Here is a 112,387-nt window from a genome sequence, read left to right on the forward strand (position 1 = left end):
GCGCCGAAGGCACGCTGTTCAAGACCAAGACCGGCGAACTGTCGATCAAGGTCACCACGCTGCGCTTGCTGACCAAATCGCTGCGCCCGCTGCCGGACAAGTTCCACGGCCTGGCCGACCAGGAAACCAAGTACCGCCAGCGCTACGTCGACCTGATCATCAACGAAGATACGCGCCGCACTTTCAAGGTGCGCACCGCTGCGATGTCGTCGATCCGCCGCTTCATGGAACAGAACGACTTCATGGAAGTCGAAACGCCGATGCTGCACGCCATCCCCGGCGGCGCCGCGGCCAAGCCTTTCATCACCCATCACAATGCGCTGGACATGCAGATGTTCCTGCGCATCGCGCCTGAGCTGTACCTGAAGCGGCTGGTGGTCGGCGGTTTCGAACGCGTGTTTGAAGTCAACCGCAACTTCCGTAATGAAGGCGTATCGCCGCGCCACAATCCTGAATTCACGATGATGGAATTCTATGCGGCTTATGTCGATTACCAATGGCTGATGAACTTCACCGAACAGGTGATCCGCCAGGCCGCGATCGATGCCCACGGCACCGCCACCCTGACCTACCAGGGCCGCGAGCTGGACCTGAGCAAGCCGTTCCAGCGCCTGACCATCGTCGGCGCCATCAACAAGTACGCGCCGCAATACCAGGACGCGCAATTGCAGGATGCGGAATTCATCAAGGCCGAGCTGAAGAAATTCGGCGTCAAGCCGCATGCCCACGCCGGCCTCGGCGCGCTGCAGCTGGCCCTGTTTGAAGAAACCGCCGAAGCGCAGTTGTGGGATCCGACCTACATCGTCGACTATCCGGTCGAAGTATCGCCGCTGGCGCGCGCTTCCGATACCGTGCCCGGCATCACCGAGCGTTTCGAGCTGTTCGTCACCGGCCGCGAAATCGCCAACGGCTTCTCCGAGCTGAACGATTCGGAAGACCAGGCCGCCCGCTTCCAGGCGCAGGTTGCAGCCAAGGACGCCGGCGACGAAGAAGCCATGTATTACGACGCCGACTACATCCGCGCGCTGGAGTACGGCATGCCTCCGACCGGCGGCTGCGGCATCGGCATCGACCGCCTGATGATGCTGATCACCGACTCGCCCAACATCCGCGACGTGCTCCTGTTCCCGCATCTGCGCCGCGAAGACTAAATCATCGACGCGCGCAGTCAAATGGGGTCAGAGTTTTTTTACGACAGTCTCATCGTCGTAAATTACTCTGACCCCATTTGACGTACTACGGAGTACAAATCCACGCAGTCGCCAGAAATAATTCGACTCTGACCCTAATTATTGGCATGTTTTGCAGATTTCTTCGGTAGCGCTTAAACTCGTTACATAAGGATACATCTGACACATTATCAACATAGCGTTCCGTATCTGAACCTTTGATAATTACATTAGTCAACAAACAAAAATTCCTGGAGGTAATAATGGACAGCCCAAAACCAAACAACCGCATTCATCCTCTGGTTGCTGCCGCAGCAGTAGCAGTGACCTTGGCCAGCCTGGTCGGCGTAGCCGCCATGACCGGCCTGTTTCCTAGTTCGAATTCGACACCGGCGCCGGTCGCGGCGATGTCGGCAGCTCCTGGGGACTATAACAGCCAGCAGCCTGGCGCCCAGCAGCAGGCAAACGGCGCGCCGGCAGGCCAGAACGGCTACTACCAGCAGCAGCCGGCCCAGGCTCAGCAGCAACAGCCGCGCTCGGCTCCGCGCCCTGAATATGCGCAAGCGCCGCGCCAGCAGGAACCAGCGCCAGTGTCTGCACCATCGCCGGCCATCTGCCATAGCTGCGGCCGGGTGGAATCGATACAGGCTATCCAGCATGCAGCCCCGCCTAGCGGCCTGGGGATTGCCGCTGGCGCGGTGCTGGGCGGCGTTCTCGGCCACCAGGTCGGCCATGGCAACGGTAATACCCTGGCGACTGTAGCAGGCGCCGTCGGCGGCGGTTTTGCCGGTAATGAAGTGGAAAAACGCACCCGCACCAACACTACCTACCAGGTCGTGGTGCGGATGGAGGACGGCAAGGCACGTACCTTCCCGCAATCCGGCCAGGGATGGCGCGTCGGCGATCCGGTGCAGGTCGTCAACGGCCACCTGGAAGGCCGCGGCTAATACTAGTGCGGTGCTGCGCAAATGATGAAACCACATAAGCACTGCTTTTTTGCACCATGCGTCGTTGCGAATCCTCGCGATAGCGCCACTATCGCTCCGGTTTGCGCGGGGCGGCCATCCGCCTAGCCTGGCACAAAAAATCAGCACTTCTGTGGCTCCACCATTTACGAAGCACCACACTGCTCTGCCAATAAAAAAACCCGCTGTCGCTACGATTGTAGCCACAGCGGGTTTTTCTTTGTGCCGAGGTTTCTTAGCGGGCTTCTTCTATCCAGGCAGCTTGTATCGCTTCCAGGATTTTTTCGCCGGAGCGGTTTGGCTCATCGTCGAAACCATCCAGTTCCAGCACCCATTTGTGCAGGTCGGTAAAGCGGATCTTCTCCGGATCGGTATCCGGAAATTTGTCGTACAAGGCTTCGGCAACGCGTAATGTATCGGTCCACTTCATGGTGTCGCTCATGGTGCAGGTCCTCTCGCTTAGTGGTTTTCGCTGGCGTGGTTGATCGTGTACTTCGGAATCTCGACCACCAGGTCTTCGTCGGCGACAATTGCCTGGCACGACAGGCGCGAAGTCGCTTCCAGCCCCCAGGCCATATCCAGCAAGTCTTCTTCTTTGTCGTCCAGCTCGCCCAGCGATGCAAATCCTTCGCGCACTATTACATGGCAGGTAGTGCAAGCGCAGGATTTTTCGCAAGCGTGCTCGATCTCGATATCGTTGGCGAGCAAGGCGTCGCAGACGGATTGGCCGCGCGGGGCTTCGATCACGACGCCTTCCGGGCAGAAGGTAGGATGGGGCAATACGACGATTTGGGGCACTTGGTTTACCTCGGGAATAGGTTGGCTTATTAATCTATTTAATTAATCTGATTTTTATGACACTTGATCCAGTGTCTTGCCGGTCAGCGCATCATGCACGCTGCGGTCCATGCGGCGCGCGGCGAATTCTTCGGTGCCGTGCGCCAGCGCATCGACTGCGGCCTTGATCGCCAGATGGTCTGTGCCCTGCGCCTGCACGCGCACGGCATCGATCAAAGCGGCTATATCCACGCGCTCCTGCTCGGACAACAACGCAGCGTCGGCGGACAATGCCGATTCGGTGGCCAGCACAATGCGCTCGGCCTCCACCTGCTCTTCTTTCAGCGCGCGCGCCTGCATGTCGACATCGGCCGAAGCAAACGATTCCTGCAGCATGCGGGCGATGTCGTCATCCGCCAGGCCGTACGAAGGCTTGACGCTGATCGATGCTTCCACGCCGGAGCGCAGTTCACGCGCCGAGACCGACAGCAAACCGTCGGCGTCGACCTGGTAGGTCACGCGTATCCGCGCCGCGCCGGCCGCCATCGGCGGGATGCCGCGCAGCTCGAACTTCGCCAGCGAACGGCAATCGCTGACCAGCTCGCGCTCGCCCTGCAGGACCTGGATTGCCATCGCGGTCTGGCCATCCTTGAAGGTGGTGAATTCCTGCGCGCGCGCGCAAGGGATGGTCGAATTGCGTGGGATTACCTTCTCCACCAGTCCGCCCATGGTCTCTATGCCCAGCGACAGCGGGATCACATCCAGCAGCAGCCAGTCATCGCCCGGAGCGCGGTTGCCGGCCAGCAGGTTGGCCTGGATCGCGGCGCCCAGCGCCACTACCTTGTCCGGATCGATATTCGCCAGCGGCGTGGTTTCGAAGTAAGCGCCGACGGCCTTGCGGATGCTGGGCATGCGGGTTGCGCCGCCGACCAGCACCACGCCGTCGACATCGTCCACCGTCAGTTCGGCGTCGCGCAGCGCCTTGCGGGTCGGCGTCAGCGTCTTGGCCACCAGATGCTGGGTGATCTCATCAAAAATCGCTGACGTCAGCTGTAAATGGACCCGCTCGCCGGAATTCAAGGCAGCATCGATGCTGACTTCCGCCTTGGTCGAAAGCAGTTCCTTGGCTTCACGCGCCTTGACCATCAGGATCCGCGTGTCTTCGTCGGACAACGGCGCCAGTCCGGCCTGCTGGCTGATCCAGCAAAATATCCGGTGGTCGAAATCGTCGCCGCCCAGCGCCGAGTCGCCGCCGGTCGCCAATACTTCAAATACGCCCTTGGTCAGCTTCAGGATCGAGATATCGAAGGTGCCGCCGCCCAGGTCGTAGACCACGTACACGCCTTCCGAGGCGTTATCCAGGCCCGTAGGCGATCGCAGCCGCGGTCGGTTCATTGAGCAGGCGCAGCACATTCAGGCCGGCCAGCTTGGCGGCGTCCTTGGTGGCCTGGCGCTGCGCATCGTCGAAATAGGCAGGCACGGTAATCACGGCGCCGACCAGGTCGTCGCCCAGCGCATCTTCCGCCTGTTGGCGCAAGGTCGCTAGGATTTCGGCGGAGATTTCGACCGGGCTCTTGATGCCGGCGGCGGTCTTCAACTGCACCATGCCCGGCACATCGAGGAAATCGTAAGGCAGGTTTTCGGCGTAGGCGATGTCCTTCAGGCCGCGCCCCATGAAACGCTTGACCGACAGGATGGTGTTCTTCGGATCGGTGGTCTGCGCCGCCTGCGCCTTGTAGCCGATATGTGCATTGCCGTTCGGCAGGTAACGCACGATGGACGGCAGCAATGGTCGTCCTGCTTCGTCGTTCAGCACTTCGGGAATGCTGTTGCGCACCGTGGCGACCAGGGAATTGGTGGTGCCCAGGTCTATCCCCACCGCCAGCCGATGCTGATGCGGCGCGGTGGACATGCCTGGCTCGGAAATTTGTAAAAGTGCCATAGGGTGTTTTCGTTTATTGCTTTATTGTGGCAGGGCGATGCGGATACCGAGCGCGATGAATGCAGAGCCTGCCAGTCGGTTCATGATGGTGGCGGCCGATTTTTTGCGCTGGAAGAAGGCGCCGACCATGCCGGAAAACAGGGCGACCACGCTAAGGATGGCCAGCGCCTGCACGATGAATACGGCTGCCAGCAGCAGCATCTGCGCCGGGATGTGGCCCGCGCTTTCGTTCACGAACTGCGGCAGGAAGGCGATGAAGAACAAGGTCACCTTCGGATTCAGCATATTGGCGATCACGCTCTGCCAGTAGATGCGCGACAACTTCATCGGCTCGGCATTGCCCTGCAGCTGAATCGCCGAATGCGAACGCAAGGTGCGCACGCCGATATAGATCAAGTAAGCCGCGCCGGCATAACGCAGCAAGGAATACGCCAGCGGCGAAGCCTTGATCAGCGCGGCAAAACCCAGCACCGCCAGCATGGTATGGAAAATCAGGCCGGAACTGAAACCCGCGGCGGCGACCAAACCAGCCTTGCGGCCCTGGGTGATGCCGCGCGTCAGCACGTAGATATTATCCGGCCCCGGGGCCAGGGTCAGTGTCATTGCGGCAATCAGGAATAACCAGATTTCAGGCATGTTCGTACTCGGCTAATAAAGTGGTGTTTTACGATTCAAGAACGGCGAATGCATTGCCGATCTCTTCCCCAAATTTTTCCAGGAACATCAGCTGCCGCACATATTGCGCAGCCTGCTGGAAATCCTGTGCATCCAGCAAGTCGCCTATGCGCTGCAGGTCGGCCTTGCGGGCAGCGCGCAGTTCAAGGTCCAGCTGTTCCAGCGCCGCCAGGTCCTTGCCGGCGCGCGCATCGTCCAGCGTTTCGCGCCATTCCATCTGCTGCATCAGGAACGCCGCCGGCATCGCCGTGTTCGACTCCGCCTGCAGCTCGACGCCGTTCAGCTCGCACAGGTAGGCGGCGCGCTTGAACGGGCTTTTCAGGGTCTGGTAGGCCTCGTTGGCGCGCGTAGTCCATTGCATCGCCACCCGCTTCTCGGCGCCACTGGCGCTGGCGAAACGGTCTGGATGCGTCTGGTTCTGCACCTCGTGATAGGCGCGGTCCAGCGCCGCGCTATCCAGCGTGAAGCGTTGAGGCAGGTGGAACAGTTCAAAGTGATTTTGCATGGCTCTTAAAACAAAAGCCTGTTGGAGTACAACAGGCTTGGTCCAATCCAACGTGGTGCGGGTCAAGCAGACGGACCTGGATCAGATCCGGAAACTTTCGCCGCAGCCGCACTCGTCCTTGACGTTCGGGTTGTAGAACTTGAAGCCTTCGTTCAAACCCTCGCGCGCAAAATCGAGCTCGGTGCCGTCGATATACGGCAAGCTCTTGGGATCGACAAACACCTGGATCCCGTGCGATTCGAACACTGCATCTTCGTCAGTCTTCTCGTCCACGTATTCCAGTTTGTAAGCCAGCCCCGAGCAACCGGTAGTGCGCACGCCGAAGCGCAGGCCGATGCCCTTGCCGCGCCGTTCGATATAGCGGTTGATGTGCTTGGCCGCTTTTTCCGTCAGTGTGATTGCCATATATGCCGTCGATCTCTTTTCGCTAGATTAATAGCTTTTAAGCTGCCTGCTTTTGCTCGCCGTGCTTGGCCTTGTAATCTTCTACCGCAGCCTTGATCGCATCTTCAGCCAGGATCGAGCAGTGGATCTTGACCGGCGGCAGCGCCAGTTCTTCGGCGATCTGGGTGTTCTTGATCGACATCGCCTGGTCCAGCGTCTTGCCCTTGACCCATTCGGTCACCAGCGACGACGAAGCAATCGCCGAGCCGCAACCGTAGGTCTTGAACTTGGCGTCCTGGATGATGCCGTCGGCGCCGACCTTGATCTGCAGTTTCATGACGTCGCCGCATGCAGGCGCGCCGACCATGCCGGTGCCTACGGTTTCGTCGCCCTTTTCAAAAGCGCCGACATTGCGTGGGTTTTCGTAGTGGTCCAAAACTTTTTCTGAATAAGACATTTTGCTACTCCTTGTTTGAGCCGCGCCGGTGACCTCTCACCGGCTGCGGCGTAATCTTGCAAATGCGCCTGTTAGTGCGCCGCCCATTGGATGGTGCTGATGTCGATGCCATCCTTGTACATGTCCCACAGCGGCGACAGCTCGCGCAGTTTCGCAACCTTGGTCTTGATCAGTTCAATCGTGAAATCGATGTCTTCTTCGGTCGTGAAACGGCCGATGGTGAAACGGATCGAGCTGTGCGCCAGTTCGTCGCTGCGGCCCAGCGCGCGCAATACATACGACGGCTCCAGGCTGGCCGAAGTACAGGCCGAACCGGACGATACCGCAATGTCCTTGATCGCCATGATCAGCGATTCGCCTTCAACGTAGTTGAAACTGACGTTGAGGTTATGCGGCACGCGGTGCGCCATGTCGCCGTTGACATACACTTCTTCAATCGTTTGCAGGCCGGTCGCCAGGCGGTCGCGCAGCGCCTTGATGCGGACGATTTCTTGATCCATTTCTTCACGGGCGATTTCAAAAGCCGCGCCCATGCCGACGATCTGGTGTGTCGGCAAGGTGCCCGAACGCAGGCCGCGCTCATGGCCGCCGCCGTGCATCTGCGCTTCCAGGCGGACGCGCGGTTTGCGCCGCACATACAGCGCGCCGATGCCTTTAGGACCGTATGTCTTGTGGGCAGTGAAAGTCATCAGGTCGACCTTCCATTTTTCCAGGTCGATCACTACCTTGCCGGTGGCTTGCGCCGCGTCGCAATGGAAAATGATGCCCTTCTGGCGGCACAGTTCGCCGATTTCCGCGACAGGCTGGATCACGCCGATTTCATTGTTGACCAGCATCACCGAGACCAGGATGGTGTCGGGACGGATCGCAGCTTCCAGCTGTTCCAGCGTGATCAGGCCATTGTCCTGCGGCTGCAGGTAAGTCGCTTCGAAGCCTTGGCGTTCCAGTTCGCGCACCACGTCCAGCACGGCTTTGTGCTCGGTCTTGACGGTGATGATGTGCTTGCCCTTGGTCTTGTAGAAATTGGCCGCGCCCTTGATCGCCAGGTTGTTGCCTTCGGTGGCGCCGGAAGTCCAGATGATCTCGCGCGAATCGGCGTTGACCAGCTTGGCGACCTGCTCGCGCGCATCTTCCACGGCTTTTTCAGCGGACCAGCCATACATGTGGCTGCGCGAAGCCGGGTTGCCGAATTGCTCGCGCAAATAGGGAATCATCTTGTCGGCCACACGCGGATCGATAGGCGTGGTTGCCGAATAGTCCATGTAAATCGGGAAGTGAGGCGCCTTCAATGTGTCTATCAGGCTTTTTTCCAAGGGTGCGTTCATACTTTTTCTAGCTCCAATCAAGCGACCAGGTGGGACCTATGCATCACCACCACGTTTTGTTCCAGGGCCTTCCTCTGCTGCGCCTGCTGCTGCGCATGTTGCTGATCCACCAAATCCTTCAGCGACACCGAATCCAGGTATTCGACCATCTTGGCGTTCAAGGTCGACCACAGGTCATGTGTCATGCAACGGCTGCCGCCCTCGTGATCCGGGCTGTGGCAGTTTTCCTTGCCGCCGCACTGGGTCGCATCCAGCGGTTCGTCGACCGCGATAATGATGTCCGCCACCGTAACGTCTTCCGCCTTGCGCGCCAGGTTGTATCCGCCGCCTGGCCCGCGCACGGATTCAACAATCTGGTGACGACGCAATTTACCGAACAATTGTTCCAGATATGACAGGGAAATCTCTTGACGCTCGCTAATTGCAGACAAAGTTACCGGACCTTTGCCTTGGCGCAATGCCAAATCGATCATCGCAGTTACCGCAAACCGGCCTTTTGTAGTCAGACGCATGTAATCTCCGCTCTTAAACCTATCTATCCGTGTATCCCAAATGCTGGATTACGAGGTGTTGTGACAGTATACCAAACTTGAGTGAATCCGTCAGGTATTGCCCGATTCCTGGAATCCCGCGCCGGGCTTGGCTTTTGCGCCGATTGTCATTTATACAATTACAACAAACAAGGGCATCTGGAACGAGCCGGATTTGACGCGGGAAATTGCCATATAGACACAAGCCATGGCGGTCGGAATGGTGTCAAATGTAAAAATATATTCAAGGAAGCGGCGCTTAAACCTATAATACCGACCCTCCCGCACAGTCCTCTTTTTGAGCAGCATGGCCATCCGCAAATCCAAGACACCGCAATCACCGACGCAGAGAGCTGACCAGAAACGCGTCGACATCCTGAAATCCGCAGGAAAGTGCTTCCGCAAGGCCGGTTTCCACCAGACCTCGATGCAGGAGATCTGCACCGAAGTCGGCCTCGGCCCGGGCGCGGTGTACCGCTATTTCACCAGCAAGGATGCGATTATTGCGGCCATGGCGGAGGACGAAAGGCGCCAGGCGCGTACTTTGTTATCTGAATTCCACGATACCGACGACCTGCCGCAGGCGCTGTCCGCCATCACCCGCGCCTTCGCCCGCCGCTACGCAGCGATCAGCGACGCCGGCCTGATGACCGAGATTTACGCGGAAGGCTTGCGCAACAAGCGTGTGGGTGCGGTGATCAAGACGGCGGAGACGGAGTGGGTAGACGGCCTGGCCGACATGCTGCGCACCGCCCAGGAACGCGGCCAGATCGACCAGGCCCTGGATGCCCATGCGGCGGCGCTGCTGCTGACCGCCATGTGGGACGGCATCGTGATCCGCCAGGCCTACACGCCGGAACTGCCGGAAGCGATGCTGGGGCTGTTCGACGACATGCTCAAGCGCTGGCTGGCCAACGCCGTCCCGGCCGCCGGCAAACGGAGCAAACCGGCGCCGGCCCCGAAAACCGCGACGCCTGTCGCTGAGCCGCAACTGGATCTCAGCCCGCCCCCGGCACCTGCGCCCGCAGCAGAAAAACCGCTGACCCAGGCCGAAATCGACCTGCGGCAAATGAGCCTGATCTAAGTACGCCGCAACAGCTGCATCGGCCCGAACAGGGCCTGCATGCCGGCGTTGCCGATGAAGCTGAGATTGTATGGGTGCTCGGCGACTGCTTTCGGAAAGCGCGCAGTCACTGGGTAGGCATTCAGCTGCTCGGCGATTTTCCCCCACAACACCAGCGTCGGCAGATCCTCGCCGCGTTTGTCCGCGGCATCGGCCAGCCCCTGCAACACTGCCTGCATGAACGGCTGCCAGGCCTTGGCGTCCTTGACCGGCGGCACGTCCGGACGGAACACCAGCGAAGCGTTCAGCAGCAAAAATCCCCGTTTCACCATGTTGTCCTGCAGGTCGGCCAGCAGCTGGATCGCCTGTGAACCGTCCTTCTGCGCCTGCAACGCCACATCCGACATCGCATCGCCGGTCGTGTTTTCCAGCGCCAGCTGGCCATCGGCGACCAGCAGCATCTTCATGAAATTGCGCAGGGAAGTCGCGCGGTTGACCTGCTTCGACAGCCCCTTCTCCGACCACAGGGAGCCGACCGCGCCGTCCATGAAACAGACGCCGGTGGCGCTGGCCGCGCGCGGATAAGGTCCCTCGCCCACCAGCACATAACGCACCGCTTCCAGCGGCTGGGTGAAGGCGGCAAACATACGGCCCTCGGTAGGCAGGTAATCGGCCGCGGCCAAGTCCTTCAGGTAGGCCGGATTGGCTTGCGCCACCGCGCGCAAGCCGTGCTCCAGGATGGCGAGCCAGGAAGCATGCACGCCGGTCAACGCGGAACGGATTGAAGCAGGAAGAAAATCAGTCATAAATCGTCAAAAACAGGATTGATCAAACACAGGCTGCAAAAAATCCTGCAACTACAAAACGATATTGTCCGCGCCCGGCGCACCGAACAGCTGCTGCTTCAGCACATGCAGCTGGTCGCGCACCTGGGCGGCTTTTTCGAACTCCAGGTTCTTGGCGTGATCGACCATCTGCTTCTCCAGGCGCTTGATCTCCTTGCTCACCTGTTTCTCGCTCATCGCCTCGTACTTGGCCTGGTCCTGCGCCGCATGCAGCACTTCGCGCGCTTCCTGCGGGCTGTAGACGCCGTCGATCAATTCCTTGATCTGCTTGCTGATGCCGACCGGCGTGATGCCGTTGGCGGCATTGAAGGCGATCTGCTTGTTGCGGCGGCGCTCGGTTTCGTCGATGGCGCGGCGCATGGAATCGGTCATGCGGTCCGCATACAGGATCGCGGTGCCGTTCAGGTTACGCGCGGCGCGGCCTATGGTCTGGATCAGGCTGCGCTCGGAACGCAGGAAGCCTTCCTTGTCGGCATCCAGGATCGCCACCAGCGACACTTCAGGAATATCCAGGCCCTCGCGCAGCAGGTTGATGCCAACCAGCACGTCGAACGTGCCCAGGCGCAGGTCGCGGATGATTTCCACGCGCTCGACGGTTTCGATATCGCTGTGCAGGTAGCGCACCTTGATGCCGTTATCGCTCAGGAACTCGGTCAGCTGCTCCGCCATGCGCTTGGTCAGCGTGGTGACCAGCACCCGTTCGTTCTTCTTGATGCGGGCATTGGCTTCGTTCATCAGGTCGTCGACCTGGCTCAAGGCCGGCCGCACTTCGATCGCAGGATCGATCAGGCCGGTCGGCCGCACCACCTGCTCCACCACCTGGTCGGCATGCTGGTTTTCATAATCGGCCGGCGTGGCCGAGACAAAAATCGTCTGCCGCATCTTGCCTTCGAATTCATCGAAACGCAGCGGCCGGTTATCCAGCGCCGACGGCAGCCGGAAACCGTAATCCACCAGGTTGGTCTTGCGCGAGCGGTCGCCGTTGTACATGGCGTTCAGCTGGCCGATCAGCACGTGCGATTCGTCCAGGAACATCAGCGCATCCTGCGGCAGGTAATCGACCAGGGTCGGCGGCGGCTCGCCCGGCAAGGCGCCGCTCAGGTGGCGCGAATAGTTTTCGATGCCCTTGGTGAAACCGATTTCCTGCATCATTTCCAGATCGAAACGGGTGCGCTGCTCAATGCGCTGCTCTTCAATCAGTTTATTTTCCTTACGGAAAAATTCGAGCCGGTCGCGCAGTTCATCCTTGATGGTTTCGATGGCGCGCAGCACGGTGGCGCGCGGCGTTACATAGTGCGAACCGGGATAGACGGTGAAGCGCGGGATCTTTTGCCGCACGCGGCCGGTGAGCGGGTCGAACAGCTGCAAGCTGTCGATTTCATCGTCGAACATCTCGATGCGCAAGGCCAGCTCGGCATGCTCGGCCGGAAAGACGTCGATGGTGTCGCCGCGCACGCGGAAGGTGCCGCGGCCGAAATCGATCTCGTTGCGCGTGTATTGCATCTGGATCAGGCGCGCGATGACGTCGCGCTGGCTGACCTTGTCCTTGGCGCGCAAGGTCAGGATCATCTGGTGGTATTCGTTGGGATTACCGATACCGTAGATCGCCGACACCGTTGCCACAATGACCACATCGCGCCGTTCCATCAGCGATTTGGTGCAGGACAGGCGCATCTGTTCTATGTGCTCATTGATCGAGGAATCTTTCTCGATGAACAAGTCGCGCTGCGGCACATAGGCTTCCGGCTGGTAATAATCGTAGTAGCTGACGAAATACTCGACGGCGTTGTGCGGGAAAAACTCGCGGAACTCGCTGTACAGCTGGGCCGCCAGCGTCTTATTGGGAGCGAAGACGATCGCCGGCCGCCCCATGCGGGCGATCACGTTGGCCATCGTATAGGTCTTGCCGGAGCCGGTCACCCCCAGCAAGGTCTGGTAGAACAGGCCGTCTTGCAGGCCCTCGGCGAGCTTGTCGATGGCCTCAGGCTGGTCGCCGGCCGGCTGGAACGGCTGGAACAGCTTGTACGGCGAATTCGGAAAAGTGACGATTTTGGACTCGTCGACAGTGCTCTGAACCTGTGATATGTCAGCCATGGGCTTCGACCTTTGGTAAAATAGACGGTAGTAAATCCGCGCCGATCAGCGATTTGTCTCGTGACCCGGCACAGCATTCAACCCGGCCGCAAAATCTCTTTTGCAGCCAACTTTTTATGTTATCACGATGAACGCACCTCTTTCAGCCTCCCTCTTTACCGCCATCGAAATGGCGCCACGCGATCCTATCCTCGGCATCACCGAGGGTTTCAATGCGGACCAGAATCCAGGCAAGACCAACCTCGGCGTCGGCGTCTATTACGATGACAACGGCAAGGTGCCGCTGCTGGAATGCGTGCAAAAGGCGGAAGCGCTGCTGATCGAAAAACTGGCGCCGCGCACCTACCTGCCGATCGAAGGCCTGGCGGCTTACGACAAGGCTGTGCAAGAACTGGTATTTGGGGCCGACAGCGCCGTAGTTCAAGAGAAGCGCGCGATCACCGTGCAAGCCATCGGCGGCACCGGCGCGCTGAAACTGGGCGCCGATTTCCTCAAGCGCTTCAGCGCCGACAACACGCAAGTCTGGATCAGCGATCCAAGCTGGGAAAACCACCGCGCGCTGTTCGAATCGGCCGGCTTCACCGTCAACAATTATCCTTACTATGACCCGGCCACCCGCGGCGTCAACTTCAGCGGCATGCTGGATGCGCTGAAATCGATGCCGAGCGGTTCGGTCGTCCTGCTGCACGCCTGCTGCCACAACCCGACCGGCGCCGACCTCAGCGATGCCGAATGGACCCAGGTCATCGACGTCGTCACCCAGCGCGGCCTGGTGCCCTTCCTCGACATGGCCTACCAGGGCTTTGGCGACGGCATCGAAGCCGACGGCCAGGTAGTGCGCCGCTTCACCGAAGCAGGCGGCCCGGTGTTCGTATCGAACTCGTTCTCGAAATCGTTCTCGCTGTACGGCGAACGCGTCGGCGCCCTGAGCATCGTCGCCGCCAGCAAGGAAGAAGCCGGCCGCGTGCTGTCGCAACTCAAGCGCGTGGTGCGCACCAACTACTCCAACCCGCCGATCCACGGCGGCCAGGTAGTCGCCACCGCCCTGGCCTCGCCAGAGCTGCGCAAGCTGTGGGAAGAAGAACTGGCCGGCATGCGCGTACGCATCCGCGAAATGCGCCACCTGCTGGTGAAAAAACTGAAGGAACAGGCCCCAGGCCACGACTTCGATTTCGTCACCAAGCAACGCGGCATGTTCTCCTACTCCGGCCTGACCAAGGCCCAGGTCGAACGCCTGCGCGACGAATTCTCGATCTACGCCGTCGACACCGGCCGCATCTGCGTGGCCGCGCTCAATACCAAAAATATTGATAATGTTGTCGCCGCAATCGTAAAAGTCCTGTAATATTCGGCTCCCGGAGAAGTTGCAACGACTGCTCCGGGATGTAGAAAAGTTTAGAAAAAGCTTTGACAACTCAGCGAATTCGAGACTATAATTCTGCTTCTTTCAATTCCCTGATAGCTCAGTTGGTAGAGCGACGGACTGTTAATCCGCAGGTCCCTGGTTCGAGTCCAGGTCGGGGAGCCAAGATTCCAAAGGGGTCACATGCAAATGTGACCCCTTTTCTTTTGCTCCGCAATTCTTTACATGCTCCGCAAAAAATCTTGCTGCCGCAGCCCCTCGAGCAAAAAACATTTTGCGCCAATTGGAATATTTTCCGAGGCGTGGCATCACAGCACTTCCCCAAGCATCTTCGCACACCGAATGACTTGCTCAGTCAGATCCTCCGTCACCCCATCACAACCTTCGCACTCCACTTCATTTCGCATATCGCTCGCATCTGCCAATACCCGAATGTAAGCATGAAATTCGGACTGGGAATTCAGAACTTCTTCTACATTCTCAAACTTGCCGATAACCGCGCTCAACTCCTTATAAGTCGGAGATTTTGTGTTGAGCTTACAGAACCAAGCTTGGTGCTGCTCATGAGTGCACAGAGATGCATACCACCTGGACATGCTAATAGGTTGACCAAGATAGCCGTGGTCCAGCCCGAAGGATTCAGTCGAAATATGGCTGAATCCTTTAATGAGAACAGCGGACTCCTAATCCTTGACCCACCTGTTCGAGAAAGTACTAACAAACTGTAAACACGAAGTACTCCACGTGTCATTGCAAGACTTGACCCCGATTCCCTCGATTCCCTCGATTCCCCCGGACCGTCTTTTTAAAAGTGCATCGACGTGCTGCTCTTCGACGGCTAGGGCCGCACGCAACACTTCGGGCTGGACGCCCTCACGCTGCCGCCCCCCCATTGCGCCACTGGACCATGGGCGGTCCTGTTTTCTCTGGAGAGAAACTGACTTGCGGCTCCTCCCGACCATCCCTCGGTCCTATGGACAGGACACTCGGTACGGGGCGGCGACTGGACGCCTTGCCCCACCGTTGCACGATGGTCCCAGCAGGCTGCGCCCTTCAAAACCACTTTACTGTCGAAAGTATGCTTAGCGAAAAAATTCTTTCGAGGCGAGTGCCTCTCCCACTTGCTCGGTTGTCGTCGCCAACTAAGCAGAAAAGAGCCAATCTAGAACTTCGCCATATGCAAAATGGAGGATAAGAGCTTTGTCAAAACAAAAAGAATTCAAAAAATTACTTGTTGACAACTGGGCTACAATCATTACAATCGATTTGCCTAGCGTTATTCGGCGCAAGCTGAATCGGATAATGAGTCATTATCCGCCTTGGATTTTTACTCATCAGGCGAGGAATTCGAATGTGGATTTCCGCCGGTCGACAAAAATCCACATTCGAATCCCTCGCTGCATTAGGTAGGCATGTTAGATAAATTTTTAGAAATGCCCAAGCCAAAGCTCGGGACGAAATTAGATGCATTCTCAGCGGCCCTTGATAAGGGCCGTTTTTCTATTCGTCGGAACATTTCACTCATTTTTCTTTGTGGTGCAAATAAAGAAACGAACATCCCGTCAGAGCGGCGAAGTTTTTTAAAACACGCTATCGAACGTGAATTACCGCATACCCGAATTGTTTATGCGGAAAAAGTGTTCGTTTGCGCGCCGAATTGACCCACTCAGTTTGACCCTCCCTCCATTGCCTAGCGAACGCCGCCACCCTGTCGTAAGACCCCTTGAAACCCAATTCCGACAGGTCCTCGTGAAGCTGTTTCAGGCTGCGTCGTTGCTTGCGAGATTTGGCCGCCTCGGTCTTGAGCCAGCCTGAGAGCTGGAAGGCGTATGGGTCGATGGCGCTGGCAGATTGGCGCTCTGCATAGGCCGGCTCGGTCGTTTCCGAACGTAGGTAGCGCCGGACGGTGTTGCGCGAGATGCCCAACCGCTTGGCGATTTCCCTGAGTGGAACCTGGTCCCGAAGGTGCCAGCGTCTGATTATTCCTAGTAATGCCACGTCGATCACTCCGATCCCCTACTCATTCTGACAAGTAGGATTGTGTGCTAAACGTGGGTCAATTTTCGATGCAAATTATGCGACTAAGTGGGTCAGTTTTCGGTGCAAATCAACACTCATGAGCCATATTTTAGCTCAATTGAGCCAAAATATGGCTCATGAGTAAAATAGAGCAGCGGACTCTTAATCCGTGGGCCGCTTGTTGAAGCAAGCCACCAACAAGGCAACTCTAAAAAATCTTTCATATGCCATTGCAAGACCTGTTCCTAGTTTTTCTAGTTGGGAATGAAAACGAAAGAGAATATCGCGGTCGGCACCGGTATCAATTACGGCGAGTATGATGGTCAAGGCAGGCTTGTTTGCATGATTCTTTTGAGAGTAATTCTTGAACGCAGCTGGATCTTATGAATATCGAACATATACTCGTCTATCTGATCATTGCTCTGGCTGCTCTCGCTAACATTGGCGTCACCCAGGTAATCATCAGGAGTGAGCTCTTCGAGCGGCGCCAAAAGGCATATCAATACGGTGTGATTTGGCTGCTTCCTTTCATTGGCGCCGCGGTGGTTTACGCATTTTCACGGGAACCGGAAACAAAAGGAAGCGGAATATATCCAGCCGAATCAATGCTTGGAGACGATCCAATCGTCGGAATAGGCAATGCGGCAAATGACTATTTTGAGCAAGGGCATCATTGACTTAATGATGTATAAAATTCTGTGTGGTTTGTTCCAGACGCTCAGTCTCGCAAATCCTGATCTCCGCTTATATCGCATTTCATACGTGAACTTTGAAAACCGGACTTCCAGTCTTGACTAGGCCGCCTGCCCTTCAAGCAGGATAGAGCCATCCTCATCAGCCTTAGCAAATATTTTTTCGTAATTCTTGATCGTTGAGTGCGTGCTATTTATCGGATGACCATGGGTTGCGGTAACAACCAGTACTGTTGCGCCAGCCGCTTCGCCAGCGGCAATGCCGACGGGCGCATCTTCAAATATCAGACAGCTGCTAACGTCCACTTCCAGTTTCCGGGCCGCCAGCAGATAGCAATCAGGGTTCGGCTTTCCGGCAGCAACATCGTCAGCCGTCACAAGCACAGCCGGAACAGGAATGCCCGCCGCTTTCATGCGCCGCAACGCCAGATCCTTGGGAGCCGAAGTCACAACTGCCCATTTGGTCGGTGGCAGAGACTTTAAAAAATCCGTCGCGCCAGGTATCTCGACAATGCCCTCGACGTCATTAATTTCGGCATCAGTGATTTTCAATGCTTCGACTTCAGGATTTATCCCGGGGAGTCCCAGTCGGGTTATGGTGTCGACGGCACGCGAACCGTGCATGGTCGGCAGGAAGGATGCCAGCTCGAGGCCATGGCGAACCGCCCACGCGCCCCAGATGCGTTCTGCCGCGGCTATCGAGTTGAGAATGGTGCCATCCATATCGAAAAGGAAGGCACTGTATCGACCTTCGGGTAACGATGAGCCACGACCTGCCATTTTCTCTTTCCTTCACACGCAAACTAGGGGCGTCCATTATCTCCGATATCAAACGGATGCGCGTCAGGCGCCACGGCCTCCCCCTCCCTTTTTACATCTCGTACGTGTTCAGGATTTCGTCAGGACGACATGGACCGCATTCGGCGTGGGGACATATTCTGCGACCTTATAGCCGAGTTTCGGCATGTCGATGCCGGCCAGAAGATTTTCCCCGGCACCGAGCAGGACCGGTGAGATGGCAAGGTGCAATTCGTCGACGAGTCCTGCACGAAGGTATTGCCGGACCGTGTCGACGCCGCCGCCGAGCCGGATATCGCGACCGCCGGCAGCCTCGGTGGCGCGCTGGAGCGCGGCATGGATATCATCAGTAATGAAGTGGAACACGGTGCCGCCCTCCATCGTGATCGATGGCCGGGCATGGTGGGTCAGCACGAAGACCTGGGTATGGTACGGCGGATTGTCACCCCACCATCCCTTCCATGTATCGTCGGGCCACGCACCTCTGACGGGCCCGAACATGTTGCGTCCCATGATCCAGGCGCCGATGTTGTCGAAACCGCGCGCTGCAAAGTCGTCATCCACGCCGGTCGCACCGCCCTCATTTCCAAACATCTTTTGAAACGTTCGCGTGGTGAAAGCCCATTGGTGCAAGGCCTTGCCGCCGACGCCGAGCGGATTGTCGAGATTCTGGCCGGGGCCTGCGCCGTAACCGTCAAGGGATAAAGAGAAACTGCGCACACAGAGTTTGGACATGGCTGCCGATCCTTTCAATTAGCGCCGGCAACCCGACGCGCCTGGGTAGCGGCATTGACAACTGTAGAGAGCTTTCAGAGCAATAATATAGCACCGCCGATTGCACATATGCGAATGCAGCTTGAGATACACTGGGCACGGGTCGAAGCATCGAGACAGCACACCAATGACAGGATTAAAAATGAATGAATCCACCGAATTCGAATATGTCGGATTCTGGCTGAGAGTCTGGGCCAGCCTGATCGACACGGTCCTGCTGCTGGTTGTGATCTTCCCGATACTGTTCGCCATTTACGGACGCGAAGAACTGGCCTCGGGCGTGACGCTGAGCGGGCCGGCGAACATCCTGGTTTCCTACATCCTGCCGGCAGCCGTGGTCATCGCGTTCTGGCGGGCGCGGCAAGCGACGCCGGGAAAGATGGCGATAGGCGCCCGCATCGTCGATGCCAAGACGGGGGGCAAGCCGAGCTTCACGCAGGAGGCGATCCGCTACCTGGGCTACTTCGTTTCAACCTTCCCTCTTTGCCTCGGGCTGATCTGGGTTGGGATCGACAAGCGCAAGCAGGGATGGCATGACAAGATTGCCGGAACTGTTGTGGTACGACGTAAAAATGTTGGCGCGGAGCCGGTCAAGTTTGGCGATTGATGCCGGCTTCGTGCTATCGCGTCGCGCTGGGAAAACACTGTGACGCTATTCTGTCGTGATAACTAAACATCCCTGCATCACCCGCACCTTGACCTTGGTCTGCGGGTTGAAGCCGGCTTCCTTCAGCCAGACGCCATGCAGCCGAATCCATGGTTTTTGGGCGTGAAATTCCGGGTACAGGCCCACGGTAAGCCATCGGTCTCGATGAGCCGTTTTGACACGCGCTGGAGTGGCTGCAGGACTGTCGTCCGCTGCGGATTTGGGTTGAGAAGATGCTTTCGGCAAATGGAACCATTGATTCATTGCGACCTCCGTCTGGTAGCGATCAAGCCGCCTCACGCTTCCTGACGGGAGGGCGGCAAATGGCAGGGCAGGAAGACCGGTACCAAACGCAAACCGGCAGCCCGAGGGCTCCCCGCCATTGCCACCCATAGAGACAAGCAAAGCGTATGCACATGAAAAAACCGCTTGGCGCGGTCTGTGCGCGTTTGGTGATTCAGGCTTCCCAACCTGTTCCCTTCTTTCTCAGGGACGATTCACTATAAACGCCACTTATCGTAATGACAATTATCCGATTTCTTAAATAAACCATCTTGCATTAAATGTCCCCGGCCGATTTAGCGCGACGCCAAGCCAGTTCGGTGCACCTAAGTCTTTGCTTAATGTGCCATTCTAAATTAATTTGCAAAAAAGACAATGTTCTGCAAGGATAGTCCAATAGCAATTTCCTAGGGCAATCAATGGCAATGAGAAAAATTGTTGTTGTGGGCGACACGACCACAACTGGCGGCGTGATCTTGCCGAACGCGAACTCAACTTTTTCTGTAGGCGATGCCGGTCACAAAGTCGCGCTCATCGGTGGGCCGGTCCAATGCCTGGCATGTAAAAGCGTTGGAGTCATAGCCAAAGCTGGCGGGCCGCGTCGGATGAATTTCATGGGCGAAGTCGCATTGGAAAATGATATCGTCATCTGCGGATGCCCTGTGCCGCCCAAGTTAATAGCTAATCTGAATCAAACAACGACCTATGACGACCAAGCGGAGTCTCTTGGGGCTATCGTCCCTGCCATCGGTGCAGGTGCTATAGGCCTAGCTACAAATGAAGATCACCATTTTCAGTTCGATCAGTATTTTCAACTTCACGATGAAAAGACAGGTGAAGTACTGACAGACCGTCTTTATAAAATTCATTATTCTGGAGGCACTGTTGAAGGCCGTTCGGATACATTTGGCTTTACAAGGAAAATCATAGGCAACGATGCCGAGGAAGTGAAAATTGAAATTTTTGGGGAGGGCGTCTAATGCCTTTGCCGTTGGCGCCAATCGTCGTAGTAACAGTTGCAATGACTTTGCGAAGTGACACGAAACCCGTAAAAATCTATCTCAAGAAGCCAAGAGGTACATTGTATTGGGGTGGAGCCGGCCTCAATGGTCCGTATATCAATGACCAGATTCAGACATTATTGAAAATTGGGATTCAGCACGTGTATCGAGGAGTCAACACAACGGGAAATGAAAAAACCGATGCTCTTTGGACCGCAACCACCTTACGTTATCAAGACACGGATGAATGGACAATTACCAGTGGGCTCGACAATCCAAGCGGACAATTTAATCTCATCGGCTATTCTTATGGGTCGTTACTCGCCGCTCAAACTGCAAATTTCTATGCGAATCAAGGGCACATAGTCGATCATCTTGTGCTGATTGGTTGCCCGATAGATTCCGGTTTTTTAAATTCACTCATAATGAACAAGAACATCAAGAACGTTATTAGAATTAACCTGACTAGTGCTGATGATCCGCTCTATGCAGGGATGTCCGAAGCAGCATTGATTGCAAGTGCCAAAACCTTAATGGATCAAGACACTGCTTCTGGTACCACCAAGGGAATTGGGCATTTCTATTTTCGCCCAGACAGCAAGGAAGGCAGAGATCGCCGGACGGCTCTTGCGAAGTATTTATACGACCAGGGATTAAGATGATGGCGACAACGAAGTACCTGTTTTATATTTTTCCCCTGTACATGATTTATGTATTGGCCAGCAACAGGCAAACGGGATGGGGTTTCAGTTTCGTGTGGTTATTGGAAGTGTTGATCATCCAGGCCCTAATCTCCGCGATAGTTTTCGGGATCATGTGGATGGCGAAGAATAAGCAGCTCCCCGCATTTCGAAAGAACTGTATTTACGCTTTCATTGCGTCAATCGTTGCGGTGTTGCTGGCATTCAGCTTCTAATTTGAAGAGATACTGCTCAAATCAAGAAGCCCTCAAGCAGATTGAGAAATGAAATAGCGAACCTCCGGCCATCACGACCGGCACCAATACGTCAACAATGACGGAGAAGAAAAACTGGGTTTCAGAACCCGTGGTTCCACGCGCGATTAGCTCTTTTCACGGCGGGAAATACGCGGCAACCACTCTTCCGGTAGTAACGGTACAACTGTAAAAACGTTCTCATGTCGGCACTCTTGTAATAAGAAACTGCGATTTGATCGCATTGTTCATCACTTGTAATCCCTGCTATATCGTATTCTCCACAACCCGTATGACAAAAGGATGACATTGGCTGACGCCGGCCGTCTCCTGTTGCAAGAACACGTCAATCCGCTCCAGCCATCCGCAGCGGCTGCATCTGTAAAAACAAACGAGACAGGACCAGCCTGTCTCGTTTGATGAGCATCGCGTCGATTACTTGGGCGCGGCTTCTTTCGCATCCGCCTTGGCTTCCGTAGCGCTTGCCTTGGCCTTGGTTTTCGCCTTGACAGCCTTGTGGTGTGCCTTGGTCTTGGTTTCCTTCGCATCGGCCTTGGCGTCTGCTACTTTGGCGTCCGCCTTGGCAGCGGTTTTTGCTTCCGTTGCATCGGCCTTGACGTCAGCTTTCTTTTCCTTGGCATCGGCCTTGGCTGCCTGGGCAGCGGCGACCGGGGCCGCAGGAGCAGCTGGAGCTGCGGTCTGGGCAAAAACAGAAGTAGCAAACAAACCGGCGATCAGAGTAGCGAGTAATTTATTCATGTGTGCACCTTTAGGTTACGTTGACTTCCTCATATTTCCTGAGGTCTTAAGCTACAAACGCAAGCCGCGAGGATGCTGTTGACCAGTGTTACATACCATTACAACTCAACACATGCTTCCTGTTCATGGAACCTTCTGTTCGGTGGCGGTATAGCCGGGTCGCAACAGCACATTCATGGGATCGCTGTCGTCGATGCTGAAGCGCAAGCGACCGCCGTCGATGCGCACCCGCAGATGGCGGTACCTGGCGAGGTAACGGATTCCTACAATTGCTGCAGCAAAACCCGCGGCGGCGCCGACACCGAGCGCCCAGCGCGGGCCGAAGGTGTCCGCTACCCAACCCACCGCAGGCGCACCGATGGCGGTACCGCCCAGCGCCAAGGCCAGCAGGATCGCCATCACACGTCCGCGCATGGCGGGTTCGGTCGACAGTTGCACCATGCTGTTGGCAGTGGTGTTGAAAGTCTGCGCGGATATGCCGATAAGAATCAGCGCGAGGCCAAAAAGCCAGTAGCTGGGCATGAACGCCGCCAGCGCGCAGCCGAAGCCGAAGACGGCGGCTCCGGCCAGCAGGATCGCGATGCGCGGCTGCGCCCGTCGGGCCGAGAGCAGCGCGCCGGCGACCGAGCCGAAGGCCATGATCGCTGTCAGCAGCCCGTAACGGTCCGCTCCGGCATGGAAGACGGTGACCGACATGGTGGAAATGAAGATCGGGAAATTGAGCCCGAAGGTGCCTATCAGGAACAGCATGAGAAGCACAGTTTTGATATCAGGGCGGCGCCAGACATAGCGAAAACCTTCGAGCAGCCCGCCGCGGGCTGGCGCAGCCCTGCTTCTCAGGTGCAGTTCATCGACACGCAGCAGCCGCAGTGCGCCGATGACTCCGGCAAACGAAACAGCGTTGATCAGGAATACCCAGCCCGAGCCGACGCTGGCAATCAGGACACCTGCGACAGCAGGTCCGATCATGCGCGCAGCATTGAAAGACGTAGAATTTAGCGCTACTGCATTCGACAGCTCGGCTTCAGTCACCAGCTCCGAGACAAACGTCTGGCGTGCCGGCGAATCGAATGCCGTGACGCAGCCCAGCAGGAATGCAAACAGGTAGACATGCCACAGCTGGACCAAACCGCTGACGGTGAGGATGCCCAGTCCAAGGGCCAGCATTCCCATCGCCGCCTGGGTCGCAATCAGGAGTTTGCGCCGGTCCAGGTGATCTGCTGCAAAACCGGTCACAGGCAGCAGCAGCAGATGCGGGCCGAACTGCAGCGCCATCACGATGCCGACGGCAGTCGCATTCTTGTGGGTCAGCTGGGTCAGCACCAGCCAGTCCTGGGCGGTGCGCTGCATCCAGGTTCCGACATTGGAGACCAGCGCGCCGCCGGCCCAGATCCGGTAGTTGAAATTGTTCAGCGAACGGAAGGTGCCTTGCGTCAGGGTGTTCATGCGTCTCCGGGAGAATTGCCGCCGTTGAAACGGCCGAACCTGCGTGCCATGATCACGCCGGCCAGAAGCATGCCCGATCCCGCCGTGACAATGTGCGCCGTGTCGCGCAGATTAAAGTCGCCGGTACGGCAGATCAGCAGATAGGCAATCGCCAGGTTGAGGAAACCCCACAGCACATTCACCGTGGAAGAAGACAAACCCTCGCCGGGCGGTTTGGCGAACGGGCTTTGAAACGGCCGCCCCATCAAACCGCTCACCAGGTGAGGAACGGAGTTGATGAGGAAAATGCCGCCGAAGAAATAAGAGACGCCATGCAGCAACTCCATGATCAGGCGCTCCGTTTCTCAAGGAGATCGATAATCTCCTGGGTGCTGCCGCTTTCGCCCAGCCTCGGAAAAATCCGCGTGGTGCTGTTGATGTGGGCATCGGGATTGGTGTCGGTCATGGCGTCGACCGCGAGGGTGACGTGGAAACCGTGCTCGTATGCCTGGCGCGCGGTTGATTCGACGCCGATGCTGGTGGAAATGCCGGCGATCACGACTTGCGTCACGCCCAGTTTTTTCAGATGCGCATCAAGGTCGCTGCCGGTGAATGCGCCCCAGGTGCGCTTGGTCACGGTATGGTCTTGCGGCTGCTGGTTCAGCTCGGGGACGAAATCGGCCCATCCGGCGGGAAGGTCGCCCAGGTTGCGTCCCTGATCGGTGCGGCCAGGCGCGCCGCCTGTAACGTTGACCAGCACCACCGGCAAGCCACGGCGGCGGAATGCTGCGGCCAGCGCGCTGGCCCGCTGCACCACCTCGCTGGCCGGATGGACGGTGGGATAAGCGACGATGCCGTTCTGCAGGTCGATGACTATGAGTGCTGTCTTTGGATCAAGCATGGTTACTGCCATGGTGTTTTCCTTCTGGTCACGATTCGATGAGGCGTTTGAGCAGCTCGACGCCGGTCGCGAGTTGTTTTTGTTCTGCCTGGGTAAGCTTGCTGCGGATGGCCCGGAACAGCCAGTCATCCTTTGCCGCGCGGGCGGCCTTGATCTTTTCCCGGCAGTCGGCCGTGAGCGACAAGATGGTTTGCCGGCCGTCGTTCGGGTCCGGCACGCCGCTCACCAGTCCGGCTGTCTTCAATACGGCGAGCGTCTCGCCCATCGATTGCGGGCGCATGCCTTGGGCGCGGGCGATGCTGGTCACCGTCGCCGGGCCTTCGCTCTCCAGCCAGACCAGGACTTGCAGCTGGGTCAGGCTGAAATCTCCCAGATGCGACTGTTCGCGCAAGCGCTGGCGCAACTGGCCGATCAATACGCGGATCTCTCCCGCCACCGCCAGGGCGCGGGCGGCTTCGGGATCGTCTGGTCGTTCACTCATGCTCATGCCTTATAGATAGGAAGGAAAACTACAAAGGTTACCTTCATATATGGATAATAGTCCTGCTCCGGGGCGAAGTCAAGAATGAGGATGCGTGGCCGCGACGAGGCCGTCTGGATTAAGCGCTTGCGGCGGAAAGGTGTTCGAGTAGTTCCCGCGCATACTGCGGCAAGGCACCGGCATCCCGCGTGCAAATCGCCAGTTGCCGGGTCGCCCAGGGATCGCTCAGCCGTACCGAGTGAATCGCCATCGAGCGCCGGCAACGCCGCGCCGCCGTCTCCGGCACGATGGCCAGGCCGACGCCGGACGCCACCATGTGGCAGATTACTTCCAGGGTGCGTACGCGCACCCTGAATGAAAGCGGATTGCCGGCCCGCATGGCGTGCTCGTCGAGATAGTTCTGCAAGGGATTGCCGACGCTCAGCCCGACAAACTGGCGGCCGGCCGTGTGCTGGAAGGCGATGCGCTTCTGCTTTACCAGCGGATCGCCGCGCGGCGCCACCAGCACCAGGCGGTCGGTGGCGAAAGGAAAGAGCTGCAGGCTGCCGTGGTCGGCGGTGGTCGAAATGATGCCGATGTCGGCGGTGCCGAGCGACACTGCCTTGACGATGTCGGTGCTAGGCCTTTCCTTCAGGTCGACATCGATATTCGGACGCGCCGCCAGGAACGGCGCCAGCGCCTTGGGCAAGAACTCGGTCATGGCAACCGTGTTGACCCACAGCCGGACATGGGCCTTGAACCCTTTTGAATATTCGCCCAGCTCGCCGCGCATCTGCTCCATCTGCGCCAGCACCAGCCGCGCATGGTGGGCCCAGCGTATCGCCAGCCGGCGTCAGTTCAACGCCGCGCGCGCGGCGCTCCAGCAAAGGCAGGCCGATCAGCTCCTCCATGCCGCGCAGGCGCGCGCTGGCCGAAGGCAGCGACATGTTGGCCAGCGCCGCGCCATGGGTAATGCTGCCGGTTTCCAGAACCAGGAGGAATAGCCGCAGATCGGTCAGGTCGAAGCGAATGTACACGATGCTACCAGCCTGCGAGCCTTAGGCATAGCCTAAGGCTGGATACGGTTCTTGCGCATTGTGCCGGGGCCTCGGATCGAGAAAAATGCAATTAATCCTTTTTGAGATGCCAGCCATGTTCCATTATGACCTGCCACGCTTGTCCGCCATCCTGCTCACCTTCTTTATCGCCGGCACGGTGAAGGGCGTGACCGGCATGGGATTGCCGACCATCGCAATGGGGCTGCTGGGAATCACCATGCCGCCGGTAGCTGCGGCCACGCTCCTGATCCTGCCCTCGTTCGTCACCAATCTCTGGCAACTGCTGGCCGGTCCGGGATTCCTGGCGCTGGCCAGGCGGCTCTGGACCATGATGGCCGGCATCGCCGTCGGCACCATTGCCGGCGCCTGGCTGATGACCAATGACAGCGGCGGCTGGACTGCAATAGCGCTAGGGGTGGTGCTGGTGGTTTACGCGCTGTTCGGATTGGCGGCGCGCCAGCTGTCTGTGCCGACACGGGCAGAGCGGCCGGCATCGCCGCTGGTCGGCCTTGTGACCGGACTGATTACCGGCGGCACCGGCGTGTTCGTGATTCCGGCCGTGCCCTATATCCAGGCGTTGGGGCTGGACAAGGAGGACCTGGTGCAGGCACTGGGACTGTCGTTCACCGTGTCAACCATCGCACTGGCCATCGGCCTGCAGCGGCAAGGCGCTTTCGAGCTGGGCGATATTGGCACATCCAGCCTTGCGGTGCTGCCTGCATTGCTGGGAATGTGGCTGGGCCAGCATGTCCGGCGGCGTGTCAGCCCGGCTACTTTCCGGCGCTGGTTTTTCATCTGCCTGATCGTGCTCGGCCTGCAGCTGGTATTGCGTCCGATTATCTAGATTGCGCAGAAAACCATGCTCGCCGCCCTGCTTCAAACCATAGCCACGCTCGGCATACTGGCAAGTATCGCCGCGCAGCTTGTCTTCTTACGGCACGGCGCAAGCTAGTCCCGATCGCGCCCTATCCCATGCCGCGCCCGCCGTCCTTGGCAGTCGCCATTTCGAACAGGTCGAATACATCGCCGTAGAGGAAGGATTTTTTTACCGGCTGGCCGTATTCGGCAGGATTTTCGAAAGTCAGGATTTTTTGTTCGCAGTCATGCTTGGTCCTGGCAATCACGGCGTCGGTCTTGTCGCCGTCCAGATGCACGGCTACCCAGTAAGTCAGCTTCATCTTTTCTCCCTGCTTCGATTCGGATTGATTGCGTCTTACAGTGCCATATTTTTCGGGATTTGTCTCGGGAGCCGGAACGAAAAAGAGGAATCTCCCCGATGGGAAGATTCCTCTCCTGGACTAACCCGCTGCTTTTAAGCAGGCTGCTGAGGGTCATCGCCCTCCTTGCTTTCGGCTTCTTTATTTTCCAGATGTTCGGTCACCGCTTCCACGCCCTTGTAACCGGCAATGGCGGCAATGCCTTCGGTCAGGATGGAGGCATTCGGATCCAGCTTTTTCACACCCTCGACCGCCACTACCGCACCAATGACTTCTTCCAGGATACCCATGATTTGTTCCTCAAAATATTTGCACAAAAACCGACGGCTGAAAACGCAAGAGACAGGATCATCCTGTCTCTCGCGATGGACGCTGCCTTGATTACTTAGGCGCGGCTTCCTTGACGTCTGCCTTGGCTGCAGCTGCTGGTTCCGCTTTCACCTTGCTGGTGGCTTTGAACGGTGTGTGATGCGTTTTTGCTTTCGTGCCCTTGACCGCGGTTTCGGTGCTTGCTGCGGCTTTGGTTTCAACCTTCGGCGCTTTCACATCTGCCTTCACGTCTGCTTTGGCAGCCGGGGTGGTTGCGCTTGCGGCTACCGAAGCAGCAGGCGCTGCCGGAGCAGCTGGCGCGGCAGCCTGGGCGAAAACAGAAGTAGCGAACAAGCCAGCGATCAGAGTTGCGAGTAATTTGTTCATGTGTGCACCTTTACGTTATCTTGATTACCTCAGGAAAATCCCGAGGGCTTGAGCAGATAACGAGGGCGTTGCGGGAACTGTTGACCGTCCTTACAAACGATTACAATTCGACACATAGGCTCAAGACGTCTGGCGACGCAATGCCAACAGCAGCGAGCCGAATGAAATGAAGGCTGCCCCCACCACGCGGTTAGTCCATTTGGCGAACTGCGGCCGCACCAGCAAGTGCCGGGCGCGGGATGCTACTACCGCGTAACTGAGGTGGGTGCCATACGACAAGCTCATGAAGATGGCCATGAGCACCAGGAACTGCGGCAGCAAGGCTGCCTGGGGATCGATGAACTGCGGAAACAGCGCCGTGAAAAACAAGACCGCCTTGGGGTTGGTGGCCGCTGTCAGGAAGGCTTCGCCATACAGCTTGCGCGGACGCGGAGCAATCCCGGCCTGCCCTGCTTCCGATTCATAAGCGAGTCCGTTCGAGCCGGCGAACAAATGCCGGATGCCGATATAAAACAAGTAAAGTGCGCCGCAAATCTTGACTGCCATGAACAGCATGGCGGACGACTTGAGCAGCACGCCCAGGCCAAGGATAGCCGCGGTCGACAGGCAGAACACGCCGGAAATATTGCCCAGGCCTGACCACATCACCGAGCGCGGCCCATAGGTAGCGCCGTTGCGCAGCGACAGCAGGATCGACGGCCCAGGGCTGAGGATGGACAGCGCCGCGAAGGCGGTATAGGTGAGGATAGTTTGCGTATGCATCGCGCGCCGGAGCCTTTCAAGCGATTGTTGTACCCCGGCCTTGAGCCAGGATCTGTCTAGACACAGGCCAAGTATACGCGGAATGGCGGCCACCGTGTTTCCATGGACCAACCGGCCGCCATTGCCGCGCCTTACCGCCCCGAACGCGTACTGACATCGACCCACACCGCCAGCATCAGGATGCTGCCCTTGACGATCATCTGCCAGTAGGTGTCGACATCCAGCATCGACATGCCGTTGTCCAGGCTGGCCATCACCAGCGCGCCGATCAGCGCGCCGTATACCGTGCCCGAACCGCCGCGCATGGACGTGCCGCCGATGAAGCAGGCGGCAATCGCATCCAGCTCGCCCATGTTGCCGGCCGAAGGTGAACCTGCCGCCAGGCGCGCAGTGTTGACCAGGCCGGCCAGCGCGCACATCACGCCCATGATGCCGAAGATCCACAGCTTCACCGCCTGCACGTTGACGCCCGACAAACGGGTCGCCTCCATGTTGCTGCCGACCGAATAGATGCGGCGGCCGAACACGGTCTGGGTGGTGACGTAGCTGAACAGGCCCAGCAAGGCCAGCAACAGCAGCACCGGCACAGGGATCCCGTCATAAGTGTTGAGGGTGGAGACAAACGCCAGCAGCACCAGGCCGATCAGCAGCACACGCACTCCGTCGCGCCACAGCGGCGGCACCGGCAGCGCGTGCTGCATGCGGTTGCGGCGCTGGCGCCAGGTCAGCGCCAAGGTCAGGATAAACAAGCCGACGCCGAGCACGATGCCGAGCTGCGGCGTCAGGTAACCCTGTCCCAGGTACACCAGATCGCTCGAGACCGGGGCGATGGTCAGCCCGCCGGTGACGCCCAGCAGGATTCCGCGGAACGCCAGCATGCCGCCGAGGCCGACGATGAACGAGGGAATCCGCATGTACGCGGTCAGGTAACCGTTGAACAGACCCAGCGCCAACCCCAGCAGCAGCACCAGGCACAGGTTGAGCGGCAGCGGCAGATGATGGGTGACGTTGAGCACGGCGGCGACCCCGCCCAGCAAGCCGAGCATGGAGCCGACCGAGAGATCGATTTCGCCGCCGATAATCACCAGCACCATGCCGCAGGCGAGGATGCCGGTGATCGACATCTGGCGCAGCAGGTTGGACAGGTTGCGCGGCGTGACGAAACCGCCTTCGGTTTTCCAGCTGAAGAATGCCCAGATGATGGCGATCGCTATCAGCAAGGCCATGATCTTGTATTGCCGGAACAGTTGCTTGATGTTGATAGTACTCATATCAGTTTCCCGTTATTCCCTGCTGCAGCAGCCGCCAGCTGCTGCGACGCCATGTATTGAGACGACTGGTCGATCGCCGCCGCCAGCACGGTTTCCTGGCTCAGGTCGCGGTTGATGAAATTGCCGCGCAGCTTGCCTTCGCCGATGACCAGCACGCGGTCGGAAACGCCCAGCACTTCCGCCAGCTCGGACGACACCATGATGATCGCCACGCCCTGCCGCGCCAGGTCCGCCATCAGCCGGTAGATCTCGGCCTTGGCGCCGACGTCGACGCCGCGCGTCGGTTCGTCCAGGATCAGGACCTTGGGCCGCGCCAGCAGCATTTTGGCCAGCACCGCCTTTTGCTGGTTGCCGCCGGACAGGCTGGTGATCGGCAGGAACGGACTGGATGTCTTGAGCTGGAGGCGGCCTATTTCAGCCTGCACGGTTTTCAGTTCGGCCTCGGCATCGATACGGGTGTTGCGCGAAAAGTTCTTGAGCACCGCCAAGGTGATGTTCTGGCCGACGCTCAGATCGGGCACGATGCCGTGCTGCTTGCGGTCTTCCGGCACCATGCACAGCCCGAGCCGGATCGCTTTCAGCGGCGTACTGGTATCGACTTTCACGCCGTCCAGCCAGACCTCGGCCTGGCTGCGCCCGGGATAAGCGCCGAACAGGGCCGACACCAGCTCCGTGCGGCCGGCGCCGACCAGCCCGGCGATGCCGAGGATCTCGCCGCGCCGCAAAGAAAAGGAAATATCGTCGACGCGTTTACGCTGCGGATTGTCGGCGTCATGACAGGTCACGTGGCGCGCTTCGAACATCACTTCGCCGATCTCGTGCTCCTGGTCCGGATACATGGCGCTGATTTCGCGGCCCACCATCTGCGTGATGATCCGGTCGACATTCATGTCCTGCATCGGCGTGGTGGCGATATGCTTGCCGTCGCGGATCACGGCCACGGTGTCGCACACGGCCGCCACTTCGTCCAGCTTGTGCGAAATATAGACGCAGGCCACGCCCTTGGCTTTCAGGTCGCGGATAATGTCCAGCAATACCGCGATCTCGGAGGCCGTCAGCGACGACGACGGTTCGTCCAGGATCAGCAGCTTCGCCTGTTTGTTAAGCGCCTTGGCAATCTCCACCAGCTGCTGGTGGCCGCCGCCGTAGTTCATCACCGGCAGCGCTACATTGATGTCGGGCATTTTCAGTTCGCGCATCAACTCGGCGGCGCGCCGGTACATGGCGGGATAGTTCATGCGGCCGCCAGGCAGGGTCAGCTCGTGGCCCATGAAAATGTTTTCTGCTACGGACAGTTCCTGCACCAGCATCAGTTCCTGATGGATGATGATGATGCCGGCGGCTTCGGTATCGCGCATCGATTGCGACTGCAAGGGTGTTCCCTGCCACAGGATTTCGCCCTGCCAGCTGCCATGCGGATAAACGCCGGACAGCACTTTCATCAGGGTTGATTTACCGGCGCCGTTTTCGCCGCACAGGCCGAGGCATTCACCGGCCTTGACCTTGATGTCGATGCCGTCCAGTGCGCGCACCGCGCCGAATTCCTTGACGATGCCGCGCATTTCCAGCAAATAGTCGGACATGCTTGCTCCCGCAATTATTGAAGGGAAAACGGCCACGCGGCGGCACGAATGCCGCCGCGGCCGTTTCAGTTCATGCGGCAGTCTACTTGCTGCTGATCTGAGCCTGCGTATAGAAACCGTCATCCACCAGCAGCTTGACATTGGCGCTGGTCAGCGGCGTCGGTTTCAGCAGGATCGTATCGACCTTCTTGACGCCGTTTTCATACTGGGAGTTGTAGGCAGGTTTTTCGTTGCGCGCCAGTTGCACCGACAGCTTGGCCGCTTCCGAGGCAATCAGCTTGAGCGGCTTGTAGACCGTCATGGCCTGGGTGCCGGCGATCACGCGTTTGACCGCAGCCAGGTCGGCGTCCTGTCCCGAGACCGGCACCTTGCCTGCCATCTTTTGCGAAGCCAGCGCCTGGATCGCGCCGCCGGCGGTGCCGTCGTTGGAAGCGACGATGGCGTCGATCTTGTTATTGTTGGCGGTCAGGGCATTCTCCACGATCGACAAGGCTTCGGTAGCGCTCCAGTCCTTGACCCACTGCTGGCCGACGATCTTGATGTCGCCCTTGTCGATGGATGGCTTCAGCACTTTCAGCTGGCCTTCGCGCAGCATCTTGGCGTTGTTGTCGGTAGGCGAGCCTCCCAGCAGGTAATAATTGCCCTTGGGCTGCGCCTTGAGCACGCCCTCGGCCTGCATCTCGCCGACCTTTTCATTGTCGAAGGAGATATAGGCGTCGATATCGGCGTTCAGGATCAGGCGGTCATACGACACTACCTTGATGCCGGCTTTCTTGGCTTCCTTGACGGTGTTGGTCAGCACGGTGGCGTTGAACGGCACGATGACGATGACATCGACGCCGCGCGAGATCAGGTTTTCGATCTGGGCAATCTGCCGCTGCTCGCTGGCGTCAGCCGACTGCACAAACACCTTGGCGCCTAGCTTGTCGGCCGCGGCAACAAAAAAATCGCGGTCCCTGGCCCAGCGCTCGACCCGCAAATCGTCGATCGAAAAACCGATCTTGGGATTCTTGGAATCGGCCATGGCGGCTGTGCTGCCCAGTGCAAATACCGCTACCGCCATCACTGCGAATAGGCTCTTCCGTTTGAACTTGTTCATTGCTGTGTCTCCTGTGATTGGTTTTGATTTAACTGCTTATAATTTAACCGCACTATTTTGTAGGGTGGGCACCTGTGCCCACGCAGTGCTGCGGTACATTCGCGTGAGCACAAATGCGTGCCCACCCTACCTGCCTACAACACTTTCAACCGTAGATAGCCCGATTGACCAGGTTCTCCAGCATTTCCTGGCGACCGCTGACCGCCTGCGGATTGATCTGCTTGGCAAACGCATGCTCGGCGATATCGCTCAGGCTCAGCTTGCCGGCCAGCACGTCCTGCCCGAAAGCGCCATCCCATCCGGCATAACGCTCGGCCTTGAAATTCGCCAGCAGATCGTTCTCGATCATGCCGGCGGCGCGTTCCAGCGACAGCGCCAGCACATCCATGGCGCCGACATGGCCGTGGAACAGGTCGACTTCGTCCAGGCTCTGGCGCCTTACCTTGGAATCGAAGTTGAAGCCGCCGGTGGTGAACCCGCCGGCTTTCAGGATTTCATAAGTGGCCAGCGTCATTTCCTCGACGCTGTTGGGAAACTGGTCGGTATCCCAGCCGTTCTGCGGATCGCCGCGGTTGGCGTCGACGCTGCCGAGGATGCCGAGCGCGGCGGCGGTGGCGATTTCATGATGGAAACTGTGTCCGGCCAGGGTGGCGTGGTTGGCTTCGATGTTCACCTTGATCTCTTGCTCCAGCCCGTATTGCTTGAGGAAGCCGTGCACGGTGGCGCTGTCGTAGTCGTACTGGTGCTTGGTCGGTTCCTGCGGTTTCGGTTCGATCAGCAATGTGCCCTTGAAGCCGATCTTGTGTTTATGCTCCACCACCAGCCGCATGAAACGCCCCAGCTGTTCGCGTTCGCGCTTGAGGTCGGTATTGAGCAAGGTCTCATAACCTTCACGCCCGCCCCACAAGACGTAATTGGCGCCGCCCAGGCGCTGGGTGGCGTTCATGGCGGTGCAGACCTGCGCGGCGGCGTAGGCGAACAGTTCAGGATTCGGATTGCTGGCGGCGCCGGAGGCGAAGCGCGGATTACTGAAGCAGTTGGCTGTGCCCCACAGCAGGCGCACCCCGGTCTGTTCCTGCTTGCGCTCCAGTACGTCCAGCATCTGCGCGAAGTTGTTGCGGTATTCGGCCAGGCTGTTCCCTTCCGGCGCCACATCGGTATCGTGGAAGGTGTAATAGTCGACGCCCAGCTTGCTGAAGAATTCGAAAGCAGCGTCAGCCTTGTTATGAGCCATCGCCATGGCGTCGCCGCCTTCCTGCCAGGGACGGCGGAAAGTGCCGGCGCCGAACACATCGGAACCGGGCCAGACAAAAGTGTGCCAGTAACAGGCCGCCATGCGCAGGTGTTCACGCATCGGCTTGCCCAGTACCAGCTTGGCGGCGTCGTAATGGCGGAAAGCCAGCGGCGTCTGCGCCTGCTTGCCCTCGAAGCGGATCGGTGTCACGGATGGGAAATAGCTCATGCTTGCTCCTGTAAGGTGGTGGTGCGGTCTTGGTGTGGGCCATACTAGAGCCGCGCCTGGCGCTCCACAATTACGAAATCCACCAGATGCACTAGCGATTCTTTCTATTGCAGGTGCACATAACGGCATTTGGCCTGACGCTGGCACCGTGCTTCGTTACAATCGAGGGCAACGGGCCGGAACAGGCCAGCGGTAGTAGCAAATTGACAAACGAGTTCACTGAGCTGCGTGACGCTCCTAGGAGACTGCAGGATGACAAGAACCGTGCACCGTATCGCACTGCTATTCAACGGCAACAAGATCTTCGACCGCGACATCATCGCCGGCATCGGCGAGTACCTGAGCAGCACACGCGCCTCCTGGGACTTGTTCCTGGAAGAGGATTTCCGCTGCCGCCTGCAAGGCATTGAGCGCTGGCAGGGCCACGGCATCATTGCCGACTTCGACGACCCGGAAGCCTGCGCAGCCTTGTCGCGGGTCAGCCTGCCGGTGGTGGCGGTGGGCGGATCGTATGCCGACGCAGCCGACTATCCGGGCGACACGCCGTATGTCGCCACCGACAATTTCAAGCTGGTCAAGCTGGCCTACGATCACCTGATCGAAGCCGGCCTGCAGCGCTTTGCCTGTTTCAGCCTGCCGCAGGCCGATGTGAACCGCTGGGCCCAGGAACGCGAGAAGGCATTTGAAAGCCTGATGCAGCGCGACGGCATGCAAGGTGAAATCTACCGCGGCCTCGGCACCAGCGCGCCTTCCTGGGATACTGCGGTGGAGCAGCAGATCGCCTGGCTGCAGACGCTGCCCAAGCCGATCGGCATCATCGCCGTCACCGACGCCCGCGCGCGCCAGCTGCTGCAGGCTTGCCTGTGCGCCGGCATCGCGGTGCCGGAACAAGTAGCGCTGATCGGCATCGACAACGATCCGCTGGCGCGCATCCTGACCCGGGTACCGCTCAGTTCGGTGATCCAGGGCACGCGCGAAATGGGCCGCACCGCCGCCCACTTGCTGCATCAGATGCTGCACGGCGGACGCCTGGCCGGCACCCGCATCCTGGTGCCGCCGGCCGGCATCAACGTGCTGGCGTCGAGCCGCCACGAAGCGCCCAGCCATCCGCATGTGATGCAGGCCATGCACTTCATCCGCCAGTACGCTTGCCAGGGCATCAAGACCGAACAGGTGGCCGATTATGTCGGCGTCTCGCGCTCTTCGCTGGAGTGGTATTTCCGCCGCGAGCTGGGGCGCAGCGTGCATGACGAGATCCTGCGCTTCAAGCTGGATGTGGCGAAGGACATGCTGCAGCACAAGGATCAGCGTAGCATTGCCGAGATTGCCGTCAGCTGCGGCTTTACATCGGTGCAGTACATGCACGCGGTGTTCAAGCGCGAGCTCGGCTGTACCCCGCGCGAGTATCAGGATCGGCTGCCGCAGGCAGAGGCCGGCCCGCTGTCGCTTAATTAAAACCGCATCAACCGAACCAGACAACGATGACACAAACTTCCATTTCCAGCACGCCGGGCGAATACGGCGTCACCTTGTACACGCTGCGCAATGCACACGACATGCGGGTCCTGATCAGCGACCGCGGCGCCACCCTGGTCTCCTGGTGGGCGCCGGACCGCTACGGCCGGGTGGCCGATATCCTGCTTGGTTATCCGGATGAAGACGGCTACCAGGCCAACCCATCGTATTTCGGCAGCCTGGTCGGACGCTGGGGCAACCGCATCGCCAAAGGCCGTTTCACGGTGGACGGCGCCGAGTACCTGGTCGACCGCAACAACGGCAACAATCACCTGCATGGCGGCGACACCGGCTTCCATCTGGCGCAATGGCGCGCCGAGCCGGGCCCGGACGGCTTGCGGCTGACGCTGGAATCGCCGGACGGCGACGGCGGTTATCCCGGCCACGTGCAGGCTTCAGTCCTCTACAGCCTCGACGACAACGGCCGCCTGAGCATCGATTACAGCGCCACCAGCGATGCGCCGACGCCGCTCAACCTGACGTCGCACGGCTACTTCAACCTGAACGGCGGCAGCAGCGACATCTACGATCACATCCTGGCGATCGCCGCCGACCAGTACCTGCAAATCGACGGCCAGCTGATTCCGACCGGCGCCGCCGATGTCGCCGGCAGCGCCCTCGATTTCCGCCAGCCGGCGCCGATCGGCCCGCGCCTGGCCTGGCCCGACACCCAACTGAAGCTGGCCGGCGGCTTCGACCATTGCTACTGCCTGCGGCCGCAGGACGGCGCGGCCCATGTTCCGGGCCAGGGCCGCAGCGCGCAGCCATTAAGGGATGTGGCGACCGTCTACGATCCCGGCTCCGGCCGCCAGCTGTCGGTGGCGACCACCGAGAATGGCTTGCAGTTTTACAGCGGGAATTTTCTGGAAGGCATACAAGGCCGCGGCGCCAAACCTTATGCGATACACGATGGCTTCTGCCTGGAAGCGCAAGCCTATCCCGACCAGATCAACAGCGCCGACGCCGAAGCCGTGATCCTGCGGCCCGGCCAGGTGTATCGCCAGACCACTACTTACCAAATATCGGTGCGCTGACAAGCGACTACGGAAAAGCGTAGAATAAAGCCCGCCCGCGCCCGCACCAGCAGGTGCGGGCGTTGGCGCTGGCGCTGGCGCAGATATATTGGGAAGAGAGATAGATGACAAAACAAAACGGAGCCGAACCGCTTATCAGCGAGATTGAGTACTACATGATGATTGTCGAGTTCGACATGTTATGGAACCGCAATACCACCGCGCAAGAACAGCTGCGCATGGAACACATGATCGGGCTGATCAACGCATTTGAAGCAGGACACACATTCCTGATTCCGCAAATGCAAGTCCAAACAGGACTGGGAATGGAAAGCAGGAATAAAGAAGGGCCTACAACAATGTAGGCCCTTTTCTTTTGTGGCTCGCTCTTCCTTTACGTCTGCTGTCTTTCCCCTACTGCCGCTTTCATCGGGCAAACCCCCAGTCTTCTTCTGCAGCATATTTCACAACAGCAGCAAACCGTCCAATGCCCGCCGCTTACCCGGTCAGGTAGCTGCCATTGCCGGATCGCTCACGCCGTGCGCGCCGGTTTCCATGCGGCCGGCAAAACGCCGGCTGAAACCGCCGACCGGCACTGTCGCAGTCAGGTCATACCAGTTGCCCTGCCCGCCGATCGGCCAATGCTGGTCGAGCTGCATGCGGGCCGGCACATGGAAAGTCCAGGGGCCCGCCTTGCGGTAAGCATTGGCCTTGACAGTCACGATGCAGGATCTTTCGCCGCGGTTGGCCATCGTCAGGCAGATCCGTTTGGTGAAAATATCGTAGCTGATTTTCACTTCGGGTTCCGCTGAGCCATCCGCGATAAGCGCGGCGAGATTGCCTTGGAACGCGCGATGGAAACCGTTCGGTCCCAGCACCCACAAATCGTAAGCGCCGCGATCGGCTTCCAGATCCCAGCTGTCTTGCCATTCACGGCCGGCTTCCAGCGCGTAACGGCGCGGCACGCGATCCAGGTGCAAGCGATCGTAGACATGGAATACCGCCGCGGCGCGGCCCGTGTTGCGGAAAGTCAGGTTGATCTTGCTATGCCTGGTGTCGACACGGGCGCTGGCGTGCAATTCATAAGGCAATGCACGTGAAGGCCGGACGCCGGCTGCCTGCATCGGAAACACCTGTGTGCCTTCGGCCGGCAAGGCAACCTGCTGCAGTTTTTCCTGCTGCGCGCGCACCGCATCGGCCTCAGCCCGGCTGCGCTTCGGCAGCGTCGGCAACACTTCGTGATTCGGATTGACGAAGTTGAAAGCCGACAGCAGATCGCCGCAGACCGCGCGCCGGAATGGCGTGATGTTTTCTTCCTTGACATGGAAGCGAGCTTCAAGGAAACGCAGCACCGAGGTGTGGTCGAATACTTGCGAATTGACCCAGCCGCCGCGGCTCCATGGCGAGATCACATACATGGGCACCCGCGGGCCCGGGCCATAGGGACGGTTTTCGTAAGTGGCCGATGCCGCCTTGGAAAAATATTCGCCGTCGGTCGAGATCGAGGAATGGCCAGCCAATTCGCCGCCTTCGTAGCCTGGCGCGCATGGCGGCGGTACGTGGTCGAAGAAACCGTCGTTTTCGTCGAAGTTGACCAGCAATACCGTCTTGCTCCATACCGCCGGATTGGCAGTCAGGGCATTCAGCACTTCTTGGATATACCAGGCGCCCTGCACCGGGCTGGATGGGCCCGGATGTTCGCTGTAGTCCGCGGGGGCGACGATCCAGGACACCTGCGGCAGCGTGCCCGCGCCGATATCTTCGCGCAAGGCCGCCAGGAAACCGCCGTCCGGCATGGTATTGGCTACTCCTTTGAGCAACGGATCTACACTCTCGTCGCTGGGCTGGTAAACAGGGTAAGGAGAACCGTCGACGGCATTGCCGCGCTTTTCATTGGCCTTGCGATAGGCAACAAAACCGGCCAGCGGGTTGTCGGTGAAATTGTCCGGCATGTTTTCGTAGACCTTCCACGACACGCCTTCTTTTTGCAGGCGCTCCGGGTAGGTTTTCCAGCTGTAGCTGGCGGCGCTGCCGGACGCTTCCAGGTGATCCTGGCTGTTGTCGATGACCGGGCCGCCGTTCTTGCCCTTGGGATCGATGTTGCCGGTCCAGTGGAATACCCGGTTAGGATTGGTGCCGCCGTGGAACGAGCAGTGGTAGGCGTCGCACACCGTGAAGGCATTAGCCAGCGCGAACTGGAAATCCAGCTCGGCCGAAGTGTAATAACCCATCGACTGAGTCTGCTTGTAGGTTGGCCAGTTAGCCATGCGCCCCAGATCCCAGGCGTCTTGCGCGTTATCATAGAAATGGCTGGTGCCGTTGACGCGCTGGGCGTTGCCGATCTTGCTGTCCAGGTGATACGGCAGGATCACGCGCGACTGCTTGGTGGTCTTGTCGGTGTAGGTTTGCTGCATCACGTTGCGCTTGCCGGCCAGCGGGATCGGGAAACGGTCGCCGAAACCGCGCACGCCGTTGAGCGTGCCGAAATAATGGTCGAAAGAGCGGTTTTCCTGCATCAGGATCACCACATGCTCAACGTCGCGGATGGTGCCGGTCTTGTTGTTGGCGGGGATCGCCAGCGCCTTGCGGATCGCTTCCGGGAAGGCGGCGTTGGCGGTAGCCGAATAAGCCGTGGCGGCGAGCGCAGTGCCGGCTGTGCGCAAGAAATGGCGTCGGTCTTTCTTGGTCATGATGATCCTGTTCTTTCCTTATTGGGATAGGCTTGGCTTGGGAAGGGAATGTGCAGCGGAGAGACGGCGCAAGGCCGGATTGCTGGAAAACAGGGCTGGTGATGCCATCGACAGTTGTTTGATTCCGGCCATGTAATTACCGCCACCCATTTTTTGAATGTATCGAAGTATTGCGGCGAAATATTTCAGGCGTATGAAGGTTTGATGACCGTTCTGTAACGATTGAAGATGGCGGGATTCCTGGCTATCTATGGCTTGCGTTGCCTAGTTCCTGCACTTTCGGTAAGCTGCTCTGCACCGCAACGGCGGCCCATCAGCTTTCTGTACCGCCTTCGTGAACAACCGGAAGGTTTAGCCACGCCATGAAAATCTCATTGATCTCGGACCTGCACCTGTCGGTGCATCCCATGACAGCCCCGCAAACCGATGCTGACGTGGTGGTGTTGGCCGGCGACATCTGGCGGCCCGCGGAAGCCATGCAGTGGGCCAGGCAGTTTTCCGTGCCGGTGATTTTTGTGCCGGGCAACCATGAGTTTTACGGGAACGACCTGGTCAGCACCATGCGCGACCTCAGGAACGCAGCGCTCGGCAGCCAGGTGCACATCTTGCAGAAACAGGTGCTGCTGCAGGGCGGCGTGCGTTTTCTTGGCTGCACCTTGTGGACGGATTTCCGTTTTTTCAGCAGCCCCGAGCAACGAGAACCGGGCCTGAAGCAGGCAACTGAACTGGTCAGGGATTTTTCACGGATACGCGTATCGCCGGATTTTCCCGACACGTTTACGCCGGCCATATCGCAAATGCTGTTCGACGACACGGTAACCTGGCTGGAGCAGCAGTTCGCACAGCCGCATGACGGCCCTACCGTAGTCATCAGCCATCACGCCCCGGACCAGCGCAGCGTCCATCAACGCTTTGCCGGATCGGCGCTGAACGCCTGCTTCGCGTCCGACCTGGAACAGCGCATCCTGACATGGCAGCCGGCATTCTGGCTGCATGGCCATATGCACGATAGTTCGGATTACCGGATCGGCGCGACCCGCGTGCTATGCAATCCTCGCGGTTATGCACGAGGCGGCAATGCGGAAAATGCCAGCTTCGATCCCTGCCTGACATTTTCCGTTTGAACCCGGCTGGAGCGCCGGGCTACTAAATTATTTAGTCACTTCAATCACCACTTTGCCAAAGTGGCCGGCCTGTTCCAGGTAGGTATAAGCTTCGCGCGCCTGCTGGAACGGAAACACCTTGTCCACCACCGGCTGTATCGCTGCCACTTCCACGAACCGGTTGAGATCTTCCAGCATCTCGCGGCTGCCGACGAAGATACCCGACAAGCGCTTGGCGCCGCCGATCAGGGCGAACGGATCGAGCTCGCCGCCGAAACCGCTGACGCCGCCGATGATGGCAATCGTGCCGCCCATCCTGGTGCTGCGGATGGAGCGCGCCAGCGTGCCCTGGCCGCCGACTTCCAGCACCAGGTCGACCCCGGTGCCGCCATTGAGGCGCAACACTTCGTCTTGCCATTCCGGTGTATTGCGGTAATTGATGGTGGCGCTGGCGCCCAGGGCACGTGCCCGCTCCAGCTTGGCGTCGCTGGACGAGGTGATGATGGTGCGCAGCCCGGCCGCCTTGGCCAGCTGCAGCGCCCAGATCGAAACGCCGCCGGTGCCCAGCAGCAGCACGCTGTCGCCGGCCCTGAGAGCGCCTTCGACGAACAAGGCGTTCCAGGCAGTGACGCCGGCGCACGGCAAGGTCGCGGCCTGGAGGTAGTCCAGGTGCGGCGGAATCGCCACCCAGGATGCTTCGTCCAGCACCACTTCTTCGGCCAGCACGCCATCCGTGACGGCGCCAAGCGCGCGGGCGCTGTTCAGCGGCGTCGGCGCGCCGCTGATCCAGTCCGGAAAGAACGAACCAACGACCCGGTCGCCGACGCGGAAGCGGCTCACTGCAGCCCCTGTTTCGATCACTTCACCGGCGCCGTCCGAGCCCGGAATCACCGGTTTGTCGCCGGTGCTGAGATAAGAGCCGTCGGCGATCATCAAGTCGCGGTAATTGAGCGATACCGCATGCATGCGGACACGTACCTGGTGTGCTGCCAGCGGCGCGCTGTCGCGCTGGACCCGTTCCAGTCCTGCAATCTTTTGCCCTGCCTGAATTTGATAAGCCTGCATGGAAATCTCCTGTTCGTTTCACATACTGTCTGTGCCTGGCCGCCGCAATGTCAGCGGCGGGATTGACTGTTATGATATAGGTTCTTAATTTTCATCAGTGACGGTATTTTTTACTTAGTATGTAGCGCAAATGGATACAATAAAATGAGTGATCGCTTGCATGGCATCAGTGCTTTTGTCGAGGCCGTAGAAGCCGGCAGCTTTGCGCTGGCGGCGGAACGGATGCGCCTCACGCGCTCGGCAGTAGGTAAAAGCATCGCGCGGCTGGAGCAGCGCCTGGGCGTGCGCCTGTTTCAACGGACCACACGCAGCCAGAGCCTGACCGAAGACGGCCAGGCCTATTACGAACGTTGCGTGCGCGCGCTGGCAGAACTCGACGCCGGCGCCTCGGCGCTGGACAGCGGCAAAAGCGAAGCTATCGGGCGATTGCGCGTCAGCGTGCCGGTGCTGTTCGGCCGCCATTGCGTGGCGCCGGTGCTGCTGGCGCTGGCGCGGCGCCACCCGCGGCTGACGATCGAAATTTCGTTCAGCGACCGGGTGGAAGATCTGGTGGAAGAAAAATACGACCTGGCGATACGCGTCGGCAGCCCGCCCGACAGCACCACCCTGGTCGCGCGCCGCCTCGCCACGCAAGACATGTCGATCTGCGCCGCACCCTCCTACCTGGCGGCGCACGGCACGCCGGCCAGCGTGGCGGAGATGAGCCGGCATTCAGGCATTGCCTACGGCCGCGCCGGCCGCCTGGAGCCCTGGCGCGTGCGCGACAGCGCCGGCCAGGTGCACAAGCCACAAGTGGATATCCGGCTGGTGTTCGACGACCTGCAAGCCATCGCCGATGCCGCGGTAGCCGGCGCCGGGCTGGCCTGGCTGCCTTGCTGGCTGATGTCGAAACATGCCGCCGCCGGCGAACTGGTGCTGGTGATCGACAGCGAAAGCGTGCTGCCTACCGAGATCCATGTAGTGTGGCCGCAGTCGCGTTACCTGCCGACCAAGACGCGGGTGGCGATCGACGCCCTGGTGGCGGAAATCCCGCCGATGGTAGGCCACATGCAGCGCCCGAAATCTGCGGCCAACTGCAAACCGGCTAGTGTCCCAGCACCCCGAACTGCCAGGCAAAAAACACCAGCAATCCAACCATGATGGTCAACAGCTGCCGCCGCGTGGCGGCGCACACCAGGACTGCGGCGATGGCGGCGATCAGCTGCGGATTGCGCCAGCTCAGCTCGAGGCCCTGATTGTGCGGCGCCAGCACCATCGGCACGATGATCGCCGTCAGCACGGTGACTGGCACAAAGGCCAGCGCTTCCTTCAGCCAGATCGGAAAGGCGGCGCGCTCGCCGAGCATGAAGATCGCCGCCTTGATGAATACCGTGATCAGCGCCATGCCGACGATCATCCAGGTGTAGTACATCATGCTTTGCTCCCTATCTTGGCTGCGCGGCGCAGCGCCTGCCAGTGCGACAGCGCCAGGCCGACGCCGACGCCGGCCAGGATCGCTGCCAGCAGCCCCAGCTTATAAGGCAGGTCGCGCAGGAACCAGGCGAAGGCGCCGGCGGCCACTGCGGCAGCCAGCTGCGGCAAACGAAACAGCTGCGGCACCACGATCGCGATGAATGTCGCCACCATCGCAAAATCCAGTCCCAGTGTCTGCAGTTGAGGGAACGCCGTGCCGAACAGCAGGCCGAGCAAGGTCCACAATTGCCAGTTGCCGTACATCGACAAACCCGATCCCAGGAAATACCAATGTCCCTGCGGCGTATGCGCGTGCTTGAGGTAGTAGGCGTTCATCACGGCAAAGGTTTCATCGGTCAGCAGGAAACCGAGCAGGAAGCGCCAGCGCGCCGGCAGATGGCTGACGTGCGGCAGCAAGGTCGCCGCATACAGCATGTGGCGCAGGTTGACGATGAAGGTGGCCATCCAGATCACCAGCAAACCGACCTGCCCCGCCGCCAGGCCGACCGCGATGAACTGGCTGGAGCCGGCGAACACGCCGAGCGACATCAGCTGGCCTTGCCACGGAACCAGCGGGCCGGCGGCAACCAGCGCGCCGAAAATCACGCCGAACGGCGCCGCGCCGACCATCATCGGGATGGTGTCGCGGGCGCCGGCGGCAAAACTGGACAGGGAAGTGGGATGCGGCATAAGCTATTCCTTTGTGATGCCGGAATAGTAATGGCAAACGTCAATTTTCACCACCGGGAGTTTGTTTGAAAACAATAGGCCTTATCGGCGGCATGAGCTGGGAATCGACCGTACCCTACTACCGCCAGATCAACCAGGCGGTCAAGCAACAGCTGGGCGGGCTGCACTCCGCAAAGATCATTCTCTACAGCGTCGATTTCCACGAGATAGAACGCTTGCAGCATGCCGGCGACTGGGACGCCGCCGGCGCCAGGATGGCTGACGCGGCGCAGGCGCTGGAGCGCGCCGGGGCCGACTTCCTGGTGTTGTGCACAAACACCATGCACAAGGTCGCTGCCGCGATCGAAGCCGCAGTCGCCATTCCCTTGTTCCATATCGCGGATCCCACCGCCGATGAAATCAAGCAGGCAGGTTTGTCGAAGATAGGCTTGCTCGGCACCCGCTTCACCATGGAGCAGGCTTTCTACAAAGACCGCCTGCAGGAACGCCACGGCCTGCAGATATTGACGCCCGGGCTGGAAGACCGCGAGGTGGTCCATCGCATCATCTACGACGAACTTTGCCTGGGCCAGGCGACCGCGGCATCGCGCGCGGAATATCGCCGGGTGATCGCAAGCCTGGTCGCGCAAGGAGCACAAGCGATCATCCTCGGCTGCACCGAGATCTCGCTGTTGATCGGCGCCGCGGATTCGGCGGTGCCGTTGTTCGACACCACCGGCATCCACGCGCGCAAGGCCGCGGACTGGGCGCTTGCCGCAACATGATGTCTGCGGCGCCAGCAATCGCGGCTGCAGTCGGACAGTGTTTTATTTAGGTATGGGATCGGTCGCCATGGCCTTGTCGCGGGCCTCGGTCGCTTCCCGTTTCTGTTCTTTCATATCCGATTTCGCTTCTGCTTTTTCTACTTTCATGTTTGCCTTCGCGGTTTTTTTCTTGGCCTTGTATTCTGCCTTGGCATCGCTGTCGGCTTGCCGTTTTTGCACCAGTGGATCGGTCGTGGTGGCTTGTGCATCGGCGCTGACGGCCGGGGCCGGAGCAGCATCTTCGGCAGGCGCCGTGGTTTGGGCCTGGGCCAGATTGATGCAAAGCAGCGCCGAAGCAGCCAGCATGAGGGTATGCATGTTTTTCATGACAAGTCCTTTGTAAAGATGAGCTTGGAGTCAGATGCGAACAGTTGGCGCCGATGCAAACACGCCGTGCCGACAGACCGCAAGATCGATTTATCGTACCGACACGCAATCAAGGTTAATGGCAAATCCGGATCAGTTTTGTGCGCTAGGCAACTTAGCGCATCGCCCCCGAAAAATTGCGCTATCCCTTTATGCATGCGGCTTTCCGGCCGATTTTCGGCCCCACGGCGGATATGGCCAGGCACTAAAACTACAGATTCAAACTTTACATTCGCGGAATTTTGCACAAAGATATAAGCGTCAGCAGTTCATTTTTCATTTTTTGATGGTGGCGGTTTTGACATGCCGGCCCCCATCCGATGGAGAGAATATGTTACTTAAACACACACTTATCGTTACAGCAATTGCCATGATCGCGGTCAGCGGGTGTAAAAAAACGGATGACCCTAATGCTCCTGCCACAGCCACTCCGCCGGCAACCCAGCAAGCAATGCCCCCAGTGGCTCCGCCAGCTCCCGCACCGTCGGCTCCTGACGCTACGCCGGCCGCACCGGCCACACCAGCTGCATCGGGCGCCAGTTCTGGCACCTAACCCAGCAGACCGCGGTTGGCGCCACAGGCGTCAACCGCATTTTTTCAAGCTGGATACCTATCCGGTCTGGCTCTTGTGTCAGTGCATTCCTACAGCAGAAGAAGATAAGCGCTGATTTCGAAAATCCTCCTGCAGTGCAATTATCAATACACAGCGGTACAAACCACATCCTCAAAGGAGATGGCGATGGCTTACGTATTGAACAATTGCGACACCTTGAAAAAAAGCGCGAAAAATAACACAGCGGTGCTGTCGGTTCTCCGCCGGGATGGCATGGGCGAAGTGATCCAGCCGGGGACGCAAAACCTCACCTCGCTCCGTATTGCCGGCCTGTATGGCCACAATCCCTTGCAAAACCACATACTCGATGCCTTGCCGTCTGAAGATTTCCGGCGCTTGCTGCCGCATCTCGAATTTGTCGCGATGCCGTTCGGCATGACGGTTTGCGAAGCGGATAGCCAGATACGCCATATCTATTTCCTCACCAGCAGCATCATTTCCCTGCTGCATGACATGAAAGACGGCAGCTCGGCCGAAACTGCCGTGATCGGCAACGAAGGCGCACTGGGCGTGACCTTGTTCATGGGCGGCGGCAAGAGCCTGAACCGGGCGACCGTGAAAAGCGCGGGGTACGGATTCCGCCTGAAGGCCAGTATGCTGACGGAAGAATTCGCTCGCGGCGGCGCCTTGCAGCAGCTATTGCTGCGCTATACCCAGACCCTGCTTGCGCAAATGTCGCAAACTGCCGTGTGCAATCGCCATCACAGCGTGCCGCAGCAGTTGTGCCGCACCCTGCTGCTGACGCTGGATCGCCTGCCTGGCAATGAAATCAGCGTTACGCAAAGCTCGATAGCCGCAATGCTGGGCGTGCGGCGCGAATCCATCGCTGAAGCGGCCGGCAAACTGCAAGAGGACGGCTTGATCCAATACGCGCGCGGACACCTGACCGTGCTGGACCGGGATGGCCTGGAAGCGCGGGCGTGCGAATGCTACCTGGGACTGAAGCACGACTATCACGAAACGCTCTGCGAGAAAAAGGTCTCATAGGACATCGTCTGCCATACATACACTCCACGTGCCCCATTTTCCCCAGGCATGCCCCAAAGGGCACCTCAGGCTCCGCTTGTGCGCCGGCGCCGTTGAGGTACACTTGGCTGGCGTCGGGACAAAAAGAGAGGGGCCATATACCCTTGTCCGATAGGAAATCGTTATTCCACTGCCAATGAAAAGATTGTGAAAAGAACATTCCATCATTCTTTGCCAGCCTTCATCACGATCATCTTCGCCCTCTGCGCTGTCATCCTGGCCGGCAACGCCATCAGTCTCTATAACAACCTGCTGTCCCTGCGCAACACCAATAGCTGGATAGAACATTCCTGGGACGTAAAAGACCGCCTGAAAAACGTCAATGTGCTGATCATGGACGCGGAAAGCAGCTTGCGCGGCTATTATTTATCCGGCAATAAAACCTACCTGGGCCCCTGGCTGACAGCCCAGAAGAAAATCGAGCCCGAATTCAAGGCCATGGCTGAACTGCTGAAGGACAATCCGGTCCAGAGCAAAAACCTGGTCGAGCTGAAAGCGCTGTTCGACAAAAAAATCCAGCTGATGAAGGAAGGCCTCGCCGCATTCAACGACGGCGGACTGGAACAGATAGTGATGCTGGCGAAAACCGGGGAAGGCCGCAGCACCATGGATGAAATCCGCCTGCAGGTGGTCGTCATGGAAAGCGAAGAGAATGCCCTGCTGGCCGCGCGCAGCGGCAGATTCTACCAGCGCTACCAGATTGCGGTGGCGGTCGGCATGGCAATCAATATCATGGCCCTGCTGGTGCTGGTCCTGTTTTACCAGCTGATCGCCCGCAGCTTTTTCAAAAGGCTGGCGGCAGAAGGCGAGCTGAAAGCCAGCAACGAACATCTTGAGGCACGCGTCCTGGCGCGCACGGAACAGCTGTCGATTTTGTCGCGGCACCTGATCAATGTATCGGAACAGGAAAAGGCCAAGCTGGCGCGCGAGCTGCACGATGAGCTGGGCTCCAACCTTACCGTGCTCGCCATGGATATTTCGATGGTGACCGAAAAGCTGCGGCCAACCGAGCCGGAACTGGCTGAGCGCCTGCAGCGCGCCAGCGCCACGATCAAGACCACGATCGGCCTGAAACGCCGCATCATAGAAAATTTGCGGCCCAGCGTTTTGGATACCATGGGATTGGCGGCCTCTTTGATGGAACAGGCCAGCGAATTTGAAAAGATCAGCAGCCTGCAGGTGAATACCGATATCTCCGATGAGTTTGACAAAATCGATCCGTCATCGGCGATTGCCCTGTTCCGCGTTGCCCAGGAAGCCCTGACCAATATCGCCAAATATGCGCAGGCGACGCAGGTCTGGATCTCGCTGCGGGCGGCGGACCAAGGGCTGCGCCTGCTGATTGCCGATGACGGCATCGGCATTACAGCGGAAGCGTTAAAAAAATCGAAATCGCATGGCGTGATCGGCATGCGCGAACGGATGCTGCTGCTTGGCGGGAACCTGACGGTGACCGCTGCCGCAAACGGCAGGGGCACCGTGATTGATGCCTACCTCCCTTTCAACCCGGCGGCGCAAGCTGACGCCTCGGTCGCCGGATAAGGACAGACCCTACATGGGCTTTTGCCCGTTGATAACCCGCAGCAGCACCATGATGATGGCGACCACCAGCAAAACATGGATGAAGCCGCCGATTGTATAAGACGTGACCAATCCAATCAGCCACAAGATGACAAGCACTACAGCGATGGTATACAGCATGGCTGCCTCCGTTATTGTCCCACCAGGATTACCTTGTCCGTCGCAAACGACAGACAAGGACAATGGCTCGCTGCGAGGACAGTACTGCCTGTTCCTCGTTATGCAAGAGCCCTTGAACAAATCGTAGTATCGGAAGAGCCGGACCGATATCAGAGCAATGCTGATAACTGTGTAGGAAAGAGTGAAGCAACTCGCCAGCTTGCTGCAACGGCCGGCTGGCATGGACCGCCAGCCGCCGTTACCTGTCGTCAGTCGGCTGACGGTTCAGGTGGATTGCCGGCCACCGCGCCCGGCGCCAGGTGCATATCCAGCACCTTGGTCAGAAAACCCCAGCGATCGGCCACTTCCTCGATCTGCTTCGAGGTCGGCTTGCCGGCGCCATGCCCGGCCTTGGTGTCGATGCGTATCAGCACCGGCGCCGCGCCCGCTTGGTCGGCCTGCTCGGTGGCGGCAAACTTGAAGCTGTGGGCCGGCACCACGCGGTCATCGTGGTCGGCGGTAGTCACCAGCGTGGCCGGATAGCAGGTGCCCGGCTTCAGGTTGTGCAGCGGCGAGTAGGCATACAAAGCCTTGAACTCGTCGGCGTTATCGGAAGAACCGTAATCCGAAGTCCAGCCCCAGCCGATGGTGAATTTATGGAAGCGCAGCATGTCCATCACGCCGACCGCAGGGATCGCCGCGGCAAACAGGTCCGGCCGTTGCACCATGGTGGCGCCGACCAGCAGGCCGCCGTTGCTGCCGCCGCCGATTGCCAGTTTCTGCGGCGAGGTATATTGATTGGCGATCAGCCACTGCGCCGCGCCGATGAAATCGTCGAACACGTTTTGCTTCTGCAGCTTGGTGCCGGCTTCATGCCAGGCTTTGCCGTACTCGCCGCCGCCGCGCAGGTTGGGCAAGGCATACACACCGCCCATTTCCATCCAGGCCAGGTTAGGCACCGAGAACGCCGGCGTCAGAGAAATGTTGAAGCCGCCGTAACCGTAGAGATAAGTCGGGTTGCTGCCGTCCAGCTTCAAGCCTTTTTTGGAGACGATGAACATCGGCACTCGGGTGCCGTCCTTGCTGCTGTAGAAAACCTGGCGCGTCTCGAAAGCGCTCGGATCGAAATCGACCTTCGGCTGCCGGTACAGGCTGCTCTTGCCGCTGGCCACGTCATACCGGTAAATGGAGGCTGGCGTGGTAAAGCTGGTAAACGAATAGAAGGTTTCCTTGTCGTGGCGCTTGCCGCCGAAACCGCTGGCCGAGCCTATCCCAGGCAAGTCGACCTCGCGCACCAGCTTGCCGTCCAGCGTGAATACCTTGACCTGGCTGCGCGCGTCTTTCAGGTAATCCAGCACCAGGCGCTGGTCGACCACGTTCGCTCCCTGCAAGGTTTGCTCGGCCTCGGGCACGATCACCTGCCATTTTTCGGCTTCGGGATGGCGCGTGTCGATCGCGATGATCCGGCCCTTGGGCGCGTCTTTGTTGGAGTTGAACAGGAACACCGGACCATCGTTGTCGATGAAATCGTAAGAGGCATCGAAATCGTCGAGCAGCGGCAGCATTTTTGCGTCTTTCTTGCCCAGCTCCTTGTAGTACACGCGATTCTTTTGTTCTGTGCCTTGCGAAATGCTGACGATCAGGTATTTGCCGTCGTCGGTGACATGGCCGGCGAAACCCCACTCCTTCTGATCCGGCCTGTCGTAGACCAGGACATCGTTGTCTTGTGAAGTGCCGAGTTTATGGAAGTACAGTTTCTGGAAATAATTGACGTCGGCCAGTTTGGTGGCTTCTTTCGGTGCGTCGTAACGGCTGTAGAAAAAGCCGGAGCTGTCGTGGGCCCAGGATGCGCCCGAGAATTTTACCCACTGCAAATGGTCGGCAGTGTCTTTGCCGCTGTCGATATCGCGCACTTTCCATTCGTTCCAGTCGGAGCCGGAAGCGGCTGTGCCGTAGGCCAGGTATTTGCCGTTCGGGCTGACCGCAATGCCTGCCAGCGCCACCGTGCCGTCCGTCGCCAGCTTGTTCGGATCGAGCAGCAGGCGCGGCTCGTCGTCGAGTTGCTTGACGGTGTATAACACTGCCTGGTTTTGCAGGCCGTCGTTACGGTTGAAAAAGTAACGCCCGCCTTCCTTGAAGGGCACGCTGAAGCGTTCGAAATTCCACAGCTTGGTGAGCCGCTCGCGTATCGCTGCGCGCGCCGGGATTTTTTCGAGGAAACCTTGGGTCAGCGCGTTTTGCGCTTCTATCCAAGCCTTGGTATCGTCGCTGTTGCCGTTTTCCAGCCAGCGGTAAGGGTCGGCTACCTTGACGCCGTGATAATCGTCTACCTGGTCGGTTTTTTTGCTGACCGGATAAGTCAGGGCCTGGCCGCCTGCAGGGCATTGCTGGGCGATGCTGCCGCCGCTGACGAGGATCGCGGATAGAGTTAGTGCGTGTTTGAGGTGCATGTTTTGTCCGTTGTGATTTGGGTGAAATCAGGTGAGCAAAGCTGAAAAATACGCCGGTGGCTGGTGGCTGCGGCGTAAGGGAAGCAAATTATCATCGATTGCAGCCGACGCCAATCTGGAGCGGCAGGCGGTGATGCAATGCGGGAAAAACAGGCTGCGGCTGACGCTCTGGGAATTTCTCCAAAATCGATAAAACACCTCTGCCATGTTACTTTTTCAAAAACAAATATGTTATCTTATGTTGCCAAAAGTAACTCAATGTATATAAACACCACTCTTTAAAGGAAAGATGTGTTTCCCGTTTTTTGGAGACAAAAAAAATAACACCATGAAAAAACTATTCTTTTGCGCTTTCATCCTCCCTCTTCTATCCGCATGCGCCAGTTCCGATACGGATTCGAATACAGCGTCAAGTACTGAAGAATCCACCTACGTCACCGGCAGCAATCTGCCGGTCAAGAAATCCAAGGCGACGAATGTCAAAGTACTCTCCGGCGAGGAAGCAGCAAATATGCGGGCAAACGGCGCGATGCAGCAGCGTGCCGGTCAAAACTGATCCACGGCTTCAACAAATGTCGGTCCCATGAAAGACAGGGTCGTTTGCACATCAAATGCAAACGACCCTGTCTTTTTTAATGGATCAATTGTTCCCTGCGCAGATCAGTTGAGGGGATGGTTGACCTGGACTATCCACAAGCGCGCCAGATCGGCAACGCTATCGGTGCCTTGCACCGATTTGAACGCCTGGATCGCCTTGTCTTTCTGTCCCGCCAGCTGATAAGCGATGCCCATGTGCAGCTTGGCTTCCTCAGGACGTTTGAGGCCACCCTTCTTCAGGCCGTTTTCCATCAGCGCCAGGCCTTTGTCAAACTGGCCTGCCGTGACCAGCGCATAGCCAAGATTGAGCTGGCCGGTGCCTTCTTTGCTGGCGTTGACCGAAGCTTCGCTCTGCGCCATGCTCTTCTGGTCATCCGCCATGCCTTTGTTGGCCTGGTCGCGCAGGCGCTTTTGCTTGGCTGCTTCCGGGCCGCTGCCCAGGATGCCAGACTGGTAGCCTTTGTCCAATATGGTTTTTGCTTCGGCCGGGAAACCTCCCAGCAACGCCAGTTGCGCGACGTCGGTGAATTCGACGCTGGTTTGCAACTGCACGGCGGCGGCCTTGAGGCGATACAAATCCAGTGTCAAATTATCGGGAAAGCCCGGCTTGCTCTGCACCCGGCTGAGTATGTCGATCCAATACTCTTTCTTTGGATAATAGGTATTGAGCTTTTCCAGCGAGCTCAGGTATGCAGGCTTGTCGTTGGTCTTGAGTGCGCAACTGACCAGCAGCTTCAGGTCTTGCTCGCGCGGCGTCTTGCCGGCGCTTTCATCCGCCGCGATGTCTTTTTGCAGTTCGCTGGTGGCGCGCGCGATGTCGTTGCTGAGGTAGTAGGACTGGATCAGCAGTGTCCGCGTTTGCGCATCGTTGCCGCCCTCTTTCAGCGAGCGCGATAGCCAGGTGATAGCCTTCGGATAGTCTTCCGCGTCGTAGTACAGGCTGCCCAGCGCGCGCACGATCTTGGCTTGCTCGTCCGGGGCAAGGCGTCCGGAAGCAACCACTGCTTCAAACGAACTGCCTGCCAGCTTGGTATCGCCGGCGCGTGCTGCGGTGGCGCCGCGCAGGCGGTCTATGGAATAGATTTCGTAAGGAGTCTTGTTAGCGACGGCATCGGTTTCAGCGATCTTGGCAAGCGCCTCTTTGTATTTTTCTTCTTTGATGAGAGCTTGCGCCGCCTGCAATGGCGTACCTATTTCCGGGCGCACTGTCTCGGCTTTGGCGCTGTCATCCGCGGCATGGGCCAACGGAGCAAGGCCAGCCATTGGAAGGGCCGTGGTCAGGCCCACTGCTGCCAACAACATGAAAATTGGTGCAAACCGTAGTTTTGGTAATTTGGACATAGCGATTCTTTCAATCGAAAAAACGAAAATAGGCAGGGGTATGACCCTGCCTATTTTCTGGTGCAAAAACAAATGCTATTGATTACTCCATGAACTGCTCGTTGCCGACGATGCCGATCTTGGTGACGCCCAGCCGCTGCGCCGACGCCATCACGGCAGCCACCGACTTGTACTCCACCAGCTTGTTCGGCCGCAGGTGCACTTCATCGATATTGCCGCCGGCAACCACCGTTTTCAGGCGGTCTTCCAGCTCGGCACGGTTCGCCATCGGCGTACCGTTCCACATCACTGTGCCGGTCGGATCGATGTCCACCGTGTCGACCACCGGCAAGGCCAGCGGCGGCGGCGGATTACCGGTCGGCATGTTCAGCTTGATCGCGTGATTCTGGATCGGAATCGTGATGATCAGCATGATGATCAGCACCAGCATGACGTCGATCAGCGGCGTCATGTTCATTTCCATCATCGGTTCCGGATCATTGGCGTTGCCGCCCGAAGAACCTACATTCATACCCATTGCAATACTCCTATCAGTTGCGTGCCGGCGGTTCGGTAATGAAACCGATTTTCGCAATGCCCGCCCGTTGCGCCGTCAGGATCACCTTGCCGATATATTCGTACTTGGTTTGCTGATCGCCACGGATATGCAGTTCCGGTTGCGGCACAACGACTGCCACTTCCTTCAGCTTGGCCAGCAAGGTCGCGGTATTCGGCACCAGTTGCTCGTTCCAGAACATGTCGCCTTGCTTATTGACCGCCAGGTTGATGTTCTCCGGCTTGGTTTTATAAGGTTCGTCGAATTCGTTCGGCAGCTTCACTGGAATCGTATGCGTCACCACCGGAATCGTGATCAGGAAGATGATCAGCAAGACCAACATGACGTCCACCAGCGGCGTCGTGTTGATCGTGCCGATCACTTCGTCTTCATCCCCATCGGGAGAGCCGAGTGACATCGCCATGATCAGCCAACCTTTTTATTGATGTGGGCGACCTGGACTGCCGAGCTCGAGGACATCACGCCGCTCAGCAGGACCGAGTGCAGGTCGGCGCTGAACGAGCGGATTTCTTCCATGGCGCTCTTGTTGCGGCGAACCAGCCAGTTGTAGCCCAGAACCGCAGGCACAGCTACTGCCAGACCGATCGCGGTCATGATCAGTGCTTCACCGACCGGACCGGCCACCTTGTCGATCGACGCCTGGCCGGCGATACCGATCGCGGTCAGCGCGTGGTAAATACCCCAGACGGTACCGAACAGGCCGACGAACGGCGCCGTCGAACCGACAGTTGCCAAAAATGCCAGGCCGTCTTGCAGGCGGCTTTGGACTTTTTCCACCGAACGCTGGATCGACATGGTCACCCAGGTGTTCAGGTCGATCTGTTCCAGCAACGCGCCGTCATGATGCTGAGTGGAGTTCACGCCGTTTTGGGCGATGAAACGGTAAGCGCTGTTTGGCTTGAGGCCGGAGACGCCTGCCTCAACGCTAGCGGCTTTCCAGAATGTCTTTTGTGCATTTTTAGCCTGGCCCATCAGTTTCACCTGCTCGATCAGCTTGGTGATGATGATGTACCAGCTACCCATCGACATCAGCACCAGGATGATCAGGGTGCCACGGGCTACGAAGTCGCCGCCTTTCCACAGGGCGTCCAGGCCGTACGGATTGTCGACGGTTTCCTTGGCTGCAGGCTGCGGCGGTGGGGTTGGGGTATCTGCCAGCGATGCTGCTGCAGTGTCGGCCGCTTTCGGCGCATCTGCGGCTGCTGGTGCCGACGCTGCGGCAGCCGATGCTGCGGCGGGTGTTTGGGCGATTGCTGCCAGTGGCGCTGAGATCGTCGCGGCGGAGATCATCAGGGCGGTGACAAGGGCGGATAAGCGATTACGAGTGATAGACATACTAATACTCCAAATTTTATAAATTAGATTGCTAGGATAACGGACAAGGTAGTGGTTCTACACTTTGATTATTCCAGCTTCCAGACATACTGCATTTTTGTCGTAGACTGCACAGGTTTGCCATCAGCCATGGCAGGGGTGAAATGGCACAAGCTCCACGCTTTTACAGTGGCTCTGTCCAGATCCTTGAAACCGCTGCCTTTTTCAACAGTGGAATCGACCACATTACCATCAGTGCCAATTGTCAGCCTGACAGTAACAGTACCCTCTTCCTCATTGCGCAACGAAGTCCGTGGGTATTCCGGCTTATCGCAATTCCCAGCAATTTTTGCACTGGTATGCGAAGGCCCTGCTTCACCGGTTGCCGATGGTTGCGCTACGGAAGTAGGCAAATCATTGGTTGGCGGTTTGACATTGGTTACAGCAGCAATCACGTTCTCTTGCGGCGGCGGCGTTACTTTTACCTCTGGTGGAGGTACGAACGGTGGCGGTGGCGCAACCGATTTTGGCGGTGGCGGTACCGGCTTGTCCGGTGGTGGTGGCGGTGGCGGCGGCTTGATCTCCTCGATGATCTTGGTTTCGACCGGTTGCTGAATGACTTCGACAACTTTACGGGCCAGCCCTGTAATCAACGCATAAACTAGAGCTACATGCAGAAGAACAACCACGCTGATGCCAACAATATTCTTGGAAGGGTTTCTCCCATCCTGCGTGAAATCCATGCCTCTTTCCTCCGATACTACATTATTCAATTGCTAAAAACTTATGCAATCTGATGAGTGGATAGCCAATTTACATCTCGCAAAAATCGTACCAGTCATCCAGCTGCTGCTATGCGGGGTGACTAACACATGATCAACAATGCAATGCCCTCGTATGGAAAACCCTACAGAGGATTTCTAGTTTGCCATCACTTGATCCAGCGTGTCAGTAAATATTACATCAATGAGTTATGAAACAGCAGAAACATCGTTCTCAGCTTAGCCATTCTGGAAAGCCAAAACCACCTGGAAAACATCCCAGGTGGTCGCTTACGAAAAGAACATAAGCCAATCAGGTTCTGTTATTACATGAACTGATAGTTGGCGCGGACGAAGAACGCACGGCCGATTGCGTCGGTGTAGCGAGGATCGTAGCCTACCTGGAACGTCGTCACTTGGTTGGAGAATGGCGGCTTCTTGTCGAAAATGTTCTTGAGGCCGGCAGTCAGAACCAGGTTCTTGAAGCCCGAATAGGTACCAGATATGTTGTACAAGGTATAAGAAGGGACCTTGATATCATTGCCGTTCGCATCCGGGCTCTGATCGTTGTAGTGCGATTCGTAGGTTTGTGTCAGCGAACCACTCCATGGACCATTGCTCCACAGGATGCCCGCGTTATGACGCCAGCGGAATACTGGATTCGCGTCCGCATAACGGCCTGCGTTATGGACGAACTCGCCATTCTTCTCGTTTTGGTAGTCATATTTCAACACATATGTACCGTCCAGGTTGAATGCAAAGTTACCCCATGCAGTCTTGCCCAGGCGCCAGTTCAGGCTGACGTCCAGGCCGCTGGTCTTGGTGTCGCCCAGGTTGTCATTGGTAGCAATGATATAAGCCAGGGAACCATCGGCATTGCGGACGAAACGGTCAGCATATTTCACCGGATCAGCAAAGATGGTTTGCTCAGGCAAGCCACCGATGGTGTTCTTGATGTGGATGTTCCAGTAGTCGATCGACGCTGTCACATCTTTCACCGGCTCAACTACGAAGCCCACCGAAAACGTCTTCGATTTTTCCGGTTGCAGGTTCTTGTTGCCGCCTTGCTGGATGAACTGTTGCTGTCCGCATTCGACTGACGGGTCGACCTGCGGTCCGATTGGGGTACCGCCTGGGCAACGTACTGGATCGTTATACTGATCGCTGGTGTATGTCAGCTGTTGTGGCTTGTTTTTCTCGAACAAGGTAGGAGCACGGAAACCGGTACTTGCCGAACCGCGCAACAGCAGTTGCTTGATCGGCTGGTAGCGCAATGCAATTTTTGGATTGATTGTGCTGCCGACGTCGCTGTAACGGTCATAACGAGCTGCCAGCTGCGCTTCCAGATCCTTGACGATAGGGATGTTCAACTCGGTAAACAGAGCCGAAATATCGCGTTGGCCCGATGTCGACTTGGCGTCAACCAAACCGGAGCTAGCTGCTTGCAAGGCGATATCTTCGTTCACGTTGAAGGAAGCCTTCTCGTGCGTGAACTGGGTACCGATCGCAAAGCCCACTGGACCTGCAGGCAGGTTGAACAGCTCACGGCTGGCTGTAAAATCGAAGTTTGTTGTTTCATTCTTCGCATACAGCACGGTGCCGCGCATTTGAGCGTCGTTGATCAGCGCGGATCCTGCTGCGCTTTGCGGTCCGAACGGATTGATGATGCCAGCTGTAACGCCGTCGCTGATCATCTGGTCGTTTACATACCCTTGGGTAAACCAGTCCTTGGTGCGGCTGTTCGAATATGACAGGCCGGTCTTGTAATCCCAGCCGAACTTCGTGCCTTCCAGGCTGAACAGCAAACGGTCCGCCTTGGTGCTCGAAGTGTCAGTCCGCTGGCCTGCATCGATCGCGCGGAAACCGGTTGTCAGGTCTTGTCCGGTTGCGCCGGCCAAGCCTGGTACGCCGGCGGAACCGCCAGGGTAGTATGGGCTGCTGCTAGGCAATGTGTAGCCAACCAGCGGTGCTGGAGCTACGCGCGATGTGACCTTGCTCTCCGAGTGCAAGTACTCGACGGATGCAGTGTCGTCGGCGCTGAGCTTGAAGCTGCCTTTTCCGAACAGCGAGACCTGCTGCGTATCCGGCAGGATGTCGATCAGCGCTGTCGTGTCTTCGCGGCAGATTTTGCCATCGACATATGCTAATGGCGGCTTACAGCCGGAAGCAGCGTATGGATTGCCCACGTTGGTGTTGCCAGGGAACGAGGTACCGCTGCCCGAATGGCCAGGGAAAATACCGGTCTTGGAAAAGTCGCGATCGGTAGACTTCACATGATTTTGCTCATGAAAATCGATGATACCGAAAACGTTGTAGCCGTCCTTGTCCAGATCACCCTTGCCGCCGGTGACATTGACATGGTGCTCGGTGCCACCTGGGGAGCGAGGAGCAACCAGGTCGCCGCTGATACTGACGCCAGTTACCGAACGCTTGGTGATGAAGTTGACCACGCCGCCGATTGCGTCGGTACCGTAAATCGCGGATGCGCCATCGCGCAGCACTTCGATGCGGTCAATCGCCGACAGCGGAATGATGTTCAAGTCAACGCTGTCGCCGTCATAAGGATGCTTTGGCAGGCGACGGCCGTTCAACAGCACCAGTGTCTTGTCCTTGCCGATGCCGCGCAAATCGACAGCCGACTGGCCACCGGTAGAGGAGCCAATCGCGTTGGAGGTCGCGACAGATGACTGGTTAGCCGGAATTTTGTTGAGTGCTTCTTGCGCTGTAGTGACGCCTTCCTTGAGAAGATCGTCGGTCCGGATGACCGTTACAGGCAGTGCACCTTGTGCACTTAATCGTTTAATCGACGAGCCCGTAATTTCGACCCGTTGCATTTGTTGTGGAGCATCGTCCGTCTTCGTCTCCTGCGCCTGCACTGAGTGGGCCAACAGACCTAGCCCTACAGCAACGCCGCCTGAAAACATCAGTCGCAGCGAACGTGGCAATCCCCGTTCCTTCATCATAACCAAACTCCCTATGGGTAAAAGTTAGAGTTGAAATTTAAGTTTTGTAATAAATCTAAACACGATTTGTTAATCGCCTTCTGAGCGATGCGTCAAAAATCTTTTCACAACAACGACCAAAAAGCAGATTTTCTTTCGCGTGCAAAACCAGTACTGGCAGTTATTTTTCTGGACCCAATTTGTGATTGTTTGCCAGAAACATTCCCACCGACACCTACAAGCAAAAAACATGCCACATGATGTAATGCAGCTAAAATAGTGTATCCTAAAAAAAATAAAAGCTGCATTTAATTTGGCAACGCCGGCGATACTGTTGCTTATATACGCCAAATAACAAATACGCATATGGGTATAAGCAAAAACGCATAGGTCGATTTAACGGCGCAAACAAGCCATTTCTCATTAAAATACGGAACGATTAAATGCCCGTAGGGCAAGAAAAAAGAATTTGAACCATGTGGAACTTTAAGCAATTCGACCGATCGTGCATTGCACCAATATTGCTCGTTTTCGGTATCGCAGGTGCAGCATTTCCAGTACAGGCAGGCAATAATCCGGCGGATCCGTCCAAAGTGGTGCGTGTCGCATTGCAAGCTGCGGATGATGGCTTTGATCTGGTACGCACCTACAACGCCTACTCCAACTGGGTATCGGAAGCCATTTTCGAGCGTCTGCTGACCTACGACTACCTGGCGCGGCCAGCCAAGCTGGTGCCGGGGACCGCAGAGGCCATGCCGGAGGTAAGCGATGGTGGCAAGACTTATGTCTTCCATATCAAAAAGGGCATTTATTTTTCCCCCGACCCCGCTTTCAAAGGCGTGCGGCGCGAACTGACGGCAGAGGATTACGCCTATACCTTCAAGCGTTTTCTTGATCCCAAGAATCGTTCGCCATCCGCCAACGTCTTGCAAGGCAAGATCGTCGGCATGGACGAACTGATCGCCAAGGCTGCCAAAACCGGCCGCTTTGACTACGATGCGCCGATAGCCGGCCTGCTGACTCCCGACCGCTATACCTTGCAGATCAAGCTCAATGCGCCTGACTACAATTTCCTGTACGTCATGGGGTTCAACGGCTTTGGCGCCCAGGCGCGCGAAGCCGTCGACGCCTACGGCGACCGCACGCCGGCGCACCCGGTTGGCACCGGCCCTTATATGCTGCAGGAATACGTCCCGCGCAGCAAAATCGTGCTGGTCGCCAATCCCGAATACCGCGGTTACACCTGGGATTTCAAATCGTCCGGCTCGGCCTGGGACGATCAGCTGGTGCGTGACATGAAGGGCAAGAAAATGCCGCAGGTCGGCCGTGTCGAAATCAATATCATCGAAGAAGAGCAGTCGCGCTGGCTGGCCTTCCAGGACAAACAGATCGATTTCGACTACCTGCCCCAAGCTGCGGCGCCGACTGTCCTCGACGGGAAAAAGCTCAAGCAATCCTTCGTCGATCAAGGCATTACCCTGGACACCGTGACTGAACCAGGCGTCGTCTACATCTTCATGAACTTCAGAGACCCCCTGATCGGCGGCAGCAGTCTCGAGAAAAATGCCCTGAGGCGCGCAATTGCAATGGTGTACAACATCAAGGATGAAATCAGCCAGGCCCGTCTCGGCCTGGCGGTCAAAGCGGAAATGGCGATTCCCGAAGGCGTGATCGGTCACGATCCGAACTATCGCAACAGCATCTCCTACGATCCGGTGCTGGCAAACAAATTGCTTGACCGCTTTGGCTACAAGCGCGGCGCCGACGGTTATCGCACCTTGCCCGACGGCAAGCCGCTGACTTTGAAAATCACGACAGAACCGAACGCAACCAACACGGTTTTTTCGGAGATATGGAAGCGCGGGTTAGATAAAGTCGGTATCCGCGTAGATTTTCCAGTGAGCAATTTTGCCGACAACCTGAGGGCCGCCAACGAATGCAAGCTGATGATGTGGAATGGCTCGTGGAATGCGGACTATCCAGAAGGCGAGAATTTCATGCAGCTGCTGTACGGACCGAATGTGGGACAAGGCAACAACGGCTGCTATAGCTCGCCGGCCTATGACGCCCTGTATGTCAAAGCCCGGGCGACACCTCCCGGCCCGGAGCGCAACCAGCTGTATATCGACATGAGCCGCCAGATGGAAGCCGATACCGCCTGGGTGCTGACAACGTCGCGTTTGCGCAACTGGATGATACGGCCCTGGATCAAGGGCTTCAAGCGCCACCCTATCCTGCAGGCCGACTGGCAGTACCTGGATGTTGAGAAACACTAGAAAAGCTGCAATTTTTGCAATAGTATCGATTTGATTATCTATCTTTTTACGCCGGATTCTGTACTATGCCGCCTTGACCCAGAACGCGCGCAGACCGTCAGGCATAAAAATCAACGACAACGAAGGAGACATGAAATGAATCAATTCCAGCCTAGCGCCATAGGCAACGCAGTCCGGCTTTAACGGATTTTTAGTGGGGAACAGAAACTATTGATCGCCTATCTGCTTACCGGCGGAGAATTGCGATGTCATCGGAGATGACGCTGTTTGTGATCAGGATAAGCCATCTTGACCGCAGACAGAAAATAACCACTTGCTCAAAAGGCATAAAAAATGATCCGTAAAATGTCGAATTTCGTCCAGCTCAAACACCTGTTCATAGCACCCGTGCTGGCGCTCGCCGCCGTCGCCGGCAGTGCCGAAGCCAACCCGGCCGATCCAACCAAAGTGATAAGAACCGCATTCGAAGCCGCAGACGATGGCTTCGACATGGCGCGCACCCAGAATTTCTATTCCGGCTGGGTCAGCGAAGTCATCTTTGAACCTCTGGTCACCTATGATTACCTTGCGCGACCGGCCAAGCTGGTGCCCAAGACAGTGGAAGCGATGCCGGAAATCAGCGAGGATGGCAAGACCTACACCTTCCACATCAAGAAGGGCATTTATTTCTCCCCTGACCCGGCTTTCAAAGGGGTCCGCAGGGAATTGACCGCCGAAGACTACATTTACACGTTCAAGCGCGTGCTTGATCCGAAAAACCGCTCGCCGTCCGCCAATTTCCTGGCGGGTAAAATTGCAGGCCTTGACGAACTGGCTGCGCAAGCTCAGAAAACCGGCCATTTCAACTATGAAGCGCCGCTGGCCGGCTTGCAGGCGCCGGACCGCTACACCCTCAAGGTGGTCCTCAACGCCAAGGACTACAACTTCCTGAATGTGGTCGCTTACAGCGCCTTTGGCGCCATGGCGCACGAGGTGGTCGATGCCTATGGCCAGCAAACCGGCCAGCATCCGGTGGGAACCGGCGCCTACATGATGGAACAGTACGTCCCGCGTAGCAAAATCGTCCTGGTCGCCAATCCAGAGTTCCGCGGATATACCTGGGACTTCAAGCCCTCTACCGACGCCATCGACAAACAAGTCATCAAGGACATGCAAGGCAAGAAAATGCCGCAGATCGGCAGGGTCGAGGTCAGCATCATCGAAGAAAACCAGTCGCGCTGGCTGGCGTTCCAGGGCAAGCAGATCGATTTCGACAAGATGCCCGATACCGCGGCGCTCAGCGTGCTGGACGGCGACAAACTCAAGCCCGCCTATGCTGAACAAGGCATCCAGCTGCAACGTGTAGTCGACACCGGGATTACTTACACTGTCCTGAACATGAAAGACCCTGTCATAGGCGGCTACAGCAACGAAAAAATTGCATTGCGGCGTGCCATAGCGATGGCATACAACAACAGGGAAGAGGCCTCTTTATTGCGCAATGGCCAGGCCATGAAACTGGAAATGATCATTGCGCCAGGCGTCGGCGGCTATGATCCAGCGTACCGGACCAGCATCGATTACGATCCCGTGCTGGCCAACAAGCTGCTCGATCATTTCGGCTACAAGCGCGGCGCCGACGGCTACCGCACCATGCCCGACGGTTCCCCGCTGCTGCTCAAATACACCTCCAACCAGGGCGGGATCGGCCAGGAAATGTCCGAGCTCTGGAAACGCGGACTGGACCTGATCGGCATCAAGACCAAATTCATCGTCAGCAATTTTGCCGACAACCTGAAAGCAGCGACCTCGTGCGAACTGATGATGTGGGGCGCCGCCTGGATGGCCGACTATCCGGAAGCGGAAAATTTCCTGCAGTTGCTGTACGGGCCCAACTCCGGCCACGGCAACCACGGCTGCTACCAGTCGCCCACTTTCGACTCTCTCTACGTCAAGGCCATGGCCCTGCCGCTCGGCGCTGAACGCAACCAGATCTACCTGCAGATGAACCGGCAGTTCGAGGCGGACACCGCCTGGGTCCTGAACACGACCCGCATCCGCAGCTGGCTGGTGCGGCCGTGGGTCAAGGGTTTCAAGAAACACCCGATCCTGCATGCTGAGTGGCCGTACATCGATGTCGAAAAACACTAACTCATCACCTATTCGGTAACGGACAATCCAGCTGCGGCAAACATCGCCTGCCGCAGCTCCAATTTATTTAGCTAGAGACATTTAGAAGGAGACACATGGTATGAACTCGCTTTGGTTACGCGGGATATTGGTTGCGTGTTTGGCGTGCGCCCTGCCGATGAAGGCATCGGTGGCAGCGCCAACTTCACCGGCTGATCCCGAAAAGGTATTGCGCTATGTCTTTGTGGCGCCGGAAACAGGCTTCGATCCGGCCATCACGCGAGATTTGTATTCGGCGCTGGTGGTGCAATCGGTATTCGAGACGCTGTTCACCTACGACTACCTGGCGAGGCCTGCCAAGCTGATTCCGCTGACGGCGGAAGCCCTGCCGGAAGTGTCCGCCGACGGCAAGACCTATACCATACGGCTGAAAAAAGGCATCTATTTCGCCGACGATCCTGCCTTCAACGGCAAGAAGCGCGAACTGACCATGGCCGACTACGTATATTCATACAAGCGGCTGTTCGATCCGCGACTGGCCTCGCCCCACAGCTGGCTGCTGGAAGGCAAAGTGGTCGGCCTGGATGAAGTAGCCGAACAGGCGCGCAAGACCAACCACTTCGATTACGACGCCAAGGTAGCCGGATTCGAACTGCTGGACCGCTACACCCTGCGCATCCATCTGAAACAATCCGACTTCAACCTGGGCATGATCCTGGCGCATGAGCCGACCAGCGCCATCGCCCGCGAAGTCGTCGACAAATACCATGACGCCCAGGGCCAGGTGATGGCCAACCCGGTCGGCACCGGCCCTTACAAACTGACCAACTGGGTGCGCGGCGCGCGCATGACATTGACCGCGAATCCCGATTTCCGCGGCTCCGTGTGGGATTTCCAGCCTAGCAGCGATCCGGGCGACCAGGAAATCGTCGCCAAGCTGAAGGGCAAGCGCATGCCGCAGATCGGCCGCATCGAGATCAGCGTGATGGTGGAAGACCAGTCGCGCCTGCTGGCGTTCGAGGGCGATGAAGTCGATATCACCGAACTGATGGGGCCGCTGGCGCCGCAGGCAATGATCGGCGGCAAGCTGAAGCCGGAATTCGTCAAGAGAGGCGTGCAGCTGTCGCGCATCGTCGACCCTGAAATCAGCTATTACTACTGGAACATGAAGGACCCGGTGCTGGGCGGCCTGAGCAAGGAAAAGATCGCGCTGCGACGCGCGATTGCCATGGCCCATAACGTACAGGAAGAAATCAAGGTGGTCTGGAACGACGAAGCGATTGCCTTGCAATACCCTATCCCGCCCGGCATCGTCGGTTACGACCCTGACTACAAGAGCAGCCTGCAGTTCGATCCGGCCGCCGCCAATGCCCTGCTGGACAAGTTCGGCTACAAGATCGGCAGCGACGGCTGGCGCACCCTGCCGGACGGCAAGCCGTTGCAGGTCCGTTATTCGGCGCGTGCCGATTCCAACGGCCAACAACAGTCCGAGATGTGGAAGAAGACCTACGACCTGATCCATATCAAGATGGTCGGCGACCTGAAAACCTTCCCCGACCTGCTCAAGGCCGAGAAAGAATGCCAACTGCAATCCCGCACCGCGCCATGGATTGCAGACTATCCTGACGGCGACAACTTCATGCAGCTGTTCTACGGGCCGAATATCGGCCAGAACAACAATGGCTGCTCCAAGATCCCTGAGTACGACGTCCTTTACGCCGAAACCCAGAAACTGCCGGCCGGCCCCGAGCGCGACCTGCTGTACCACAAGATGGCGCGCATCCTGGAAGTCTATGCGCCGGCCCGCATCGGTTACGCCCGCTACCGCAACATGATTGCGCAGCCACGGGTGATCGGATACAAAAAGCACCCGATCCTGCATACCGAATGGATGTATTTCGATATCGACAAGACCAAATAAAACCCGCGGATGGCAAGACGCCGTCCGCCCCTTTCCCTATAAATTTTCACTCAGCCCTTATTTGAGGAAATGCATGAAACCATCATCATTTTTCTTGCCGGTCACCACGGCATCAGTAGCAACGCTACTGATGCTGATGCTGAACCAGGCAGCCGCCCAAGACGCGCAACGCCCGTTGATTCCCTTGCTGAAAGCGGAGGACATCCCTACCCTGTGCGACAGCACCCTGACCACCTTGCGCAAGCGCGTGTCGGCACTGGAAAAATTGTCGCCGGCGCACGCCAAGGACAGCAAGAAAGTACTCACCGAATGGAACGACCTGCAGATCGCCTTCGAAGACTTGCAAGGCCCGGTCGACATCCTCAACAATGTCTCGCCTGACGCCAAGGTCCGCAGCACCACCGAAGCCTGCCTGATCGACCTCAACAAACTGTCGACCGAACTGTTCCAGAACGAAAAACTGTACGCGCGCTTCAAAGCCATCCAGCCGGTCGATCCGGTCGAGAAAAAGCTGCGCCAGGATATCCTCTACAGCTTCGACGATACCGGCGTCTCGCTGGCGCCGGAAAAGCGGGCGCGCATGAAAGCCATCCTCGACAAGCTCAACGAACTGAGCCAGGAATTCGCCCGCAACATCCGCGACAACAACCAGAAGCTGACATTCACCCCGGCTGAAGTGCAAGGCATGCCGGAAGCTTACCTGGCGCGCGCCAAGCGCGACGACAAGGGCAACTACCTGCTCGGCTTCGATTACCCCGATTACAAGCCCTTCATGGAATCGGCCGACAATAGCGATGCGCGCCGCCGCTACCAGATCGCGTTCGCCAACCACGGCACGCCGAAGAACCTGCCGATCCTGAAAGAGGCGATGGACCTGCGCCACGAAATGGCGACCCTGTTCGACCTGCCCAGCTACGCCGATTTAGTGACGCGCCGGCGCATGGTCAAGAATCCGCAGACCGTGGACAAATTCCTGACCGAAGTGCAAACCGCGGTCACCCAGCTGGAAATCAAGGAAATCGAAGAACTGCGCGTGTTCAAGTCCGAAACGCTGAAGACGCCGCTGGCCGAGACCAGGCTGGACCGCTGGGATTCCGAATACTGGCAACAGAAAATCAAGCAGTCGCGCTACAAGGTAGACCAGGAAGCCCTGCGCAAATATTTCCCGACCGATGCCGCCGTGCCCTGGATCCTGAGCGTTTCCAGCACCTTGTACGGCGTCGAGTTCAAGCGTGTAGAGGTGCCGGTATGGCACCCTGACGTCCAGTACTACGATGTCATCGACAGCAGCAGCAAAAAGCGCATTGCCGGCATCTACCTCGACCTGTTCCCGCGCGAAGGCAAATACGGCCACGCGGCAGCCTGGGCGACGCGCGGCGTCAGCACCCTGGCCCATCGCACGCCGGTGTCCACCCTGGTCACCAACTTCGACCGCAACGGCTTGAACAGCGACGAACTGGAAACCCTGGTGCACGAATTCGGCCACGTCCTGCACGGCGTGCTGTCGAACACCAAGTACGTCACCCAGGCCGGCACCAACGTCGAGCTGGATTTTGTCGAAGCGCCATCGCAGATGTACGAAGAATGGGCGCGCCGCAAGGAATCGCTGACGCTGCTGGCCGGCTTCTGCAAGAGCCCTTGCCCGACCATCGACGACGCCCTGCTGCAACGCCTGACCGCAGCCCACAACTACGGCCGCGGCATACGCTATGCCCGCCAGTTGCTGTATGCGGGTTACGACATGGCTATCCACAACGACAAGGCCGACCAGGAGCAGCCGCTCGCCGTCTGGCAAAAGATGGAAGGCGCAACACCGCTCGGTTATGTGCCAGGCACCGAATTCCCAGGCCAGTTCGGCCACCTGATGGGCGGCTACGCAGCCGGCTACTACGGCTACATGTGGTCGGAAGTGCTGGCGCTGGACATGCTGTCGCGCTATAACGGCAAGCTGATGAACCCGGAAGTCGGCCACCTGTACCGTAAAGACATCCTTTCCCGCGGCGCTGAAAAGCCGGCCGGCGAAATGGTCAGCAGCTTCCTCGGCCGCGAGCCGAACAGCAAAGCATTCTTTGACGAAATTTCAGGCCAGCGCCTGCATTGAGCCAGACTAAGGAACCATCATGACCGCTTATATCCTGCGCCGACTCTGGCAAATGCTGCCGACCATGCTCGGCGTCATCGTACTGGTATTTTTCCTGTTCAACTGGGTCGGGGGCGACCCGGCCTATATCCTGGCAGGGAAGATGTCGAACCCGCAACAGATCGCCAACATCCGCACCCAGCTCGGCATCGACCAGCCGTACTACATTCAGCTGTGGATCTTCATCAAGCAGATCGTCACCTTCAACTTCGGCAACAGCTGGAGCACCGGTGAATCAGTCGCCAACGTCATCATGACCCGCCTCGGGCCGTCCATGACCGTGCTGATCCCGCTGACCATCCTGGAAACCCTGATCGCCGTCGCACTGGCGCTGGCAGTCGCTTTCGTGCGCGGCTCCAAGGTCGACCGCGCGGTAATGGTGGCTTGCACCGTCGGCATGTCGGTCAGTATCCTGGTCTACATCATCCTGTTCCAGTACTGGTTCGCCTACAAGCTGAGCCTGTTCCCGGTGCAAGGCTGGGGCAACAGCTTCTGGGAAAACCTGTTCCACTACTCGGCGCTGCCGATCCTGATCATGCTGGCGGTGAGTATCGCCCCCAGCCTGCGCCTGTACCGTACTTTCGTGCTTGACGAAGTCAACCAGGATTACGTCCGCACCGCGCGCGCCAAGGGCGTCAAGGAACGCCGCATCCTGTGGGTGCACGTCTTGCGCAATGCCGCGATCCCGATCATCACCAACGTCATGTCGAACCTGCCGGCGCTGCTGATCGGCGCTTTCCTGATCGAGCGCTTCTTCTCGATCCCGGGCATCGGCCGCGAAGTGATCTTGGCAGTTGAACGCAGCGATTTCCCGGTGATCAAGGCGATCACGATCTATGTCGCCGCCGCCACCATGATATTCAACCTGTTGACTGACTTGCTGTACCAAGCCGTCGACCCACGCGTTCAACTGAAGTAGGAGCCGCCATGACTCAAAGTATAAATTCGGCCCCTGCCCAAGCGGCGCCTGAAGCAACAGCAGCAACCGTAGCCCTCGGCAGCGCTCCCGGCGCCACCCATTCGCCCGGCCTGTGGGCCTTGGCCTGGAAGCGCCTGCGCGCCGACCATGTCGCCATGGCTGCCATGACCGTTGTCGGCCTGTACCTGCTGATGCTGGTACTGTCCGCCAGCGGCTTGCTGGCCAAGGACTGGGCCCAGGAAATCGGCGTCAACTATGCGCCGCCCACCTTCATGGGGGCTCAGACCGATGCCGAACGCGGCTTCAGCGACAATGACGCCGTCGTTGAGGCGCCGCCGCCGGAAAACCCGGTCGATCCGCTGCGCGACATCCTGCGCGACCTGCGCAAAAGCGGCACGGTAGCAATCGCTCCGCCGGTAGTCGCCAATGACTATGGCATTGCTGATCCGCTGGCAGCGGAAATGGCTGAAATCCGTGCTGATCTGGCCAAGAAAGGCGGCAGCGTGGTGCTGGCCCGCAAACCTACCCTGCCGTTCGGCGCCGACAAATGGGGCCACGACATCATCAAGAAAACCATCAAAGGCGCGGAAACCTCGATCATCGTCGGCCTGGTGGCGGCGCTGCTGGCGGTTGCCCTCGGCACCATCTTCGGTGCGGTATCCGGCTACTTCGGCGGCTGGGTCGATGACGCCTTCAACTGGTTCTACAGCATCTTCACCTCCATCCCCTACCTGCTGCTGATCCTGGCGGTGGCCGCGGTGCTGCAGCAAAAGGGTGTGATGGCGATCGTGCTGATCCTCGGCCTGACCGGCTGGACCGGCACCTACCGCCTGATCCGCGCCGAATACATGAAGCACAAGTCGCGTGAATACGTGATGGCGGCGGACGCCATCGGCGCCAGCCACTGGAGCAAGATGTTCGGCCATATCTTCCCTAACGTCAGCCACGTGTCGCTGGTGCAGCTGTCGATCTCGGTGGTCGGCTTCATCAAGTCGGAAGTGATCTTGAGCTTCCTCGGTTTCGGCGTGCCGGTCGGCGTCGTGTCATGGGGCAGCATGCTGAACGAAGCGCAAAACGAATTAATCCTTGGTAAATGGTGGCAGCTGGCGGCTGCAAGTATCGCCATGGCGATCCTGGTGACGGCGTTCTCGCTGTTTACCGATGCGCTGCGCGACGCCCTTGATCCGAAGTTGAAATAGGAGACATCATGCAATCGACCAACCAGAACAATCAACACATCGGACAAGACAGCGCACCATTGTTGCGCGTGCGCGACCTGCGTGTCAGTTTCCGTACCGATAAAAAAACCATGGTGGAAACCGTCAAGGGCATTTCCTTCGACATTCCGCACAACACCACCGTCGCCCTGGTGGGCGAATCAGGCAGCGGCAAATCGGTCAGTTCGCTGGCTGTGATGGGCCTGCTGCCGAAGGATAACTCCAGCATCGCCGCCACCAGCGTCATCGAGTTTGAAGGCCGCAACCTGCTGGCCATGTCGCCGGACGAACGGCGCGACATGTGCGGCAAGGAAATCTCGATGATTTTCCAGGAGCCGATGACCTCGCTCAACCCGGTGTTCACCGTCGGCTTCCAGATCGGCGAAGTGCTGCAGCTGCATATGGGCATGAACGCCAAGCAGGCGCGCGCCCGTGCTATCGCCTTGCTGGAAGAAGTCGGGATTCCATCGCCGGCGACCAAGATCGACGCTTACCCGAGCCAGATGTCGGGCGGCCAGCAGCAGCGCGTGATGATTGCCATGGCGATCGCCTGCGAACCCAAGCTGCTGATTGCCGATGAACCGACCACCGCGCTCGACGTCACGATCCAGAAGCAGATCATCGACCTGATCGAAGCCCTGCGCAAACGCCACAAGATGTCGGTACTGTTCATCACCCATGACCTGGCGCTGGTGGGCGAAATCGCTGACCAAGTGATCGTCATGCGCCATGGTGAAGTGCGCGAAAAAGGCGATGTGCGGCAAATCTTCGAAGCACCGCAGGACCCTTACACCAAGGCCTTGCTGATGTGCCGCCCTTCGCTTGACACCCGCCCATGGCGCTTGCCGGTCATCAGCGACTACATGAACGGCAACAACGGCGCCGACCTCGACCTGCGCGAACGCAGCCGCGGCTGCAGCGGCCAGGAAGATACCCTGCTGGAAGTGCGCAACCTGGGCAAGAGCTTTTATTTCCGCGAAGGCCTGTTCGGCCGTAAGGAATTCAAGGCGGTGCAAGACGTTTCATTCAAGCTGGCGCGCGGCAAGACGCTCGGTGTGGTGGGCGAATCCGGTTCCGGCAAGACCACCGTCGGCCTGACCCTGATGCGCCTGCACCAGGCCACATCCGGACAAGCGCTGTTCGAAGGCAAGGACATCATCGGCATGTCCAACAGCGAGTTCATGTCGTACAAGCGGCGCATCCAGATCATTTTCCAGAACCCTTACGCCTCGCTCAACCCGCGCTTCACCATCGGCCAGATCCTGCTGGAACCGATGCGCATCCACCAGATCGGCAGCGACGACAACGAGCGCACCGAGATGGCGATGCAGCTGCTGCAAAAGGTGGGCCTGCCGCCAATCGCCTATCATCGCTATCCGCATGAATTCTCCGGCGGCCAGCGGCAGCGGATTGCGATTGCGCGCTGCCTGACCATGCGCCCGGAAATCCTGGTGTGCGATGAATCGGTCTCGGCGCTGGACGTGTCGGTGCAAGCCCAGGTGTTGAATCTGTTGCAAGACTTGCAGGAAGAGTTCGGCATGAGCTACATCTTCATCTCGCATGATCTGTCGGTAGTCAAATACCTGGCTGACCAGGTGATGGTGATGCACCAGGGTAAAGTGGTGGAGCTGGCCAACTCGGACGAGCTGTACCACAATCCGACCCATCCTTATACTCGCCAGTTGCTGAGCGCGATTCCTCGCGGTTTGCAAAACTGAAGAACGGGCTGCCAGCGCTTCAACAACGGGGTACAGCGTGAGCTGTGCCCCGTTCTCGTTTACGCCGCGGATTGACGTCTCGGAAATTTAGATATAGCTTGCCAGCACCAATCACAAAAACAGGCGCTGCCGTCAATGAACAGGATAAAGCTGAAGACTGAAACCATCGTGCTGGCAGCGGACCTGGCCGGCACCCTGGTGTTTGCAATAGAAGGCGCCCTGAGCGCAATGCGCGGCGGCCTCGACCTGCTTGGGGTGATGGTGATTTCCTTCGTTGCAGCGCTTGGAGGCGGCGTCATACGCGACCTGCTGATTGGCGCCACGCCGCCGAACGCCATCCGCGACTGGCGCTATCCGGTGCTGACCTTCCTGGCCGGCCTGCTGACCTTTGTGTTCCATTCGACAGTGCAGGGTTTCCCCGCGACGCTGATCCTGGTGCTGGACGCCGCCGGCCTGGCCCTGTTTGCCGTGGCAGGTGTGGAAAAAGCTATCCTGTTCGGCATCCGGCCATTCGTCGCCATGCTGATGGGTACTGTCACCGGAGTCGGCGGCGGCGTGGTACGCGACATCTTGCTGGCGCGCGTGCCGGCCGTGCTGCAGGCGGATATCTACGCCACCGCAGCTTTCTTCGGCGCTTTTTCCGTACTTGCCGCCCGCCGCCTTGGCATGGCGCCAGGTCCCGCCGCCTTGCTTGGCGGAGCTGCCTGTTTCACCCTGCGCCTGGTCGCGGTCTCATACGGCTGGCATCTACCGAAAGCCGTGCTTTGACAAATCTGGTCGGTTGCCTTGCTTGCTGCCGACCTCGCGCACTCCCCTGTCCGCCGGCCCTGGCTCTGCTGGGCGCTAAGCTTGCGTAACATCCCGGTTCAGAAAGCAGTGGCGCATGGCGCTGCCTCGGACTAAGATTACCCATGACATCGCAAGAAAATCAGGTCGCCTATGCCAGGCGCATGCACAAAGTGATCGAGCATATCGACCGCCACATCGACCAGACGCTTGAACTGAGCACGCTGGCCGAAGTCGCCCATTTTTCGGCGTTTCACTTTCACCGCCTGTTCTCGGCATGGATGGGTGAAACCCTTGGCGACTACCTGCGCCGGCGCCGGCTGGAAATGGCGGCGTTGCGGCTGATCGGCCAGCCCGGCGTGCCAGTCCTGGAAATCGCATTATCGGTGGGTTTCGGTTCGACCGAGGCCTTTGCCCGCGCATTCAAGATCCGCTTCGGCTGCACCGCCAGCGAATGGCGCCAGGGGCAGGCGGACCGCTGGGCCGCGCAGCTTGCAGCTGGCCGCAACAGCAATCCTGGTCAGCCGCACCGCAAGCAGGATCAGGAAAACAGTCCCATTCCAGACCATCATGGAAACTCCCAAACAGACACTATGGAGATTCCCATGAAAGTCAAAATCGTCCAGCGGACAGCCGCCAAAATAGCTTACCTGCGCTACATCGGCCCCTATGGCCAGCCGATCTCGGAATTCTGGGGCGAGACCGTCTGCCCGTGGATGGAAACCAACGACCTGTTCGGCCGCCCGCGCTACGGCATCAGCCATGACGACCCGGGCATCGCCAGCGCCGACAAATGCCGCTACGACGCCGGCGTCGAAGTGCCGGACGATTTTGTCGCCAGCGGCAAATCGTTCAGCACCACCGTTCCCGGCGGCAGCTACGCAGTGACCCGCTACGCCGGCACCGGCCGCGATATCGGCGAAACCTGGACTCGCCTGCTGCGCGACTGGCTGCCGGCCAGCGGCATGCAGCTCGATACCCGTCCGTTCTTCGAGTACTACCCGGTCGACGCCGGCTACGATGAAAAAACCGGTATCTTCGAGTGCGACCTTTGCATCCCGGTAGTGCCGCTTTAATCCGGCTGCAGCGCCTGGCGCCATGCGAGTGCGGCCGCCAATTGATTGTGGCGGGCGCAGACAAGCAGTTTGAATTGTCCGCTGCCGGCAACGCCTGGTTCGCCGTTATCGGCGTCGATGTCGCAGCAATCAAGCCGACGCGCCACGGACTGGCGCGGCAATGCCTGGACTGGACCGAGCGCAGCCACCACCTGGCCGGCCCGCTCGGCGTGCAGCTGATGCGCGCGTTATGCGCGGCGGGATGGCTGCGCCGTTCGCCATCTTCGCGCGCTGTCCAGGTCACGCCTAAAGGGTGGGCTGGCCTGAAAGCGCAGCTCGGCATCGATCAGAATTCGGCTGCGCTCATCACTCAGCCAACATAAACAGTCACGCCGCCGCAATCCTGCGGATGGTTTCGTGCACCGCCTGCAGCAGCAATTCTTCCAGCCGGTTCACCGCCGGCCCTGGCATCGTATGTGCACGGTATAAGGACAAGCCGATCGGCGGCAGCGCCGGCAAGCCGGCCGCTTGCGGCTCGATGATGCGCAAGCTGGCAGGCAGGCCGATCGGCGTGCGCACCGTCAGCCCCAGCCCCGCGGCCGAGGCCGCCCACAGCGCGGCCAGGCTGGCGCTGGTGAACGCATGGCGCCAGGCGATGCCGGCGCCGTCCAGCGCGTTCGAAGCGATATCGCGCAGCATGCAAGGCGCGTCCAGCAATACCAGCGGCAAGGGCACGCCGGCCTGCACTTGCGCAACATCCTGCGCCGGTCCGATCCAGCACAATGGCAGGTCGTCCACCCGTTGCGCGTTCAGCGCCGGCGTACCGCTTTCCCACAGCAAAGCCAGATCGATGCGGCCCAGGGTCACGCGCTCGCGCAGGTCTGTGCTGCGCGCAACGCAGACTTCAACCCGCACTTTCGGATGGGCGCGCATGAAACGTCCCAGCACGTCCGCCAGCAGCGCTTCGCCGAAATCCTCCTGCAATCCCAGCCTCACCTCGCCCTCCAGCTCGACGCCGCGCACCGCGCTGGCGGTTTCGTCGTTGAGATCGAGCAAGCGGCGCGCGTAACCCAGCAGGATCTCGCCGGCCGCGGTCAGCGCCAGGCCACGCCCGGCTTTACGGAAAATCGGCGCCCCGGCCTGTTCCTCCAGCTTCTTCAGCTGCGCGCTCACCGCAGACGTAGAGCGCCCTAGGCGGTCGGCCGCCTTGGCGTAGCTGCCGAGGTCGATGCCGGTAGTGAAGGTACGCAATACGTCGAGGTCAAAACTGATTTGTCGCATGACAACCATCCCGTTTTTCAAAACTGTTTGTTCTAAACAATCTGATATTCAAAAGTATCGCGCAAAGCGATACTTGCTGCAAGCGCTGAAATCAGCACAGATGCCAGCGCATATCGCCACAGGAGAATCAAGATGTCCTCATCCGCTATTGCCACTACTGCAAGCTCCAATGACCGCCGTCACCGCTGGAAGGTGCTGGGCGTGGGCGTTGCCGCCAATGCCAGCTTCTCAGCCGCCTTCAGTGGCATTCCGACAACCGCCGTCCTGATACGCTCGGGTTACCATCTCGACAACGCGGAACTGGGACTGGTGCTGGGCCTGATGGGTCTCGGCATCGCTTTAAGCGAACTGCCTTGGGGCTTGCTGACCGACCGCTGGGGCGACCGCCCGGTGCTGTTGTCGGGCCTGGCTACCACCGCCGTGGCGCTGGCCTTGATGGCGTTGTTTGTTGTACCTGGCCCAGGCCATGTGCCCGGCCTGCCGTTGCTGGCCGCCGGCTTGCTGCTGGTCGGCCTGCTCGGCGGCAGCGTCAACGGCTCCAGCGGCCGCGCGGTGATGACCTGGTTCGGCGAAGGCGAGCGCGGCATGGCGATGAGTATCCGCCAGACCGCGGTGCCGCTGGGCGGCGCCATCGGCGCCCTGTTCCTGCCGGCGCTGGCTGCCCATTTCGGCTTTGCCTCGGTGTATGGCGTGCTTGCCTTGTTCTGTGCAGTGACGCTGTTTTTTACCTGGCTATGGCTGTATGAACCCGCCGCCAGCGCTGCCGAAAAAACACATGCGGCACGCCAGCCAACGACGCCGGCGCCATTGAAGGACCGCCAGCTGTGGCGCATCGTCGCCGCGATCGGCATCCTGTGCGCGCCGCAATGTTCAATCTTGTTCTTTGGCGCCGTGTTCCTGCACGACTTCAGCCACGCCGGCATCGCCGCCATCACCATCGCCATGGCGACATTGCAATGCGGCGCCATGGTCATGCGCGTATGGAGCGGCCGCTGGACCGACCGCAAGCGCAACCGGCGCGAATTCCTGCGCTTCTGCACCATCTCCAGCGCCATCGCCTTCGCAGCCCTGGCCGCACTGGTGACGCTGGCCGGCCAGTCGCCGAATATCGGTCCCGTGATGGCGACGCTGCTGATCGCGATGCTGGTGCTGACCGGCGTCAGCATCTCGGCCTGGCACGGCGTCGCTTATACCGAACTGGCGACCATCGCCGGCGCTCGCAACGCCGGCACCGCGCTCGGCATGGCGAACACCAGCGTATTCGTGATGTGTTTCCTGACGCCGCTGGCGATCCCACACATCCTCACGTTCGGCAGCTGGCCGGCGGTATGGTTGCTAGGCAGCGCATGCGCGCTGGTCGCCTTGCGGTTTTTCCCAAAACCTGTGCAAGCGATGCCGGCTAGCGTACCCTGCACGCAATGAACGGCATCCGTGGAAAGCCGTTTCTGGCTAGCGGGGACGGACGAATTCGATCAATTTAGCCACCCGTCAAAGAAGCATCTCCGTTCAATGCCAACGGCAGCGCCCTGGCCCATCGGTTCGCCGAGAGCGAAAATGTCAGCGCGCGAACCTGGTGATACCACCCGGCCGGCACATACAGGAGCTCGCCGGGTTGCATGATGCATTCGATCATTGCCGCCTGGCGGGCAAGCGGAAATTTCTCGAAATCCGGCGCCTCGGGGTCAAACGGCGAGCCGAACAGGATGGCGTTCGCCTCGCGCGGGTAAAGGAATTCGTCGTGGTGAGGCGGCGACAGGAAAATACGCTTGCTGCCCCAGATCTGCGCAAAAATATTATCGTCATAGTCGCAATGCAGCGGCGTCACCGTTCCCGATGGGCCAAGCCAAAAGCGCGGCGGGCCCATTTTATTAAAATAGGCGGGCCAATGGCATAATGCATTCAATTCACGTAATTCGAGGTTGCCCAGATACGGCGGCAGCTCCTGTGTGTGATTTGCGACGAGCTCAAGGTACGCCAGCAGAGACATGTCCTGCATCGCCCGGTCCGGCGCGAAAGCGGTATTGACATAGTCGCCGACCCTTGCGCGCACGTGCAGTTCGCCAAAGCGTTCGCGCAGCGTCTGCGGCGTAAGAGCGGACAGCGGCCACTTGCCGACGAGCCCGGTGATGACAAATGGCAGGCCTTTTGCCGCATGCATGCGGAATGCCGCAGCGTCGAGCATGCCCATGCGTGGCACTGCGGAAATGACAGGCAGGTCGCGACCGGCGCGCTTGATCGCTTCACGCATTTCCTGTATCGAAGTGACGCCGCGAACCAGTGCGTCCTTCCGTTCCCGCGCCTGTTTTTTGACAATAACGTCTTCGGGCGACATGGCCGCCGACGACGGCCGGGGCGGCAACAATCGTGACGATCGGCGTGTCTCCTGCCGTTCTCGATTATCGGCTGCTGGTTTTTTCATTTTTTTTCTATCGTTGTACAAATTATTCTTAACGATGAAAGCAGTCTTTCACCAGGCTATTCAAAGATATCAACGTAACTTCGAACGATATGATTACATATCAACCCAGACTGATCCAACTCGCCGCCAATCCAGATAACCGTATATTTCCGAGCTGGCCTCAACCGTCACGCTTGCGCGATCCAGGCTGAGGCCTCGAAGCCGATTTACTTATCCGCCGCCAACTTGCCGGCCTTTGCCCAATCTTCACGCGAGATTTCGCTGATCACAACGTCCACACTCTCCGGCGGACAGGTCAGGGTTTCGACGGCAACTCTAGTCACTTCGCGAACGAAGGCACGCTTTTGCTCCAGTGTGCGGCCGGGATGCATTTCTAAACGCAAAATAGGCATGATATCTCCTTGGTAAGGGGCGCCCGGAATTGGGGCCCGATGTCTCAGTATCGGGCAGTTCGGCACACAGATAAATATGCAATAATTTGAATCATTTCAAACCCCAAGGTTCTTAATCATGGACAAGCTGGCCGGCATGGCGATGTTTGTACGAGTGGTGGAGAGCGGCAACTTCACTGCCGCGGCCTCAGTCAGCGGCGTCTCCTCCACCATGGTTGCCAAGCACGTCCGAACTATCGAACAGCGGCTAGGCGCACGTTTACTCCATCGCACTACCCGCCGCCAACAGCTTACTGAAGTGGGCCGGCTCTATTACGAGCGTTGCAAGAAAGTGCTGTCGGAAGTGGAACTGGCCGAAGCCAGCGCTTCAGAGCTGCAGGCCAGTCCGCGCGGACTGGTCAGGCTGGTTGCTCCGGTCAGCTTTGGCAGCCACAGTCTTGCTCCTGTATTGGCCGACTACCTGGCCCGCCATCCTGAAGTCAACGTAGAACTGACACTGGACAATCGCGCGCCTGACCTGATCAAGGAGGGTTATGAATTAGGCATCCAAATCGGCGAAATTGAAGCGACCGGGCTGGTCGCGCGGCCGCTGCGTCCCTATCGCAGGATACTGGCGGCAGCGCCAAGCTATCTGGCCCGGCACGGGCAACCGGAACACCCGGAGCAATTAAACGCGCACAGCTGCCTAGGTCTGTCGTATTGGCGCCACCATGATCACTGGCACTTGCTTGGACCTGACGACGAATTTTGCAAAGTAACGGTAAAAGGCCGGTTCAGTTCAAACCAGGGTAGCGCCTTGCGCAATGCTGCCTTGCATGGAGCAGGTATCGTGCTTCAACCTGAAGTATTGCTGGCTGACGATATAGCTGCAGGTCGCCTGGTGCCGGTATTGCCGGCCTGGTCATACAGGCCGACGCCAATGTATCTGATTTACAGGCAGGACAGCAGGCCCACGGCAAAGTTACGTAGTGTTATCGATCTGCTGGTAAAGTGTTTCGGCCCTGCGGACTAACCAGTTCAGCTTTCTCAGTCGCCCCGCCAACGGCCAGTTCTATCCGATCATCCTGGTTGGCGCCACTGATCCAGATCGCCCGCGAGAAGAAAGTCTCGGCGTATGTAGGCGACGGACTTAACCGCTGGCCGGCGGTACATGTCAGCGATGCTGCCCGGCTCTACAGGCTGGTGCTGGAGAAACGGGAAGCCGGCAGCAGGTATCACGCTGTCGCCGAAGAAGGGATGGCGCCCGGCCGGAGTGGGACTGATCGCAGATCTCGAACAGATGAAATACCTCTAAAACCGAACAGGCTGAGCGCCGGCAGCGTCTTTGCGGCTATCGGCCGCTGCCGGATGGTCATCAACTCAGGAAATAAAATACCTCCTTGTATGGCATCATGTGGCGATTGTTTTCCCCATCGTTCTAGCTGAAGTCTGCCGACAAGGATTCCCATGGTCACCTGCTACCTGCGTTACATCATCGATCCATACAAACTCAAGGAATTCGAGCACTACGGCAAAGTCTGGATTCCGCTGGTGGAGAAATTCGGCGGGATACACCATGGATACTTCCTTCCCTCGGAGGGAATCAGCAACGTGGCGCTGGCGATGTTCACATTTCCTTCGTTCGCGCTGTATGAAGAATACAGGACGAAGTCGCTGCAGGATCCCGAGTGCCAGGCAGCGTTCAAGTATGCCGAGGAAACCCGCTGCATCGTCAGCTATGAACGCAGCTTCTTCCGTCCTGTCTTCAAGTAAATCAGGCGCTTTTAAATCTCTTTCTGGCTGACGCGTTTGCCGAGTTCTTCGGCAGTTTCCCGGCGTTCGCTGTAGCGGTCGACCAGGAATGAAGAAACATCGCGGGTAAGCAAGGTGAATTTGAACAGCTCTTCCATCACGTCGACCACACGCTCATAGTAAGACGACGGTTTCATGCGGCCTTCGTCGTCGAACTCCAGGAACGCCTTGGCTACCGACGACTGGTTGGGGATAGTGATCATCCGCATCCAGCGGCCCAGTATGCGCATCTGGTTGACTGCGTTGAACGATTGCGAGCCGCCGGATACTTCCATTACCGCCAGCGTCTTGCCCTGCGTCGGCCGCACCGCCCCTATAGACAATGGAATCCAGTCGATCTGCGCTTTCATGATGCCGGTCATGGCGCCGTGACGTTCGGGCGAGGTCCAGACCATGCCTTCGGCCCATTGCGCCAGCTCGCGCAGTTCCCGGACTTTGGGATGGCTGTCCGGTTCTCCATCCGGCAATGGCAAGCCGTGCGGATCGAAGATTTTGACTTCGCCGCCCATCGCTTCCAGCAGGCGGGCCGCTTCCATCGTGAGGAGGCGGCTATAGGATTTTTCGCGTAACGAACCGTATAGCAGCAGGAAACGCGGCGCGTGCGATGAACGTCCGACCTCGTCAAAGTCCGATGCAAGCGGCGTGTGAAAGAGTCCTGCGTCGACGTTCGGCAACTTAATCAGATGTTGTGACACGGCGTCCCTCCGAATTAATCACGACTTCGCCGTCTTCCTTGGTGAAGGGTCCCTTTTGCGGCAACGGCAGAATATCGAGCACCAGTTCGGATGGGCGGCACAGGCGCGTGCCGTTTGGCGTGACGACAAACGGCCGGTTGATCAGGATCGGATGCGCCAGCATCGCATCCAGCAATTGCGCGTCTGTCAGGCCTGGCGCGTCCAGTCCGAGTTCTGTATAAGGTGTGCCCTTTTGTCTGATAGCTTCACGTACCGCGAGACCGGCGTCCGAAATCAGTTTCGTAAGAATCGCCAGCGACGGCGGCTGTTTCAGGTATTCGATGACTTCAGGTTCGACACCGGTATTGCGTATGAGCGCCAGCGTATTGCGTGATGTGCCGCACTCAGGGTTGTGATAAATAGTAATGTTCATGGTTCGACTTTCTTTAAAACCGGCAGATTATCTGCCAGCGGGGAATGGTTGGCGACGCAAATAAAAAGAATAGCGCCCAGCAGGGCGATACCGATCAGCACCAGAATCGTTCCAGCGTATCCGCCCGTCAGCGAATACACCAGCGATGCCGCAAACGGCCCTGCGGCAATCGCTATCAGCACGGGGGTAGCCATGGCGCCGCTGATTGCGCCATACGTTTCGCGGCCATACAGTTCTGCCGGCAGCGTGCCGCGTACAATCGTCATCACGCCGTTGCCGATCCCGTACATGGCTGCGAATACGCCGTAAACCAGCAGCCACTCAGACGGTGCGAGTAATAATGCCAGCGCCAGCGGCAACAGCCAGATAGCAATCAATCCTACCTGGCGCGATGTGGCTTTTTTGCCGATAGTGGTTTCCAGGACACGACCTAGAACCTGCATCGGGCCAACCAGGGCGCCTATTGCCGCGGCATGGGCGGGCGATACTCCCCGTGCCTGCAATATCGAGATCAGATGTAAGGACATGGCTGAAAACACCAGAGCGTTTAGCGTGATGGCGCCGGTCACCAAATAGAATCTCGGCTCCCGCAGCACTGTGGCCAGTGTGGCCTTGGTCGCAGTTTCTGCTGCTGCCCTGGCGCCGTGATCCTGCCTGAAAACCGGCAGCAAGGCATGCAGCGGGAGGCACAACAACAGATTGGCGATTGCGTAGATCATCCAAGTATCACGCCAACCGCATTTTCCGAGCAGGAACTGCGTGAGCGGCCAAGAGACCGTGCTGGCAAAACCGCCGAACAACGTCACTAAAGTGATGGCCCTGCGATATTCAGAGCCGAAGGTTTGCGTAAGCACTGCAAACGCCGGTTGATACAGGGTGGCACTCATGGCAACGCCAATCCCCGCCCACACCAAGTACAGCTCGGTAACCGAGTCCACATGCGATAACAGTGCCAGTAACAGGGCGGCCAATGCGGAACCGGCGCCCATCAGAATACGGCCGCCAAAGCGATCGATGATGGCGCCGGCCAAAGTCGACAGAAAACCCGACACCAGCAGCGCTAACGAAAACGCGCCGACGATGACCGGCTTAGAGGTATACAATGCAGTCTGCATTGGCCCCATCAGGACGCCGTAAGCATAAAACAAAGCGCCCCATCCAATCATCTGCGTCATCCCAAAAGCGGGAATCAGCCATCCGGCGCTGCTGGCATTGTTACGCATGGCTTAACGTCCTTCGTACCAGCCTTGAGTGCGGTTTACGATACCGACAATCAACAACATGACAGGAACCTCGATCAGCACCCCGACCACGGTTGCCAGCGCGGCGCCGGACTTGAAGCCAAACAGGCTGATCGCGGCGGCAACCGCCAACTCGAAGAAGTTGGAAGCACCAATCAGCGCAGAGGGACAAGCGATAGAATGCTTTTCCCCGACAATCTTATTGAGCCAATAGGCCAGCGCAGAATTAAAGAAAACCTGTATCAGGATAGGAATCGCCAGCAGAGCAATGACCAGGGGCTGTTCGATGATCGCATTGCCCTGGAACGCAAACAACAGCACCAGGGTCAACAACAGAGCCGAGATCGACCACGGCTGGATGCGTTCCATCAGCTTGTCGAAACTGGCCTGGCCGCGCCGCAGCAAGGATTTGCGCCAAACTTGGGCAATGATCACGGGCACTACGATGTACAACATTACCGAAGTCAGTAGCGTGGCCCAGGGCACCGTAATGCTCGATACGCCCAACAAGAGAGCCACCAGCGGCGCAAATGCGAACACCATGATCAGATCGTTCAGCGCGACCTGCGACAGTGTGAAATAAGGATCGCCACCGGTGAGCCGGCTCCAGACAAACACCATGGCAGTGCAAGGCGCGGCAGCCAGCAGGATCAGTCCGGCCACATAAGAATCCAACTGTTCGGCGGGCAGGTACGGCGCGAACCAGTGCCGGATGAACACCCAGGCAAGCAACGCCATCGAGAACGGCTTGACCGCCCAATTGATGAACAAGGTCACGCCTATGCCGCGCACATGTCCCTTGACCTGATTCCAGGCGGAGAAGTCGATCTTCAGCAACATCGGAATGATCATCACCCAAATGAGGATGCCGACCGGCAGGTTCACTTTAGCAATTTCCAACGAGCCTATCGCTTGCACCCCGACCGGGAAAAGCTGCCCAAGAAAAATACCGACAACGATACATAGCGCTACCCAGACAGTCAGATAGCGCTCAAAAAAATTCATGGATACGCCTGCGGCGCGTCTACCGGTAACTTCGCATTGGACAGACATAATAATTCTCGAATAAAAACAGGATTGAGGTTGATCAGATCGATGTCTTTACATCAGACTTTGCTCTGGCCAATAGCATCCATTTCGCGTTTGATCGCATTCTTTTCCAGCATGTGCAGAGGCAAGCTGACAAAGACGTTGATGCGCGCCATGATTTGGCGGAACACCTTATGGAATACTTCACGCTTATATTCGTCGGCGCCAGTGGCGAGCGCCGGGTCCTCAAATCCCCAGTGCGCCGACAACGGATGGCCTGGCCAATATGGACAAGTTTCGCCTGCTGCGTTATCGCACACAGTAATGATGAAATCCATCTGCGGCGCATCGGCAGCGGCAAATTCATCCCAGCTTTTACTACGCAGGTTTTCCAGCGGATAGTCGGTATGCGAGATCTGTTCGATGGCAAAAGGATTGACGCTGCCGCCTGGGCGGCTGCCGGCAGAGAAACCACGGAACCGGCCTTTTCCCATGGTGACTACCAATGCTTCAGCCATGATGCTGCGCGCCGAATTACCCGTGCAAAGAAAAAGCACGTTATATACTTTATCGCTCATGGGGCTACCTATGTTGAATTACCAGGTTCCGAAAAAATGCATCTGGCGCGGGTGACCCGTATCATCGCTTCAGCAACACTTTCCAGCTGCCGCCGCTGGCTTCGCATGCGCGTCGCCGAACACGGGAATGGTATCGAGCGTGCGGAAGGTCTCCCATGCAATCCCCTGTGGATCGGTCACCCAGTATTTGTCTGATTTGGCGTAGCAACAGGAAACATTTTCTTCCTTCGCCACATCAGGCTGAAGCGACTCCAGGCGCGACTGCATCTCATCCAGTTCGCTATCGGATTCGACCTGGATGCCCAGATGGTTCAGGCCAGATTGCGCGCCGCGCCGCGAGATTGCGAAATTCACGCGGGGATCGTCCAGCATCCATTTCGCGTAATCGGTCTTTTGCAGTGTGGGTTCATTCGCAAACATCGATGAATAAAAGCGGATGCTGTCTGCCAGGTTATCGACAGCGACATGGACATGCAGGCGTTTCATGACGAGGCTCCTTCGGTGGTGGCACAGGCAGGACTGCAAGTGGGCATGCAGGGGTTACCCCCGCAACAATTTTCGGTAAGAAATGCCAATAATTCATTCATGGTGGCGAAGTTGGCGGAGTAGATAACGAAGCGGCCTTCGTTACGCGACGCCACCATATCGGCATGAAAAAGCTCCTTCATATGGAACGACACGGAGGAAGGCGAGATGCCCGTAATCTCCCCGATTTTTCCGGCCGGCAGCCCCTCGGGCCCGGCCTGCACCAATGCACGGAAGATCGCCAGGCGGGAATCCTGGGCAAGCGCCGCAAGGGCGGTGACGACTGATTTCGTTTTCATATTTCAATGATAGTTGAAATATTGAATAAATCAAGGGTTTTCTGCCATCCCACAAACAAACGGGCCCTGCCCGTCTGCTTGGCCCTATATCGGGCTAGGATGCAGCAACATGCTTTTCGATATTCTTCATCTGCTCGTCCCAGCCGCCGCTGTTCATGCTGAACGCTTCCTGGCGCCGCTCGGCTGGGATATTGTCAAATCCGGATTCGACCACGCGCAGAAAAGTGCCCTCCTCGACCGCCGTCAGTTCGAACACCACCAGCGTGGTCGGCTCCTGCGAATAGTCGACCGCGCTATCAACCGCATAGGGATGCCAGCGGAAAGAGAGCAAGCTTTCCGGCTCCACGCGGTCGATCACCACGTTCCAGGCCAGGTGTTCATAGCCGGGATAAGTGATCTGCCCCTGCACGGCCTGGCCGGCGGCGAAGGTTTTTCCCTTCAGCGCCACGCCGAACCAGTGGCCGAATTCCTCGGCATTCGATAACGCGCGCCATACCCGCGAGCGGGCGGCCTTGAGCACAATCTCTTTTTCAATCCGATCCGTAGATTTGTTTTTATCCATGTGTCACCTCCTGTCTGCATATTAGTCCAAGCCAGGAAAGTGCAGCCATAAAGTGACATGTATTTCTCAACCGGCGTCGTCTTTTTCGCAGGCAAAAAAAACCCGCCTGACCTTGCGGTAGCGGGTTGAATCCAAACCTTAGGAGGTGTTGGAGGAGACAGGTGTAACTATATGGCAGCGCAGCATCGATGTCTGCTTTATTATTTGTATAACAGTTATAGATAAATCACATATCTGCTGCACTGCATTAAATCGGTCCGCGATCAATCCGCTTGCTGAGGATGATCGAAGTCGATGTGTGGCGCACCCCTTCCATGGCGCCGATCTGGTCCAAAAGGCGGTCCAGTTCATCGGTCGACTGGCAGCGCAGGGTCAGCATGTAGTCGATCACACCGCTCACCGCGCACAAGGTTTCCACCTGCGACATCTGCTGCAGCTGCTGGACCAATGATGGTGCATTGCGGGAATCAATCGAGATGCCGACGTAAGCACGCACTGCGGGCTGGTACAGCCCGAGGTCGAGGCGCACGCCGTAGCCGGCGATCACACCCTTCTTTTCCATCGCCGCCAGCCGCGCTATCGCGGTCGTCCTGGCAATGCCGACGCGCTTGGCGACGGTAGCCATGGACAGGCGCGCATCATCCATCAGCAGGGCCAGGATTTTGTGGTCAACTTCGTCGAGTTTCTCTCTCATCGCGACAATCCATCTTCAATATTCGTCAATATGTATCGTTATTATACATTTTGACGACTATTTACACTCTATTATCTGACTTCGCTTGAATTTACAATGGTTGCAGCAGAAAAGACAACATTGATTAAAACACTAACGCGAGCGACGACATGACCACCAAACTGATCCTTCTGGGCGCCGGCAAAATCGGCGACGCCATCCTCAACCTGCTGTCCCATACCGGCGACTATATCCTGACCGTGGCCGACCGCGATCCACAGCGGCTGGAATACGTGAAGCAGGCGGGTTTCCCCAACGTCACCACGATCCTGGCGGACATCTCGCACGCGCCGACCGTGACCAAGCTGATCAGCGGCCACGATGTCACGCTGTCGGCCTGCCCGTATTTCCTGACGCCGGTCATCGCCGCCGCCGCAAAAGCCGCGAAGTCGCACTATTTCGACCTGACCGAAGATGTCGAAAGCACCCGCTTCGTCAAATCGCTGGCGCTCGATTCGGACACGGCATTCGTGCCGCAATGCGGCCTGGCGCCGGGTTTCATTTCGATCGTGGCGAACGATGTGGCGAGCCGTTTCGAACAGCTGCATGACGTCAAGATGCGCGTCGGCGCGCTGCCGACCTTCCCTAGCAATGCGCTCAAGTACAACCTGACCTGGAGCACCGACGGCCTGATCAACGAATACTGCAATCCTTGCGAAGCAATCGTCGACGGCGTGCTGCGCGAGACTTCGCCGCTGGAAGAGCTGGAACACTTCTCGCTCGACGGCGTCGACTACGAAGCGTTCAACACCTCGGGCGGCCTCGGCACCTTGTGCGAAAGCCTGCGCGACCGGGTGCAGAACCTGGACTACAAGACCGTGCGTTATCCCGGCCATCGCGACATCATCAAGATCCTGGTGCGCGACCTGCAGTTGGGCAAACTGGAACGCCGTCCGATCCTGAAGGAAGTGCTGGAAACCTCGATCCCGATCACCAAGCAGGACGTGGTGCTGACCTTCGTCAGCGTCAGCGGCATGCGCGACGGCCGTCTTGAGCAGGAAACCTATGCCCAGAAGACCTATAGCCAGCACGTCAACGGCCAGTTGCTGTCGGCGATCCAGCTGACTACCGCGGCCGGCATCTGCGCCATGGTCGACCTGGTTGTTACGGGCGTATTGCCGCAAAGCGGTTTTGTGCGGCAAGAGCAAGTTACGCTGGCCGATTTCCTGGCCAACCGTTTCGGCCAGTTCTACGCCGGCCACGCTCCTGCCCACGGCGGTTTTGCACCGGCCAGCAATACCGATTTCAATAAACTGAAAGCGGTTGCCTAAACGCACGGCACGAAGTTCTCGGCAAAACGGCCTGTATCGCTCGCAAGAGTTATACAGGCCGTTTGTTTTATCGCTGGCGGACCGCGGCAGCGGCGATGTCGTTAAAACGCTTTGCGTACCCCTGCCGAAAATACATTGTTGACCAGTCCGCCCTTGCCGAACTGCGCATCGTAATTGCCGTACCACCTCCAATTGCTGGCAAACACGCTGGAGACGCCAATCCCGGCCCAGCCGCTGTTGCGCGCCAGGCCGATGCCCTGCACCGAAAAACCGGCAGCCGGCGCGCCCACGAAAGCCGCGTTGAAATCCAGCTTGCCGTCCTTGAAGCCGTGCTGCCAGGCCGCGTAGGCCTGTACGTTGCTATGGCCGCCCAGCCAGTCGAAGCCGGCGTCGCCGCGCAAGCCAAGCACGCCCGCAGTCTGGTGGTAGCTGCTGCTGCCGGCAGTGAGGCCGAAGGGGCTGCCGGTTTCGGTAAACGCACCGCGCTTGAGGCGGTCGTAGCTGATGCCGGCAAACGGCGTCAAGGTCGATGTCGCCGACAGTTTGCGCACGTAGCCGGTTTCGGCATAGGCTGAAATCATGCTGTCGGTATGGTTGGCGGACAGGCTGTCGACCTCGCTGCCGAGGATCACGCTGCGATTGATCTTGCTGGTTACGCGGGCGATGCCGGCGCGGCCGGAGACGTAGATGCCGTCATGGCTGAGCGCATAGCGGCCATACAGGGACAAGCCGGTATCCTGGCTGTTCGCAGCGCCGCCGAAACGGTCGAAGCTGGCTTTGCTTTCCGAATAGGACAGCGCGGCGCCGATGATCGCCTTGTCGTTCAGGTGCGTATCGAAACCGAACTGGCCGCCCCAGGTCGAGGTATCGGCCGAGGAATAGCCGGACTGGCCGAGCTTGCCGGTGGCGCCGATCACACTGGCCCACAAGCCCGCCTTGGCGCCGCCCGCAACCGGATTAGCCAGTAGCGACAGACGGTTCGACAAATCACGGTTGATGGCTTGCGACTGCTGGAAGGTCAGCGCCTGCGACGAGGCATAGATCTGTCCCGACAAACTGTCCAGCACCTGCGCTGCGGCAGCGATATCCGCCGTGCGCTGCAGCGCCGCGGCGCTGTTCAGGAAGGCGCTGTTGTTGCCGCCAGTGTTACCGCTGGCAGCCATGGCGTCGGCCGCCTTGAGGCCGGTCTCGACGTTGGCGGCGCTGTTGGTGCGTGTAGGGTCAGCAGCAAACGCTTGCGCTGCAACCGCCTTGACGTCGTTGCGTGCAATGCTCAAGTCAACTTCATTGGCGGTATAAGCCAGCGTCGCGTTCAAGAAGGTGCCTGGGTTGAAAACCGTACCGTCGTGTTCGAACGACACATCCTGGAACACGCCGGATACGCCGCTGGCAGCGGTCAACACCTTACCTTTGACACCGACCAGCTGCGCCACGTAGCCGGACGGATCGCTGCTGCCGGCAGGCGTGGTCGCCACCAGGTGCGAATTGCCGAGCGTGGCGCTGCCGCCTACGGTCAGGGTTGAATTGAACTGGTTGGCCAGCACCGCGCTGGCGGTGGCCGTGTAGTTGCCGGCAATCGTCATGCCGCCGCCGGTATTGCTGAGACGGCCGCTGTTGGAGACGCTGCCGCCGATGCGGCCGCCGTCGCCGGACAGCACGCCGGCGCTGTCGATGGTGACTGCGGAAGCAACTGATCCGGTGACGTTCAGCGTGCCTTTCGCGATTTCATTGGCGCCGCTGTATGTGTTGTTGCCGGACAGGGTCAGCGTGCCGCTGCCGTCTTTCAGCAGACCGGCATTGCCGCCAATGTTATTGGCGAAGGTTGCGCTGACGGAATCGAAACTGGCGACGAAGTTGCCGCCCAAGGTCAGCCTGGTATCGAACAAGGCTGGGCCGTTGGCGGCTTTGCTGGCGTTCAGCAGACCCCAGCCATAAGTAGCTGTATCGCCCATGCTGGTTGCCGTGGACAAAATGGTTTGCCGGATCTGGTCGGCATTCATCCAGGGATAGGATTGCTGCACCAGGGCAGCCGCGCCGGTTACCGCCGGCGCCGCGAACGAGGTGCCGTAGACCCGGCGGCCTGCCGTGGCCGAGATAAAATCGCCAGGCGCCGCCAGGCACCAGTTGGCGGCCTCGCCGCAGCGGTTCGAATAACTGGAAATCACCCCCGGCGTGGTGTCGCTGCTGCTGTATCCCTGAGCGCCGCCGGCGGCATTCACCGCCACCACCGCCAGCCAGCCTTTTTGCAGGTCGGGATACAGGGCCGGCAAGCCCGCCGTCAGGCTGGGATGGGCGCTGCCATCGTTGCCCGCGGCCCAGATGAACAAGCTGCCCTTGCTCACGAAAGGCTGATAGATATTGTAGAAAGTCGGGCCGTTGCCGCCGGGCGTTGCGATCGAACCGAAGGTGTTCGACTGGTTAAAGATACGTGCACCCTTGTTGAACAAGTCCTGGTAAACCGAGGCATTCAAAGTGACGCTTTCACCACCGATGCCGACCGCGGCGCCCAGCATATTGACCGCCGGCGCCACGCCGTAGCTGCTGCCGCCCAGCGCTTCCGCCGCTTCGCTGCCATGGCTGTCGCCGGCGCTGCCGCTGGAATACACGGTCTTGCTGAGGCGTCCGCCAAATTCCGGATCGCTGACATTAAAATCCGTGTCGACCACCGCCACCGTCACGCCGGCTCCGGTGACGCCGCGCGCATGGGCGGCGCCGGCATTGCTCGGATCGTTGGGGTTGAGCGCGGAGGTCGCGCTGCTGGTCGAGACCGGCGGCGCGCTGCCTGACCCGGAAGAGCCGCCGCCACCGCCGCCGCACGCAGAGAGCATGGTGATCGCCGCGGCTGACACAACAGATAAGGGGAGGCGGCTTGCGGGTTCTCGGTTCATAGGTTCATTCGGAGGTTTAACTTGCGGCAAACGCCTGGCGAGGGTTGCCCGTAGTCGTTCTTGCGTCAAATTGCTTGGTCAAAAAGAGCATGCACAATACCTCCGGCCGCTGGCCGATACAATGCAAGGCTGCCATTAAATGCTAAAAAAATGAGCAGATATTTGATGGAATTGATGATTAATAGCAAGTAGTTGTCAACAAATGACGGCAGATGAACAACTAAATATCATTTGCGCAACATTAACCGGGGAAGATTTTGAAAAACAAAAAGCCTGCTCAAAAGCAGGCTTTTTCTCAGTTGACGGCGGCCTGCTTATGCAAGAAGCAGCGGTTCGATTTCCACCAGCCTCCCGTCGCCGCACCGGCTGACATGCTAAGCGCTTAAGGCTGCTTTCCAGGCTTGCACCTGCCCAAAGAAACGGCCGGTATCCAGCACTTCGATGTGCGCTCCGCGTTGCAGCACAAAGGTAGGAAATCCCTGGCCGCCGACGCGTGCAAGCAAAGCTCGGCTGGCGGCTATATGGGCTTGCGTGGCGGCGCCGTCCAGCTCGGCGAACTTGCCGTCGAACAGCGCAGGATCAAGACCGATCTGCGGCGCCAGCGCATGCAGCACAGCCGCTTCGGCAACCCGCAAGCCTTGCACATAGTGCGCCGCCTGTATCCGCGCCAGCATGGCCGATCCCTGTCCGGCAATTGCATCGGCAGCCAGCACCGCGGTAGTCGGCGGTGCGGAATCGAAGATCGCGCTAGTGTCCAGCAGCAGGCCGTTGAAGTAGTCGTCGCCAAACGGCTGGCCGGTCATGGCCGCGATACGCTGGTCGTGCTGCATCACGTAGTTGCGCAACTGCGCGCTGACCTGCTTGCGATTGCTGCCGGTCATCATGCCGCCGCCGTGCAGCTCGATGTGCAGCCCGGCGACCTCGCGCGCGGCCTGCAGCAAAGGCGCCGCGCCGTAACACCAGCCGCACAGCGGATCGTAGATGTAATGCAGCACGGTGCCCTGCGTCGCAGCCGGCGCCGCTGCAGCCGTGCTTTCAACCGCACCGGGCAGCGCGCAGCTGCCATCGTCGCAATCGTCGCCGGTTACCATTTCATTTCACCTTTGCTGACCTTGGCGCCCAGTTCCAGCGACGATACGCCGCCCAGGTTCGGGTAATGCTTTTTCATCGCATCAATCAAGGCGGCGGAATCCTTGGCCTTGACGGTTTCCGCTTCATAGGTCTTCAGATAGTCCTTGGTGAACCGTACCGATTCGATGGTTTGCGGTGCGCCGGCGCTGAAATGGCCTGGCACCACGATCTTCGGATGCAAGGACGAAATCTTGTCGAGCATCTTGATCCATTGCTGGCGCGAAGCCAGGGTCTGGGTATCGGCGGTCCATACATGTTCATTGCCGACCACCAGCACGCCGCCAACCACTGCCTTCAACGATGGAATCCAGACAAACGTGCGGTCCGGACTGGCGCCGTCAAGGCCGATCACTTCCAGCTTGCGGCCTTCCAGGGTCAGCGTGTTGCCTTGCAGCGGTTCCGGCACGATCAGTTGCGTGGGCGCGTTGGTGCCCAGCTTGGGGCCCCAGAACGCCAGCTTGTCCTGCATGGTGGCCTTGATGTGGGCGATCACCGGCGCCGGCGCCACTATCTTGGCGTCCGGATAGGCTTCCTTCAGCACTTCCAGGCCAAAGTAATAGTCAGGATCGCCATGGCTGATGTAGATGGTGGTCAGCTTCTTGCCGCTGTCCTGGATCTTTTTGAGCAGCTGGCCGGCGTTGGCGCGGTCGAACTGGGCATCGATGACGATGGCGTCGGTGCTGCCGGTAATCAGTTCGGAAGATACCGGGAACATGCCGTTGGCGCCCGGATTGAAGACTTCCAGCTTCAAGGGTTGCGGCGCCGCGGCTGCCGAACCGGCGATCATCAGGCCTGCGGCAGTTGCCAGCAGCGAACGGAACAAGGTGCGTGTAAACATCGAGATCTCCAGGGTGATAAGAAAGAAACATCATCATAGTTGACTAAAATGAGGCGAAAAACCCCATAATAGCGTCCAGTTAGTTGCATAAATCGACCTAATAGGTTAAACGCCATGGACAGACTGGTTGCAATGCAGGTATTCGTCGAGGTCGCGGACCGCGGCAGCCTGACCGCCGCCGCCGACAAGCTCGACATGTCACGCGCCATGGTGTCGCGCTACCTGGCCGAACTCGAGGAATGGGTAGGCGCCCGTCTGTTCCATCGCACCACACGCAAGCTGAGCCTGACCTCAGCCGGCAGCGACACCCTGCCGCGTTGCCGCCAGATGCTGGACATGGCCGGCGAGATCCAGGCTTCCGCCGCCACGCCCCAGCATACTCCGCGCGGCACGCTGCGCCTGACTTGCAGCATGTCGCTCGGCCAGGCTTACCTGGCGCCGCTGCTGGCGCGTTTCCTGAAACGCTATCCGGGCACCGCGATCGACATGCTGCTGGTTGACCGCGCAGTCAACCTGGTCGAAGAACGAGTGGACCTGGCGATCCGCATCACCAACGCGCTTGACCCCAACCTGATTGCGCGCAAGTTGGCGGTGTGCCGCTCGGTGGTGTGCGCCTCGCCAGCCTACCTTGACGAACACGGCACGCCAAAAACCGCGGAGGACCTGGCGCTGCACAACTGCCTGACCTACTCCTATTTCGGCAAGAGCTTGTGGGAATTCGAGAAAGACGGCGCGCCGGTGACAGTGCCGGTGGGCGGCAACATGAGCGCCAACGAATCGTCGGTATTGCTGGAAGCGGCTGTCGCCGGCGCCGGCATCAGCTTGCAGCCGGTGTATGCGGCCACAGGATTGCTGCGTAGTGGTAAACTACGCGCGCTGCTTGGAGAATACCAACCGCGCGAAATGAGCATTTACGGCGTGTACGCATCGCGCCGCCAAATGCCTGCCATCCTGCGCGCCATGCTCGATTTCCTGGTCGAGGAATTCAGCGCAGACACAGACTGGGCGACACCAGTCGCTTAAATCAAGCAAAGAATCAAGCAAATCCGTCCGTGACACCCGTAAGGCAGCCACTGCCCGCGCGTTAGCCAATGCTTTCAGTCGTCACAGCTTTACCTAGTAAAAAAAATGCAAAAAATCTCGACGCTTACCCGTAATACCTTGATGTTCCCGCTGGCTCTGGTGCTGTTCGAGTTTTCGGTCTACATCGCCAACGACATGATCCAGCCGGGCATGCTGACGGTGACCCGCGAATTCGGCGCCAGCGCAGCCTGGATGGCGTCCGCCATGACTGCCTTCCTGGTCGGCGGCGCCGTGTTCCAATGGCTGTTCGGGCCGCTCTCGGACCGCATTGGCCGCCGCCCCGTCATGCTGGGCGGCACCGTCTTTTTCATCCTGTCCTGCCTGGCGACGCTGTTCTCGCAAAGCATTGAGAGCTTCATCGTCCTGCGCGTGCTGCAAGGCGTGGGCCTGTGTTTCATTTCTTCGGTCGGCTACGCCGTGGTGCAGGAAGCATTTGAAGAAAAGGCCGCGATACGCGTTACCGCGCTGATGGCCAATGTCGCCTTGATTGCGCCGCTGATCGGCCCCGTGGCGGGCGCTTTCATGATTGAAATCCTGCCTTGGCGCATGGTGTTTGTATTCATCGCCGCCATTGCCACCATATCCCTGGTCGGCCTGTGGCGGCACATGCCGGAAACCGTCAAGCAGCGCAAAGAGAAACTGCCGCTGGTGCAGATCTGGCACGACTACCGCGCGGTGGTCGGCAACCGTCATTTCCTGAAGGCGGCAATGTGCATGCCCTTGCTGGCGATTCCGCTGATCGGCTGGATCGCCATGTCGCCGGAGATCCTGGTGGCCGACGGCCACCTGAGCGTGATCGAATACGGTTACTGGCAGATCCCGGTGTTCGGCTGCCTGATCGCCGGCAACCTGGTGCTGGCGCGCCAGGTCGACCGCTGGCGCCTGGGCAGTTCGATCAAGATCGCGCTGTATCCGATTGCCCTGGGCGTGCTGATCATGCTGTTCGGCGCGGCTTTCCTCGACACGCCTTACTTCCTGGTGGCGGCGATCAGCGTGATTGCTTTTGGCGAAGGCTTGTCGGCGGCAGTCATGATCCGTTTCACGCTGACCGAAAGCGCAGTCTCGAAGGCCACCGTGGCGGCCACCATGGGCATGATCAACATGACCTTGTACGGCGTCGGCATCGAACTGTACAAGGTGTTTTACCAATATGCGGGCATGATGGGTTTTGCGCTGTTCTCGCTGGCGGTGATTGCGTTGTACTGGTACCTGTCGCGCAGTGTGGTGGCGCGCGCCATGCTGGCCCGGGTGACCGGGCATGAAGAGAAAGACGGGCCGCTGATCTGATGGATCTGCTGCTCCGACCGGCGTCGGAGCAGCGTTGCAGCGAATTATTCGCCGTGCTTTTGGCTGATGATGCTCATGAACTCGCGCCGCGTCGACGGATCGTCGCGGAACGCGCCCAGCATGCGGCTGGTCACCAGGCTGGTGCCTGGTTTGTGGATGCCGCGCGTGGTCATGCATTCATGCGACGCTTCGATCACTACCGCCACGCCTTTCGGCAGCAGCACCTGCTGCAAGGTATCGGCAATCTGCACCGTCATTTTTTCCTGGATCTGCAAACGCTTGGCGAAGATGTCGACCAGCCGCGCCAGTTTCGAAATGCCGACCACGCGCCGGTCCGGCAGGTAAGCCACGTGGGCCTTGCCGATAATCGGCGCCATATGGTGTTCGCAATGGCTCTCGAAACGGATATTGGTCAGCACCACCATCTCGTCGTAGCCCTCGACTTCCGAAAAAGTGGTCGAGAGGATTTCCACCGGGTCCTTGCTGTAACCGGCAAAAAATTCTTCATAAGCCCGCGCCACGCGCGCCGGCGTATCCAGCAGGCCTTCGCGGTCAGGATCGTCGCCGGCCCAGCGCAGCAGGGTGCGGATCGCCGATTCCGCCTCGGCGCGGCTTGGACGTTCTGACAAGGCGCTAGCCGCCGGTACTGGATCTTTTGAGGACATCTGTTTACCTTTTTCTAAAAATTTTACTTGCTCAATACATTTCGGCTGATGCCGACAGTGTAATTCAGCTATGGCATTACTGCATCGCATTCCTCAAAGGTGGGACGATTGCGCAATGCAACATCGAAACTTGCGCCGGTAATAGCCTGTTATTACCTGCCGCACCCTCGCTGTTCCATACTCGACCTTCCCTGCCCCCTCACTGAAGGACTTATCATGAGCGCGAAAAAAATCCTGATCCTGGCCGGCGATTACGTCGAAGATTATGAATTGATGGTGCCGTTCCAGGCGCTGCAGATGGTCGGCCACCAGGTCGACGTGGTGTGCCCGGACAAAGCCGCCGGCGCCCAGGTCCGCACGGCCATCCACGATTTCGAAGGCGACCAGACTTATAGCGAAAAACCCGGCCACAACTTTACCTTGAACGCCGCATTCAGCGACGTCGACGTCAGCCGTTACGACGCCTTGCTGATCCCGGGCGGCCGCGCCCCCGAATATCTGCGCCTGAATCCGCGCGTGATCGAAATCGTCCAGCAATTCCACGCCGCCGACAAGCCGATTGCGGCAGTCTGCCACGGTCCGCAGCTGCTGGCGGCGGCCGGCGTGCTGGAAGGAAAAACCTGTTCCGCCTATTCGGCCTGCGCGCCGGAAGTCAAACTGGCCGGCGGCAAGTATGCGGAAATCGACGTCACCGCCGCCCATCGCGACGGCAACCTGGTGACGGCGCCGGCATGGCCGGCCCATCCGGCCTGGCTGGCGCTGTTCCTGGCTGCATTGGGAACCCGCATCGAGTTATGATGGAGGCCGTGCGACAGCGACAGCTGCCGCACGCCATGACTGTTCAAGAAATGAGGTATGCGATGTGTCAGATTTATGCCCAGGCCGATCCCATCCTGTACGAATCGCGCGCCCGCTCGGTGCGCATCATGGGCGTCATCACCACCATCAAGCTGGAAAACCTGTTCTGGCAAACCCTGGCGGAACTGGCGGCAGACAACGATTTGACCACCAACCAGCTGATCGCCAAGCTGCACGATGAAGTCACCACGCACCTGGGCGAGGCCAGCAATTTCGCCTCTTTCCTGCGCGTCACCTGCCTGCGCTACCAGAGCCTGAAAACCGACGCCGAGCTTGCCACTACGGCAGCCACGGCGGCAACCAAGATCAGCGCTGCAGCTTAGGCAGCTGTCGACAGTTTCAAGCCGATCAGCCCCAGCACGATCAGGCTCACGCTGGCGATGCGCGCCAGGCTGACCGCCTCGCCCAGCAGCACGATGCCGGCAATGAACGATCCTACCGCGCCGATCCCGGTCCATACTGCATAGGCGGTGCCCAGCGGCAGGGTGCGCATGGCGATCGCCAGCAGCCAGATGCTGATGGCCATGCCGACACAAGTAATGAGCGACGGCAAATTGCGCGTAAAACCTTCGGAATATTTGAGGCCGACAGCCCAGATGACTTCCGCTATGCCGGCGAGTACGAGAATGATCCAGGCCATGCGACCTCCATAAAAGATGGGGTCGTCCCCGGTTGAAATACAATGTGCGGCAGCGCCAGGTCGTCCTGGCGCCGGAATGAAACGCGACACCTATTATATTTTTTTTCTGCCATGGCCGCATGCGCAGATTTTTTCAGCCCGACCTCGCCAGTTCTCCCATGACAAAAACCTTTGCCCTGTTCCTCCTGACCGCCATCGCCGAGCTGCTCGGCTGCTATCTACCGATGTTATGGCTCAACAACAAAGGCTCGGCATGGCTGTTGCTGCCGGCGGCCATCAGCCTGACCGCCTTCGTCTGGCTGCTAAGCTTGCATCCGGCTGCCAGCGGCCGCGTGTATGCGGCCTACGGCGCGGTGTATATCGCCACGGCGATTTTCTGGCTGTGGAGCGTCGATGGCATTGCCCCGCGCTGGACCGATCTGCTGGGAGCAGGGTTGGCATTGTCGGGCGCGGCGGTGATCGCCTTGGGCGCGCGCGCCTGACAAGCTCCCGTCATGGCAGCTAGTGCACGCCGATCCATCCCAGGCCAGCGGCAAACACCACATACAGCAGACCGAACAGCGCCAGGATGCCGCCGCTCAGCATGCCCTTGCGCAGCAAAGCGTACAGGCCGAACATCGAGATCATGGTGACGGCGGCGGCCCAGATCAATGCGGGACTCAGCATCCACGGCGTAAAAATCAGCACCAGTGCGGTCGGGATGGTGGCCTGGATCATCATCGCCCCGCTGATATTACTCAAGGCCAGGGTCTGCTTGCCCTGCCGGACCCAGATCACGGCATTCAGGATTTCCGGCAGTTCAGTCGCAATCGGGCTCAGCAGCAAGGCAGTCAGCTGCGGCGAGATGCCGAGCCAGGGAGAAATTTCGCCGAGCTGATGCACGAACAACTGCGAGCTGAGGAAAATCACCACTAGCGCCACCAGCGTCTGCAGCAATGCCCAGCCCAGCACCGGCTGCGGATCGTGAGGACGGAACTTGAGCGGTTCCAGCTCGTGTATCTCGGCGTCGGCATCCTCTTCCTTGCGCATCTCGCCCCAGATATACACACCGTAGGCCAGCAGGAAAAAAGCGCCCAGCCAAGGCTTGATCACAAACGCCACCAGCCCGAGGCCGACCTTGACCACGAAAATCCCGATGAACCAGGCCTGGTCCCGGCTCAACCGCTGCGCGGCGCTGGCCGACAGCAGGATGCTGCCGAGCTTCTTGCGGTTCAGGATGAACATCAGGCCCACCACCGCATACGCGATGGTCGCCAGCACCAGCGGTCCGCCCAGCGCCGCGCCGACGCCGATTTCCCGGTGCGCCGCATCGCGCCCGAACACCACGGCGACAAACGTCACCACGCTTTCCGGCAAGGCCGTGCCGAACGCCGCCAGCACTGTGCCTACCGCACTTTGCGCGATGCCGAGCCGGCGTCCGACCCATTCGATGCTGTTGACGAAATATTCACAGGAAAGATAGATCACCACGGCCGAGCCGAGCAATAGAGCGAAGCTGAGTATCATGGGTGCGCTCCTGCAGGGCAAGCCATGGCAACAGACAAGAAAACAAACAAGGAAAGAAGCGGCTTAGCAAAACTGGCTGTGGCAGCATGCTGGCGCTGCCATTGGCGGTAAATAAGCATTTGGACATCCTGAGGGCCGGGCACTGACGAATGGCGCAACGCCTTCGCCCGGCCGGGTAAAGGGAAGCACCATAGGTCTTGCCAAACCGTGCGGTCGCGCATGCCATGGCGTAAATTGGATACAGCGCCAAGTATGTTGACATGCGCTCTTCGAAAGACTCGAAGGCGGCTACTCCCCTAAGGAGCCGCAATTTTATCACTGAAATATTGCCAGCGGCAACGATAGCCGCGGCATCCTCCAACATTCTCCTGCGCAACAAGCCAGGGTAACAAACGGCTTGGATAACGGATAACAGGCGCAAAAGAGATAAAATGGCGGCTTATTTGTAACGGAGCACATTTTTATGAAATGGGCAGTAGTCAGTATTTTTATTCTGTCGGTGTTGTACGTCCACTTTCGCGGCAAGGCGCGCCTGCCGTTTTTTCGGCAACTGTTCGACCATTCGTCGATCATGGCCCCGCTCAACATCTTCATGTACATGTTTTCCAAAGTGCCGACCAACACGCCCTACCTGCCGACCAGCACCTTCGCCGACCTGAAGATCCTGGAAGACAACTGGGAAACCATACGCGATGAAGCCAAGGGCCTGATCGGCCTGGAAAAAATCCGCGCCGCGGAAAAGAACGACGACGCCGGCTTCAACTCCTTCTTCAAGGCCGGCTGGAAACGCTTCTACCTGAAATGGTACGACGCCAGCCATCCCTCGGCTGAGCAGTTCTGTCCCAAGACCGTGGCCCTGCTGCGCCGCACGCCGAGCGTCAAGGCCGCGATGTTTGCCGAACTCGCGCCCGGCGGCACCCTCAACCCGCACCGCGATCCGTTCGCCGGTTCGCTGCGCTACCACCTGGGCCTGGTCACGCCCAACGACGACCGCTGCTTCATCGAAGTCAACCAGCAGCGCTACAGCTGGCGCGACGGCCAGGGCGTGGTGTTCGACGAAACCTTCATCCACTGGGCGCAGAACGGCTGCGACAGTAACCGCATCATCATCTTTTGCGATATCGAACGACCGATGCGCTACCGCTGGGCGCAGGCGATCAACCGCTGGCTGGGACGCCACATGATGAGCGCGGCGGCGTCGCCCAACGAAACCGGCGACGAAACCGGCGGCATCAACAAGCTGTTCCGTTTTGTCTGGGCCGCTGGCCAATACCGGCGCGCACTGAAAAAATTCAGCAAACCGCTGTACATGTGCATCAAGTTCGGCCTGATTATCGGCGTGGTGCTGGCCATCATTTATCTCTGAACCGCCGCAACTCGCGAACAGTTGACCAAGCCGCCTGCGGGCGGCTTTTTCATGTCCGGCACATGGCCTGCACATGTTGCGTTGCGGTAACAATAATTGATTTTCACAGGTAGACTACCGGTTCTACTTTGCACAAGGAAAACCCATGATGACTCGTTCGCTGATTGCCACAGCCGTCCTATCACTCGCCGCCTGCGCCACCGGTCCGTCGTTCGCACAGGACAGAGGCAGCGACGGCCTCGCCGAATCGAATGCGCAGAACCGTCCGGTCAAGGTCATGATCATCACCATGTTCGGCCCTGAAGGTCAGGCCTGGCTGGACCGCCTCGGCCCCTGGAAAACCGTTGCGGTGCCGGGCCTGTCGCCCGACTATCCGAACGTTAACTGCAACAAGCAGGATGTCTGCGTGATCACCACCGGCATGGGCTACGCCAATGCCTCGGCATCGATCATGGCGCTGACGTTCTCGTCGCGCTTCGACCTGCGCCACACCTACTTCCTGATCTCCGGCATTGCCGGCGTCGATCCAGCACGCGGCACCGTCGGTTCGGCGGCCTGGGCCAAATACCTGGTCGATTTCGGCATCCAGTGGGAAATCGATGCGCGCGAAATCCCGGCCGGCTGGAAGACCGGCTATCTCGGCATCAACACCAAGAGCCCCACCGAAAAACCGCCGCTCGACTATCGCAACGAAGTATTCCAGCTGAATCCGAAACTGGCCGACGCCGCGTTTGCCTTGTCGCGCAATGCCGTGCTGGCCGACAGCGCGCAGGCGCAGGTAGCGCGCTCCAAGTTCAGTTATGCACCGGCCAACCAGCCGCCGTCGGTAGTCCAGTGCGACATCGCTTCCGGCAACACCTGGTGGTCAGGCACCCTGCTGGGCGAACGCGCGCGCGAATGGACCAAGATCCTGACCGACAACAAGGGCGTGTATTGCATGACGGCGCAGGAAGACAATGCCACTTTTGAGGCGTTGAAGCGCGCGTCGAGCATCAAGCGCGTAGACCTGAATCGCGTGGCGGCCCTGCGCACCGGGTCGGATTTTGACCGGCCTTACCAGGGACAGACCAGCGCCGACAACCTGCTCAACTATGCGGACCAGGGCGGTTTCGTGCCGGCCACCGAGAACTTGTATCGGGCGGGGAATCCGTTGGTGCAGGATATCGTCACGCATTGGGGCGAGTGGCGGGATGGTGTGCCGCATCGGTGAGTATTGTCTGTATAAACTCCAAGCCGCCTTTGGCGGCTTTTTTTACGTCTGGACATTTTTATCCACGCTCTCAAGCCCATACGCAATTCCGAAACCGTTTTCAGACATTTTCCTCTATCGCACAAGTCAAATATTCATGACATTCAAGCACTCGAAATCCTTTGAATTTCAACTACTCCTCATGAATCGCCGATGCACAAAAATACACAAAATTATCATAAATTGTGTAGTTTTGTGTATAATAATATGAACAGCACACACATCATCAGGCAACTGAAAGCGGCCGGCTGGAAGCATGTTTCCACCCGTGGCAGCCACCACAAATACCGTCATCCCGTCACCGGAAAATCGGTAATTGTTCCGCATCCGAAGAAAGACCTGGCCCTGGGAACCGCCGAGAGCATCCTGAAACTCGCTGGACTGAAATGAGGACAAAATGTTATATCCGCTTTATGTATGGAAGGACAAAGACAGCGCTTATGGCGCCCGCTTCCCGGATCTGCCGGGCGTGTTTACCGCCGCCGACGAATTGAACGATCTTCCGGCAATGGCGCAGGAAGCTGCTGAAACCATGTATGAGGGTGAAGCGCATATTCCCGAGGCGTCATCCATCGAGAAATGGAGGGATATGGCGGACTACGCTGGCGGTTTCTGGATGCTGGTCAATATCGATCGCTCGAAAATCAACACCAAGCCTGTGCGGCTCAACATCTCCTTACCGGAAAACCTTTTACGCGACATCGATGCATTCGCCAAATCGCATCAGTTGACCCGATCCGGATTCCTGGCCCAAGCCGCGCTGAAAGCAATGGCCCAATAACTTCTGCATGCAGTCGGCGCCCTTCGCGACGTCCTGCTGATGCCAATCCATTCGGATTGCTTAGTCCACGTTCGAAACTGGAATGTGAATAAAATACTAATATTATTTAGTATTGAAGATCTAAGATATCGCCAAAAATATGGTTTAGAATTGCCTTTCGGAATTATTTTCCATCGATTCCCGATGTGCCGCAGACGCCTGAGGTCTACCCGATAGTCCCGCATTTACGCCACACATTCCACTTGATGGACTTCCGGTTTCACTCCGCTCGCGAGCGGAGCCAGCAGCGTCAACCTAGGCTTCACTTTTTTAACTAAGGGGCAAAACCATGGCAATCGACGTATATCTGCAAATCGACGGCATCAAAGGGGAATCCACCGACGACATCCATAAGGACTGGATCGAGTGCAAATCGGTGCAATGGGAAGTGCTGCAGCCGAAATCGGCCACTGCATCCACCGCGGGCGGCCATACCGCCGAGCGTTGCGAGCACAAGGATATCGTGATCACCAAGCTGGCCGACCTGGCTTCGCCGCTGCTGCTGCAAAACTGCTCGTCGGGCAAGACTATTCCAAAAGCGAAATTCGAATTCCTGCGCGCCGACGGCAAGGGCGAACGAATCCGCTATTTCGAGATCGAGCTGGAAAACCTGCTGATTTCCGATGTCGCGCCGTCCGTCACGGAAGGCAGTGTGCTGAGCGAAACCGTCAGCCTGAAGTACTCCAAGGTCAAATGGAAATATACCCAGCAAAAAATCGCCGGCGGCTCGGGCGGCAACACTTCGGGCGGCTGGGATCTGTCGACCAACAAGGTCGCGTAATTTCACCGCACAAACAAAAAGAGCCGTGGCAGCCACGGCTCTTTTTTAACCCCTGCTTTCCTGTCAGCCGCGCGCCGGCAATATCTTGCCGCTGACTGCACCGAAGCCGATGCGGTAACCGTCGCCCTGGCACCAGCCTGTCATCCCTACTTCATCGCCGTCCTGGATAAAACTGCGCTGCACGCCGTCCGCCAGGGCCAGCGGGTTCTTGCCGTTCCAGGTCAGTTCCAGCAGGCTGCCGAACGATTCCGGCGTGCTGCCGCTGATGGTGCCTGAACCCATCAGGTCGCCGATGCGGGTGTTGCAGCCCGAGACCGTGTGGTGCGCCAGTTGCTGCACCATGGTCCAGTACATGGCTTTGAAATTGGTGCGGCAGATGGTTTGCGCTGCGGCGGTTTCAGCCGGCTTGAGCGAGACTTCCAGCGTAATGTCGTAGCCATTCTTGCCGTTCTGTCGCAGGTAAGGGAGCGGCTCAGGCTGCTGCGCCGGACTGGCGACGCGGAACGGCTCCAATGCATCCAGCGTGACTACCCATGGCGAAATGGAAGTGGCGAACGATTTGCTGTTGAACGGTCCGAGCGGCACATATTCCCATTGCTGCAGGTCGCGCGCGCTCCAGTCGTTGAGCAGGACCATGCCGAAGATATGCTGTTCCGCATTGGCGATGTCGATCGGTTCGCCCAATGCGTTAGGCTGGCCGATGATGAAGCCGGTTTCCAGTTCGAAGTCGAGCTTGCGGCAGGCGCCGAAGATTGGCGCGTCGGCGGCCGGCAGTTTAAGCTGGCCCATCGGCCGCTGCAGCGGCGTGCCGCTGACCACCACCGAGCTGGCGCGGCCGTTGTAGCCGATCGGGATGTGCAGCCAGTTCGGCAGCAGCGCGTTGGCGGGGTCGCGGAACATGGAGCCGACGTTGGTGGCGTGTTCTTTCGACGAATAGAAATCGGTGTAGCCAGGAATGTCCAGCGGCAGGTGCATGGTTGCCTGGTCCTGGGCGATGAATGCCTTGGCGCGCAGGGCCTGGTTGTCGCGCAGCTGCAGGTTGTCATCGCGCAGCAGTTCGCTGACGGCGGCGCGGGTGCTGCGCCAGGTTGGACGGCCCAATGCGATGAACGGGTTCAGGCTGGCCTTGCGGAACACTTCTGCGTTGACGCTGAGCAAACCGGCTTCAGCCAGTGCGGCCAGGTCCACTATCTGGTCGCCGATTGCAACGCCGACGCGCGCAGCTGGATTGGCTGCATCGCTGAACACGCCAAACGGTAAATTCTGGATCGGAAAATGCGACTCCGCCGGAGTCGGGATAAAGGATTTCAGCGCGGGATCGTTGGTTTGCATGGTGTCTGTTTTCATTAAGGTTGACCGTTGAAATGCTTTTGCAGGCCGTGCCAGCATTGCAGGTAGTCTTTCTGCAGCAGCGGCGTCGCCAGTGCATAAGGCGTCGGATGAATCACGTAGCGGCTTTCAAACATGAAGGCCATTGTATTGTCGATGCGGTGCGGCGCCAACGTCGCGCTGGATGCCTTGTCGAAAGTCGCCGCGTCCGGGCCGTGGCCGCTCATGCAGTTGTGCAGGCTGCCGCCGCCGGGGGTGAAGCCGTCGGCCTTGGCGTCGTAGGCGCCGAGGATCAGGCCCATGTATTCGCTCATGACGTTGCGGTGGAACCATGGCGGCCGGAAGGTGTGTTCGGCCACCATCCAACGCGGCGGGAAAATCACGAAATCGACATTCGCGGTGCCGTGGGTATCCGAGGGCGAGGTCAGCACCGTGAAGATGGATGGATCGGGATGATCGAAACTGACCGTGTTGATGGTGTTGAACAGGCTCAGGTCGTATTTATAGGGTACGTAGTTGCCATGCCAGGCCACCACGTCCAGCGGCGAATGGCCGATGCGCGCGGTCCATAGCTTCCCGCCGAACTTGGCCAGCAGCTGGAACTCGCCTTCCCTGTTTTCATAAGCCGCCACTGGCGCCTGGAAATCGCGCGCATTGGCCAGGCCGTTGGAACCGATCGGACCCAGTTCCGGCAGCTGGAACGCCGCGCCATAGTTCTCGCAGATATAACCGCGCGCGCTGCCATCCGGCAGTTCGATGCGGAAACGCATGCCGCGCGGGATCACCACGATTTCGCCCGGCTTGACTTCCAGCACGCCGAGTTCGGTCCGGGCCAGCAGGCGCCCCAGCTGCGGCACGATCAGCAGTTCGCCGTCGGCATCGTAAAAGAAACGGTCATGCATGGAACGGTTCGCTGCATACAGGTGGATCGCCATCCCGGCCTGGGCGGCCGCATCGCCGTTGCCGGCGAAAGTAACGATGCCATCGATGAAATCGACAGCCTGGCCGTCGGCCGGCATCGGCAACGGATTCCAGCGCAGCTGGTCGGGCGGCGTATCGACCTGGGTGAACGGGCCGCTGGCCAACAAAGGCTGCGACACCTTTTCAAAGGCATGATGCATCGCGCCCGGGCGGATGCGGTACAGCCACGAGCGCCGGTTGTGTGCGCGCGGCGCGGTGAATGCGGTGCCGGACAGCTGCTCCGCGTACAGGCCGTAAGGCGCTTTCTGCGGCGAATTCTGGGTGGCCGGCAAGGCGCCGGGCAAGGCTTCGCTGGCGAAATCGTTGCAGAATCCCGATTGGTAAAGGAAGGTGTTTTCCATGGGTCTTATCCTTGGTTCAATTAATGCGCAACGACGGCTTGCGCTTTGCTGCGGAGAGAAGTTTCCTGCATCAGCATCAGCATCACCGCCGACACCAGCGCCGGCACCGCCAGCACGATGAAGATGGTGCTGTTGGGCCAGTTCAGGCGGATCAGCTCGCCGCCCAGCACCGGGCCGACGATGGAACCGATGCGGCCGACGCCCAGGCTCCAGCCGATGCCGGTGGAACGCAAGGTGGTCGGGTAGTAAGTACCTGCCAGCGCATTGACCGCCGGCTGGCCGCCGACAATGCAGAAGCCGGCGACGAAGATGCTGGCAAACAGGAACAGCAACGAAATTTCGGGACGGCCGATCAGGAATACTGCCAGGCCCGCGACCAGGAACACCGGGATCAGCACGCGGCGGAAACCGGAGCGGTCGATCAGCTGGCCCATGATCAGGGTGCCGAGCGTGCCGCCGATCTGCAGGGTGGTGCCGGCCATCACCGCGGTGGCGGTCGAGAGGCCGGCGTCCTTGACAATCGTCGGCAGCCAGTTCGACAGGAAATACAGGTTAACCAGGTTCATGAAATTGATGATCCACAACAGGATCGTGACCTTGGCCCGGCCCTCCTGGAACAGCTGCAGCATGGGCGCGCCCTTGCCGGCTTTTTCGTTGACGACGTAACGGGTGTCCTGGTCGATCACGACCACGGGATCGATACGGCGCAGCCACTTGCCGACCTGCTCCAGCCGCTTGCCGCGCAAGACCAGAAACTGCATCGACTCTGGCAGCAGGAAAATCATCAGCACGCCGATCACCAGCGGCACCACGCCGCCGACATGGAATACCGACTGCCAGCCGAAACGCGGGATCAGCGCCGCCGACAGCAAGCCGCCCAGCACCGCGCCCAGCGTAAAACCGCAGGACACCAGCATCATCAGGGTTACGCGCTTGCGCACCGGGCTGTACTCGCCGGCCAGCGCCATCGCATTCGGCATGATCGCCCCCAGCCCGAGTCCGGTAATAAAACGCAAGGCGATCAGCTGCTCCACGCTCGCGGCCAGCGGCGTCAGCAGCATGCAGGCGGCGAAGAACAAGGTGGCGGCGATCAGCACCGGACGGCGGCCGATGCGGTCGGCCAGGATGCTGAACGCCAGTGAACCGAGCAGCATGCCGAACAGGCCGGCGCCGAACACCGGCCCGAGGTTGGCCTTGGCGATGCCCCATTCCTGGATGATGGCAGGCGCCACATAGCCCATGGCCTGGACGTCGAAACCGTCGATGATCAGGCAGATGGCGCACAGCGCCAGCATGATGATCTGGAAGCTGCCGATGCGGCTGCGGTCGATCAGGGCGGGAATATCAATCGGGCTGCTATTTGTCGCAATCGCCATGCGTGTCTCCGGATAAGTTGGCGCCGTATCAATAACGATCTACGATCTGCTTTTCCGCATTATCATCCTTTTTATTATTCAGAAAAATAGGCAATAATTAAAATCATTTTTTAATTAACTTAAATAATATAAAATCATCATCATGGACAGGCTGGAATCGTTACGGGTGTTTTGCCAGGTGGTGGAACTGAACAGCTTCAGCCGCGCGGCTGAACAGCTGGAGATGTCGAACGCCACCATCACCAACCATATCGCCGCCCTCGAACGGCATTTCGGCGTGCGCCTGCTGAACCGCACCACCCGCAAGATTTCGCTGACCGACGATGGCCACAGCTGTTACCAGCGCGCGCAACGCCTGCTGGGCGACATGAGCGAACTGGAAGACGGACTGCAAGGCCGGCGCGTGACGCCGCAAGGCATCTTGCGCGTCGATGTGCCGACCGTGATTGCGCGCATTTACCTGGCGCCGGCCCTGTCGCGTTTTGCCGAACTGTATCCGGAACTGTCGATCAGGCTGAATGTGGGCGACCGCATGGTCGACATGGTGGAGGGCCGCGGCGATGTCTGGATCCGGATCGGCGAACTGAAGGATTCGAGCATGGTGGCGCGCCGCATCTACCAGACCCGCAACCTGTGCTGCGCCTCGCCCGCTTTCCTGGCGCAGCACGGCGTCCCGCAGACGCCGCAGCAACTCGGCGATTTCCGCTGCCTGGCGTTCATCCACCCCAACAGCGGCCAGAACGTGCCGTGGACCTTCAGCAAGGGCAAGCAGGAATTAAGCTGGGCGCCGCCCGCCAATATCGCGATCAACCACGCGGAAACCCTGATCCATGCGGCCGCCAGCGGCGCCGGCATCGTCCAGCTGCTGACGCTGTCGCTCAATCCGCAGATCCGCGCCGGCCTGCTGGCGCCAGTATTGGCGGACTGGGCCACGCCGGGGCCGCCGGTGTCGGTGGTGTATCACCAGAGCCATCAGTTGTCGGCCAAGGTGAGGGTTTTTGTCGATTTTGTTACAGAGCTGTTTGCCGCTATCGATTAGAGTTTCGTACCATTTTGTTTTTTAGCCAGGAGAGAAGTCATGCATTGGGTCTATCTATTGATCGCCATCGTCGCCGAAGTGATTGCCACCAGTGCCCTGAAAGCCAGCGCCGAATTCACGCGGCTACTGCCGTCGATCGTGGTGGTGGTGGGTTACCTGACCGCCTTCTATTTCCTGTCGCTGACCTTGCGCACCTTGCCGGTGGCGATCGTGTATGCGATGTGGTCGGGCATCGGCATTGCGCTGATCGCGCTGGTCGGCTGGCTGTTCCTGAAGCAGAGCCTGGATGCCGCGGCTCTGCTCGGCATCGGCCTGATCGTTTCCGGCGTGCTGGTGCTGAACGTATTTTCGAAGTCGGTCTCGCACTAAGCCGGCTTCATGTCTGCCACAGCGGCGGTTCATCCATCAGCGCGATCTGCTCGCGCAACTCCAGCACCCGGTCCTGCCAGTAGCGCTGGGTATTGAACCAGGGGAAGGCCACGGCGAAAGCCGGGTCGTCCCAGCGCCGCGCTATCCATGCTGCGTAATGGATCAGGCGCAAGGTGCGCAGTGCCTCGATCAGGTATAGCTCGCGCGTATCGAAATCGCAGAAATCTTCATAACCGGCCAGCAAAGAACCCATCTGCTGCACCATGTCGCGCCGCTCGCCCGACAGCAGCATCCACAGATCCTGTACCGCCGGCCCCATGCGGCTGTCGTCGAAGTCGACGAAGTGCGGTCCGGCGTCGGTCCACAATACATTGCTGCCGTGGCAATCGCCATGCAGGCGCAAGGCGCCGACGCTGCCGGCGCGTTCGAAACAGCGGCGTACGCCATCAAGCGCTTGGGTCACGGTGCTGCGATAGGCTTCCAGCAGATCCTCCGGCACAAAGCCGTTGGCCAACAAGAAAGCGCTAGGTTCTTCGCCGAAACTGACGATGTCCAGGGTCGGCCGGTGCTGGTAGCCGCGGAGCGCGCCGACTGCATGAATGCGGCCGAGGAAGCGGCCCAGCCATTCCAGCGTGGCGCTGTCCTCCAGTTCCGGCGCGCGGCCGCCGTGGCGCGGAAACACGGCAAAACGAAAGCCGTCGAACTGATGCAGGGTGCGCCCGTCTCCCGCCGCCCATGCGGCTACCACCGGAATCTCGCGTTCCACCAGCTCCTGCACGAAACCGTGCTCTTCCAGGATGGCTTCGTCGCTCCAGCGCTGCGGCCGGTAGAACTTGGCCACCAGCGGCGGCCCTTGCTCCATGCCGATCTGGTACACGCGGTTTTCATAGCTGTTGAGCGCCAGCAGGCGGCCGTCGCCGTGCAAGCCGATGCTGTCGAGCGCGTCCAGCACGGTGTCGGGAGTCAGGGTAGAGAATGAAGCGGGGCTTGGGATAGTCATGTCGGCTATTGTAAGCGCCAGCGGCCTGTTCACCGCATCGATTACACTAATACTCTTGCATCGTTCACTATTGCCGGGAGCAGCTTGTGCCAGCCATCGCCCTCAACCACTACAACCTGCGCGCGCCGCGTGCGCTGTTATTGCAGCTGAAGGAATTCTATTGCGAAGTGATCGGCCTGCAAGCCGGCGCGCGGCCGCCTTTCGACAATTTCGGATTCTGGCTGTATGCCGGCGACCAGGCCGTGCTGCACCTGAGCGAAGCGCGCGCCGGCGATATCCGGCATACCGATACGGCCACCACCTTCGATCATGTCGCCTTCAGCTGCGTCGATCCGGAGCAAATGGAAGCTTGCCTGCAAGCGCATGCACTGCCTTACCAAGTGGCGTTTGTGCCGACTATGCAGCAAAAACAGATCTTCTTGCGCGATCCGGCCGGGAACGGCGTGGAATTGAATTTCGCGCATTTAAGCTAATAAATAAGCTAATAAATAAGCTAATAAATAAGCTAGTAAATAAGCTAGCAAATAAGTTAAATAGCAAATCGCGCTTTCGGAGCGCTTCTCCAGGCAACATCGTTTTACGATATCGCTTCCTTGCCTGACAGTCCGCGCCCATGCATGCGTTATCGCCCAATGTTTCGCCCATCCTCGCCAGATTCCTGAGTACCCTGCTGCTTTGCCTCTTTTTCGGCCGGCCATCCATCGCAGCGCCGGCGACGCCTCCCGCAGCACCGCCGCTGATGCTGGCCAATATCTACCATCCCGGTATCACCCTGGCCGACTATTGGGTCAGCGAAAAACTGGACGGCGTGCGCGGCTACTGGGACGGCGAGAAATTGCTGACGCGCGGCGGCCAGCGGATAAACGCCCCGCCCTGGTTCACCGCCGGCTGGCCAAAAACGCCGCTGGACGGTGAACTCTGGGCCGGCCGCCAACAGTTCAGCCATGCGGTTTCCACCGTACGCCGCGAGATGCCCGACGATGCCGCCTGGCGCCGCATGCGCTTCATGGTGTTTGACCTGCCGGCGCATCCCGGCAGTTTCGACCAACGCCTGGCCGCCTTGCAAAGCACGCTCGCCAAACTTGCCGTCCCCTGGCTGCAGCCGGTGGCGCAGAGCAAGCTGAACGACCACGCGGCCTTACGGCGTTTGCTGCAGCAAACCGTCAGGCAAGGCGGCGAAGGCTTGATGCTGCACCGGGGCGCGTCGCTGTACCGGGCGCAACGCAGCGACGACCTGCTCAAGGTAAAAACCCATGAAGATGCCGAAGCCAGGGTCATCGCCCACCTGCCCGGCAAGGGGAAATACCAGGGCATGCTGGGCGCTTTGCTGGTGGAAACGCCGGACGGCCTGCGTTTCAAGCTCGGCAGCGGCTTCAGCGACGAGCAGCGGCGCCGGCCTCCGGCCCTTGGCAGCGTCGTGACTTACCGCTTCCGTGGCTTGAACGACAGCGGCATACCGCGCTTCGCCAGCTTCATGCGGGTCTACGAACAACAGTAGTTGTTGCGGCGCTATGCCGCATCGAGATACAGGGCCATGCGTTCTTCGTCATGAAACTGCCCGTCTATGTACAGGGCCCGGTGGTCGATGCCGCAAGAAACAAATCCCAGTTTGGCATACAGCGCCCGGGCGCGAGGATTGACGGTATTGACTTTCAAGTCCAGCTGGACCAGTTCCGGGATAGCCCTCGCATGGGCGATAACCGCCTCGAACATGCCTTGCGCCGCGCCGCTGGCGCGCGCCTCTGGCGTGACATAGACGCCGACGACGGTGGCCCGGTGATAAATCTTGGAACGGGAGTCGCGCACCAAACCGACGGTGCCGACCAGGACCTCGCCTTGAAACGCGCCGTAAATCACCTGAAAAGGACCCGCTTTCAAACGCGCCGCCATCTGCTCTTCCGGCACCGCGCTTTCTTCCTCAAGCGTGGGTACGAATGAAGACGGCGAGTCAAGAATGGATTCCAGCCTCAGCTGGCGGTAGGAAGCAAGGTCTGCCGGGGTTAATGCTCTGATTTTCATATAAGATGAACCGATATGGATAAACTTGTCACAGGATAAATGATTGTTCGCCGGCAAGCAGCGCGAATATTTTCCAGCCCTCAGCCATTTCAATCGTAAAATCCGTATCCCCATTTCCATTGTAAATTTAAGCGGCCAATTCCATGAATCTCGACGAACCCCTCTCAGACAAAGAATTTGACGAACTGGACGACTTCCTGTTGTCCGATCGTTGTGCTGAAGACAGCATGACCATGGATACCCTGCACGGCTACCTGACGGCGCTGGTGATCGGTCCGGAGCAGGTGTTGCTGGGCGAATGGCTGCCGCATGTGTGGGGGCCATCGCTGAAGGATGCGCCGAAATTCAAGTCCGACAAGGAATATGAAAAGATCGTCGGCCTGATAGCGCGCTACATGAATGAAATCGCGGTCACGCTGGAAGTCGCGCCGAAAGAATACGAACCGCTGTTTTGCGAACAGGAATACGAAGGCAAGTCGCTGCTCGATGGCGAAGCCTGGACCTGGGGTTTCTGGGAAGGCATCAACCTGCGCGCCAAAGCCTGGGAGCCGATCTGGCATTCCAACCTGGCGACGGTGGTGCGACCGATCTACCTGCTGGGCGCCGAAGAGCTGGAAGAAGAGGAAATGGCGCTGCGCGAAGACCCGGTGCAGCGCCACAAGCTGGCGGTGGAAGTGGAAGCGGCGATTCCGGAAATCTACCGCTATTGGCTGCCGCACCGTAAATCCGCAGTGACCACCATCCAGCGCGAAACGCCGAAAGTCGGCCGCAATGACGAATGCCCTTGCGGCAGCGGCAAGAAATTCAAGAAATGCTGCGGCGTCGATTCAAAGGAAGATTAAGCAGGACGGCGGATGGCTGGTCATCCGCCTTGCTACGGCATTATTCCTTGATGAAATGCTCGCGGTAATAGCGCAGCTCTTCAATCGATTCGATGATGTCCGCCAGCGCGGTATGCTTCTGGTGCTTCTTGAAACCGCTGGCCAGTTCCGGCTTCCAGCGGCGGCACAGTTCCTTCAGGGTCGACACGTCCAGGTTGCGGTAGTGGAAAAATGCCTCCAGCTTGGGCATGCCGCGCGCCATGAAGCGGCGGTCCTGGCAAATGGTGTTGCCGCACATGGGAGACTTGCCGTTCGGCACGTATTTCTTCAGGAACTCGATCAGGGCCAGTTCGGCCTCGCTTTCGGTCACGGTCGAGTTTTTCACTTTTTCGATCAGGCCGGAGCGGCCGTGGGTGCCCTTGTTCCAGGCATCCATGCCATCCATGATTTCGTCCGCCTGATGGATTGCAAATACCGGGCCTTCGGCCAGGATGTTCAGTTGCGGATCTGTCACCACCACCGCTACTTCAATGATGCGGTCGCTGTCCGGATTGAGGCCGGTCATTTCCATGTCGACCCAGATCAGGTTGAATTCGTTAGGCCGCACCGGCGCCGCTGGAATTGCGGTGGTAGCGGCGATGGCAGTAGATACGTCGGCGGCTTGTGACATAATTGTTCTCTTCGTTATATTTAGCTAAGACAGGCCCGGCGTTTGTTTGCGCAAGCCATAGAACGGCTATTTTCTCACATAGGGACTACATGTCTTCATTTGCATTTTCGGTTTTGTTTGTGGTTTTCCTGGCAATCACCCTGGTGGTGCGCTTTTGGCTGAGTTCGCGCCAGATCCGGCATGTTTTGGCCCATCGCAGCGCGGTGCCGGCTGAATTCGCCGAAAAGATCCCGCTGGCGGCCCACCAGCGCGCTGCCGACTATACCGTCGCCAAGACCAAATTCGGCCTGTTTTCGATGCTGGTGAGCGCCGCCGTGCTGATCGGCTTCACCCTGCTGGGCGGTTTGCAATGGCTGTCCAGCGCCATGTTCAACTGGGCCGGTCCCGGCATGGTCTATCAGATTGGCCTGCTGGTGGCGTTTGCCTTGATTTCCGGCCTGATCGACCTGCCTCTCGATTATTACAAGCAATTCGTGCTCGAAGCCCGTTTCGGGTTCAACAAGATGACGGTCAAGCTGTTTTTCGCCGACATGCTGAAGAGCAGCCTGATCGGCGCCGCCATCGGCCTGCCGCTGATCTGGGTGATATTGCAGCTGATGGCGAAGTCGGGCGGCCTCTGGTGGTTCTACGCCTGGCTGGTGTTCAGCGCTTTCCAGCTGCTGATGCTGGTGCTGTTCCCGACCGTGATCGCACCGCTGTTCAACAAATTCACCCCGCTCAACGACGACAGCCTGCGCGACCGCATCGAAGGCTTGATGAAACGGGTCGGCTTCGCCTCCAAGGGCCTGTTCGTGATGGATGGCTCCAAGCGCAGCGCCCACGGCAACGCCTACTTCTCGGGCTTCGGCGCCGGCAAGCGCATCGTGTTTTTCGATACCCTGCTGGCGCGCCTGGCGCCGCATGAGATTGAAGCAGTGCTGGCGCACGAATTGGGCCATTTCAAGCTGAAGCACATCGTCAAGCGGATTGTCGTGATGTTCGCGATTTCGCTGGCGTTCCTGGCCTTGCTCGGTTACCTGAAGCAGCAACTGTGGTTCTACACCGGCCTCGGCGTCAATCCGCTGCTGCTGGCCGACCTCAGCAACAACGATGCGATGGCGCTGATCCTGTTCATGCTGGCGCTGCCGATCTTCACTTTCCTGCTGTCGCCGCTGTCGTCGATCAGTTCGCGCAAACACGAATTCGAAGCCGACGCCTTCGCCGCCAAGCACACCGACGCCAACGACCTGGTGGCGGCGCTGGTCAAGCTGTATGAAGACAATGCCTCGACCCTGACGCCGGATCCGCTGCACTCGGCGTTTTACGACTCGCACCCGCCAGCTTCGGTGCGCATCAACAAGTTGGCCAGTAAGTTGATCAACAAGCCATCGGTCGCCCATGGCTGAGCACAATAAGCAGGACCGCAAGCAGCACAGCAACCAGGCCGGCAGCGGCCTGGTGATCGCCGCCCATGGCCGGCACTATCTGGTGCAAGCAACCATAGAAGGCAAATCGCTGAAACTGCAATGCGTCACGCGCGGCAAGAAAAGCGATGTCGCCGTCGGCGACCGCGTGCAACTGAAGCTGACCTCGCCCAACCAGGGCGTGATCGAAGCCATCGATGAGCGCCGCAGCCTGCTGTACCGCTCCGACCAGTACAAATCCAAGCTGCTCGCCGCCAACGTCACCCAGCTGTTCATCGTGGTAGCGACCGAGCCGGGTTTTGCCGACGATCTGATTTCACGTGCGCTGGTGGCGGCGGAAGCGGCCGGCGTCACCGCCCACATCGTGCTGAACAAGACCGATATCGTCGAGGCGCTGGAGAAAACCCGGCAACGGCTGCACATGTATGCCGCCCTCGGTTATCCGGTGCACGAAGTGTCGGCGCGCGCCTTCCCGGAACAGACCTGCGCCACGCTGGCGCCCCTGCTGGCGGGCCAGTCGACCATCCTGATCGGCCAGTCCGGCATGGGCAAGTCGTCGCTGATCAACCTGATCGTGCCGGACGCCGACATCGCCGTGCGCGAGATCTCCGCCGCCCTCGACACCGGCAAGCACACCACAACCTTCAC

114 protein-coding genes, 1 tRNA gene, 4 pseudogenes and 1 riboswitch (2 of these 120 running past the window's edge) are annotated in these 112,387 nt (G+C 58.8%); of the genes and pseudogenes, 53 read left to right on the forward strand and 66 right to left on the reverse strand.

What is annotated here, in order from left to right; genetic code table 11:
* Together lysS and CFU_RS16105 are read left to right on the forward strand one after the other, a co-directional pair.
* Positions 1-1,151, forward strand: the 3' portion of a protein-coding gene (lysS, locus tag CFU_RS16100; protein WP_014007099.1) for a lysine--tRNA ligase. 376 nt of this gene lie to the left of the window's left edge; the window shows 1,151 of its 1,527 coding nt (coding positions 377-1,527); its start codon lies off the left edge, out of view; the stop codon is at positions 1,149-1,151.
* A gap of 281 nt (positions 1,152-1,432) precedes the next feature.
* Positions 1,433-2,116, forward strand: coding sequence for a glycine zipper 2TM domain-containing protein (locus tag CFU_RS16105; RefSeq protein WP_050808619.1), 684 nt, complete (start codon positions 1,433-1,435; stop codon positions 2,114-2,116).
* A gap of 253 nt (positions 2,117-2,369) precedes the next feature.
* Here CFU_RS16105 and iscX read toward each other — a convergent pair whose 3' ends face one another.
* The 9 genes and pseudogenes from iscX to iscR all read right to left on the reverse strand — a co-directional run bounded on the left by iscX (position 2,370) and on the right by iscR (position 8,711).
* Complete coding sequence (gene iscX / locus CFU_RS16110; protein WP_041743587.1) at positions 2,370-2,564, reverse strand: Fe-S cluster assembly protein IscX; 195 nt, start codon at positions 2,562-2,564, stop codon at positions 2,370-2,372.
* 29 nt (positions 2,565-2,593) lie between these two features.
* On the reverse strand, positions 2,594-2,932 hold the full coding sequence (gene fdx, locus CFU_RS16115; RefSeq protein ID WP_014007101.1) for an ISC system 2Fe-2S type ferredoxin: 339 nt from the start codon (positions 2,930-2,932) through the stop codon (positions 2,594-2,596).
* Positions 2,933-2,986: 54 nt separating this feature from the next.
* Positions 2,987-4,853, reverse strand: a pseudogene (gene hscA, locus CFU_RS16120) (Fe-S protein assembly chaperone HscA).
* 21 nt (positions 4,854-4,874) lie between these two features.
* Entirely contained in the window at positions 4,875-5,489 is a 615-nt protein-coding gene (locus CFU_RS16125) for a LysE family translocator (protein WP_014007104.1), read from the reverse strand.
* 28 nt (positions 5,490-5,517) lie between these two features.
* The gene (hscB, locus tag CFU_RS16130) at positions 5,518-6,033 is read right to left on the reverse strand and encodes a Fe-S protein assembly co-chaperone HscB (protein WP_041742200.1); all 516 of its coding nucleotides are present in this window, start codon (positions 6,031-6,033) and stop codon (positions 5,518-5,520) included.
* Between the two features lie 81 nt (positions 6,034-6,114).
* Complete coding sequence (iscA, locus tag CFU_RS16135; protein ID WP_014007106.1) at positions 6,115-6,438, reverse strand: iron-sulfur cluster assembly protein IscA; 324 nt, start codon at positions 6,436-6,438, stop codon at positions 6,115-6,117.
* 37 nt (positions 6,439-6,475) lie between these two features.
* Positions 6,476-6,874: a Fe-S cluster assembly scaffold IscU gene (gene iscU, locus CFU_RS16140; protein WP_014007107.1), complete on the reverse strand. Its 399-nt coding sequence runs from the start codon at positions 6,872-6,874 to the stop codon at positions 6,476-6,478.
* A 71-nt stretch (positions 6,875-6,945) separates the two neighbouring features.
* Positions 6,946-8,199, reverse strand: coding sequence for an IscS subfamily cysteine desulfurase (locus CFU_RS16145; RefSeq protein ID WP_041742201.1), 1,254 nt, complete (start codon positions 8,197-8,199; stop codon positions 6,946-6,948).
* A gap of 17 nt (positions 8,200-8,216) precedes the next feature.
* Positions 8,217-8,711 (reverse strand): Fe-S cluster assembly transcriptional regulator IscR, encoded by a 495-nt coding sequence (iscR, locus tag CFU_RS16150; RefSeq protein ID WP_014007109.1) that lies wholly within the window; start codon positions 8,709-8,711, stop codon positions 8,217-8,219.
* 325 nt (positions 8,712-9,036) lie between these two features.
* Here iscR and CFU_RS16155 point away from each other — a divergent pair, with 325 nt between their 5' ends.
* Complete coding sequence (locus tag CFU_RS16155) at positions 9,037-9,813, forward strand: TetR/AcrR family transcriptional regulator (RefSeq protein WP_041742202.1); 777 nt, start codon at positions 9,037-9,039, stop codon at positions 9,811-9,813.
* Here CFU_RS16155 and CFU_RS16160 read toward each other — a convergent pair.
* Both CFU_RS16160 and uvrB read right to left on the reverse strand, forming a co-directional pair.
* Positions 9,810-10,598: a uracil-DNA glycosylase gene (locus tag CFU_RS16160; RefSeq protein ID WP_014007112.1), complete on the reverse strand. Its 789-nt coding sequence runs from the start codon at positions 10,596-10,598 to the stop codon at positions 9,810-9,812. The genes CFU_RS16155 and CFU_RS16160 overlap by 4 nt on opposite strands.
* Before the next feature lie 51 nt (positions 10,599-10,649).
* Positions 10,650-12,731, reverse strand: coding sequence for an excinuclease ABC subunit UvrB (uvrB, locus tag CFU_RS16165; protein ID WP_014007113.1), 2,082 nt, complete (start codon positions 12,729-12,731; stop codon positions 10,650-10,652).
* A gap of 127 nt (positions 12,732-12,858) precedes the next feature.
* On the opposite strand from uvrB, the gene CFU_RS16170 reads away from it, so the two are divergent.
* Together CFU_RS16170 and CFU_RS16175 are read left to right on the forward strand one after the other, a co-directional pair.
* The gene (locus CFU_RS16170) at positions 12,859-14,076 is read left to right on the forward strand and encodes an aromatic amino acid transaminase (RefSeq protein ID WP_041742203.1); all 1,218 of its coding nucleotides are present in this window, start codon (positions 12,859-12,861) and stop codon (positions 14,074-14,076) included.
* A 107-nt stretch (positions 14,077-14,183) separates the two neighbouring features.
* A tRNA-Asn gene (locus CFU_RS16175) sits at positions 14,184-14,259 on the forward strand.
* A 1,464-nt stretch (positions 14,260-15,723) separates the two neighbouring features.
* On the opposite strand, the pseudogene CFU_RS16185 reads toward CFU_RS16175, so the two are convergent.
* Positions 15,724-16,101 (reverse strand): annotated as a pseudogene (locus tag CFU_RS16185) (helix-turn-helix domain-containing protein); the annotation flags it as partial.
* Between the two features lie 395 nt (positions 16,102-16,496).
* Between CFU_RS16185 and CFU_RS16190 the strand changes: the two are divergent.
* A complete protein-coding gene (locus tag CFU_RS16190; protein WP_041742205.1) occupies positions 16,497-16,790 on the forward strand; it encodes a hypothetical protein in 294 nt (97 codons plus the stop codon).
* 117 nt (positions 16,791-16,907) lie between these two features.
* On the opposite strand, the gene CFU_RS16195 is transcribed toward CFU_RS16190, so the two are convergent.
* Positions 16,908-17,585, reverse strand: coding sequence for an HAD-IA family hydrolase (locus CFU_RS16195; protein WP_041742206.1), 678 nt, complete (start codon positions 17,583-17,585; stop codon positions 16,908-16,910).
* Positions 17,586-17,693: 108 nt separating this feature from the next.
* A complete protein-coding gene (locus CFU_RS16200; protein ID WP_041742207.1) occupies positions 17,694-18,338 on the reverse strand; it encodes a dihydrofolate reductase family protein in 645 nt (214 codons plus the stop codon).
* A 181-nt stretch (positions 18,339-18,519) separates the two neighbouring features.
* Between CFU_RS16200 and CFU_RS16205 the strand changes: the two genes are divergently transcribed.
* Entirely contained in the window at positions 18,520-18,984 is a 465-nt protein-coding gene (locus CFU_RS16205; RefSeq protein ID WP_041742208.1) for an RDD family protein, read from the forward strand.
* A 45-nt stretch (positions 18,985-19,029) separates the two neighbouring features.
* Here the strand turns inward: CFU_RS16205 and CFU_RS24920 are convergent, their stop codons facing one another.
* Complete coding sequence (locus CFU_RS24920) at positions 19,030-19,287, reverse strand: SymE family type I addiction module toxin (RefSeq protein ID WP_190275164.1); 258 nt, start codon at positions 19,285-19,287, stop codon at positions 19,030-19,032.
* Positions 19,288-19,730: 443 nt separating this feature from the next.
* Between CFU_RS24920 and CFU_RS23400 the strand changes: the two genes are divergently transcribed.
* Entirely contained in the window at positions 19,731-20,285 is a 555-nt protein-coding gene (locus CFU_RS23400; RefSeq protein WP_050808620.1) for a PAAR domain-containing protein, read from the forward strand.
* A complete protein-coding gene (locus CFU_RS16215) occupies positions 20,285-20,968 on the forward strand; it encodes a thioesterase domain-containing protein (protein ID WP_041742209.1) in 684 nt (227 codons plus the stop codon). The genes CFU_RS23400 and CFU_RS16215 overlap by 1 nt, the downstream gene beginning before the upstream one ends.
* 707 nt (positions 20,969-21,675) lie before the next feature.
* On the opposite strand, the gene CFU_RS16225 is transcribed toward CFU_RS16215, so the two are convergent.
* From CFU_RS16225 to CFU_RS16250, 6 genes and pseudogenes are all read right to left on the reverse strand, one after another.
* On the reverse strand, positions 21,676-21,999 hold the full coding sequence (locus tag CFU_RS16225) for a hypothetical protein (RefSeq protein ID WP_014007119.1): 324 nt from the start codon (positions 21,997-21,999) through the stop codon (positions 21,676-21,678).
* 123 nt (positions 22,000-22,122) lie between these two features.
* Positions 22,123-23,445: an MFS transporter gene (locus CFU_RS16230; RefSeq protein ID WP_014007120.1), complete on the reverse strand. Its 1,323-nt coding sequence runs from the start codon at positions 23,443-23,445 to the stop codon at positions 22,123-22,125.
* Positions 23,442-23,771 carry a hypothetical protein gene (locus tag CFU_RS16235; RefSeq protein WP_014007121.1) on the reverse strand — a complete coding sequence of 110 codons (330 nt, stop codon included), beginning with the start codon at positions 23,769-23,771 and terminating at the stop codon, positions 23,442-23,444. The genes CFU_RS16230 and CFU_RS16235 overlap by 4 nt, the downstream gene beginning before the upstream one ends.
* Positions 23,772-23,773: 2 nt before the next feature.
* Positions 23,774-24,337, reverse strand: a complete 564-nt coding sequence (locus tag CFU_RS16240) for an isochorismatase family protein (protein ID WP_014007122.1) — start codon at positions 24,335-24,337, stop codon at positions 23,774-23,776.
* A 16-nt stretch (positions 24,338-24,353) separates the two neighbouring features.
* Complete coding sequence (locus CFU_RS16245) at positions 24,354-24,812, reverse strand: MarR family winged helix-turn-helix transcriptional regulator (RefSeq protein ID WP_014007123.1); 459 nt, start codon at positions 24,810-24,812, stop codon at positions 24,354-24,356.
* Positions 24,813-24,924: 112 nt separating this feature from the next.
* Positions 24,925-25,816 (reverse strand): annotated as a pseudogene (locus CFU_RS16250) (LysR family transcriptional regulator).
* Positions 25,817-25,907: 91 nt separating this feature from the next.
* On the opposite strand from CFU_RS16250, the gene CFU_RS16255 reads away from it, so the two are divergent.
* Positions 25,908-26,687: a sulfite exporter TauE/SafE family protein gene (locus CFU_RS16255; protein WP_238531322.1), complete on the forward strand. Its 780-nt coding sequence runs from the start codon at positions 25,908-25,910 to the stop codon at positions 26,685-26,687.
* 121 nt (positions 26,688-26,808) lie between these two features.
* Here CFU_RS16255 and CFU_RS16260 read toward each other — a convergent pair whose 3' ends face one another.
* The 8 genes from CFU_RS16260 to xylA all read right to left on the reverse strand — a co-directional run bounded on the left by CFU_RS16260 (position 26,809) and on the right by xylA (position 33,933).
* Complete coding sequence (locus tag CFU_RS16260; protein WP_014007126.1) at positions 26,809-27,021, reverse strand: hypothetical protein; 213 nt, start codon at positions 27,019-27,021, stop codon at positions 26,809-26,811.
* 134 nt (positions 27,022-27,155) lie between these two features.
* Entirely contained in the window at positions 27,156-27,350 is a 195-nt protein-coding gene (locus tag CFU_RS16265) for a hypothetical protein (protein ID WP_041743589.1), read from the reverse strand.
* 91 nt (positions 27,351-27,441) lie between these two features.
* A complete protein-coding gene (locus CFU_RS16270; RefSeq protein WP_014007128.1) occupies positions 27,442-27,756 on the reverse strand; it encodes a hypothetical protein in 315 nt (104 codons plus the stop codon).
* A 120-nt stretch (positions 27,757-27,876) separates the two neighbouring features.
* Entirely contained in the window at positions 27,877-28,518 is a 642-nt protein-coding gene (locus CFU_RS16275) for a LysE family translocator (protein WP_041742212.1), read from the reverse strand.
* A 131-nt stretch (positions 28,519-28,649) separates the two neighbouring features.
* Complete coding sequence (locus tag CFU_RS16280; RefSeq protein ID WP_014007130.1) at positions 28,650-29,789, reverse strand: sugar ABC transporter permease; 1,140 nt, start codon at positions 29,787-29,789, stop codon at positions 28,650-28,652.
* A complete protein-coding gene (gene xylG / locus CFU_RS16285) occupies positions 29,786-31,372 on the reverse strand; it encodes a D-xylose ABC transporter ATP-binding protein (RefSeq protein WP_014007131.1) in 1,587 nt (528 codons plus the stop codon). Before xylG ends, CFU_RS16280 begins: the two co-directional genes overlap by 4 nt.
* Before the next feature lie 82 nt (positions 31,373-31,454).
* Entirely contained in the window at positions 31,455-32,435 is a 981-nt protein-coding gene (xylF, locus tag CFU_RS16290) for a D-xylose ABC transporter substrate-binding protein (RefSeq protein ID WP_425304706.1), read from the reverse strand.
* A 181-nt stretch (positions 32,436-32,616) separates the two neighbouring features.
* Complete coding sequence (gene xylA, locus CFU_RS16295) at positions 32,617-33,933, reverse strand: xylose isomerase (protein WP_014007133.1); 1,317 nt, start codon at positions 33,931-33,933, stop codon at positions 32,617-32,619.
* A 252-nt stretch (positions 33,934-34,185) separates the two neighbouring features.
* Between xylA and CFU_RS16300 the strand changes: the two genes are divergently transcribed.
* The 3 genes from CFU_RS16300 to CFU_RS16310 all read left to right on the forward strand — a co-directional run bounded on the left by CFU_RS16300 (position 34,186) and on the right by CFU_RS16310 (position 36,826).
* A complete protein-coding gene (locus tag CFU_RS16300; protein ID WP_041742213.1) occupies positions 34,186-35,388 on the forward strand; it encodes a XylR family transcriptional regulator in 1,203 nt (400 codons plus the stop codon).
* Between the two features lie 26 nt (positions 35,389-35,414).
* Entirely contained in the window at positions 35,415-36,482 is a 1,068-nt protein-coding gene (locus CFU_RS16305) for an aldose epimerase family protein (protein WP_014007135.1), read from the forward strand.
* A gap of 104 nt (positions 36,483-36,586) precedes the next feature.
* A complete protein-coding gene (locus CFU_RS16310) occupies positions 36,587-36,826 on the forward strand; it encodes a hypothetical protein (protein WP_014007136.1) in 240 nt (79 codons plus the stop codon).
* 141 nt (positions 36,827-36,967) lie between these two features.
* Here the strand turns inward: CFU_RS16310 and CFU_RS16315 are convergent, their stop codons facing one another.
* On the reverse strand, positions 36,968-39,151 hold the full coding sequence (locus CFU_RS16315) for a phosphocholine-specific phospholipase C (protein WP_014007137.1): 2,184 nt from the start codon (positions 39,149-39,151) through the stop codon (positions 36,968-36,970).
* 362 nt (positions 39,152-39,513) lie between these two features.
* Here CFU_RS16315 and CFU_RS16320 point away from each other — a divergent pair, with 362 nt between their 5' ends.
* On the forward strand, positions 39,514-40,275 hold the full coding sequence (locus tag CFU_RS16320; protein WP_014007139.1) for a metallophosphoesterase: 762 nt from the start codon (positions 39,514-39,516) through the stop codon (positions 40,273-40,275).
* Positions 40,276-40,302: 27 nt separating this feature from the next.
* Here the strand turns inward: CFU_RS16320 and CFU_RS16325 are convergent, their stop codons facing one another.
* Positions 40,303-41,319, reverse strand: coding sequence for a zinc-dependent alcohol dehydrogenase family protein (locus tag CFU_RS16325; protein ID WP_014007140.1), 1,017 nt, complete (start codon positions 41,317-41,319; stop codon positions 40,303-40,305).
* 144 nt (positions 41,320-41,463) lie between these two features.
* Between CFU_RS16325 and CFU_RS16330 the strand changes: the two genes are divergently transcribed.
* Complete coding sequence (locus CFU_RS16330) at positions 41,464-42,459, forward strand: LysR family transcriptional regulator (protein WP_014007141.1); 996 nt, start codon at positions 41,464-41,466, stop codon at positions 42,457-42,459.
* Here the strand turns inward: CFU_RS16330 and CFU_RS16335 are convergent.
* Positions 42,404-42,730: an AzlD domain-containing protein gene (locus CFU_RS16335; RefSeq protein ID WP_041743591.1), complete on the reverse strand. Its 327-nt coding sequence runs from the start codon at positions 42,728-42,730 to the stop codon at positions 42,404-42,406. The two genes, CFU_RS16330 and CFU_RS16335, sit on opposite strands and share 56 nt — an antisense overlap.
* Positions 42,730-43,461 (reverse strand): AzlC family ABC transporter permease, encoded by a 732-nt coding sequence (locus tag CFU_RS16340; protein WP_014007143.1) that lies wholly within the window; start codon positions 43,459-43,461, stop codon positions 42,730-42,732. The genes CFU_RS16335 and CFU_RS16340 overlap by 1 nt, the downstream gene beginning before the upstream one ends.
* A 65-nt stretch (positions 43,462-43,526) precedes the next feature.
* Between CFU_RS16340 and CFU_RS16345 the strand changes: the two genes are divergently transcribed.
* On the forward strand, positions 43,527-44,225 hold the full coding sequence (locus tag CFU_RS16345) for an aspartate/glutamate racemase family protein (protein WP_014007144.1): 699 nt from the start codon (positions 43,527-43,529) through the stop codon (positions 44,223-44,225).
* Between the two features lie 42 nt (positions 44,226-44,267).
* Here the strand turns inward: CFU_RS16345 and CFU_RS16350 are convergent, their stop codons facing one another.
* Positions 44,268-44,591: a hypothetical protein gene (locus tag CFU_RS16350; protein WP_014007145.1), complete on the reverse strand. Its 324-nt coding sequence runs from the start codon at positions 44,589-44,591 to the stop codon at positions 44,268-44,270.
* A 772-nt stretch (positions 44,592-45,363) separates the two neighbouring features.
* On the opposite strand from CFU_RS16350, the gene CFU_RS16355 reads away from it, so the two are divergent.
* Positions 45,364-46,230 (forward strand): Crp/Fnr family transcriptional regulator, encoded by an 867-nt coding sequence (locus tag CFU_RS16355; protein WP_014007146.1) that lies wholly within the window; start codon positions 45,364-45,366, stop codon positions 46,228-46,230.
* Between the two features lie 186 nt (positions 46,231-46,416).
* Complete coding sequence (locus tag CFU_RS16360; protein ID WP_014007147.1) at positions 46,417-47,811, forward strand: CHASE3 domain-containing protein; 1,395 nt, start codon at positions 46,417-46,419, stop codon at positions 47,809-47,811.
* Between the two features lie 9 nt (positions 47,812-47,820).
* Here CFU_RS16360 and CFU_RS24575 read toward each other — a convergent pair whose 3' ends face one another.
* Together CFU_RS24575 and CFU_RS16365 are read right to left on the reverse strand one after the other, a co-directional pair.
* Complete coding sequence (locus CFU_RS24575; RefSeq protein ID WP_148264864.1) at positions 47,821-47,970, reverse strand: lmo0937 family membrane protein; 150 nt, start codon at positions 47,968-47,970, stop codon at positions 47,821-47,823.
* 248 nt (positions 47,971-48,218) lie between these two features.
* Positions 48,219-50,399: a prolyl oligopeptidase family serine peptidase gene (locus tag CFU_RS16365; protein WP_014007148.1), complete on the reverse strand. Its 2,181-nt coding sequence runs from the start codon at positions 50,397-50,399 to the stop codon at positions 48,219-48,221.
* Between the two features lie 31 nt (positions 50,400-50,430).
* Here CFU_RS16365 and CFU_RS24925 point away from each other — a divergent pair, with 31 nt between their 5' ends.
* Both CFU_RS24925 and CFU_RS16370 read left to right on the forward strand, forming a co-directional pair.
* Positions 50,431-50,592: a hypothetical protein gene (locus CFU_RS24925; protein WP_190275165.1), complete on the forward strand. Its 162-nt coding sequence runs from the start codon at positions 50,431-50,433 to the stop codon at positions 50,590-50,592.
* A 135-nt stretch (positions 50,593-50,727) separates the two neighbouring features.
* Positions 50,728-50,955: a hypothetical protein gene (locus CFU_RS16370; RefSeq protein WP_148264865.1), complete on the forward strand. Its 228-nt coding sequence runs from the start codon at positions 50,728-50,730 to the stop codon at positions 50,953-50,955.
* A gap of 104 nt (positions 50,956-51,059) precedes the next feature.
* Here the strand turns inward: CFU_RS16370 and CFU_RS16375 are convergent, their stop codons facing one another.
* From CFU_RS16375 to CFU_RS16400, 6 genes are all read right to left on the reverse strand, one after another.
* A complete protein-coding gene (locus CFU_RS16375; RefSeq protein WP_238531323.1) occupies positions 51,060-52,259 on the reverse strand; it encodes a tetratricopeptide repeat protein in 1,200 nt (399 codons plus the stop codon).
* Positions 52,260-52,419: 160 nt separating this feature from the next.
* A complete protein-coding gene (locus CFU_RS16380; RefSeq protein WP_085959144.1) occupies positions 52,420-52,854 on the reverse strand; it encodes an ExbD/TolR family protein in 435 nt (144 codons plus the stop codon).
* 13 nt (positions 52,855-52,867) lie between these two features.
* Positions 52,868-53,296, reverse strand: coding sequence for an ExbD/TolR family protein (locus tag CFU_RS16385; RefSeq protein WP_014007151.1), 429 nt, complete (start codon positions 53,294-53,296; stop codon positions 52,868-52,870).
* A gap of 2 nt (positions 53,297-53,298) precedes the next feature.
* Positions 53,299-54,222, reverse strand: coding sequence for a MotA/TolQ/ExbB proton channel family protein (locus tag CFU_RS16390; RefSeq protein ID WP_202946158.1), 924 nt, complete (start codon positions 54,220-54,222; stop codon positions 53,299-53,301).
* A gap of 74 nt (positions 54,223-54,296) precedes the next feature.
* Entirely contained in the window at positions 54,297-54,950 is a 654-nt protein-coding gene (locus tag CFU_RS16395) for an energy transducer TonB (RefSeq protein ID WP_041742218.1), read from the reverse strand.
* A 344-nt stretch (positions 54,951-55,294) separates the two neighbouring features.
* A complete protein-coding gene (locus CFU_RS16400; RefSeq protein WP_041742219.1) occupies positions 55,295-57,931 on the reverse strand; it encodes a TonB-dependent receptor in 2,637 nt (878 codons plus the stop codon).
* 572 nt (positions 57,932-58,503) lie between these two features.
* On the opposite strand from CFU_RS16400, the gene CFU_RS16405 reads away from it, so the two are divergent.
* The 10 genes from CFU_RS16405 (at position 58,504) to CFU_RS16450 (ending at position 72,434) form a co-directional block, all read left to right on the forward strand.
* Complete coding sequence (locus CFU_RS16405; RefSeq protein ID WP_238531324.1) at positions 58,504-60,186, forward strand: ABC transporter substrate-binding protein; 1,683 nt, start codon at positions 58,504-58,506, stop codon at positions 60,184-60,186.
* A 333-nt stretch (positions 60,187-60,519) separates the two neighbouring features.
* The gene (locus tag CFU_RS16410; protein WP_014007155.1) at positions 60,520-62,316 is read left to right on the forward strand and encodes an ABC transporter substrate-binding protein; all 1,797 of its coding nucleotides are present in this window, start codon (positions 60,520-60,522) and stop codon (positions 62,314-62,316) included.
* Positions 62,317-62,416: 100 nt separating this feature from the next.
* Positions 62,417-64,216 carry an ABC transporter substrate-binding protein gene (locus CFU_RS16415; protein WP_014007156.1) on the forward strand — a complete coding sequence of 600 codons (1,800 nt, stop codon included), beginning with the start codon at positions 62,417-62,419 and terminating at the stop codon, positions 64,214-64,216.
* Between the two features lie 73 nt (positions 64,217-64,289).
* The gene (locus tag CFU_RS16420) at positions 64,290-66,317 is read left to right on the forward strand and encodes a M3 family metallopeptidase (RefSeq protein WP_041742220.1); all 2,028 of its coding nucleotides are present in this window, start codon (positions 64,290-64,292) and stop codon (positions 66,315-66,317) included.
* A gap of 19 nt (positions 66,318-66,336) precedes the next feature.
* A complete protein-coding gene (locus CFU_RS16425) occupies positions 66,337-67,275 on the forward strand; it encodes an ABC transporter permease (protein ID WP_014007158.1) in 939 nt (312 codons plus the stop codon).
* Between the two features lie 8 nt (positions 67,276-67,283).
* Positions 67,284-68,474 carry an ABC transporter permease gene (locus tag CFU_RS16430; RefSeq protein ID WP_014007159.1) on the forward strand — a complete coding sequence of 397 codons (1,191 nt, stop codon included), beginning with the start codon at positions 67,284-67,286 and terminating at the stop codon, positions 68,472-68,474.
* Between the two features lie 8 nt (positions 68,475-68,482).
* Positions 68,483-70,210: an ABC transporter ATP-binding protein gene (locus CFU_RS16435; protein WP_014007160.1), complete on the forward strand. Its 1,728-nt coding sequence runs from the start codon at positions 68,483-68,485 to the stop codon at positions 70,208-70,210.
* Positions 70,211-70,345: 135 nt separating this feature from the next.
* Positions 70,346-70,978 (forward strand): trimeric intracellular cation channel family protein, encoded by a 633-nt coding sequence (locus tag CFU_RS16440; RefSeq protein WP_014007161.1) that lies wholly within the window; start codon positions 70,346-70,348, stop codon positions 70,976-70,978.
* Between the two features lie 143 nt (positions 70,979-71,121).
* On the forward strand, positions 71,122-72,072 hold the full coding sequence (locus CFU_RS16445) for an AraC family transcriptional regulator (protein ID WP_014007162.1): 951 nt from the start codon (positions 71,122-71,124) through the stop codon (positions 72,070-72,072).
* A 74-nt stretch (positions 72,073-72,146) separates the two neighbouring features.
* The gene (locus CFU_RS16450) at positions 72,147-72,434 is read left to right on the forward strand and encodes an ArsR family transcriptional regulator (RefSeq protein WP_238531325.1); all 288 of its coding nucleotides are present in this window, start codon (positions 72,147-72,149) and stop codon (positions 72,432-72,434) included.
* Between the two features lie 4 nt (positions 72,435-72,438).
* Here CFU_RS16450 and CFU_RS16455 read toward each other — a convergent pair whose 3' ends face one another.
* Positions 72,439-73,332, reverse strand: a complete 894-nt coding sequence (locus CFU_RS16455) for a LysR substrate-binding domain-containing protein (protein ID WP_041743599.1) — start codon at positions 73,330-73,332, stop codon at positions 72,439-72,441.
* A 132-nt stretch (positions 73,333-73,464) separates the two neighbouring features.
* Between CFU_RS16455 and CFU_RS16460 the strand changes: the two genes are divergently transcribed.
* Entirely contained in the window at positions 73,465-74,754 is a 1,290-nt protein-coding gene (locus tag CFU_RS16460; protein WP_014007165.1) for an MFS transporter, read from the forward strand.
* Positions 74,755-74,809: 55 nt separating this feature from the next.
* Here the strand turns inward: CFU_RS16460 and CFU_RS16465 are convergent, their stop codons facing one another.
* Together CFU_RS16465 and CFU_RS16470 are read right to left on the reverse strand one after the other, a co-directional pair.
* The gene (locus tag CFU_RS16465) at positions 74,810-75,751 is read right to left on the reverse strand and encodes a cupin-like domain-containing protein (RefSeq protein WP_041742221.1); all 942 of its coding nucleotides are present in this window, start codon (positions 75,749-75,751) and stop codon (positions 74,810-74,812) included.
* 206 nt (positions 75,752-75,957) lie between these two features.
* Positions 75,958-76,143, reverse strand: coding sequence for a 4-oxalocrotonate tautomerase (locus tag CFU_RS16470; protein WP_041742222.1), 186 nt, complete (start codon positions 76,141-76,143; stop codon positions 75,958-75,960).
* A gap of 118 nt (positions 76,144-76,261) precedes the next feature.
* Here CFU_RS16470 and CFU_RS16475 point away from each other — a divergent pair, with 118 nt between their 5' ends.
* The 3 genes and pseudogenes from CFU_RS16475 (at position 76,262) to CFU_RS16480 (ending at position 77,895) form a co-directional block, all read left to right on the forward strand.
* Positions 76,262-77,155 carry a LysR family transcriptional regulator gene (locus CFU_RS16475; RefSeq protein WP_014007168.1) on the forward strand — a complete coding sequence of 298 codons (894 nt, stop codon included), beginning with the start codon at positions 76,262-76,264 and terminating at the stop codon, positions 77,153-77,155.
* Positions 77,156-77,220: 65 nt separating this feature from the next.
* Positions 77,221-77,374, forward strand: a pseudogene (locus CFU_RS25235) (NAD-dependent epimerase/dehydratase family protein); the annotation flags it as partial.
* Between the two features lie 215 nt (positions 77,375-77,589).
* Positions 77,590-77,895, forward strand: coding sequence for an NIPSNAP family protein (locus CFU_RS16480; protein ID WP_014007169.1), 306 nt, complete (start codon positions 77,590-77,592; stop codon positions 77,893-77,895).
* A gap of 11 nt (positions 77,896-77,906) precedes the next feature.
* Here CFU_RS16480 and arsH read toward each other — a convergent pair whose 3' ends face one another.
* The 9 genes from arsH to CFU_RS16525 form a co-directional block, all read right to left on the reverse strand.
* Positions 77,907-78,629 (reverse strand): arsenical resistance protein ArsH, encoded by a 723-nt coding sequence (arsH, locus tag CFU_RS16485; protein ID WP_014007170.1) that lies wholly within the window; start codon positions 78,627-78,629, stop codon positions 77,907-77,909.
* Positions 78,610-79,041, reverse strand: a complete 432-nt coding sequence (arsC, locus tag CFU_RS16490; protein WP_014007171.1) for an arsenate reductase (glutaredoxin) — start codon at positions 79,039-79,041, stop codon at positions 78,610-78,612. Before arsC ends, arsH begins: the two co-directional genes overlap by 20 nt.
* Positions 79,038-80,264: an MFS transporter gene (locus CFU_RS16495; RefSeq protein WP_014007172.1), complete on the reverse strand. Its 1,227-nt coding sequence runs from the start codon at positions 80,262-80,264 to the stop codon at positions 79,038-79,040. The genes arsC and CFU_RS16495 overlap by 4 nt, the downstream gene beginning before the upstream one ends.
* 3 nt (positions 80,265-80,267) lie before the next feature.
* Positions 80,268-81,335 (reverse strand): ACR3 family arsenite efflux transporter, encoded by a 1,068-nt coding sequence (gene arsB, locus CFU_RS16500; RefSeq protein WP_014007173.1) that lies wholly within the window; start codon positions 81,333-81,335, stop codon positions 80,268-80,270.
* 53 nt (positions 81,336-81,388) lie between these two features.
* On the reverse strand, positions 81,389-81,889 hold the full coding sequence (locus CFU_RS16505) for an arsenate reductase ArsC (protein ID WP_014007174.1): 501 nt from the start codon (positions 81,887-81,889) through the stop codon (positions 81,389-81,391).
* Positions 81,890-81,958: 69 nt separating this feature from the next.
* The gene (locus CFU_RS16510) at positions 81,959-82,375 is read right to left on the reverse strand and encodes an ArsI/CadI family heavy metal resistance metalloenzyme (RefSeq protein WP_050808622.1); all 417 of its coding nucleotides are present in this window, start codon (positions 82,373-82,375) and stop codon (positions 81,959-81,961) included.
* Complete coding sequence (locus CFU_RS16515; RefSeq protein ID WP_014007176.1) at positions 82,372-82,713, reverse strand: ArsR/SmtB family transcription factor; 342 nt, start codon at positions 82,711-82,713, stop codon at positions 82,372-82,374. Before CFU_RS16515 ends, CFU_RS16510 begins: the two co-directional genes overlap by 4 nt.
* Positions 82,714-82,807: 94 nt before the next feature.
* Positions 82,808-83,275: an SRPBCC family protein gene (locus CFU_RS16520; RefSeq protein ID WP_014007177.1), complete on the reverse strand. Its 468-nt coding sequence runs from the start codon at positions 83,273-83,275 to the stop codon at positions 82,808-82,810.
* Between the two features lie 247 nt (positions 83,276-83,522).
* Complete coding sequence (locus CFU_RS16525) at positions 83,523-83,969, reverse strand: Lrp/AsnC family transcriptional regulator (RefSeq protein ID WP_014007178.1); 447 nt, start codon at positions 83,967-83,969, stop codon at positions 83,523-83,525.
* Between the two features lie 149 nt (positions 83,970-84,118).
* On the opposite strand from CFU_RS16525, the gene CFU_RS16530 reads away from it, so the two are divergent.
* Positions 84,119-85,279 carry a saccharopine dehydrogenase family protein gene (locus tag CFU_RS16530; RefSeq protein WP_014007179.1) on the forward strand — a complete coding sequence of 387 codons (1,161 nt, stop codon included), beginning with the start codon at positions 84,119-84,121 and terminating at the stop codon, positions 85,277-85,279.
* A 101-nt stretch (positions 85,280-85,380) separates the two neighbouring features.
* On the opposite strand, the gene CFU_RS16535 is transcribed toward CFU_RS16530, so the two are convergent.
* On the reverse strand, positions 85,381-88,107 hold the full coding sequence (locus CFU_RS16535) for an autotransporter serine protease (protein ID WP_238531326.1): 2,727 nt from the start codon (positions 88,105-88,107) through the stop codon (positions 85,381-85,383).
* 262 nt (positions 88,108-88,369) lie between these two features.
* On the opposite strand from CFU_RS16535, the gene CFU_RS24930 reads away from it, so the two are divergent.
* A complete protein-coding gene (locus CFU_RS24930; protein WP_190275166.1) occupies positions 88,370-88,537 on the forward strand; it encodes a hypothetical protein in 168 nt (55 codons plus the stop codon).
* A 4-nt stretch (positions 88,538-88,541) separates the two neighbouring features.
* Here the strand turns inward: CFU_RS24930 and CFU_RS16540 are convergent, their stop codons facing one another.
* Together CFU_RS16540 and CFU_RS16545 are read right to left on the reverse strand one after the other, a co-directional pair.
* Complete coding sequence (locus CFU_RS16540; RefSeq protein WP_014007181.1) at positions 88,542-89,258, reverse strand: DsbA family protein; 717 nt, start codon at positions 89,256-89,258, stop codon at positions 88,542-88,544.
* Complete coding sequence (locus CFU_RS16545; RefSeq protein WP_014007182.1) at positions 89,252-90,136, reverse strand: MBL fold metallo-hydrolase; 885 nt, start codon at positions 90,134-90,136, stop codon at positions 89,252-89,254. Before CFU_RS16545 ends, CFU_RS16540 begins: the two co-directional genes overlap by 7 nt.
* 114 nt (positions 90,137-90,250) lie before the next feature.
* Between CFU_RS16545 and CFU_RS16550 the strand changes: the two genes are divergently transcribed.
* A complete protein-coding gene (locus CFU_RS16550; RefSeq protein ID WP_014007183.1) occupies positions 90,251-91,159 on the forward strand; it encodes a LysR family transcriptional regulator in 909 nt (302 codons plus the stop codon).
* Between the two features lie 105 nt (positions 91,160-91,264).
* Positions 91,265-92,506 (forward strand): MFS transporter, encoded by a 1,242-nt coding sequence (locus tag CFU_RS16555; protein ID WP_050808623.1) that lies wholly within the window; start codon positions 91,265-91,267, stop codon positions 92,504-92,506.
* A gap of 44 nt (positions 92,507-92,550) precedes the next feature.
* Here the strand turns inward: CFU_RS16555 and folE are convergent, their stop codons facing one another.
* Positions 92,551-93,171 carry a GTP cyclohydrolase I FolE gene (gene folE / locus CFU_RS16560; RefSeq protein WP_041742224.1) on the reverse strand — a complete coding sequence of 207 codons (621 nt, stop codon included), beginning with the start codon at positions 93,169-93,171 and terminating at the stop codon, positions 92,551-92,553.
* Positions 93,172-93,387: 216 nt separating this feature from the next.
* Here folE and CFU_RS16565 point away from each other — a divergent pair, with 216 nt between their 5' ends.
* A complete protein-coding gene (locus CFU_RS16565; protein ID WP_014007186.1) occupies positions 93,388-93,969 on the forward strand; it encodes a DJ-1/PfpI family protein in 582 nt (193 codons plus the stop codon).
* Positions 93,970-94,031: 62 nt separating this feature from the next.
* Entirely contained in the window at positions 94,032-94,352 is a 321-nt protein-coding gene (locus tag CFU_RS16570) for a ribbon-helix-helix domain-containing protein (RefSeq protein ID WP_041742225.1), read from the forward strand.
* Here the strand turns inward: CFU_RS16570 and sugE are convergent.
* Positions 94,349-94,669, reverse strand: a complete 321-nt coding sequence (gene sugE, locus CFU_RS16575; RefSeq protein WP_041742226.1) for a quaternary ammonium compound efflux SMR transporter SugE — start codon at positions 94,667-94,669, stop codon at positions 94,349-94,351. The genes CFU_RS16570 and sugE overlap by 4 nt on opposite strands.
* A 158-nt stretch (positions 94,670-94,827) precedes the next feature.
* Here sugE and CFU_RS16580 point away from each other — a divergent pair, with 158 nt between their 5' ends.
* Positions 94,828-95,151 (forward strand): YnfA family protein, encoded by a 324-nt coding sequence (locus CFU_RS16580; protein WP_041742227.1) that lies wholly within the window; start codon positions 94,828-94,830, stop codon positions 95,149-95,151.
* 19 nt (positions 95,152-95,170) lie between these two features.
* Here the strand turns inward: CFU_RS16580 and CFU_RS16585 are convergent, their stop codons facing one another.
* Positions 95,171-96,175, reverse strand: coding sequence for a sodium:calcium antiporter (locus CFU_RS16585; protein ID WP_041742228.1), 1,005 nt, complete (start codon positions 96,173-96,175; stop codon positions 95,171-95,173).
* Positions 96,176-96,305: 130 nt separating this feature from the next.
* Positions 96,306-96,477: riboswitch (yybP-ykoY riboswitch) on the reverse strand.
* 161 nt (positions 96,478-96,638) lie between these two features.
* Here CFU_RS16585 and lpxO point away from each other — a divergent pair.
* The 5 genes from lpxO to CFU_RS16610 all read left to right on the forward strand — a co-directional run bounded on the left by lpxO (position 96,639) and on the right by CFU_RS16610 (position 100,391).
* Entirely contained in the window at positions 96,639-97,541 is a 903-nt protein-coding gene (lpxO, locus tag CFU_RS16590; RefSeq protein ID WP_014007191.1) for a lipid A hydroxylase LpxO, read from the forward strand.
* Between the two features lie 145 nt (positions 97,542-97,686).
* Positions 97,687-98,751, forward strand: a complete 1,065-nt coding sequence (locus tag CFU_RS16595; protein ID WP_014007192.1) for a purine-nucleoside phosphorylase — start codon at positions 97,687-97,689, stop codon at positions 98,749-98,751.
* Between the two features lie 246 nt (positions 98,752-98,997).
* A complete protein-coding gene (locus CFU_RS16600; RefSeq protein WP_041743605.1) occupies positions 98,998-99,180 on the forward strand; it encodes a type II toxin-antitoxin system HicA family toxin in 183 nt (60 codons plus the stop codon).
* Positions 99,181-99,187: 7 nt separating this feature from the next.
* Positions 99,188-99,571, forward strand: a complete 384-nt coding sequence (locus CFU_RS16605; protein WP_014007193.1) for a type II toxin-antitoxin system HicB family antitoxin — start codon at positions 99,188-99,190, stop codon at positions 99,569-99,571.
* A gap of 328 nt (positions 99,572-99,899) precedes the next feature.
* Positions 99,900-100,391 (forward strand): Hcp family type VI secretion system effector, encoded by a 492-nt coding sequence (locus tag CFU_RS16610; RefSeq protein ID WP_014007194.1) that lies wholly within the window; start codon positions 99,900-99,902, stop codon positions 100,389-100,391.
* 63 nt (positions 100,392-100,454) lie between these two features.
* Here the strand turns inward: CFU_RS16610 and fahA are convergent, their stop codons facing one another.
* The 3 genes from fahA to CFU_RS16625 are packed head-to-tail and all read right to left on the reverse strand — an operon-like array spanning position 100,455 to position 104,418.
* Complete coding sequence (gene fahA, locus CFU_RS16615) at positions 100,455-101,738, reverse strand: fumarylacetoacetase (RefSeq protein ID WP_041742229.1); 1,284 nt, start codon at positions 101,736-101,738, stop codon at positions 100,455-100,457.
* Positions 101,738-103,042: a homogentisate 1,2-dioxygenase gene (hmgA, locus tag CFU_RS16620; protein WP_014007196.1), complete on the reverse strand. Its 1,305-nt coding sequence runs from the start codon at positions 103,040-103,042 to the stop codon at positions 101,738-101,740. The genes fahA and hmgA overlap by 1 nt, the downstream gene beginning before the upstream one ends.
* A 20-nt stretch (positions 103,043-103,062) precedes the next feature.
* Positions 103,063-104,418 (reverse strand): MFS transporter, encoded by a 1,356-nt coding sequence (locus CFU_RS16625; protein ID WP_014007197.1) that lies wholly within the window; start codon positions 104,416-104,418, stop codon positions 103,063-103,065.
* 142 nt (positions 104,419-104,560) lie between these two features.
* Between CFU_RS16625 and CFU_RS16630 the strand changes: the two genes are divergently transcribed.
* Together CFU_RS16630 and CFU_RS16635 are read left to right on the forward strand one after the other, a co-directional pair.
* Positions 104,561-105,457 carry a LysR family transcriptional regulator gene (locus tag CFU_RS16630; RefSeq protein ID WP_014007198.1) on the forward strand — a complete coding sequence of 299 codons (897 nt, stop codon included), beginning with the start codon at positions 104,561-104,563 and terminating at the stop codon, positions 105,455-105,457.
* A 39-nt stretch (positions 105,458-105,496) separates the two neighbouring features.
* Positions 105,497-105,826, forward strand: a complete 330-nt coding sequence (locus CFU_RS16635; protein ID WP_014007199.1) for a DMT family transporter — start codon at positions 105,497-105,499, stop codon at positions 105,824-105,826.
* Between the two features lie 7 nt (positions 105,827-105,833).
* Here CFU_RS16635 and CFU_RS16640 read toward each other — a convergent pair whose 3' ends face one another.
* On the reverse strand, positions 105,834-106,826 hold the full coding sequence (locus CFU_RS16640; protein ID WP_041742230.1) for a serine/threonine protein kinase: 993 nt from the start codon (positions 106,824-106,826) through the stop codon (positions 105,834-105,836).
* 86 nt (positions 106,827-106,912) lie between these two features.
* Here CFU_RS16640 and CFU_RS16645 point away from each other — a divergent pair, with 86 nt between their 5' ends.
* Positions 106,913-107,299 carry a VOC family protein gene (locus CFU_RS16645; RefSeq protein ID WP_014007201.1) on the forward strand — a complete coding sequence of 129 codons (387 nt, stop codon included), beginning with the start codon at positions 106,913-106,915 and terminating at the stop codon, positions 107,297-107,299.
* Between the two features lie 140 nt (positions 107,300-107,439).
* Positions 107,440-108,324, forward strand: a complete 885-nt coding sequence (locus CFU_RS16650; RefSeq protein ID WP_014007202.1) for a DNA ligase — start codon at positions 107,440-107,442, stop codon at positions 108,322-108,324.
* A gap of 11 nt (positions 108,325-108,335) precedes the next feature.
* Here the strand turns inward: CFU_RS16650 and CFU_RS23965 are convergent, their stop codons facing one another.
* Positions 108,336-108,845: a GNAT family N-acetyltransferase gene (locus CFU_RS23965; protein WP_041742231.1), complete on the reverse strand. Its 510-nt coding sequence runs from the start codon at positions 108,843-108,845 to the stop codon at positions 108,336-108,338.
* Positions 108,846-108,988: 143 nt separating this feature from the next.
* On the opposite strand from CFU_RS23965, the gene CFU_RS16660 reads away from it, so the two are divergent.
* On the forward strand, positions 108,989-109,687 hold the full coding sequence (locus CFU_RS16660; protein ID WP_014007204.1) for a UPF0149 family protein: 699 nt from the start codon (positions 108,989-108,991) through the stop codon (positions 109,685-109,687).
* 40 nt (positions 109,688-109,727) lie between these two features.
* On the opposite strand, the gene orn is transcribed toward CFU_RS16660, so the two are convergent.
* Complete coding sequence (orn, locus tag CFU_RS16665) at positions 109,728-110,336, reverse strand: oligoribonuclease (protein ID WP_014007205.1); 609 nt, start codon at positions 110,334-110,336, stop codon at positions 109,728-109,730.
* Between the two features lie 89 nt (positions 110,337-110,425).
* On the opposite strand from orn, the gene CFU_RS16670 reads away from it, so the two are divergent.
* Together CFU_RS16670 and rsgA are read left to right on the forward strand one after the other, a co-directional pair.
* The gene (locus tag CFU_RS16670) at positions 110,426-111,721 is read left to right on the forward strand and encodes a M48 family metallopeptidase (RefSeq protein ID WP_041742232.1); all 1,296 of its coding nucleotides are present in this window, start codon (positions 110,426-110,428) and stop codon (positions 111,719-111,721) included.
* Positions 111,714-112,387, forward strand: partial view of a ribosome small subunit-dependent GTPase A gene (rsgA, locus tag CFU_RS16675; RefSeq protein ID WP_014007207.1) — the 5' portion only. 292 nt of this gene lie beyond the right edge of the window; only the first 674 of its 966 coding nucleotides appear in the window; the start codon lies at positions 111,714-111,716; the stop codon falls past the right edge of the window. Before CFU_RS16670 ends, rsgA begins: the two co-directional genes overlap by 8 nt.

Source organism: Collimonas fungivorans Ter331 (assembly GCF_000221045.1).
GTDB lineage: Bacteria > Pseudomonadota > Gammaproteobacteria > Burkholderiales > Burkholderiaceae_D > Collimonas > Collimonas fungivorans_A.

Excerpts from the sequence above, each read along its gene's own strand:
- CFU_RS16430 (WP_014007159.1), top strand. The coding sequence starts at position 67,284 with ATGACTCAAAGTATAAATTCGGCCCCTGCCCAAGCGGCGCCTGAAGCA.
- arsC (WP_014007171.1), bottom strand. The coding sequence starts at position 79,041 with ATGAACATTACTATTTATCACAACCCTGAGTGCGGCACATCACGCAAT.
- uvrB (WP_014007113.1), bottom strand. The coding sequence starts at position 12,731 with ATGGCTGACATATCACAGGTTCAGAGCACTGTCGACGAGTCCAAAATC.
- CFU_RS16595 (WP_014007192.1), top strand. The coding sequence starts at position 97,687 with ATGATGACTCGTTCGCTGATTGCCACAGCCGTCCTATCACTCGCCGCC.
- folE (WP_041742224.1), bottom strand. The coding sequence starts at position 93,171 with ATGTCCTCAAAAGATCCAGTACCGGCGGCTAGCGCCTTGTCAGAACGT.
- CFU_RS16600 (WP_041743605.1), top strand. The coding sequence starts at position 98,998 with ATGAACAGCACACACATCATCAGGCAACTGAAAGCGGCCGGCTGGAAG.
- CFU_RS16315 (WP_014007137.1), bottom strand. The coding sequence starts at position 39,151 with ATGACCAAGAAAGACCGACGCCATTTCTTGCGCACAGCCGGCACTGCG.
- CFU_RS16145 (WP_041742201.1), bottom strand. The coding sequence starts at position 8,199 with ATGAACGCACCCTTGGAAAAAAGCCTGATAGACACATTGAAGGCGCCT.
- CFU_RS16555 (WP_050808623.1), top strand. The coding sequence starts at position 91,265 with ATGCAAAAAATCTCGACGCTTACCCGTAATACCTTGATGTTCCCGCTG.
- CFU_RS16235 (WP_014007121.1), bottom strand. The coding sequence starts at position 23,771 with ATGGAGTTGCTGCATGGCGTCTCTTATTTCTTCGGCGGCATTTTCCTC.
- CFU_RS16625 (WP_014007197.1), bottom strand. The coding sequence starts at position 104,418 with ATGGCGATTGCGACAAATAGCAGCCCGATTGATATTCCCGCCCTGATC.
- CFU_RS16270 (WP_014007128.1), bottom strand. The coding sequence starts at position 27,756 with ATGAACAAATTACTCGCAACTCTGATCGCTGGCTTGTTCGCTACTTCT.
- CFU_RS16415 (WP_014007156.1), top strand. The coding sequence starts at position 62,417 with ATGAACTCGCTTTGGTTACGCGGGATATTGGTTGCGTGTTTGGCGTGC.
- CFU_RS16205 (WP_041742208.1), top strand. The coding sequence starts at position 18,520 with ATGAATGAATCCACCGAATTCGAATATGTCGGATTCTGGCTGAGAGTC.
- CFU_RS16155 (WP_041742202.1), top strand. The coding sequence starts at position 9,037 with ATGGCCATCCGCAAATCCAAGACACCGCAATCACCGACGCAGAGAGCT.
- CFU_RS16385 (WP_014007151.1), bottom strand. The coding sequence starts at position 53,296 with ATGGCGATGTCACTCGGCTCTCCCGATGGGGATGAAGACGAAGTGATC.
- CFU_RS16505 (WP_014007174.1), bottom strand. The coding sequence starts at position 81,889 with ATGAGCGATAAAGTATATAACGTGCTTTTTCTTTGCACGGGTAATTCG.
- CFU_RS16540 (WP_014007181.1), bottom strand. The coding sequence starts at position 89,258 with ATGGTAACCGGCGACGATTGCGACGATGGCAGCTGCGCGCTGCCCGGT.
- hscB (WP_041742200.1), bottom strand. The coding sequence starts at position 6,033 with ATGCAAAATCACTTTGAACTGTTCCACCTGCCTCAACGCTTCACGCTG.
- CFU_RS16340 (WP_014007143.1), bottom strand. The coding sequence starts at position 43,461 with ATGCCGCATCCCACTTCCCTGTCCAGTTTTGCCGCCGGCGCCCGCGAC.
- CFU_RS16300 (WP_041742213.1), top strand. The coding sequence starts at position 34,186 with ATGACAAGAACCGTGCACCGTATCGCACTGCTATTCAACGGCAACAAG.
- CFU_RS24930 (WP_190275166.1), top strand. The coding sequence starts at position 88,370 with ATGACGGCAGATGAACAACTAAATATCATTTGCGCAACATTAACCGGG.
- CFU_RS16125 (WP_014007104.1), bottom strand. The coding sequence starts at position 5,489 with ATGCCTGAAATCTGGTTATTCCTGATTGCCGCAATGACACTGACCCTG.
- CFU_RS16365 (WP_014007148.1), bottom strand. The coding sequence starts at position 50,399 with ATGCACCTCAAACACGCACTAACTCTATCCGCGATCCTCGTCAGCGGC.
- CFU_RS16380 (WP_085959144.1), bottom strand. The coding sequence starts at position 52,854 with ATGGGTATGAATGTAGGTTCTTCGGGCGGCAACGCCAATGATCCGGAA.
- CFU_RS16420 (WP_041742220.1), top strand. The coding sequence starts at position 64,290 with ATGAAACCATCATCATTTTTCTTGCCGGTCACCACGGCATCAGTAGCA.
- CFU_RS16370 (WP_148264865.1), top strand. The coding sequence starts at position 50,728 with ATGAAAAAACTATTCTTTTGCGCTTTCATCCTCCCTCTTCTATCCGCA.
- CFU_RS16240 (WP_014007122.1), bottom strand. The coding sequence starts at position 24,337 with ATGGCAGTAACCATGCTTGATCCAAAGACAGCACTCATAGTCATCGAC.
- CFU_RS16160 (WP_014007112.1), bottom strand. The coding sequence starts at position 10,598 with ATGACTGATTTTCTTCCTGCTTCAATCCGTTCCGCGTTGACCGGCGTG.
- CFU_RS16650 (WP_014007202.1), top strand. The coding sequence starts at position 107,440 with ATGCATGCGTTATCGCCCAATGTTTCGCCCATCCTCGCCAGATTCCTG.
- CFU_RS16375 (WP_238531323.1), bottom strand. The coding sequence starts at position 52,259 with ATGGCTGGCCTTGCTCCGTTGGCCCATGCCGCGGATGACAGCGCCAAA.
- iscU (WP_014007107.1), bottom strand. The coding sequence starts at position 6,874 with ATGTCTTATTCAGAAAAAGTTTTGGACCACTACGAAAACCCACGCAAT.
- CFU_RS16635 (WP_014007199.1), top strand. The coding sequence starts at position 105,497 with ATGCATTGGGTCTATCTATTGATCGCCATCGTCGCCGAAGTGATTGCC.
- fahA (WP_041742229.1), bottom strand. The coding sequence starts at position 101,738 with ATGAAAACAGACACCATGCAAACCAACGATCCCGCGCTGAAATCCTTT.
- CFU_RS16570 (WP_041742225.1), top strand. The coding sequence starts at position 94,032 with ATGTGTCAGATTTATGCCCAGGCCGATCCCATCCTGTACGAATCGCGC.
- CFU_RS16400 (WP_041742219.1), bottom strand. The coding sequence starts at position 57,931 with ATGATGAAGGAACGGGGATTGCCACGTTCGCTGCGACTGATGTTTTCA.
- CFU_RS16550 (WP_014007183.1), top strand. The coding sequence starts at position 90,251 with ATGGACAGACTGGTTGCAATGCAGGTATTCGTCGAGGTCGCGGACCGC.
- CFU_RS16530 (WP_014007179.1), top strand. The coding sequence starts at position 84,119 with ATGACCACCAAACTGATCCTTCTGGGCGCCGGCAAAATCGGCGACGCC.
- xylF (WP_425304706.1), bottom strand. The coding sequence starts at position 32,435 with ATGGCGGTAGCGGTATTTGCACTGGGCAGCACAGCCGCCATGGCCGAT.
- CFU_RS16475 (WP_014007168.1), top strand. The coding sequence starts at position 76,262 with ATGGACAAGCTGGCCGGCATGGCGATGTTTGTACGAGTGGTGGAGAGC.
- CFU_RS16670 (WP_041742232.1), top strand. The coding sequence starts at position 110,426 with ATGTCTTCATTTGCATTTTCGGTTTTGTTTGTGGTTTTCCTGGCAATC.
- CFU_RS16580 (WP_041742227.1), top strand. The coding sequence starts at position 94,828 with ATGACAAAAACCTTTGCCCTGTTCCTCCTGACCGCCATCGCCGAGCTG.
- CFU_RS16640 (WP_041742230.1), bottom strand. The coding sequence starts at position 106,826 with ATGACTATCCCAAGCCCCGCTTCATTCTCTACCCTGACTCCCGACACC.
- CFU_RS16305 (WP_014007135.1), top strand. The coding sequence starts at position 35,415 with ATGACACAAACTTCCATTTCCAGCACGCCGGGCGAATACGGCGTCACC.
- arsB (WP_014007173.1), bottom strand. The coding sequence starts at position 81,335 with ATGTCTGTCCAATGCGAAGTTACCGGTAGACGCGCCGCAGGCGTATCC.
- CFU_RS16440 (WP_014007161.1), top strand. The coding sequence starts at position 70,346 with ATGAACAGGATAAAGCTGAAGACTGAAACCATCGTGCTGGCAGCGGAC.
- CFU_RS16510 (WP_050808622.1), bottom strand. The coding sequence starts at position 82,375 with ATGAAACGCCTGCATGTCCATGTCGCTGTCGATAACCTGGCAGACAGC.
- CFU_RS16470 (WP_041742222.1), bottom strand. The coding sequence starts at position 76,143 with ATGCCTATTTTGCGTTTAGAAATGCATCCCGGCCGCACACTGGAGCAA.
- CFU_RS16605 (WP_014007193.1), top strand. The coding sequence starts at position 99,188 with ATGTTATATCCGCTTTATGTATGGAAGGACAAAGACAGCGCTTATGGC.
- CFU_RS24920 (WP_190275164.1), bottom strand. The coding sequence starts at position 19,287 with ATGAATCAATGGTTCCATTTGCCGAAAGCATCTTCTCAACCCAAATCC.
- CFU_RS16255 (WP_238531322.1), top strand. The coding sequence starts at position 25,908 with ATGCAATTAATCCTTTTTGAGATGCCAGCCATGTTCCATTATGACCTG.
- CFU_RS16195 (WP_041742206.1), bottom strand. The coding sequence starts at position 17,585 with ATGGCAGGTCGTGGCTCATCGTTACCCGAAGGTCGATACAGTGCCTTC.
- iscX (WP_041743587.1), bottom strand. The coding sequence starts at position 2,564 with ATGAAGTGGACCGATACATTACGCGTTGCCGAAGCCTTGTACGACAAA.
- CFU_RS16170 (WP_041742203.1), top strand. The coding sequence starts at position 12,859 with ATGAACGCACCTCTTTCAGCCTCCCTCTTTACCGCCATCGAAATGGCG.
- CFU_RS16335 (WP_041743591.1), bottom strand. The coding sequence starts at position 42,730 with ATGTACTACACCTGGATGATCGTCGGCATGGCGCTGATCACGGTATTC.
- CFU_RS16330 (WP_014007141.1), top strand. The coding sequence starts at position 41,464 with ATGAGTGATCGCTTGCATGGCATCAGTGCTTTTGTCGAGGCCGTAGAA.
- iscR (WP_014007109.1), bottom strand. The coding sequence starts at position 8,711 with ATGCGTCTGACTACAAAAGGCCGGTTTGCGGTAACTGCGATGATCGAT.
- iscA (WP_014007106.1), bottom strand. The coding sequence starts at position 6,438 with ATGGCAATCACACTGACGGAAAAAGCGGCCAAGCACATCAACCGCTAT.
- CFU_RS16525 (WP_014007178.1), bottom strand. The coding sequence starts at position 83,969 with ATGAGAGAGAAACTCGACGAAGTTGACCACAAAATCCTGGCCCTGCTG.
- CFU_RS16265 (WP_041743589.1), bottom strand. The coding sequence starts at position 27,350 with ATGGGTATCCTGGAAGAAGTCATTGGTGCGGTAGTGGCGGTCGAGGGT.
- CFU_RS16495 (WP_014007172.1), bottom strand. The coding sequence starts at position 80,264 with ATGCGTAACAATGCCAGCAGCGCCGGATGGCTGATTCCCGCTTTTGGG.
- CFU_RS16320 (WP_014007139.1), top strand. The coding sequence starts at position 39,514 with ATGAAAATCTCATTGATCTCGGACCTGCACCTGTCGGTGCATCCCATG.
- CFU_RS16445 (WP_014007162.1), top strand. The coding sequence starts at position 71,122 with ATGACATCGCAAGAAAATCAGGTCGCCTATGCCAGGCGCATGCACAAA.
- CFU_RS16350 (WP_014007145.1), bottom strand. The coding sequence starts at position 44,591 with ATGAAAAACATGCATACCCTCATGCTGGCTGCTTCGGCGCTGCTTTGC.
- CFU_RS16515 (WP_014007176.1), bottom strand. The coding sequence starts at position 82,713 with ATGAAAACGAAATCAGTCGTCACCGCCCTTGCGGCGCTTGCCCAGGAT.
- CFU_RS16660 (WP_014007204.1), top strand. The coding sequence starts at position 108,989 with ATGAATCTCGACGAACCCCTCTCAGACAAAGAATTTGACGAACTGGAC.
- CFU_RS16455 (WP_041743599.1), bottom strand. The coding sequence starts at position 73,332 with ATGCGACAAATCAGTTTTGACCTCGACGTATTGCGTACCTTCACTACC.
- CFU_RS16460 (WP_014007165.1), top strand. The coding sequence starts at position 73,465 with ATGTCCTCATCCGCTATTGCCACTACTGCAAGCTCCAATGACCGCCGT.
- CFU_RS16215 (WP_041742209.1), top strand. The coding sequence starts at position 20,285 with ATGCCTTTGCCGTTGGCGCCAATCGTCGTAGTAACAGTTGCAATGACT.
- CFU_RS16630 (WP_014007198.1), top strand. The coding sequence starts at position 104,561 with ATGGACAGGCTGGAATCGTTACGGGTGTTTTGCCAGGTGGTGGAACTG.
- CFU_RS16280 (WP_014007130.1), bottom strand. The coding sequence starts at position 29,789 with ATGAGTACTATCAACATCAAGCAACTGTTCCGGCAATACAAGATCATG.
- CFU_RS16325 (WP_014007140.1), bottom strand. The coding sequence starts at position 41,319 with ATGCAGGCTTATCAAATTCAGGCAGGGCAAAAGATTGCAGGACTGGAA.
- CFU_RS24575 (WP_148264864.1), bottom strand. The coding sequence starts at position 47,970 with ATGCTGTATACCATCGCTGTAGTGCTTGTCATCTTGTGGCTGATTGGA.
- lpxO (WP_014007191.1), top strand. The coding sequence starts at position 96,639 with ATGAAATGGGCAGTAGTCAGTATTTTTATTCTGTCGGTGTTGTACGTC.
- CFU_RS16435 (WP_014007160.1), top strand. The coding sequence starts at position 68,483 with ATGCAATCGACCAACCAGAACAATCAACACATCGGACAAGACAGCGCA.
- CFU_RS16230 (WP_014007120.1), bottom strand. The coding sequence starts at position 23,445 with ATGAACACCCTGACGCAAGGCACCTTCCGTTCGCTGAACAATTTCAAC.
- CFU_RS23400 (WP_050808620.1), top strand. The coding sequence starts at position 19,731 with ATGAGAAAAATTGTTGTTGTGGGCGACACGACCACAACTGGCGGCGTG.
- CFU_RS16520 (WP_014007177.1), bottom strand. The coding sequence starts at position 83,275 with ATGGATAAAAACAAATCTACGGATCGGATTGAAAAAGAGATTGTGCTC.
- CFU_RS16245 (WP_014007123.1), bottom strand. The coding sequence starts at position 24,812 with ATGAGCATGAGTGAACGACCAGACGATCCCGAAGCCGCCCGCGCCCTG.
- CFU_RS16585 (WP_041742228.1), bottom strand. The coding sequence starts at position 96,175 with ATGATACTCAGCTTCGCTCTATTGCTCGGCTCGGCCGTGGTGATCTAT.
- CFU_RS16260 (WP_014007126.1), bottom strand. The coding sequence starts at position 27,021 with ATGAAGCTGACTTACTGGGTAGCCGTGCATCTGGACGGCGACAAGACC.
- CFU_RS16480 (WP_014007169.1), top strand. The coding sequence starts at position 77,590 with ATGGTCACCTGCTACCTGCGTTACATCATCGATCCATACAAACTCAAG.
- orn (WP_014007205.1), bottom strand. The coding sequence starts at position 110,336 with ATGTCACAAGCCGCCGACGTATCTACTGCCATCGCCGCTACCACCGCA.
- CFU_RS16310 (WP_014007136.1), top strand. The coding sequence starts at position 36,587 with ATGACAAAACAAAACGGAGCCGAACCGCTTATCAGCGAGATTGAGTAC.
- CFU_RS16425 (WP_014007158.1), top strand. The coding sequence starts at position 66,337 with ATGACCGCTTATATCCTGCGCCGACTCTGGCAAATGCTGCCGACCATG.
- CFU_RS16565 (WP_014007186.1), top strand. The coding sequence starts at position 93,388 with ATGAGCGCGAAAAAAATCCTGATCCTGGCCGGCGATTACGTCGAAGAT.
- CFU_RS16200 (WP_041742207.1), bottom strand. The coding sequence starts at position 18,338 with ATGTCCAAACTCTGTGTGCGCAGTTTCTCTTTATCCCTTGACGGTTAC.
- CFU_RS16275 (WP_041742212.1), bottom strand. The coding sequence starts at position 28,518 with ATGCATACGCAAACTATCCTCACCTATACCGCCTTCGCGGCGCTGTCC.
- CFU_RS16610 (WP_014007194.1), top strand. The coding sequence starts at position 99,900 with ATGGCAATCGACGTATATCTGCAAATCGACGGCATCAAAGGGGAATCC.
- CFU_RS16105 (WP_050808619.1), top strand. The coding sequence starts at position 1,433 with ATGGACAGCCCAAAACCAAACAACCGCATTCATCCTCTGGTTGCTGCC.
- CFU_RS16465 (WP_041742221.1), bottom strand. The coding sequence starts at position 75,751 with ATGAAAAAACCAGCAGCCGATAATCGAGAACGGCAGGAGACACGCCGA.
- sugE (WP_041742226.1), bottom strand. The coding sequence starts at position 94,669 with ATGGCCTGGATCATTCTCGTACTCGCCGGCATAGCGGAAGTCATCTGG.
- CFU_RS16190 (WP_041742205.1), top strand. The coding sequence starts at position 16,497 with ATGAATATCGAACATATACTCGTCTATCTGATCATTGCTCTGGCTGCT.
- CFU_RS16355 (WP_014007146.1), top strand. The coding sequence starts at position 45,364 with ATGGCGATGGCTTACGTATTGAACAATTGCGACACCTTGAAAAAAAGC.
- CFU_RS16410 (WP_014007155.1), top strand. The coding sequence starts at position 60,520 with ATGATCCGTAAAATGTCGAATTTCGTCCAGCTCAAACACCTGTTCATA.
- CFU_RS16395 (WP_041742218.1), bottom strand. The coding sequence starts at position 54,950 with ATGGATTTCACGCAGGATGGGAGAAACCCTTCCAAGAATATTGTTGGC.
- CFU_RS16225 (WP_014007119.1), bottom strand. The coding sequence starts at position 21,999 with ATGAATAAATTACTCGCTACTCTGATCGCCGGTTTGTTTGCTACTTCT.
- CFU_RS16545 (WP_014007182.1), bottom strand. The coding sequence starts at position 90,136 with ATGTTTACACGCACCTTGTTCCGTTCGCTGCTGGCAACTGCCGCAGGC.
- xylG (WP_014007131.1), bottom strand. The coding sequence starts at position 31,372 with ATGTCCGACTATTTGCTGGAAATGCGCGGCATCGTCAAGGAATTCGGC.
- hmgA (WP_014007196.1), bottom strand. The coding sequence starts at position 103,042 with ATGGAAAACACCTTCCTTTACCAATCGGGATTCTGCAACGATTTCGCC.
- CFU_RS16535 (WP_238531326.1), bottom strand. The coding sequence starts at position 88,107 with ATGCTCTCTGCGTGCGGCGGCGGTGGCGGCGGCTCTTCCGGGTCAGGC.
- xylA (WP_014007133.1), bottom strand. The coding sequence starts at position 33,933 with ATGAGCTATTTCCCATCCGTGACACCGATCCGCTTCGAGGGCAAGCAG.
- CFU_RS23965 (WP_041742231.1), bottom strand. The coding sequence starts at position 108,845 with ATGAAAATCAGAGCATTAACCCCGGCAGACCTTGCTTCCTACCGCCAG.